Origin of the sequence: Pandoraea sp. NPDC087047 (assembly GCF_044745225.1) — a bacterium.
Taxonomy (GTDB): Bacteria; Pseudomonadota; Gammaproteobacteria; order Burkholderiales; family Burkholderiaceae; genus Pandoraea.
In genome coordinates, this window is the sequence record NZ_JBIUZU010000014.1 from 1 (window position 1) to 109,929 (window position 109,929).

Sequence of the window (109,929 nt, forward strand, 5' to 3'; positions counted from 1 at the left end):
CTCAGCGACTGCTCGCCGAACACGAGGGCTACCGAATCCGGATGCGCGCGGACCTGTCGCTCGATCTGGTGATGCACCGGCTCGGGCGTGCCGTGAGAATCCGCATTAACGCTGAATCGATGCAGTTGCGCCTGTTCCTCGTCGCCCAGCAGCGTCACGTCGCTCACGGGCGTATCCGGCTGGGTCGCCAGTGCACGCACCATGGCCACGTAGTGCTCGGCCATGCGCGCAATCGTCCCTGCCGTGAAGAGTTCAGCGGCATAGCGCAACGCCAGTTGCAACTGACCGTCTTCCTGCTCGATGCTCTCCAGCACGAGTTCAAACTGCGCCGACTGATGCGGCAAGTCCAGTCGTGTGACGCTCAGTCCAGGCCACTCGGCCAGCGATCGCGCGTCGCGCCGCACATGGTTGAACATCACCTGAAACAGCGGGTGATGACTCAGACTGCGCTCCGGCTGCAACGCCTCTACCAGTTGCTCGAACGGCAGATCCTGATGCGCCTGCGCGCCCGCCGACGCGTCGCGTACCTGAGCCACCAGTTGCGCGAGCGTGGTCTGCACGTCGATGGTCGACTGCAACACCTGAGTATTGATGAAGAAGCCCACCACCCCGGCCGTTTCCGCACGATTACGGTTAGCGAACGGCACGCCGGCGCGAATCACCACCTGCCCGGTATAGCGGTGCATGAGCGCCTGAAACGCCGCCAGCAATACGGCAAACAACGTGCATTCAGCCGCCTGCGCGCGCTGCTTGGCCTGCGCCAGCACCTCGGGCGGCAAAGTCAGCGCGTGATTCGCGGCGTGATAGCTCGCCAATGCCTGGCGCGGCGCGTTCGTCGGCAGTTGCAACACCGTATGCTCGCTGCCCAGTTGGGTGCGCCAGTAGTCGAGTTGCCGCGCTGCCTCACCGTTACCCAGCCACTGGCGTTGCCACAGCGCGTAGTCGGCGTACTGGATGGCGAGCGCCGTCAGTTGCGCGGGACGGCCGTCCAGCTCAGCGCGATAGGCACTCGCCAATTCATCGAGAATCAGTTGCGTCGACCACGCATCGGAAACGATGTGATGCATGACGACGATCAGTTCATGAGCCGCGTCGCCGGTCTTGAACAGCACGGCACGCAGCAACGGTCCGCGCGCCAGATCGAACGGCGTATCGCAGAGCCGTCGCACCGCCGCAGGCAGGCCGTCGGGGGCAGCGTCGCCCCATTCGAGTGACACGGCGGCCGTCGCCTGCACGATCTGCTCGGGCGCGCCGGTGTCGTTGGAACGGAACACGGTGCGCAACGCCTCATGGCGCGCGACCAGCGTATCGAAACTTTGGCGTAGCGCCTCTGTGTCGAGTACGCCTTCGAAGCGCAGACCGCCGCAGAGGTGGTACGCCGTGCTTTGCGGATCGAGTTTCCACGCAAACCACAAGCGCTGCTGGGCGAACGACAACGGCGTGGGGGCTTCGGTGCCGCGTGGCGTGATGGCGTCGTCGGTGCGCGCAGCGGGGTTGCCACGCAGACGGTCGCGCAACAGCGCGAGTTGCGCCGGGCTCAGGCCGGCGCGTCGAGCGGAAATATCTGGCATAACGAATGGCTGGCTGACGTCAAACAGAGGGGGCAGACGCGGTCTCCTGCGCCTGAATTTGCTCGATCAATTTGGATTCCACGAGAATGCCGAGGGCATCGATGGTCGGTAGCCGGAAGAAAGCCGAGGGATGCACGTCCACGCCCCATGCCGCCCGCACACTCGCAAGCAGTTGGATCGCGAGCAGCGAATCGCCGCCAAGCTCGAACAGGTTGTCATGCACGCCGACACCGTCTACCCCGAGCAGGTCGCCCCACAGATCGGCCAGGCCGATGCTGAGGTCGTCCACCGGCTCGACGAATGCCGTGCGCAGCGCGGGACGCGGATGTCGCGCACGCGCCGCCAGTTGCGCCACCTCGATGGCCGCCAGCAGATCGGCGTCGAGCCCGCGCAGGCGACTGTCGAGATCGGTGGTCACCACCAGCATCTGCGGCACCGGCGCACCGTTCACAATGCGCTCGAACGCCTGCGCGCCCTGCGCCGGTGCAATGCCAACGCCGTCCGGCAACGCCAGTCCCGCCGCCATGCCCACATCGCGCCAGCCGTCCCAGTTCACCGAGATGACCGGGTAACGCCCCGTGCGCAGATGGGCCGTGGCAACGGCATCGAGATAAGCGTTGGCCGCCGCGTAGTCGACCCGCCCGAGCCCCCCGGCGACGCTGGCAAGCGACGAGCAAAGCAGGACAAAGTCCGGCGCAGCGTCGCCCAGCGCGGCGAGCAGGTGGCGGGTGCCGTCGATCTTCGGCGCGAACACCCGCTTGGCCACCGCTTCGGAGCGCTGTGCAATCAGGCCGTCGGCCGAGACGCCAGCCGCGTGAATCACACCGTGGAGCGCGCCAAAGTGCTCGCGGGCCCGTGCCACTGCCGCACGAATCGATTCGGCATCGGTAACGTCGGCGGCAATCCGCAGGATTTGCGCGCCCGCGAATGCCTCGAGATCGGCTTGATCGACGCGATCGGCCTGACGCGACACCAGCACCAGACGCGCCTGCCAATGGCTTGCCAGATGGCGCGCCAGCGCCTGACCGATGCCACCTAAGCCGCCCGTAATCAGGTAGACGCCACCCTGTCGCAGCCGCACAGCCCCCGCACCCGCGTTGGCAACGGGTTCGTATCCGCGCACCCAGCGGTGCGGTCCGCGATAGGCCAGCAGCGCGTGCGTGCCGTCGCCATACAGTTCCGCACGCAGTTGCTCGACCAGACGCGTCTCGCCATCGCTACCGGACGCCGGACGTTCGATATCGACGAGGCGGCAGGCGACGCCCGGAAGTTCCTGCGGTATGACCCGCGTCGGGCCAAGCAGCAAGGCACGCTCCGGATCGAGCGCCTCGGTGCCGGACACGTCGGCCAGTTGATCGGTCACAACGAGAATCGATGCCGGTGTACCGGCGCCCTGTAGCGCCTGCGCCAGCGCGAGCAGGCTCGCATATCCGTTGCCGCCAGCGCTCCACAGATGACAGATGTGCGCTACGGTCCCGAGCTCGGCGTCGACAGCGCGAAGCACCTGTTCGAGGTCTTGCACCGACGTGGGCTGCACAACGTAACGATGGGCATCGATGCGCGCGAATGCAGGCCCTGGCACCACGCTCACCACACGCGCTGCATCGTCCGACGTCAGTTGCTGCAGCAGTCGATCCGACAAGCTGTCCGCGTCGCCAAGCACCAGGGTGCAACCGGCGCCAGCACGCGGCGCCGGCATCGCCGTGCGACGGAAGATGGGGACGTGGAACCAGTGATCCATGTCGCGCGACCCCGTGGCATTCGTCACGTTGGCCAAGGTGGCGGCGGCGGTAGCAGTGTCCGCCAGCGGCACCCAGTACGACTGCCGTTCGAACGGATAGGTCGGCAGCGGCACGCGTTGGCGTCCGGGGAGTGCGCGCGTTGCGAGCGCCGCGTCGATATCGACGCCAGCCACCCACAACTGCGCCAGACAACGCAACGGCTGTTCGGCCTGCTGCGCCGCACGCTTCGGATGCACGTGCGTATGCAGCACGGGACGCTTACCGAGCTTCGGATGGCGTTTGGCGAGCGACGCCAGCGTTTCGCCGGGGCCGACTTCGAGTGGAATGCGGTCAGCCTTTTCCAGCAGTGTGTCGAGACCGGCCGCAAAACGCACCGTGCCGCGCAGGTGCTGCGCCCAATATTGCGGACTGCACGCCTGCGCCTGCGTGATCCATCGTCCGGTCACATTGGAGACGAACGGCAGCGTCGGCGCATGCAGGGTCATCCGGCTCACCAGTGCCTCGAATTGCGCAACAACCGGCTCCAGCAGTGCCGAGTGAAACGCATGCGAGACATGCAGGGCGCGCACGGCAACACCCTCGGCAGTCAATTGCTGCTCTGCCTGCGCAATCGCGCCCGGCGTACCGGACAGCACGCACAATGACGCCGCATTGACCGCCGCGAGATCGCAACCACACGCCAGATACGAGGCCAGCGCCGATTCGGGCAAGCTCACCGCCAGCATCGCCCCCGGCGCGCTCGACTGCATCAATTTGCCGCGCGCCACCACGAGCGTGAGCGCATCGTCGAGCGAAAATACGCCCGCGATGCACGCGGCCACGTACTCGCCAATGCTGTGACCGATCATGGCGTCGGGCCGCACGCCCCAGGACATCCACAACGTGGCCAGCGCATATTCGATGACGAACAACGCAGGCTGTGTCCATGCGGTGCGCGCCAGTTGCGCAGCGGCTTCATCCACGCCGTCGGCATTCGGATAGAGCCACATACGCAAATCGTCACCCAGCGGAACACGGAGCGCCTCGCAGCAGCGATCGACTGTCTCCCGGAAGATTGGCTCCCGCTCGTACAACGTGCGTGCCATCGCCACATGCTGCGCGCCCTGGCCCGGAAACAGGAACGCAACCGACGGGGCGTCCGACAACACCGTGCCGCTGACGTAGTCCGGCAGTGCGCGCGCGCGCAGGGTCTGAACCGCTTGCGCCGAATCACTGGCGACCACGGCCACGCGATGAGCGAAGCGGCGACGCCCGGTGGCGAGGGTGTGCGCGACGTCGTCAAGCGCCAGATCGGGCGCATGGTGCAGATGCTCGTCCAATGCGTCCACGGCCTGCACAACGGCCTGCTCGCTGCGCGCGGACACCAGCAGCAGTTGCGCAGATGCCGAATGGCTCACGGCTCGCTGCCGCGGGGCCTCTTCCAGCACGGCGTGCGCATTGGTGCCGCCCATACCGAATGAGCTGACGCCGGCGCGGCGCGGTGTCTGGCCTGCCGGCCAGGGGCTTGTTTGCGTATTGACGTAGAAGGGGCTGCCCGCGAAATCGATCCGCGGGTTGGGGTATGCGAAATGAAGACTGGGAGGCAACGTGCGATGCCGCAGCGCCTGCACCGTTTTGATGAGTCCCGCCACACCTGCTGCGGCGTCGAGATGACCGATATTGGTCTTGACCGATCCCACCGCGCAGAACTGCCGGCGCTCGGTGCCGACGCGAAACGCCTGCGTCAGCGCGGCAATCTCGATCGGATCGCCCAGCGTGGTGCCAGTGCCATGCGCTTCCACATAGCCGATCGAATCCGGCGATACGTCGGCCAGCATCTGCGCCATGCCGATGACCGCCGCCTGCCCCGTCACGCTCGGCGCGGTGTAGCCGATCTTGTCCGCGCCATCGTTATTGATCGCCGTGGCGCGAATCACGGCGTGGATCGTATCGCCGTCGTCGAGCGCCTGCGCCAGACGTTTGAGCACGACGATGCCCGCACCGCTGCCCAGCACGGTGCCGTCGGCCTTCGCGTCAAAAGCCCGGCAGTGACCATCCGACGACAGAATCGCGCCGGCCTGATGGCGATAACCCGCATCCTGTAGCAGGTTCAGCCACACGCCGCCCGCCAGCGCCATATCGCAGGCTTCGGACAGCAATGCTTCGCATGCCATATGCACCGCAACGAGCGACGTCGAGCACGCTGTCTGCACCGTGACGGCGGGCCCCCGGAGATTCAGCTTGTACGCAACGCGTGTACTGAGCGCGTCGTTGGCGTTGCCGTTCATCAGCCCGATCAGTTCGGCAATGCCGGCACCCGCGCCAAGCTCGCATCGCGGCAACAGATGCCGCATCAGATAGAGATTGGCGCCGCACCCGGCGTAGACACCCACCGGCACGGCGATGCGCGACGCATCGTAGCCCGCGTGCTCCAGTGCCTGCCACGCGCATTCCAGGAATATGCGCTGCTGCGGATCGAGCGATTCGGCCTCGCGCGGTGCATAGCCGAAGAACGCCGCATCGAACAGGTCGGCCCCGGCAAAGCGCACGCCGGCGTTGACGAAGCCGGGATCGCGGCGCACCGTCGGCGGCACACCGGCAGCATCGAGTTCGGCGTCGCCGAATTCGGACACCGACTCCACGCCGTCACGAATGTTGCGCCACAGCGCATCCACATCGGGGGCATCGGGAAAGCGTCCCGACATGCCGACAATCGCAATCTCCAGCCCGGTGGCATCAGTCAAGGCTTCATAGCGCTGCATCAGTTGACTCCTGCCGCGCAACGGCCGCGACGCAGCCTCGCCTCGCGTTGCCGCAGCGCCCGCTGGCGGTTGTCGGCATCGGCATCGGCTTGCGCGGTGTCACCGCCCTGTTCGAGATGCCGCGCCAGCGCGCCGATGGTCGGGTACTGAAACAAGTCCATCAACGACACCTTCACGGCAAGACGATCTTCCAGCAGACGGTGCACGCGGATCAGCAGCAACGAATGCCCACCGATATCGAAGAAGTTATCGTGCTGACCCACGCGCTCGAGATGCAAGACTTCGGCCCAGATGGCCGCCAACGCATGACCAATCTCGCCCGTGGGCGCCTCGTAGGGTTGCAGACTCACGGCCTCGGGCACAGGCAGTGCCTTGCGATCGACCTTGCCGTTGCTGTTGAGCGGCATGACGCCCAGACGCACGATCAGCGATGGCACCATGTAGTCGGGCAGCACGCGGCCCAGCGCGGCCTTGAGATCCGCGCCTTCCGGCAACGCGCCCTGCACGTAGGCAACGAGCCGCTGATCCGCCCCCAACTGCTGCGCCACTACCACGGCCTCATGCACGCCGTCCAGATCGAGCAGTGCCGCCTCCACTTCGCCAAGCTCGATGCGAAAACCCCGCACCTTGATCTGATGGTCGATGCGGCCGAGATATTCGATCTGCCCGTCGGCACGCCACCGCACCAGATCGCCCGTGCGATACAGGCGACCACCCGCGGCATCGAAGGGATCGGCGACAAACCGTTGCGCCGACAGACCCGGCCGGTTCCAGTAGCCGCGCGCCAGTCCCGCACCACCGAGGTACAGTTCGCCCGCCACGCCTTGCGGCACTGGCTGCAGGCCACCATCGAGCACGTACGTCTTCAGGTTGGCAATCGGATTGCCAATCGGCACCGTCGACGCGCCATCGCGACGGCAATCCCAGTAAGTCGCTTCGATGGCCGCTTCGGTCGGGCCATAGAGATTGAGCAACGTGGCGTGCGGAAAAGCGTCCAGCACGCGCACCTGCAGATCGGCGGGCAACGCCTCACCGCTGCACACGATGCGCCGCAGGCCCTCGCAAGACGGGGCACCACCATGGGCCATGAACGCCTGGAGCATCGACGGCACGAAATGGATCGTCGTCACCGCATGCTGCGCAATCAGTGCCACCAGCCGCGCGGGATCGCGATGATCGCCTGGCCCCGCCAGCGCCAGCGTGGCGCCCGTGGTCAACGGCCAGAAGAATTCCCAGAACGAAATATCGAAGCTGAACGGCGTCTTCTGCAACACCGTGTCGCCCGACGCCAGCGGCTGATGCGCCTGCCCCCACGCCAGCCGGTTGCACAGCGCACGATGGCGGTTGCCTGCGCCCTTGGGCCGGCCCGTGGACCCCGACGTATAGATCAGGTAGACAAGGTTCTCACCGTCGAGCTCAACGTCGGGATTGTGCGTCGGCTGCGCGGCCAGCGTCGGTGCCAGCGCATCCACGACCACCCGCGAGACCTTGTCCGACACCGGCAGGGCCGCGGCGAGCGACTGCTGGGTCAGCAACAGCGGCACGGCACTGTCTTCGAGCATGTACGCGATGCGATCGGCCGGATACTCGGGATCGATCGGCACGTAGGCGCCGCCGGCCTTCATGATGGCCAACAGGCTGACCACCATCTCCACCGAACGCGCCATGGCGATGCCGACGCACGTCTCGCGTCTAACACCAAGACCGATCAGATGATGGGCCAACTGATTGGCGCGCGCGTTGAGCGTAGCGTAGTCCAGCGCCACGTCGTCGAAGCGCAGCGCAATGGCCTGCGGTTGCCGCGCGACCTCGCGCTCGAACCGGGCGTGCACGAGGCATTCCCTCATGTGGCTCGCAGGGCCATGGCTCCACGCACGCTGCAACGCCTGCTCCGACTGGCTCAGCAGCGGCACGTCGCCCACGGCGCTATCGGGCCGTGCGGCCATACTGTCCAGCACGCGCAGGTAATGCTCACCGACGCGGGCCATGGTCGCCGGCTCGAACAGTTCCTGCGCGTAGATCAGCCGGATCCGCGCCGCACCCGCGGCAAGCTCGTGGATCTCGACGGACAACTCGAACTGCGCCGCCTGACCGGGAACCGCACCGCCTCTCGCCTGCAGTCCGGTCAGCCGTTCGAACGTCGTGTAATCGTCGTTTCGATAGTTGAAGAGCACCTGAAACAGCGGGCTGTGGCTCAGGCTGCGCCCCGGCTGAAGCGCTTCCACCAGTTGCTCGAACGGCAGATCTTGATGGGCCAGCGCGCCGAGCGTGGACGTCTTCGCCTGCGCCAGCACATCCGCCAGACGCATGCGGTCGCCCATCGGGTTGCGCAGCACCAGCGTGTTGACGAACATGCCGATCACGGCGTCGGTGCCGGGGTGCTGGCGATTGGCAACCGGCACGCCCACACGCACGTCCGGCTGCGCCGTATAGCGGAACAGCAGCGTTTGCAGCGCCGCCAGTGTCACCATGAACAACGTGGCGTCGTGCGACACCGCCGTCTGGCGCAAGCCGGTCAGCAAATCGACCGGTAGGTCGATGTCATGCACCGCTGCGCGGTATCGCGCCACCGCTTCGCGCGGATGATCGACCGGCAGGGCCAGTACAGGATGCACGGTGCCAAGCGCCTCGCGCCAGTAGCTCAGTTGCCGATCACGTTCGCCGGCCGCCAGCCACTGGGTTTGCCATGCCGCGTAGTCGACGTACTGGCGCGGCAGCGGTGCTGCATCGCCCTGACCCACGTAGGCACGCGCGAGGTCATCGAGCCAGATCCCCATGGAAACACCGTCGGCGACGATGTGGTGCATCACGACCACGAGCTGGTGTGCGTGCGGCGCCATGCGCAGCAGCAGCACGCGCAGCAACGGGCCTCGGGTCAGATCGAACGGCTGCCCCGTGAGGTCCGCTGTCTTGTCTGCCGCTGCACGCTGACGCGCCTGCGTCGGCAGGGCAGAGAGATCGACAACTTCCAGGGGAATCGTCAACGCGGGCAGCACAACTTGCCGGCCTTCGCCATCGGTGCCAGCCTGAAAGACCGTGCGTAACGAGGCGTGGCGTTGTACAACGCCTTGCAGCGCACCGTGCAGCGCATTCACGTCGAGCGCGCCGTGCAACGCAAGCGATCCCGCCACGTGATACGCCGTGCCGGTGGGTGCCAGATGCCAGAGGAACCACTGACGTTGCTGGGCATGCGAGAGCGGCAGCGGTTCGTCCTGCGGGACCGTCACGGTCGGCATGGCACGGCGTACGCCGCTGGCCAGCGACTGACGTATCGCCGCCGCACAGTCACCCAGCCGGGGATGTTCGAACAGCAACGCTGTCGTGACATCGATGTCCCAATGCGCCGCCACGCGGGCCACGACTTGCGCGGCCGTCAGCGAATTGCCCCCTTGAAGGAAGAAGTGAGTCGTGCGCCCCATCGGCGCATCGGGCGTAGCCAGGACGTGGCGCCAGATGCCCGCGAGCGCCTGCTCGACGTCGTCGAGCGCCGCATCCACCTCAGCGCCCGGGGTCTGGCCGGTCGCGAACGCACCATATTCGAATACCGAGTAGGCATCGAGCGATCCGTCTTCCCAGCCGAGCCGGCAAGCCCCACGCTGGAGTTTCCCGCTCGACGTCTTCGGCAGCGCGCCCGGATTGAGCAGTACGACGACGGACAGCGCTTCGCCACACCATTCGCTCACGGTAGCGCTCAGCGCCTCCACCAGCGCCGACGGCGGCACGAGCTTCTGTGTGCTGCGCGAGACCTCGACAGCCACGCCAATCCCCTCGCTGCCCTCGCGCCGCACCGCGAAAGCGGCGACACGCCCTTTGCGCACCACATCCACGTCGGCTTCGATGACCCGCTCGATATCCTGCGGATACAGGTTGTGGCCACGCACGATGATCAGGTCCTTGATGCGTCCCGTCACATAGAGATGGCCGCCGTGCAGGAAGCCCAGATCGCCGGTGCGCAACCAGCGCTGGCCGTCGCGCTCGACGAACGTGTCTGCGGTTTCCTTGGGCTTGCCCCAGTAGCCCGCGCCGATGCTGTCACCACTGGCCCAGATTTCGCCGATCTCGCCCTCCGGCAGCGCTGTGCCGTCATGGGCCGCGATGCGCACGGCATGGCCATCCGTGACGGTGCCGCAGCCCACCAGTACCTTGCCGTCCTCCGCACTCACGCCCTGGCCGCCAGCCAGGCGGTCGCTATCGAACGCCTGCGTGGACATGCCGGCGCCGCGCTTCACCCCCGTCACGAACAACGTGGCTTCCGCCAGGCCGTAGCAGGGATAGATGGCCTCCGGCGAGAAGCCCGCCGGTGCGAATCGCTCGGCAAAGTCGATCATCGTGTCGCTGCGTACCGGCTCGGCACCCGTGTAGGCCACGCGCCAGCTGGAGAGGTCGAGCGCCGCGATCTGGCTATCCTTGACCCGCTCCAAACACAACCGGTAGGCGAAGTCCGGGCCGCCGCTGAGCGAGGCACGATGCCGCGAGATCATCTCCAGCCAACGGATCGGACGTTCGAGGAAAAAGCGCGGGGATGTCAGCACGCACGGAATCCCGCTGTAGAACGGCTGCAGCAGCCCTCCGATCAACCCCATGTCGTGATACAGCGGCGCCCACACGGCAAATTTGTCATCGGGGCCGATGCCCAGCCCCTGCTGGATCGCACGCTCGTTGGCCATGAGGTTGCCATGGGTGACCATGACCCCCTTAGGGGCCGACGTCGATCCCGACGTGTACTGCAGGAAGGCGATATCGCCGGATGACGGCACGCATGACACCCAGGCATCGGCGATGCCCGGATCGATGGCGTCGACGGCAATCACCGCGACGTCCGCGCCCATCGCCTGACCGATGGTGCTGGCCATGGCCTGGGTGGTCAGCACAAAGCGCGCCTGCGCATCGCGGGTGATCCCCATGAGTCGCGCCAGATGCTGCGGTCGTGCCGACTCAGGCGGAAAGACCGGCACCGCGATCGTGCCGGCGTAGAAGCACGCGAACATCGACACGGCGTAGTGATCGTCATTGTCGAGCATCACCAGCGCGCGCTCGCCCTGCCCCCGGTGCTGCTGCAACACGGCCGCCAGCGCACGCGTTCGCTGTGCGAAGACTCGATACGAGAGCGTGGTTTCCATGACGCCTTCGCCGTCATCCTTCACCACGATCAATGCCGTATCCTCCGGCCGCTGCGTAGCCAGCGCCTGCAGGTGGGCAACAAAGTCGACGGGGTGCTGGTCAGAAAGCTGCTGTGTGTTCATGTGTGATCCCGACTCAGAATCGGCCCAGGTTGCCATGCGGCTCGGCCATTGCCACGACGACTTTGCGCGGCCCCTTGAATGGCGAACGCGCATGGGCGGCCAGCATGTTGTCGAGCATCAGCACGTCGCCCTCTTCCCAGCGGAACGACACGGTCTCGGCGTCCAGCACGCGACGTACTTCGTCGAAAATCGCGTCGGGGATCGGCGAACCGTCGGCGTAATACGTATTACGCGGCAGGTTTTCCTCGCCAACGAGCGCTTCGAGCGACTCACGCACCTCGGGCTGCAGGTTCGAGACATGGAACAGGTGCGCCTGGTTGAACCACACCCTCTCTCCCGTGACGGGATGCGTCTCCACCGCCTGGCACAACTGCGTGGTGCGCAGCGCGTCGTCTTCCTTCCATTCCCACTGAATGCCCGCGCGCTGGCAGAACCCCTCCACTTCCGCGCGGACTTCGGTGTTGAACACCTTCTGCCACGGCACATCGAATTCGCCGTAGTTGCGCACGTACAGAATGCCGGGCGCAAAGCGCTCGCGAATGGCGACCGGCATACGACGGTAGATGGCACGGCTGTCCGCGATGGGGGTCTCGCCGCCTTCCGGCGATGCCGTCACGCAGTGGAACCAGATCTTCATCGGCCATTCGCGCGTATAAGCCTGCTCGTTGTGCAGCGGTATGTGCTGATGGGCGGGATATTCGGTCGACGTATAGATTCCCGACGACGACACCGCACTGCGCGGCGTGGAGGCGAATTCGTACTTCAGCAAGGGGTGACCGAATGCGGCGGCGAACTGCTGAAAGGCGTCGACGCTCGGCACATCGAAGCCGCGCAGCAGCACGCCGCCCACGACATGCAGCGCCGTCTCGATAGCGTCACGAAACTGCGCCAGGCCAGACTGCAGCGATTGCCCCGGCATGGCCGGCGAAATCAGCACGGGCAGGTCGGATCCGACGGGAGCCCGCCGTTCGAAGCGGGTCATGATGTCTTGCATGAATGCTCCTTGATACGCCATGCCAGCGCGGCGACATAGCCGTCGGGCATGGCAAGCGTCATGGCTTGCAATGAAGTCCATTCAGCCAGCTGGCTGCGGACGATGATTTCGCGGAGATGGGTATGTCTCGCGCTGCCGGCCGACTCGGGATCCACCGTGACCGTCAGCAGATGCTCGGCCACGCCAACTCCTACGGCCTTCAGTACGGCTTCCTTGGCGGTCCAGTGCCGGTACAGCGCACCGAGCGGGTCGGCGGCGGCCCGTATCCGGTTCTGCTCACTGACGGCGAACGCGGTATCGAGAATCGCCATCACGTGCCCTTCGGGCCGGCACGCCTCGATATCGACACCAAGCGCATCGATTCGGGCGCCGTCTCCGATGGCGATCAGCGCATGCTCACCCGAGTGCGTGACGTTGAACGGCATATTCGTCACGCCCGCCACATGCGGTTTGCCGTGACGGTCCAGCGCAAACCGCACCCTCTCGGGCGTGCAGCCGATGCGGGAGGCGAGCAACCGACGCACCGCTGCACGTGTGACCGCAAACCGCACCCGGTCCGCACACTGCACGAAGCGTGTGGCTCGCTCACGTTCCGCAGGATCGAGCGATGCCAGTGCGTGGGCCGGTTCATGGTCGAGCGACAGGTCGATGCGATACACCTCGATGGCGTCGCTCGCCGCGCCATGCAATTCAGGCAATGGCACGCGCAACATCGGCACCCTCCGGCACGCTCTGCGCCAGCCTGCGTGCCACGGCCGCCAGCACTTGCGGCTCGTCGTGGCGCACGAAGAAGTGATTGCCATCGAACCAGTCGAGCGAAAAATCCGAAGTCCCTTCCTCGCGCCAGGCCTCGATGCGCTCGGCCGTGATCGGGTCCTGACGGCCCGCCAACGCATGGATCGGCACCGGCAATCCCGCCGGTGCCGCACGCCGAAAGCTCTCGCAAACGCGATAGTCGGCACCGAGTGCGTCCAGCGTCAGACGCATCAGGTCCGGCGACTCGAACACCGCCTCGGGCGTGCCGCCCTGCCGGCGCAGATCCTCGATCAACGAGGCGTCGTCGTCCTTTCCGGCAAAGCGCTCGGCATCGCGCTGCGAGGGTGCCGGGCTGCCCGACAGCAGTAGCGCCAGCGGCAGAGGCGCGCCCTGCGCCAACTGGCGTCGCGCAATGCCATACGCGAGCAACGCGCCCATGCTGTGACCGAATAACGCGTAGCGGCCCTGCAACGCGTGTCGCTGCTCGTCGCACAGCCGCACCACCATCGCCTCGAAATCCTCGACGAAGGGCTCGGCGATGCGGCCACCGCGACCGGGCAGCTCCACGGGTAACACATCGATCCAGGCGGGCAGCGTTCGACGCCAGCGCAGGTACATGGTGGCGCTCGCACCTGCGCAGGGCAGGCAGAGCAGCGTGAGCGGTGCGGGCATGCCGTTCAGTCCGGGTTGCCGACGGTCTGTTGATCCATCCACTCGCGCAGCGACCGCGGACGCATGTCGACCCACGTCTTTTCGACGTACTCGATCACGGTTTTCTTGTCGCCCTTGACACCCTCGACGGCACTCCAGCCCCCGGGCACGGCCTTCCAATGCGGCCAGATCGAATACTGGTCCTCGTGGTTCACCAGCACGATAAAGGTTTCGTCTTCACGATCGAAGCAACTGGTAGACATGCGGCATCCTTGTTCGTTAGATCAATCCGGCCCGCCACAGGGATCGCGGTCGGGTCTTCGCTGACAAGGACGAAACAGCACGCAATCTGTTCAGAGGCTTGCGTCGGCTGCTTGCATCGACTCATGGCCCCAAGGTGATCCGGCGCAGGTGCGGATCACGCGCGATGTCGGCCTCGCGGAACGGAAATGGCAGCCAGTCCTTGCGGGCATAGCGCCGAACGGCCGCACCGCCGGCACCGTTGTCTACGGCCGTGTCTTGCAGTCCGTGCGCCAGCAACGTGCGCGCCTGCACGCCGTTCGCATCGAAATACACGACCTGCAGATAGCTGTTGCCGTGCGTATCGGGCCCCATGACCGGACTGTGATCCGCATTGCAAGTCACCGCGAAATAGCCGACGTCCTGGCAGCCGCCGTAGAGCGGCACACGCTGCCCCTCGGTGCGCACGAACTGCGTGACGCCGAGCGGCGTGCCGAGCGCCCCTGCGGTGCGCGTCAGCTTGCGCACGGCCAGGGCCAGCGCGCGCGCCGCCTCCTGCCCGCCGGTGGCGGCTGCGGGCACACGTGGCGTATTCAGCGGGTCGTCCGCCGAAAACGTCACGCGATAGAACTCGTCCATCGGCGGCTTCGCGAGTCCGGTCCAGAACGTCGACCAGAGCAGCGCGCCACGCGCCTCGGTACCGCCCGTGTTATCCCAGCGTCGCAGTAACGCGCACGCGCGCTTCAGACTGATCTCGCCGGCAGCACCGACATCCCCGGCGTCCCCTTCGCCCCTGACGCTCGGCTGCATACAGGCGCGCACGAGCAACGCGTCCTTGAACAGGTCAGCGGAATAGACACGCGCATCGAGCGTGCGCGCCATCAGCCCCTTCGCCACCGCGGCGGCCGAGCCTGGCGACGATGCCGCGATCTCGTCAGCCATTCGAAAGCCCAGACGGCTGCGCAAGCTCAGCGGCTGACGCTCGCCGCCCAGCCCCCGTGGATAGCCTTCCAGTGGATGCCGTGGATTGGTCAGCCAGTAGCTGTCGTTCATATTGGCGACATAGTCGTCGCGCAGCAGCGATGGCATAGCCTCTGCGGGCATCGCGCCGGCCTGTACCGCCCCGGCGGCGTTCTGCCAGTCGCACGCAGGCTCGCTGCCGTCGAGCACAGGCGTGAGGGGATCGACGGTCGCGAACGCCTTGGACAGGGCCGTTGCGCACTGCCCGCGTTGCGCGTCCGGGACGTTGGGCGCGGCACCCACATCGCCGTACCAGACCCGGTTATCGCCACGCCCAATGGCCAGCGTATTGACCCAGGGCACGGCGGCCTCCCGGCGCTCAATGGCAATGAAGTCGTCGAGCGACTTCGCCTGGTTCCAGTAGAAAAAGTTGCGGAAGATGCGAAAGTTCTCGGCATTGATATCGCGGATCGCCAGCGCATGGGCATGCCCCCAGGCGAACGCTGCATGATGTCCACCAAGATCGATCACCGGCCCGAATCGGGTGCGATAGAGGGTGCGACGCCTCTGGCGTACCTCGCCATCGGCATCGCGCACATCGATCGTCACCGTGCGCGCCTCCATCGGCACCGATTCACCACGCCAGCGATAGTGCGTGGGATCGGACGGATCCAGCGTCAGGTCGAACAGGCCGAAGCGGCGCGCCGCCGATACCGTGTGGCTCCACGCTACGTCCGCGTTGAAGCCGATCATGACTACCGGGATACCGAGAAACGCCACGCCAGCCACGTCCATCTTGCCGGGAATCGTCAGATGCATCTGATAGAAGCGGTCCGGTCCGCCCCAGTACCAATGCGGATTGCCGAGCAGCACACCGCCCTGCCCGCCCGTCACAGCGCCGCCAAATGCCAGGGCGTTGCTGCCCAGTCCCGGCTGATCGCCCACCGGCATCTCGAGCCGAGCGCGCAGCGAAGGCCGGCTGTGCCCCACCTCGCCGACGGTGTCTGCCGTGCGCCGCGAGGCGCCGGGCGGCTGCGCGTTGGCGATTTCCGGAATGAAGCGCGCCAGTCCCGCCGCCAACTGCGCCGCCACCATGCGCCGGTAGATATCCCGGGAGGAGATTTCGCGCACCCACGGCTGCGACACACAGGACGCGGGTTGCCCGGCGCTGCGTGCCTCGCGCAGGTAACGGTTATAGCCATCGGCAAAACCTTCGATCAGCGTGTTCAGGTCGCGCGGTTGATCGCTGGCGAAGCGGGCAACGGCCATGTCGTCGGCCGCGCTGCGAAAGAATGTGTCCAGCTCGATGTTGCGCGGGCGGCCGAACGTGGCATTGCGCGCCGGTCTGGCGTCTGCGCCGAAATAGCGCGAACGCTCGCCGGCAAAGGTCAGGAACCCCTCGGCCAGCGTACATAACGCGTCTTGCGCCTGTACGTAGCCTACGCCCACACCCAGCGCATGCCAGTCATCGGCCCTCACGTGAGGAATGCCATCCGTAGTACGCCGAATTTCGACGCCGTCAGCCGCCGCCGCGACACCTGTCATCAGTCCGCCGCCCAGTGCCAGGGCAGCCGCCAGTCTCCGCCATCCCCCTCGTTGCTGCCCGCCGCGCCGCATACCCATTCCCCCCATTGAATTCAGACTTCCGCCAGGAGATGACGGTTGGCGGCGCGTCCTGTTCAGTCAGGCAACCCACCCGCGTGAACAAACGGGCGGCCCGTTCGTCATGGTTCTGAATTGGCGCCCGCTGTTCGGACTCCGACCGGATGGTCAGCGCCTGAGATGTCGTTGTTGCACTGAGAAAAATCCATGCCTTTGCACCCAGATCTCGAAGCGTTCCTGGAATTTGCCGCACTTGCGGATCAGAAACGCCGGCCCATGAGCGAAATGACGCCGGCCGAAGCCCGGTCGGCCTACAACGCCGCCACGCACTCGCTTGACGGCCCCGGTAGCGAGGTCGATACCGAATCGCTGAGTATTCGTGCGCGGGACGGCTGCGCCCTGCCAGCCCGGCTCTACCGGTGCGCCGCCAATGGCCCGACACCGGTACTGCTGTATTTCCACGGCGGCGGCTATGTGGTGGGCGGGCTCGACTCCCATGACTCGCTATGCCGCGATCTGGCGCACGAGGCCGGGTGTGCCGTCCTGGCCATCGACTACCGACTCGCACCGGAGCATAAATTCCCGACCGCCTTTCTCGACGCCGAGGACGCCTACGCATGGCTACGCGCGCACGCTGGCGAAGTCGGCCTCGACGCCCGGCGCATCGCCATTGGCGGCGACAGCGCGGGCGGCACGCTGGCGACCGCGCTCTGCCTGGCTGCGCGGCAAGCGGGTCAGCCGCAACCGCTGCTACAACTGTTGCTCTACCCCTGCACCAGCGCGCACCAGGATTCGGCCTCGCATCAACGCTACGCCAGCGGTCTCCTGCTCGAGAAACGCACGTTGCAGTGGATGTTCCGCCATTACCTGCGAGATGAGACCGACCGCACGGACTGGCGCTTTGCACCGCTTGAAGCGCCCGACCTGTCCGGTCTGGCACCTGCCGTCATCCTGCTCGCCGAATTCGACCCGCTGGTCGACGAAGGCAACGCGTATGCGCAAAGACTCCAGTCGGCCGGCGTGTCCGTCGAGACCGTGACCTGGCCGGGCATGGTCCATGACTTCGGTCGTCTGGGCAATGTCGTGGACGACACCGCCCGGATGCGGCGCTACCTTGCCGGCGCGTTGTCGCAGGCTTTCCAGCCGCATTAGCGGCTCGACCGGTTTTCAACAGCGGGGCGCCGCAAGACACCGAGGGTCAAGAGCAACGAGACCACTGCGTCAACCGATGCACCCACATTAGCCACCTTCACTTCATAACCATTCGATCGATGCAAACTACTTCAATGTTGCCAACGGGGGCAGCAGAACTCCGGTTGTCGCGCCTGAGCATGGCTCTGCGCACGGCCACGCTGGGCATCACGCTGTGCGCAGGAACGGGGCATGCGCAGGAAGCGAATACCACTCAGACACAAACCTCGGAAGTCGTCGTGGCGCTGCCAGCGGTCACGGTCACCGGTGCCGCCGATCCCCTGTATCGCGAGGAGAACGCCAACCTGGGCGCACTCGGCGACAAATCGCTGCGCGATACGCCGTATAGCGTGGACGTGGTGACGCGCGAGTTGATGGACAATCAGCAAGCCACCTCGCTGGTGCAGGCCCTCAAGAATGATGCATCGGTGTCAATCACATCGAACAACATCGGCGGCCTGGCCTCGCAGATTGCCGTGCGCGGCATTCCGCTAGACCTGCTCTACGGCCGAAAAATCGACGGTATGAACATCTTCGGGTGGAGCGGCGACCTGCCACTCGAACACTTCGAACAGATTCAGCTACTCAAGGGCGCCGGCGGCTTCCTGTATGGCTTTGCGCAACCTGGCGGAATCGTCAATTTCATCAGCAAGCGTCCGACCGAGACGCCCACCCGCAGCGTATTCAGCTCCGTCACCGACAGCGGTCAGCTTCTGCTGGGCGGCGATCTCGGCGGCCGCTTTGGCCCCGACGACCGGTTCGGCTATCGCGCCGTGCTGGTCGGCGAAGACGGCAACAGCTATGTCGACGATCGCGGCCGCATCAGACGCGGGTCGGCATCGCTTGCGCTGGACTGGCGCATCCTGCCGAACCTGGTGTGGAGCGCCGATTTCCTGGGCATGGATCGCACCGTGAAGGGATCGTCGGGCTGGGGGCTCTTTCCGAACGCCTCGGGCACCGACAGCGACTATACGGTGGCACAGCCGCCGGCCGCCATCCCCGGCAACAAGCCCATCTACTCGCCGTTCACGAGCTACCAAACACGCGCCAAGGTCTGGGGCACGGCGCTCGACTGGGGCATTTCGGACGACTGGAAGGCGCGCTTCGCTTATCGCGGATCGACGATGGATCGCATCTACCTCAATGGTTCGATCTTCGCCAACGCCGCCGGGGACTACACCGAGGATCAGTACGGCGGCACCGACATGTTCAAGACCGACGATGTCATGGCGCTGGTCCAGGGCAAGGTGAAGACCTGGGCGATCACTCACGACCTCGCCTTCGGCGCGTCTTACGGCCGCACTCGCTCATTCACGTCCAGCGTGTTCAATTTCGCGACGCTGGGTTCGGGCAACCTTGCCAATCCGGGCAATTTCGACAATCCGAACCTGACGGCAGAGTCGGCCAACACGCCCAACAGCTACACTTCGCAGCGCGCCCTCTTTGTGTCCGACACGATGCATGTGGGCGAACATCTCGATCTCGTGGTCGGCGTGCGCCGCAACAACATCAAGGACACGATCAATCACTACGACCAGAGCGCGACCACGCCAACCGGTGCGATCATCGTCAAGCCGACCAACTGGCTGTCCGTCTACACCAGCTATGTGGAATCGCTGGAGCAAGGGTCGACGGCACCGCTGCAGGCCGTCAACGCCAATCAGGTGTTCCCGCCGCTCAAGAGCAAGCAGTATGAAGTGGGCGTGAAGGCGGACCGCGATAGCTGGTCGGCGAACGCCGCGCTGTTCCGCATCAAGCGCGGCCTCACGTACACCACGTCGGAGGGCCTGTTCACGCAAGACGGAGAAGCACGCTACGACGGCCTGGAATTGGGCGGCAAAGTGCGCGTCACGCCGCAGTGGATGGTGGGCGCCACCGTCCTGTTCCTGAACACCAGGAACGAAAACACCGCCGCAAACATCAGCGGCAAGCGTGTCGATGGCACCCCGAAGCAACAGGCCGCGCTATACACCGAATACCGTCTGTGGAATACCGGCTTCACGCTCACCGGCGGCTTGCAGTACTACGGCTCGCGCCCGGTCGATCCGGCCAACACGGTCTACTTGCCCTCGTACACACTGCTCGACGCGGGCGTACGCTACACAACCCGTCTGAGCGGCAATCGCGTCACCGTTCGGTTCAACGTGGACAACCTGACCAACCGGGCTTACTGGCAGACGAGCGCGTCGTACCTGACACAAGGTGCACCCCGCGTCTTCAAGCTCAGCGCTCAGATGGACTTCTAAGCACCACGCTCACGGCCGCCGTCGGGTCGACAGTCTCACCTGGCCTCCCTGCCCCCCCAGCCGATCCCCTGGCAGTCTGCAGGGAGACGGCAGGGGCGCGATGGCGTCGACACTGACGATCTACCGTAGCCCCAACGCCGAATTGTGACGACTTCACCGTCAACGCAGCCCCGTCTGCGGAGTTACCGTCGCTTGCGTACCTCTCCCGCCGCAATTAGAATGCGAATAATTCTCAATTACGACAGTCGCGGGGTGCCGCGACGGGATCGGCACCATGGCGCTGACGGAAACCACTTCGGGTGCAGGGCACGCGTTTGCGAGCATCTATCGCAGCCATCATCGCTGGCTGCTTAACCTGCTTTCGCGAAAGCTGGGGAACGTGGAGAATGCCGCCGACCTCGCGCACGACACCTTTGCGCGTCTGCTCAAGACCGGGGACGCGGAATCCCTGCGGGAACCGCGCGCCTACCTGACCACGGTTTCCACCCACCTGACCACGGATTATTTCCGCCGCCAGGCACTGGAGCGCGCCTATCTGGACGCACTGGCGTCCCAGCCGGAAGCCACCTCTCCCTCGCCGGAAACCCGGCTTCTGGTGCTGGAGGCCCTGACCGTCATCAGTCGCGCGCTGGATCGTCTGCCCCCGCGGGTGCGCGAGATCTTCCTGCTTTCCCAAATCGACGGCCTCGCCTACAAGGAAATTGCCGAGCAGTGCGACGTAAGCGTCAACGTCGTGCAGAAAGCGATGACCAAAGCCTACGTACACCTTTGCACCGTGGTGCACCCCTGATGGCCCGGCCGAATGCCGGCGTCATCGAACAGGCAGCCGTATGGATGACGACATTTCAGTCAGGCGAGGCGACCGCCGCCGACGAAGCGGCTTGCGCGCGCTGGCGTGCGGCGGACCCGGCACATGAAAACGCCTGGCAGATGATGCTCGACATTGACGGGCGCATTCGCGACGGCATGGCGGGCGTTTCTCCCGTGCTGGCCCGCAGCGTATTGCGCAAGGACGGCGAGGATCGCCCTCGTCGCCGGGCGCTCAAGTCGCTTGCCGGCCTGGGTGCGCTGGCCCTCCTGGGCGGCGGGACGTGGGTCATATCCGGCCCCGGAACCTACGACCGCCTGACGGCGGACAAGTCGACAGGCCCGGGCGAGCGCCGCACCATTACGCTTGCCGACGGCACGGTCGTCACGCTCAACACCGCCACCGCCATCGATATCGCGTTCGACGAGCGCGCGCGCCGAATCCGGCTGCGCGGCGGCGAGATCGAAGTCCGCACCGCCAAAGACCCTCTGGGCCGCCCCTTCCTGGTCAACACCCGACTGGGCCAGATCATGCCGATCGGCACGCGCTTTGTCGTTCGCGACGTTGCCGATCGGGCCGACGCCATTACCGTTGGGGTTACCGAGGGCGCCGTGCGCATCTCCCCGATATCGAGTGCGCAGACGATTCGACTCTCGGCAAGCGAGCAAGCCTCCTTCAGCGCAACGGGCATCGACGCCGTCGCGCCGCTCGATCCGTCCAGCAACTCGTGGCTGGACGGCATGCTGATCGCCCACCGGATGCCGCTGCCCGCATTCATTGCCGAACTCTCGCGATACCGCCGGGGCGTGCTGCGCTGCGATCCGTCGCTCGGCACGCTCAGGGTTTCGGGCGCGTTCCCGCTCGATGACACCGATACGGCGCTCGCGCTGCTGGAGAAGGTTGTCCCTGTACGAACGCGGGCGATTACCCCCTATTGGGTCACGGTTGTTCCGCGCTAGCGTCTGCACCGACGTGAATCGTCCATCCGCTCGATGTCACGGCAATCGCAGCCTCTCCGGCCGGCCGATTGCCGTCGCCGTAGCGATTGGCCTGCGCACGACCGTGCTCCCCGCCCTCGCGGCGGGGGCTGCCCTTGTGCCCGCGTACAGCCTGGCCCAGCCGGCGGCCGACGTGCGTCAATACGACATCGATCCAGGGCCGCTCGATGCTGTTCTCGCGCGCTTCGGCGCGGCGGCGGGCGTGCCGATTGCCCTCGATCCCGCCACGGTCATGGGACGCCATAGCGATGGCCTGCACGGACGCTACACCGTCGAACAAGGGCTGCGCGCCTTGTTGCACGAGCAACCGCTCGAGGCCGTCGCCAATGCGGGCGGCGGCTATTGGCTGCGTCCGCTCGCAGCCGCGTCGAGCGCGCCGGGCGCACTGCCTGTGGCGACGATTTCGCTCGAACAAGTGACCGTCACGGCGACAACCGACGTTGGCGATCCGGACAACTACCGCGCGGGCACGGTCGACCTTGGCGCCATGGGCCAACGCGCGCTGATCGACACCCCGTACAGCGTCGAGGTGGTCACCCGCGACCTGATGGACAACCAACAGTCCGCCTCGCTCGTCGACGCGCTCAAGAACGACGCATCGGTCACGCCGCTCAGTAACAACATCGGCGGACTGTCGTCGCAGATCGCGATCCGGGGTGTCGGGCTGGACCTGCTGAGCGGGCGCAAGATCGACGGACTCAACATCTTCGGATGGAGTGGCGACCTGCCGGTGGAACACTTCGAGCAGATTCAGGTGCTCAAGGGCGCCAGCGGATTTCTGTACGGCTTTGCGCAGCCCGGCGGCATCGTCAATTTCATCAGCAAGCGTCCCACCGATGCACCGACGCGCAGCCTCCAGACATCGATCACGGACAGCGGCACCGTACTGTTCGGCGCCGACCTTGGCGATCGCTTCGGCCCGGACGATGCCTTCGGCTATCGCGTCAACGCGGTCAAGGAGGGGGGCGACAGCTACGTCAAGGATGGCGGACGTATCGCGCGCGGGTCGGCGTCACTGGCGGTGGACTGGCGAATTCTGCCCACCGTGACGGCGGGGGCCGACGTGCTGGCGATTGACAGGCGCGTGACAGGCTCATCGAGCTGGGGCATTTTCCCAAATGCGACCGGCAGCGCGACCGATTTCACCGTGGCATCGCCTCCGCAGCCGGTGGCCGGCAGCCAGCGCATCTTTTCCCCGTTCACCCGCTATGAAACGCGCGCCCGGGTGTATGGCACATACGTCGACTGGGACTTCGCCAGCGGCTGGCGCGCCAGCTTGCGCTATCGCGGATCCAGCATGCAGCGCGTCTACCAGAATGGATCGCTGTTCGTGAATGCCGCCGGCGATTACACGGAAGTCCAGTACGGGGGCACCGACCAGTTCGACACCGACGACGTGCAGGCGTTGGTCACGGGCATCGCACGTACCGGGCCGATTCAACATCGTGTTTCGTTCGGGGCATCGTACGGCCGCGTTCGCACCTATTTTTCCAGCGCGGCGAATGAAGCGGTACTCGGCGCCGGCAATCTTGCCAACCCCGGTCAGTTCGATAACCCGCATCTCGCGACGCCGCCGGCCGACACCCTTGGCAGCTATACGACCCAGCGCGCGGCCTTCCTGTCGGACACGCTCAAGATCGGCGAGCACCTCGACGTCGTGGTCGGGGTGAGACGCAACAGTATCGAAGAAACCGTCAATGGTTATGACAGAACCGCCTTTACCCCCACCGCCGCCGTGGTGCTCTATCCGGTGCAGGGGGTATCGATCTACGGCAGCTACGTGGAAGCGCTGGAGCAAGGTGCTGTCGCGCCGCTCACGGCAGCAAACGCTCAGGAGGTTTTCGCGCCGCTGAAGACAAAACAGATCGAGACCGGCATCAAGGTGGACCGGTCCGAGTGGTTCGCCAGCGCCTCCATCTTCCGTATCCAGCGCGGCCTGACGTACATCAATGCGCAGAACGTTTTCACGCAGAACGGCGAGTCCCGTTATGACGGGATCGAACTGCTTTCCAAGACCCGGTTCACGCCGCGCTGGCAAGTCATCGGCAGCGTGATGTTCCTTAACGCCACGAACGAAACCAATGCAGAAGGGCTCGCCGGCAAGCGCGTGGATGGCACGCCGCGGTTCCAGGCCAAGCTCTATACCGAGTATCGGCTTGCCGATACGGGGTTCACGCTAAGCGGCGGGTTGCAATATTACGGCGCACGGCCCATTGATCCGGCCAATACGGCTACGCTGCCCGCATACACCCTCCTCGACGCGGGCGTGCGGTATGAGGCACGCCGCAACGGCATGCGCGTCGTCGTGCGCTTGAACGTCGACAATCTGGCGAACAAGGCCTATTGGCTCACGAGCGCGTCGTACCTGACGCAGGGAGCGCCGCGCACGTTCAAGCTGAGCGCCACATTCGACTTTTAGGGGGCGCGCCAAAAAATAGTTGGCAGATTTTGGGCCGTGGATCGTCAAGCGTTCTGAAACAGTGCATTGGGTTCAGTTCAATTGCATCGACGGAGACCATTATGTTGACGAGTGCCACCTTCCCAGCCCCTCTGGCCACGCTGACGGACGTCTTTATGGACAACCGGGCGCGGCTAAGACGCCTGGCGCACGGCATCGTGCGAAGCCCCGAGACTGCGGACGACATCCTCCAGGATGCCTGGATTCGCCTCTCCGACGCCGAGCGCCTGGGGACCGTGCAACGCCCTTTCTGCTATTGCTGCCAGGTCGTGCGTAACCTGGCGCTCGATCATTGCCGTCGCCAGTCGCTGGAGTCGTCATACCGATGTTATGACGTCGAGGTCGAGACGCTCGAACTCCCCGCCGCTGCCTCGCCGCACAAATCGCTGCAGGACTATGAAGTGCTGTGCGCCATCGACCGCGAGCTCTCCAAGCTGCCGCAGCGGACTCAGCATGCCCATGAGCTATACCGTATCCAGGGCATGACCCAGCGCCAGATCGCCGAGCACCTCGGCTGCGCGCTAGGACTGGTCAACGCGCTGCTCGGCGATGCCGCCCGGGCGATCGAGGGATGCCGGAATTTGATGTATGCCGATTGAAACTGGTCTGGGACAAACCTCAAAGACTGCCCTGCGCCGCATTACTCCACCGTCACCGACTTCGCCAGATTCCGTGGCTTATCGACATCCGTCCCTCGGGCGACGGCGGCGTGATACGCGAGCAGTTGCATCGGGATCGTGTGAAGAATCGGCGATAGCAAGCCGTAGTGTTCGGTCAGACGAATCACGTCGATGGCAGGCCCCGGCGACAATCCGCAATCGCTGTCCGCGAAGACATACAGCTTCCCGTTACGTGCACTGACCTCCTGCATGTTCGACTTCAGCTTTTCCAGCAGACGATCGTTCGGCGCGACTGCCACCACCGGCATCTCGTCGCTGACCAACGCCAGCGGCCCATGCTTGAGCTCCCCCGCCGGGTACGCTTCCGCATGGATGTACGAGATCTCCTTCATCTTCAGCGCCCCTTCCATCGCCACCGGATAGTGCAGACCGCGGCCGAGGAACAGGATGTCCTGACGGCGCGTCAGTTGCTCCGCCCACGCGATGATCTGCGGCTCCAGCGCGAGCACCTTCGCAATCGCGTCCGGCAAATGGCGCAGCGCCTTGAGATGCTGCTGCTCGTCCTCATCCGACAGACGCTCACGGCTTTGCGCCAGCGTCAGCGCCAGAAGGAATAGCGCGACCAATTGCGTCGTGAATGCTTTCGTCGACGCCACGCCGATCTCCACGCCCGCCCGGGTAAAGAACGTCATCGCAGATTCGCGCGCCAGCGCACTCGTCGCCACATTGCAGATCGCCAGCGTGTGCAGCATCCCGCGTTGCCTGGCCACTTGCACGGCGCCGAGCACGTCAGCCGTCTCGCCGCTCTGTGAGACGGCCACGACCAGCGTCTTCGCATTGGGCACGCTGTCGCGATACCGATACTCGCTCGCGATTTCTACGCTTACCGGCAATTGCGCGAGACTCTCGATCCAGTACTTCGCCGTGAGCGCCGCGTGATAACTGCCGCCACAGGCAAGCAGCAACACCGAATCCACCGCGTTGAACACGCGCCACGCGTTATCGCCGAACAACTCCGGCATGATCGAGGTGACGTCCGAGAGCGTGTCGGCCACCGCGCGCGGTTGCTCGAAAATCTCCTTCTGCATGTAATAGCGATACGGCCCGAGATCCGCCGCCCCGCTGTGCGCCGCTACCCGGTTGAGCGCACGCTCGACACGCTGCCCCCGCGCATCCACGATCCAATAGCGATGCAGTTGAACGTCCGCCACATCGCCGTTCTCCAGGTACACGATCCGGTCGGTGACGTTCGCGAGCGCAATCGCGTCCGACGCAATGAAGTTCTCCCCGTCGCCCACGCCCAGAAGCAGCGGCATGCCGTCGCGCGCGCCGACAAGCCGGTGCGGCTCGTCGCGGCAAATCACCGCAATCGCATAGCTGCCGCGCAATTGCGACGCGGCGGCCCTCACCGCGTCGAACAGATCGCCGTCGTACAGATGATCGATCAGATGCGCGATGACTTCGCTGTCCGTCTGGCTGGCAAAGTCATAACCATGCTTTTCCAGCGTCGCGCGCAATTCCTCGTAATTCTCGATGATGCCGTTGTGCGAGAGCGCAATGCGCGGCGTAGCGGCATTCGGCGAGAAGTGCGGATGCGCGTTGTCGGTAATCGGCTTGCCGTGCGTCGCCCAGCGCGTATGCGCAATGCCGGTGTAACCGGTCAGGCCGAGGCGCCCGACTTCCTCCTGAAGATTCGCTACGCGCTCGACGCTGCGCGCACGCACCAGATCGCGCTCGCGATACAGCGCCACGCCACACGAGTCGTAACCTCGATACTCCAGGCGCTTGAGCCCGTCGACCAGATTGGGGACGATGTCCCGCTGCGCGACCGCGCCGATGATTCCACACATAACGCCTCTCCGGAATGATCCATTGCCAGCCAGTGAAGCGATGGTAGAGTTAGCGAACTGAAATTAATCGTCAATATTTTTATTTATTTGAAATATAAATTCACATTCACATCATTGTGAAATTATATTTCACCCTACAACCCGTTGCGGTAAATCACATGGCAAGCCTCACACTCGACGATCTGGACCTGCGAATCCTCAATGCGCTGCAAGCCGATGCGTCGATCTCGAACCTTGAGCTGTCGCGGCGCGTCCATGCGTCCGCGCCGACCTGCCTGCGCCGCGTGCGCGCGCTTCGTGAGGCGGGCGTGATTGCGCGCCAGATTGCGATCATCGACGCATCGAAGCTGGGGCCAACGCTTACCGCCGTCGTCGAAGTGAGCCTCGACCGGCAAGCGGCCGAGGATTACGACGCCTTCGAGTCCTACATCTGTGAAGAACCGGCGGTGACGCAGTGCTATCGCGTCTCGCCGGGGCCGGACTTCGTGGTGATCGCCGAAGTGCGGGATATGGCGGCCTACGACGAGCTCGCGCGACGCCTCTTCAAAAGCGCCACCAACATTCGCAACGTGCGCACGTTCTTCTCCACGCGCTGCGCGAAATTCGAAGCCAATGCCCCCGTTCATTCGAGCCTGTCTCGCTGACTGAAAATGTTCATTTGAACATTTGACATCGTCATTTGAATGTCATCCTCGGCTGTCAAAGTGGCGCCCATTCCAGAACGAATGTGCAACCTACGACCGCCCGATGGACCTTTCCGAGCGTCAGACTCGCATCGTCGCCCTCTTCCGCCAGCATGGTGAAATGAGTGTCGACGCCCTCGCCGAACACTTCGGCGTAGCGACGCAAACCATTCGTCGCGACGTGAACACCCTGTGCGACGCGAACGTGTTGCGACGCTATCACGGCGGTGCGCGCCTGCTCACGCCGGGCACGAACCAGCCGTATGAGGTGCGCCGCGTGCGCAATCTCGAAGGCAAGCTGCGCATCGGCCACGCCGCCGCCGAACGCATTCCCGACGGCGCTACCGTCCTGATCGGCATCGGCACCACGCCCGAGCAAGTGGCCCTCGCGCTGGTGCCTCGCAAGCGTTTGTGCATCATCACGAACAATCTGCGTGCGGCGCTCGCGCTCGCCAGCAATCCCGAACATCGCGTGATCGTGCCCGGCGGCGAACTGCGCTCGCCCAATCCGGAAATTCTCGGAGACGAGGCCGACCGGCTGTTTCGCGCCTATCGGGCGGATGTGGGCGTGTACAGCGTCGGCGGCATCGACGACGACGGCACGCTGCTCGATTACGACCGCCACGAAGCCGCGTCGCGCGAAGCGCTGCGCGATGCCAGCCGCTACCGCATTCTCGTGGCCGACGCCTACAAGTTCACCCGCAAGCCCAGCGTGCGCGGCGGCCAGCTCGACGAGCAGGATCTCGTCGTCACGGACGGCCCGCTGCCCGACCCGCTGAGCCGGCACCTGAGCGCGACTGCGCCCGAAATTCTCGTCGTCTGACGTGATACCCCGATACCCCAATACCCCGATACCTCGCCACCGATCAATCACGCCCTCGCCCCGAGACTGCTCATCATGTCATCCGCTTCGTTCCGCGCTTCCCCCGTGTCTGCCACGCCTGTCTGGGCGCGCATTGCCGTCGTCAGCGCCGCCGTCGTCGCCTGCGCCTTTGGCGCGCTGACCTCGTCCCCCGCCAGCGCCGCCCCGCTGATCGTCGCGCATCGCGGCGGCACGGGCGATACGCCCGAAAACACGGTGCAAGCCTTCACCAACGCGTTGCAGAACGGCGCGCAGGCGCTGTGGATGACCGTGCAGGTCACACGCGACGGCGTGCCGGTGATGTACCGCCCCGCCGACCTTTCCGCCCTCACCGACGGCCGCGGCAAGCTCGCCGACCTCGACTATTCGGACGTGAAGAAACTCAACGCGGGATATGCGTTCTCGCGCAAGGAGGCCAACGGCCAGACCGTCTATCCGTATCGCGATCATCCGCTGCCGATTCCGACGCTGCGCGAGGCGCTCGCCGCCGTGCCCGCCAACGTGCCCGTGCTGCTCGACATGAAGCAAACGCCCGCTGCACCGCTGGTCGAGGCCGTCATCAAGGTGCTCGACGATACGAACGCCTGGTCGCGTGTGCGTCTGTACTCCACCGAAGCCGAAGCGACCGACCGCATGCGCGCACGCCGCCCGCAAGCGCAATTGTTCGAATCGCGCGACGCCACGCGCAATCGTCTCGTGGCCGCCGCCCTCGCCGGTCAATGCGCCACGCCACCCGCGCCCGGCACGTGGGCCGGTATCGAATTCCACCGTCAGGTGGAAGTGGTCGAGCGCTTCACGCTCGGCGAAGGCATCTCGAAGGTCGTCGCCAACTGGTGGACGCCGGCCGCCGTGCAGTGCTTCAAGTCGCGCGGCGATGTCCATCTCGTCGCCTTCGGGGTGGAAACGCCGCAAGACTTCGAGGCCGCATCGCAACTGGGCTTCGATGCCGTCATGACGGATTCGCCCGCACGCCTGCGCGCCGCGCTGGCCCATCAGGGGAAAGACGCCACGAAGTAAATCGCGTACTCCCCCCCGCCACGGCCGCGCGCTGATCGAACACCGCGCGGCCCGATCTCCCGCTGACCTCCGTCATCTTCGTCGCGGGAAATCGAGACTCATATTTTTAGGATTCCTAATTTATGACGCGATGCGACAACCCGGGACATGACACCGGGAACCGCATCGTCCTTTTGTGTCCTTTTGTGTCCGTTCGCCTCTCTTTGTCTCGCTCAGGAAACACACCATGAAGTCTCTCGCCCACTCTCCTCTCGCCCGTGCCGCGGCACTGGTCATCGGTTGCGGTGCTGCCACGCTCGCGCACGCGCAGTCCAACATCACGCTCTACGGCATCGTCGACGGCGGTGTCGGCTACGCCAGCAATGTCGCGAGCGTCACGCGTGCGGGTGCGGCGGGTCGTCCCGCCGTCATCAATGGGGCATCGAATTACGCGTTCCAGAGCGGCACGTGGCAAGGCAGCCGCTGGGGCATGAAGGGGACGGAAGATCTCGGCGGCGGCCTGACGGCGTTGTTCCGTCTCGAGAACGGCTTCAACATCGGCACCGGCGTCGCCAGCCAGGGCGGCGCGGAGTTCGGCCGTCATGCGTATGTCGGCTTGCAGGACAAGGCCTACGGCACCGTCACGCTCGGCCGTCAGTACGACGCGCTGATCGATCTGGTCGGCTCCGTGGGCGGCACGGCGTTGCTCTCCGGCGTAGGCGCGCATCCGGGTGACGTCGACAACCTCGACCACGGCTCGCGCGTGAACAACAGCGTGAAGTACCGCTCACCGACGTGGAGCGGCTTCACCTTCGGCGCAACGTATGGCTTCGGCGGCCAGCCCGGCACAATGGGACGCCAGAACACCTGGGGCCTCGCCGGACAGTACGCGAACGGCCCGCTGACCTGGGGCCTCGGCTACTCGCACGCCAACAACGACAAGGCGAGCGCGACCGACACGACCATCGGTAGCTGGGCCGGCTCGTCGGAATCGGCGTTCGCCTCGTCGATCAATGCCGGTTACGCGAGCGCCAAGGCGCGCGACATCGTCGCCACCGCGATGACGTACGAGATCGGCAACACCACGCTGGGCGCGAGCTACAGCCACACGGCGTATTCGGCGGGCACGTACTCGCGCTTCTCGCGCACGGCCAAGTTCGACACGGTCGGTGTGCTGGCGATGTATCGCTTCACGAATGCCTTCCGGCTGGGCGGCGGCTACAGCTTCACGAACGTGAATGCCCCGGCGGCGAACGCCTCGGGCGCGAAGTATCACCAGTTCAACCTCGCGGCGTTCTACAACCTGTCCAAGCGCACGGAGTTGTATGCATTGGCGGGCTATCAGAAGGCATCCGGCAACACGCTCGACACCTACGGCAATGTAATCGACGCCACGGCCTCGGTGGGCGACGCCGCCAATGGCATGTCGTCGGCAACCAGTTCACAGACTATCGTGCGACTGGGCGTCAGCCACGTGTTCTGATCTACGCCGCCTGAGCCGGCAACGCCGGCACGATCTGCACGCGGGGCGGCGGCAACGTCGTGACCGCGTGCATCTGCGCGCGGAGCCAGTCTCGCGGACTGCTGCCCGTCTTGCGACGGAAGGCACGCGCGAGCGCCGACGCGCTGTCGTATCCCACCTCCTCGGCCACGCGTGCGATCGGCTGACCGTCTCGCAAACGCTTCTGCGCCAGACCGATGCGCCAATCCAGCAGGTAATCCGCCGGGGATTGGCCGACCACTTCGCGGAATTGCGCGGCAAAGTTGGCGCGCGACATGTTCGCGGTGCTTGCGAGCGACTCGACCGTCCACGCTTCACCCGGCTGGTTGTGGATCACGTTCAGCGCTCGCGCGAGTCGCGGATCGCCCAGCCCGGCGAGCATGCCGAAACTCACCAGACGATGCTCCAGCACGTGACGCAGCAACTGAATCACCAGCAACTCGAATAACCGGTCCATCACGGCAAGCCGCCCGCAATTCGTGCCGAACGCTTCCGCAAACAGCCAGTTGAGCGTGAGTTCAAGCGTGGAGAGGGATTTCGTCGGAAGAACGAGAAACTCGGGCAAGGCGGCCACGAGCGGATTATTGTGACCGCCGTCGAACGACAACGAGCCACACACCAATTCCGTACGATCCGCTTCGCCGGACAGCAGTTGGTGATGATTGCGACGCGGGAAGAAGATCAACGACGGCTCTGCGATCTGCCGTCGGGAACCGTCTTCCAGCACGAGCGCGACTTCGCCCGCGCGCAACAAATGCAAGTGTCCGCCGTCGTGGGCATCGACACCATAACTGGCAAGCCCGCAAAGGCCGCCGCTGTGAAACACACCGGCGCGAACGCCGAAATTCGAAATCAGGGTGGAGAGCCGATCCATGGCGCACTCATCGAATTAACCCGGTGCGCCGATTATGGGGGATTTGCCCAACCCTTGCTTGGACCGGCCCAGCCCCCCTTGAACGACAGCCGCTCACTTCTCGGATAACGCGTCTCGCCTGCCTCAAGCCCGGTTATCGGCAACCGGCGCGCCCGTCCCGATTTCCGAACGGACGTCCGCACGCGAGCGGCCTACCGACGAGCGCTGTTGCAGCAACGACGGATATGTCTGGAGCGATTGGTCCAGTTGGCCCGAGGCGCGCGCCTGGCGCAGCGCCTCACGCACTTGCGCACGAGTCAGGCCTTGTGAGGTGGCAGGTTGCCCGGCGTCAGCGGTCTGCGTGTCGGCAAAAGCCGAAGCGCTGGCCAGCGACGCAGTGGCGATCAGGGCGGCAGCGAAAATACGAACGTTCATGGTGATACTCCTTTCGTTTCGATCGGCATGGTTTGCCGGAAGTCGGTTGCCTCTGAGCGTCCGTCTGTGAAGTTCGATGAACGCTATGGGGTACGACTCAAGATTACGAAAGGACAGTGCGATTTGCGCGGCAGGACGTCTGCAAGATGCGACCAATCGTCCAGATGTGGCGATAGCTATTGGCGCGCGCTATGACAACGATAGCGAGCGCCGATCGGATGGCGGAAAAAGCGGGGAATGTGTCCGGCAAGACGGCGAAAGCGCCACCGCTGTCGATGCGATCGATGCAATGTTACGACGCCGTAACGCGTCGTCTCACCTTAATGTCCGCCACCGGAACGGCAGCGGTTACGGCGTCTCCGAGCAGACGGCGCAACACCTCGGGCTGGCCGACGAGATCGGCCAACGTGTAGCGGTCAAGCACCGTAAAGTAAGCGCGCAACGCCTCGCCCAGCACGCCGCGCAGATGGCACGCCGAGGTAATGACGCAGGCGTTCTCGCCCTGATGGAAGCACTCGACCATCGCGAAATCGGGCTCCATCGCCCGCACCACTTCACCGAGCCCGATGCGCGCAGGCGGGCGTCCCAGACGAATCCCGCCCGCACGCCCTCGCACCGTGTGCAGAAAACCGAGTTGGCCCAGCTTCTGAACGATCTTCACAAGGTGGTTCTTGGGAATGTCGAACGCCTCCGCCACGGACTGCACGTGCACAAGCTCGTCGGGATGAACCGCGACGTAGATCAGGGTGCGCAGACTGTAATCGGTATGGTCGGTGAGGCGCATGCGACAGGGGAACGGCAGCGTAACGACGGCGGGAACGGACAAGGCGGCGCGATGCGCCGCCCCGCAGGCTTTTGCGAGGCAGTTTAACATGGCCTCGATATGCATCTTATGTCCCGCAGACGCCGCGCGACGCTCCATTCATTACCGAATATTGGGCGGCGTGCGGCGCGCTACGCGTCAAAGGGCTGCCGGGCCTGCGCGCCTTACCAACGCACCGTCAGCCCGCCCATCCATGAATAGTCGTACGTCTGCGGGTTGAGGCCGCGTCGATAGCCGACGTCGAGATCCATCCACGACGTCGGGCTATAGATCGCGCCGAGAATCATGAACGCCGGGTTCGTTTTTTGCGCGAAATCGGGGTTCTGCGAGGTGCCGACGTCCAGAATCAGTTGCGTCGACGGCAAGACGCGGTAGAGCACTGCGGCGGACGCCTTCCACAGCCCCTGACGCTGTCCCTGCCGATTCGACTGATACGCGGCGCCAGCGTTAGCCAGAAAGGTCCAGTCGTCGATCTGGTACTGCGCAAGCAACGTGGCGCCAGCGTTCACCCGGCCGGTGCCGAGCCCGCGACGGTCATCCCCCACCGGGAACATCACATACGGCTTCAGACCGACGCTGAACGCGCCATCGTCGTACAGACGCCATTTGGCCCCTGTTTCCACATCGGCGAAACCCCGGCCAGCCGAGTCCGACGTCGTGTCGATGTGGGTATAGGGAACGTTGATATAGACGTCGAGCGACTCGCCCACGCCGCGCGTGAGCGTGCTGTTCCACAAGGTCTGACGCCCGATGTCCTGCTGTTTCGACGTGACTTCGCCGTTCGTCTCGAACTGCCAGTTGCCGTCGCCTTGCGTGCCGGTATCGTCGGTGACCAGCGGGTGCGCGGCGAAGGCGCTGAGGGGGCAGCACAGTGCCAGATACATCAGTTGCTTCTTCATGAGTCGTTCTCTTTTCGCGTGTGCCGTCCCGTGCGGCATGCGGCGTGGGGTATGCGGCCTGCGCCGGGACGTGCGTGTGGGGTGGCAAGCCCCCGCCCTGGCGGGCGTGAGCGTTGCGGCAAAGCGATGTGTGTGATTGACGCTCGCTCAGAACCAGCGGCCGAAGCGGCGGATGTAGATCGTCTTGACCGTCTGGGCGAGCGCGATGTAACCGAGCATGGTCGCCACGAGCCAGTAGAAGTACGACCCCGGCAGGCTCACGAAGCCCAGTGCGTCAGCGAACGGCGAGTACGGCAGCCAGCAGGCAATGGCGATGGCGACCGACGTCGAGAGCATGATCGGCAATGCCGGCGTGCTTTGCAGGAACGGAATCTTCTGCGTGCGCAGCAGGTGCACGACCAGCGTCTGCGAGACCAGCCCTTCGACGAACCAGCCCGAGTTCATGATGACCTGACCGGCATTGCCGCCATGCGCGTGATAGAGCGCCCCGGCACCGAAAACCGTCCACATCAGCGCATACGTCGTGATGTCGAACACCGACGAAGTCGGCCCAATCCACAGCATGAAGCGGCGGATGTTGCTGGCGTCCCACTTGCGCGGCTTCTTGAGGAACTCCGGATCCATGCGGTCCCACGGCAGGAACATCTGCGAGATGTCGTACACGAGGTTTTGCACGAGCAGTTGCATCGCGAGCATCGGCTCCCACGGCAGGAACGCGCTCGCCACCAGTACCGAGAACACATTGCCGAAGTTCGAGCTGGCCGTCATGTTCAGATACTTGAGGATGTTGCCGAACGTCTCGCGGCCCCTGATCACGCCCGCTTCGAGCACCATCAGGCTCTTTTCGAGCAGGATGATGTCGGCGGTTTCCTTGGCGATATCCGCACCGGTATCCACCGAGATGCCAACGTCCGCATCGCGCAATGCCGGGGCGTCGTTGATGCCGTCTCCCAGGAAGCCCACGGTGTGGCCATTGGCCTGCAACGCCTTGACCACGCGCGCCTTGTGCAGCGGCGCGAGCTTGGCGAACACGGTGGTGCGACCGACCGCTTCACGCAGCGAGGCCTCGTCCATGGCTTCGATATCGGCGCCGAGCAACGGCGTACCGGGTTCGATCCCGACCTGACGGCACACTTTCATCGTGACGATCGGGTTGTCGCCCGTGAGTACCTTCACGGCAACACCGTGCTCGCGCAGCGCAGCAATCGCCGGGGCGGCCGAATCCTTGGGCGGATCGAGGAAGGTCAGGAAGCCGCAGACCGTCAGACCCACTTCGTCGGACGTCTTGTACTGGGTCTTCGTCTCACCCGCCGGGATATCGCGCGTGGCCACGACCAGCACGCGGAAGCCGTCCTCGTTGTACGCCTCGGCACGGGCGAGCAGCATGGCGCGAGCGGTATCGTCCAGCGCGCGCACGCCGTGCGGCGTCTTCACATGCGTGGACACCGCCAGCATTTCCTCGACGGCTCCCTTCGTGATCATCAGGTGCTCGCTGCGATCGTTGGCGACCACGACCGACAGACGGCGGCGCACGAAATCGAACGGCAGCTCGTCGATCTTGGCAAACGTACGCGGCTGCACCGACTCACCGATCTCATTGGCGCGACGGATGATGGCCACGTCGATCAGATTGCGCTGGCCGCTCTGGTGATAGCTGTTGAGCCAGCCCAGACGCAGCACGTCTTCCTGCTCGTCGCCTGCCACATCGAGATGCTGCTCGAGAATGATGCGATCCTGCGTGAGCGTGCCGGTCTTGTCGGTACACAACACGTCCATGGCGCCGAAGTTCTGCACCGAGTTCAAACGCTTGACCACCACCTTGCGACGCGACATCGCCATTGCACCGCGCGCGAGGTTGGCGCTCACGATCATCGGCAACATTTCCGGCGTCAGGCCGACGGCCACCGCGAGCGCAAACGTCAACGCGCTCAGCCAGTCGCCCTTGGTCAGGCCGTTGATCATGAAGACGATGGGCACCATCACCAGCATGAAACGGATGAGCAGCCAGCTCACGCTGTTCACGCCACGGTCGAAGCTCGTCTCCACACGCTTGTGGCTGACCACGTTTTTCGCCAGCGCGCCGAAATACGTGTCGGCGCCAGTGGCAACGACCACGCCCACGGCCGTGCCGCTCACCACGTTCGTGCCCATGAAGCAGATATTGGAGAGGTCGAGCAGGTTGGCATTGCCCTGGTCTGCGGCAATCGAGGCGGACTTTTGCGCGACGGCGCCGAGCGTGTCGTACTTCTCGACGGGCAGCGCCTCGCCGGTCAGGACCGCCTGGCTGATGAACAGATCGCGCGATTCGATCAGACGCAGATCGGCCGGGATCATATCGCCTGCCTGAAGCGTCACGATGTCGCCCACGACCAGCTCGCGCATGGCGACCTCGTGACGCTCCGGCTTGCCCGAGGCCGAGAGACGGCGGCGAACGCTAGCCGTCGTGCGCACCATCGCCTTGAGTTTCTCGGCCGCGCGCAGCGAACGGAACTCGGAGAAGAAGCGCAGCAGGCCGCTGATCGTCACCATCGTCACCAGAATGATGATGCTCTTGTAGTCCTGATCGCCCGGATCGGCGAAATAGACGTCGGTAAAGAAGCTGATCGCCACGAGGACGAGCAGCACCATCACGAACGGGTTGTTGAAGGCGCTCACGAGTTGCCGCGCCCAGTGCGGCGGCTTGTCGTGCGCAATTTCGTTGGGACCGTAGCGTGTCTGGCGCTGGCCGACATCGGCAAGCGCCAGGCCGCTCACGTCGGTGCCGAGTGTGTGAAGAACATCGTGCAGCGGCTCGGTCGCCAGACGTGCAACGACATCGGGGCCCGTGAGCGGCAGATCGGAGGATGTCGAGTGATCGACGAAGCCGCGCTGTTTATGGCGCGAGCGATGATTCTTTGTCATGACGATTTCCTTGCGCGGCTTACGCTTGTCTGTGCTTGCCTATGCTGGCAAGTGCTGACATGGCGGCCGGCCGGTCTCGTCAGTCGCTACCGGATGTCATCTCTCCGGAAAAAAGCGCGAACGCACCCAGCCGCGCCGCGCGGCGCGCGGTCGGTGATGGTGAAAATACGTGGGTCTGGCACTGAATTGCCCGCCGGGAAGCCGTGCGCCATGCGCGCGGTCCCGACGGGCCACATTCGGCTACTTCCGTCTTCCATTTTGGACTCCTTATGTTTGTTGATTCGGCGCACCGTCAGGCGCGCGAGCGCTGTCCGACAACGATTTCGAAATCGCTCGTTAGCGCGGCATCACGCGTGTGCCGCCATCGCGCCGCCGGTCGTGCGACGCGGCGTGTCGTCGGACCAGAACACACGACGCACGCTGCGCTCGCCCGAGAGCCGCATGACGAGCGACGTGAGCGAAGCACGCGCCCCCTGGGGGCAATCGAGTGTGACGGTGGCGCACGCCTCGTCGCGATCGTTCCAGCGCGTAATGCTGACATGCGTGGCGCGCAGGCCGAGCGCGGTGAGATCGATGAACATCTGCTTGCGCAAGGCACCCAGGGCCTCGGCCAGGCAGACGATAGTCAGGTGCGACACCGGCGTGGCGCGCGTCGGTTGGCTCTGGAAAGCCTGAAACGTTTGAAAAACTCGCATGATTCCCTCGCATGGCTGCGAAGTGTCCGCACCGCACACGGCACGGACAGCTGGCTCGCAAGTGCGTGCCGTCGCGACGCAAAACGAATGCGCAGGACGACATCGCCCGTTACGGGCACAACAGTGGAAACTTTTGCGGGAATTGCGCCGGACAGAGCACGCTCAGAGCGAGCGTTCGGGTGGCGCGAGACACCGCATCCTGCATGAGGACGCGGCACAGGGAAGGCTGTGGATCCTCAGGCAATCAGTCGATCAAAGATCGACTACTACTGGCATCGGAATTCACGGACTAACCCCTTAAATTGAAGACAGGGCGGATGGTAACTGAGGCCAAATTACAGCGTCAAGCAATAATTGCTGCATCGCAAACAACTTAAGATTTTGCCCAGCCCCTGCGCACGTCATCGCCCGTCAAGGCCGCGAGACGGGCTTGAGCGAGGATTGCACAAGCGAGTCCCGAATTCGGCACTCCGATCTATTCCATCTCCTGGAAAGCACTTGGCGTTGACAGGGATATTTCCCTTGAGTTATTAATAATGATTATCATTAACAAATCATTCGCATTCGTTTCAACTGCTGCATGACCGTTACCAGTGTTCGCGCTGGTCCAGAGCGTCGTGAGTGGACCGAACATCAGGCTGGATCATGCATACCACGGGCACCCTCCCCTCTACCGTCGAACTGCTGTATAGCCATCACCATTCCTGGTTGAAGGGCTGGCTGCATCGGCGTCTGGGCAGTGCCGAACAGGCGGCCGATATCGCGCACGATACTTTCGTGCGGCTGCTCGGCAGCGAGCGCGTACCGGCCACGTTCGACGAGCCTCGCGCGTACCTCACAACGGTCGCGCAGAATCTCGTCTCCAATCATTGGCGTCGGCAGAAACTCGAGCGCGCCTATCTCGACGCCCTCGCCCATGTGCCGCGCGATGTCGAATGGTCGCCCGAGACGCGCGCGATGATGCTCGAAACGCTGATCGAACTGGACCGCTTGCTCGACGGCCTGCCCGCCATCGTCCGGCAAGCGTTTCTGCATTCGCAACTGGATGGGCGCACGCATGCGCAGATTGCCGGGTCGCTCGGCATTTCCATTCCAACGGTCAAGCGCTACCTCGCCAAGGCGTTGCAGCGCTGCTATTTCGCCGACCTGTCGTTCCTCGGTTGACGCAGCCCCTTCACCGACCACTGGCCACGCTTGCCTCCACCATGTCCGCCATTCGCTCAAGCTGGTACGACGCCACCTCAGATGCCGCCAACGTGCCGGCAGAGGTGGCCGAGCGCGCCGTCGAATGGCTGATCGAATTGCAGGACGACGACGTCTCGCCGCAAACGGTGGCCGAATGGCAACGATGGCGCGAGGCGCATCCCGATCACGAGCGTGCATGGCAGCGCATCGAGTCCGTCAAAGGCAAGCTCGCGCCGCTCGCCTCGCCCGTGCAAGCGGGTGTCGCGCAGGCGGCATTGGCGCCACCCGCGTCCCGACAGCGCCGCCGCGCCGTGAAGTCGCTCGCCCTACTGCTCTTCGCCGGCGGGGGCACCTGGAGCCTGTTGCACTCGTCGCCCTGGCAACGCTGGTCGGCCGACGTGCATACGGCCGTGGGCGAGCGCCGCTCGCTGCAACTCGCTGACGGCACACAGCTCGTGCTCAACACCGGCAGCGCCGTGGATATCGTCTATCGCGAGGACGAGCGACGCGTGAGGCTCGTTGCCGGTGAAGTCCTGATTACGACGGCGCCCGACACGCACACGCCGCCGCGTCCGTTCCTCGTCGAAACGTCGCAAGGCACCGCACGCGCGCTCGGCACGCGTTACACCGTGCGGCAATTCGAAGACGGCACACATGTGAGCGTCTTCAAGGGCGCCGTAGAAATTCGTCCGCGCGCGAAGCCCGAGCAATCGTTGATCGTTCGCGAGGGGCTGCACGCGCGCTATACGGCCGACAGCATCTCCGACGCGAGCCAGACGCCAACGGACGACGCCACCTGGGCCGAGGGCTTCATCGTCGCGCGCAGCATGCGGCTCGCAGATTTCGTCGCCGAACTGGCGCGCTACAGCAACGCGGCGCTCTCGTGCGACGCCAGCGTCGCGAACCTTCGCGTGTCGGGCACGTTTCCACTCGACGATGTGGGCAAGGTGCTAGACACGCTCGGCACTACGCTCGCGGTGCGCACGCAGGTGGTCACGCGCTTTTGGGGCGCCCGCGAAATCCGACTGGTCCCGGCATAACCGATGGACCGACATCAGGCGTCTGGCGCCGGCAAAAATATTTTCAAGAAGGTGATCCGTTTTGATTTTTCGTGGGTCATGGAAGACGAACACCACCACTCTTCTTCCAAACGAAAGGTCAGATCATGGGTTACGTCCGGGGGCTGCAACGCGCTACAAGCCAACCACACTGGGTACATCGCCGCACGCGGCTGGCCTGCGCATTGGGTCGCATTGCCTTCGGCGCGGCCGTTGCCACACCAATGAGCGTCGCACTTGGCACCCTTGCGGCACCGCTTGCCGCCCACGCGCAAAGCGCCGCCACACCGGAGGCGCGTGCCTTCGACATCCCGGCAGGTTCGCTTGAAGACGCCCTGAGCCGCTTCGGCCGCGACGCCGGCATCATGCTGTCGTTCAAACCCGAAGTCACGGCGGGACGTCACAGCAACGGCCTGAAGGGCACCTACACACCGCGTAACGGGCTCGAAGCGCTCGTGGCAGGCACCGGGGTCGAAGTCGTGCCGCAATCGAATGGCAGCTTCCTGATTCAGCCCGCCGCCGGTTCGACCGGGGCGCATGGCGCCGTCTTGCTGCCGACAACCCACGTCATCGCCGCCTACGACAACGGCCTGCAACCGGCCTACGCGGGCGGCCAAGTCGCGCGCGGCGGCAGCCTTGGCATGCTCGGCTCGGCCGACGCCATGGACGTCCCCTTCAGCACGATGAACTACACCGAGCAAATGGTGCGCGACCAGCAGGCCCGCACGCTCGCCGACGTCGTCATCAACGAATCGTCGGTGCGCATGCTGACCTCCAGCGGCGGCTTCGGCGACGACTTCCAGATTCGCGGCTACACCGTCTCCAGCAGCGATGTCGGCCTCAATGGCCTGTACGGAATGGCCTCAGCCAGCCGCGTGCCTGCGGCCATCGTCGAGCGCGTGGAAGTTCTCAAGGGACCGGGCACGCTGATGAACGGCATCGGTCCGAGCGGCAGCATCGGCGGCGCGATCAATGTCGTGACCAAACGTGCGACGAACGAGCCGATCACGCGCTTGACGACGACATTCCAGAACAAGTCGCAACTCGGCGTCGAAGCCGACGTGGGCCGCCGCTTCGGCGAGAACCAGGAATGGGGGGTGCGCGTGAATGGCGTGTTGCGCGGCGGCAACACCACGCTCGACAACGGCAAGCAGAAGATCGGCTTCGGCTCGGTCGGCCTCGACTACACCACGCAACGCCTGCGCTGGACACTCGACGCCTACACCCAGCACGAGGGCGACGACAACTTCCGTCCGCAAATCGGTTTCCAGTCGTCGGTCAAGACAATTCCGGAAGCGCCGTCGGGCTACCGCAACTTCTACCCCGGCAGCGAGCTGCATCTGCACGACTCGGCCGTCACCACGCGCCTCGAATACGACGTGCTGCGCAACGTCACGGTCTGGGGTGCTGTGGGCTATCACTACGCCACCGCGTACCAGACGTTCCCGGGCGGCCCCGCCGACTCGCTCGGCAACTTCATGGCGACGAACTCTTACTACGACTCTTACACCCGCTCGCGCACGGTGGATGTGGGCGCGCGTGCGAGCTTCAAGACGTTCGACATCGGTCACACGCTTACGGTGCAGGCCTCGCGTCTGGAGCAGGATTCCGGCAATGCATACGTGCCGGGTTCGACGGCGGTGCCCTCGAACATTTACAACCCGGCGCCGCTGCCGGCCGTGAATGCGCCGCGCACGGAACCGAAAAAGGCGTCGGAATCTGCGCTGACGAGCATTGCCGTGACCGACACGCTGTCGTTCCTCAACGATCGCGTACTGCTCACCGGCGGCCTGCGCCATCAGCGCGTCGCGCTCGACAACTACAGCACGGCTACCGGCGCGCTGACATCGAACTACGACCAGAGCGCCGTGTCGCCGCTCGCGGGCATCGTCGTCAAACCGTTGCAGAACGTCTCGGTGTACGCGAACTTCACCTCGGGCCTGTCGCGCGGCGGCACCGCCCCGGCGACCGCCCGCAACGCCGGCCAGGTATTCCCGCCATACAAGTCCAAGCAGTACGAGGCCGGTGTGAAGGCCGACTGGGGTCCGGTGACGACGACGGTGTCGGTGTTCCAGGTGCAGCGTCCGAATGCGATCACCGACCCGGCGACCAACATCTACAGCTTCGACGGCGAACAGCGCAACCGCGGCCTCGAATTGTCGGCCTACGGAGAAGTCGTCAAGGGTCTGCGCCTGATGGCCAGCGCCACGTTCTACGATGCGAAGCTCACCAAAACGGCTGGCGGCGTGAACGACGGCAACGATGCGAACGGCGTGCCCAGGCGCGCGTTCAATCTCGGCGTCGACTGGGATACGCCATGGGTGCCGGGCCTCTCGCTCAACGGCCGCATCATCAACACGTCGCGCATGTATTTCAACGCGGCCAACACGCTCGAATTGCCCGCCTGGACGCGTTACGACATCGGCGCACGCTATCGCACGCGCGTCGCAGGCAAGTCGGTCGTGTTCCGCGCCAACATCGAGAACCTGTTCAATTCGAACTACTGGCTGATGAGCGGCACGTACGCCACCGCGGCCGCGCCGCGCACGTTCGTGCTGTCCGCGCAGTTCGACTTCTGAGGCGAATCGAGATGCCCATGCAACCTGAACCGACACCCCGGCTTTCCCCGTTTCACCCTGTCCGTAGTGCCCGCAACTTCACAAAGGAAATTGCCATGAAGACGACTGCCGCCATCCGCCCGACGCGCCTGATACGACTGACGCAACTCACGTTCGGTGCTCTCATCGCCCTTGCCGGCACCGCACAGGCGCATCAGATCTGGATCGAGCAGCCCGCTGGCCAGAACGCCGTGATCCGCTTCGGCGAATTCGGCGAGAACCTGCGCGAAGCCTCGCCGGGGCTGCTCGACAAGTTCGGCGCGCCCACGGGCACGCTGAGCTCGTCGCAGGGTGAGAAGACGGCCGCCGCGACGAAGACCACCAACGGCTTCGCCCTGCCGTTCAAGGCCACCGCGGGCGAAGCCCTCGTCGCAGAAGACGCCAGCTACCCGCTCTTCACCTTCAAGCGCGACGGCCAGGAAGTCACGAACTGGTATCGTCCGTCGGCGCGTCTGGCTACGGATTTCTCGAAGCAGAAGCCGCATCTGACGCTCGATCTGGTGCCCGCCGGCAAGCCGGGCGAGTTCCAGTTGTTCTTCCAGGGCAAGCCGCTGCCCAAGGCCAAGGTGTCGCTCGTCACGCAATCGGGCTGGGCCAAGGAAGCCCATACCGACGAACACGGCCTGGTCACGTTCGATATGCCGTGGAAGGGTGTGTATGTTGCCGAAGTCAGTCACAAGGACACCACGCCGGGTGAGCGCACGGGCGCCAAGGGTAACGAGCGCTATCAGGGCGTGAGCTACGTGACGACCACGACCGTCGTGCAGGCCGACGGCATCGAGCCGCTCCCGGCTGGTCCGGCCGCCGCGCCCAACAAGTAAGTCCAACCACTCAACGGCAAGCATCATGGCTCAGGTTCGTCGCACCGGGTTCGGCAATCTCTGCAATCTCGGCGCGCTCGTCTCCCGCATCGTGGCAGCCATCGGCGGCGGTTACGCCGTCGCTGCGCTGGCCAGCGTGGCGATACTCGCCTGTCCGATGGACAAGGCGCAGGCGGTCATCACCGGCGAACTGGCGAGTTTCGCCATCTATGCCGGTGCGGTCGTCTGGGTGTTCGCCGTGCGCGGCGCGTGGCATGCCTGGGCCGGTCTGCTCATCGTCGCCGCACCGCTCGCGCTCGTCGCGTGGGCGGTGTCGTCGGGTCTTGTGACGGGAGGCGCTGCATGACGTCCGTGCCGTCCACCCAATCGAAACCGCAGGGCCGGGGCATCCGTCAGACGATGTCCGACCTGCACACATGGGCCGGCCTGCTCGTGGGCTGGCTGCTGTACGCGATGTTCCTCACGGGCACCGTGAGCTACTTCAAGGACGAGCTATCGCAATGGATGCGCCCCGAAGTGCCGCATCGGCAGGCGCTGTCCGATCCGGCGGTCGTTGCACAAGCCGTCACCGGGCAACTGACGACGCTCGCCGCAGGCAGTCCGCAGTGGACCCTCTATCTGCCGACCGAGCGCAACCCGATCGCCAACGTGTTCTGGCGTAATGCCCCGCCGGCCACTGCGCCCAGGAGCCACGCGAGCCCCCCTCGCAGAAACTTCGAAGAAGCGATCTTCGACCCCGCGACGGGCCAGATCCTCAAGACGCGCGACACCCTCGGCGGCGACTTCTTCTACCGGTTCCACTTCCAGTTCCACCCGCTGCCGGTCCTGTGGGGACGCTGGCTCGCGGGCTTCTGCGCGATGTTCATGCTCGTGGCGATCGTCAGCGGCGTCATCACGCACAAGAAGATCTTCGTCGACTTCTTCACCTTCCGGTGGGGCAAAGGACAACGCTCGTGGCTCGACGCGCACAACGCGCTTTCGGTCTTCGGCCTGCCCTTCCACCTGATGATTACCTACACCGGCCTCGTCACGCTCATGGCGATGTACATGCCCTGGGGTGCGCAAACCGCCATCAAGACTCCGGCCGATCACGCCCAACTCAGCGCGCAACTGAACGTCTTCCCGCCGCCGGGCGAAGCCACTGGCGTCAAGGCGCCGCTTGCGCCCATCGACGCGATGGTGCGTGAAGCACAAGCTCGCTGGGGCGCTCACGATGTCGGACGTGTGACCGTCACCAACGCCGGCGACGCCGCCGCGCGTGTCGCCGTCACACGCGGCGAAACCCGCCGTGTCTCGATGAGCCCGCAGTACCTGCTGTTCGACGGCGCAACGGGCAAGCGCATCGACGTGCGCGAGAACGTCGGCCCCGCCGCCGAGACGCGCGGCGTGATGTACGCGCTGCACCTCGGGCGCTTCAGCGACTTGCATCTGCGATGGCTCTATTTCCTCGTCAGCCTGGGCGGGACCGCAATGGTGGGCACGGGGCTGGTGATGTGGACGGTCAAACGCCGCAGCAAGCTGCCAGACCCAGCGCGGCCTCACTGCGGTTTTTATGTCGTCGAACGTCTGAACATCGCGGCCATCGCCGGGCTCTCGATAGCGATGACCGCGTTCCTGTGGGGCAACCGTCTGATTCCGGCCGACGCCGTCAAACGCAGCGCCACCGAGGTCGACCTGTTCTACTGGATGTGGGCGGCCACGCTGCTTTATGCGTTGGTGCGTCCGGCCAAACGTGCGTGGATCGAGTTGTTGTGGATCGCGGCTGCCGTGCTCGCGCTGCTCCCGGTACTCAACGCGCTCACGACGTCTCGCGGCCTCTGGCACAGCGTGACCACCGGCGATTGGGTCTACGCAGGCGTGGATCTGATGCTATGGGCATTCGCGGCGTTGCACGCGTGGCTCGCAGTGCGTACCGCGCGGCATAAGCCGAAGGCAAAGGCGATGAAGACGGCGAAGCCAACGAAGGCACCGCAGACCGGCACAACGCCGCCCGAGACACCCGCGGGCGCGGCGATCAACGCGTCGTTGAGCGAGGATCGCGCATGATCCATTTCGTCACCTTTACGATTTGCCTTGCGGGCTTTACCGCGCTGGCATTGGCAACCGAGCGTCAGCAGGAGGCGTTGCTCAACGGCGTCTCCCCCGCGCGCACGCGCAGATACCGTGTCGCCGGATGGACGGCACTGGCCGTGGCGCTTGGCGCGACGGTCATGTATCAGGGATGGGGCTTGGGGCTGGTGAACTACAGCGGGCAGACCAGCATGGCCGCCGGCCTGGTGTATCTGACACTCATCGTGGCAGAGCGCCGCCGTCAGTCACGCTGAAGTATTGGACTGACGGGGCTGACTGACGGGGCTTTCGCCCCGTGCAATGACACGGGACGCCGAGTCGAAAATCGAAAAGCGACCAGCTATCCGACCGGCTCGCGCTCACTCGTTCTCTTCGAAGTAGTGCCCGAACTTGGTCTGCTTGGTCCGGATGTAGCGTTGGTTCTCTTCGCGCATCGGAATGTCGAGCGTCACGCGCTCGCACACGGGGATGCCGTGCCTGACCAGCGTATCGAACTTCTTCGGGTTGTTGCTCATGAGGCGCACCGAACTGACACCAAGAATGCGCAGGATGGCGGCGGCGGAGTCGTATTCGCGGGCATCGTCGGGCAGCCCCAGATCGAGGTTGGCCTCGACCGTATCGCGCCCCTGCTCCTGGAGCAGATACGCGCGAATCTTGTTGCTCAGGCCGATGCCGCGCCCTTCATGGCCGCGCAGATACAGCATCACGCCACGCCCTTCTTCGGCGATCTTGCGCATACCCACATCGAGCTGCTCGCCGCAATCGCAGCGATAGGAGCCGAAAACATCGCCCGTCAGGCATTCCGAATGCAGACGCACCAACGGCGCCGCACCGTCCGACAGCCCCGTCACGTCGCCCATGACCAGCGCGAGGTGCTCGTTGTTGCTGTCTTTGACGCGAAACGCGTGGGAAGTGAAAGTGCCGTAGCGGGTCGGCAGCGTCGCCGTGGCGACAAGCTCGACGCATTCGCCATCGGCGCAATTGAGCGTGGCTGAAGGGGTGCCGGGGGACTTCATGTTGACGTTCGGACTGGCTGAAATTAGAGAGTTGCACACCACCGCACAGCGGCAGCGTGTGCTCGGAGTGTACCGCCATTTCCGGATTTCAGCCGACAGCGCCGTGCAACACACTGTTGCATGGCGCTGTCCAATCGGCTGGCACGGGGGGGTGGCCGCCGTGACCCGCCGATATTTCGCCCCTTGACGACGCTCAATAGTCGGCGCGCAGCGTGAGCATGATGTTGCGACGCTCGCCATAAATGCCGTAGAACGTCGACGGCACGCGGGCGTAGTAGTCGCGATTGAACACATTGTTCACGTTAAGCTGCGCTTCGAGATGGCGATTCACCCGGTAGGCGAGCATCGCGTCCCACACCGCATATCCGCCCTGCGCGGCGCCCACCGTGCGGTACGTCGAGCTCTGGATTCGCACACCGCCGCCCACGCGCAGCCCGTCGAGCACGCCACCGAACTGACCGTTCGAGAAGCGATACGTCGTGTACAGCTTGAACAGGTGTTGCGGCTCCTCGCCGTCGAGTGTCTGGCCGGCGAAGTTCGGGTCGCTGTCGTAACGCGAATTGAGCAGCGTGTATCCCGCATATACGTTCCAGTTGCGGGTGATCTGGCCGGTGACTTCGGCCTCCCAGCCCTGACTTTGCGCCGAACCGGCCGCCACGGAACCGATCGGGTGGAACGGATCCGCCACGGCACGGTTGGTGTCGGTCATGCGGAAGGCCGCCACCGTCGCATTCAGGCGACCGTCGAGGAACGCCCCCTTCACGCCCAGTTCGTATTGCTGACCTTCACGCGGCGGCAGCCCCTGACCGTCGAACGTCGTCGCGGTCTGCGGCGCGAAAATCTTCGAATAGTTGAAGTAGGCGTTGATCTGCGGCGTGATCGCCAGTACCACGCCGCCGTAAGGAATGAACTTATGGTTCGCCCGGGCGGTGGTACTCCACTGCCCTTCGGTCGGCAGCAGATCCTGACTTTGCTGCTGGAACCACGCTTCACGTCCGCCCAGCACAACGGTGAGCGGGTCCAGCACACGCACGCGCGCCTGTCCGTACACACCGAATTGCTGCGCGCGCAAGTTGTTGCCCGAGTCGAACGGAATCGTCGGCTCTGCCAACGACGGCGAGAAAATACTGAACGTACCGAGATTCTCGCCCCCCGACAGACTGCGCTGCTGCGTCATCTGGTAATTCATGCCAACGAGCCACTCGTGCTTGCGACCGAACGCCTCCACCGGTCCGGACAAGTGCGAGTCGATACCCAGCAGGTTGCTCTCGCCGCGCTGCGACTGGCCGAAATAATTGGCCGTGAGCGTCGTCGGGTTGATGCCCGGACCGAGATAGGCGTACTTGCTGTTGGAGAGCAGGTGACGATAATTGATGGTCGTCGTCGAGACAATGTCGTTATCGAAACGATGCTCCAGCTTCCCGTTGACCTCCTGCATCGACACCCACGCATAGTTCCAGTCCGGAGAGAAGTTCGAGTTGTTGGGCGCATTCAGGAATGACCGGTTGGTCAGCAGCGACTGGCCATAATCGAAGGCGTGCAGCGGATTGACCTGATACGAGCCGGACAGCGAGAGCAGCGTGCGCGGCGTGAGGTCGAACTCGAGCGCCCCGTAGGCGAGGAAGTTGCTCTCATTGGTGCGCGTCACCGATTTGTTACCGGTGTCCCCCGTCAACACGGCACGTCCGCGAATCGTGCCCGATTCGTTGAGCGGCCCCGTCACATCGATCATCTGACGATAATTCGCCCACGATCCAATGGTCGTCTCGCTGCGAACGGCGAATGTGTCGCCCGGACGCTTGCGCACAAGATTGACGGTGCCCCCCGGCTCGCCCGTGCCGTCCAGCAGACCCGCCGGGCCACGAAAGACTTCCACGCGGTCGTACATCGAGAGGTCGAACTGTGGCTGGTATTGGATACCGCTCAAGATCGACACCCCGTCGAATTCCACCCCGACGTTGTAGCCACGTGAGTTGAAATAGTAGGTGCCGTCGCCATAGTTGACGGCGGTAATGCCCGTAGTGAACTGCAACGCATCGGCCACCGACGTCATCGCCTGATCGTTCATCCGTGCACGCGTGACAACGGACACCGAATTCGGAATGTCTTTGAGCGCCTGCGGCGTCTTGCCGATGGTCGTGCTCGCCGTGCCGTACGACCCGGTGTCTTCGGTTTGCGCATCGCGTTGCGCGCTCACGTTCGCGGCAGGCAACGCGGCTGTCGGCGCGGGAGTCGTCGGTGTCGGCGTTTGCGCATGCGCCGCAGCGGCGCCCAGCATCAGCATGGCCATGGCGACGGGCGTGAGCACGTAGTGCTTCGAATGCGACTGCCCTGCCCTCGTGCCGTCGGACATGCGGCCCCGTGCCGCGCGGCGAGGTTTCTGGTTCTGACTCGTTTGCATCGTTGACAACACTTCCCCTTGTTGCCGGGCTTCACCGGCGATCGAAAATTGGCATCCGGGTGTTTTGTGCGGATAGCGGCATTGCGCCCGTCACGGTCCAATTCCCGCTACACTGGCGGAAATATCGCAAATGAGACTCATTACTAAATTTGCACGTGATCCGGCACAACACATTGATAGCTATGGAGAATATCGGGTTCGGAAAAGGTAAGGACGACAATAAATGTCGATTTTTTGACAATCGGCATCCATTTGGCGACATCCAAGCGCAATCCCCGGCATGAGCGATTTCCTGCGCAAACGATTTCCCAATGCGGTGCGTCCATTGCCACGCGACGTCTACGTGCAGGTCACACCCTTTCGCCACGGCGAGCGGCTGATCTGGCACCGTCATCGCCATGGCCAACTGGTCTTCGCGGTGCGCGGCATCGTGCGAGTGCTGACGTCTACCGCCATCTGGACACTGCCGCCTTCGCGCGCCTTGTGGCTGCCCTCGGACGTGGAGCACGAACTGCATGCCGTGGGCGACGGGCAGATGGGTAACGTCTACATGGAGCCGCGCGTGTTTCCGTGGGACTGGACGACTCCGACCGTGATCCTTGTCACACCGCTGATGCGCGAGTTGGCCCTGACGGTGAGCCGCGATGGCGACAGCTATGGGCCGACGAGCCGAGCGGCGCTGTCGGTGCCGCCGCTCATGGGCGTGTTGCGCGACGCCGCGCCGGTGCCCGAGCGGGGCGTGCCGGTGCCACGCGACGCTCGGCTACAGGCGATCTGCGAGCACTTGATGAACGACCCCGCCAGCAAGCTGACGCTCGACTTCTGGGGCGAACAATTCGGGGTGAGTGGACGGACGCTGGCGCGTCACTTTCAGACGGACACGGGCATGACGTTCGTGACATGGCGTCAGCACCTGCGCGTGTCCGAGGCGATTTCGACGCTGGCCTTGGGCTCGTCGGTCGCCGCAACAGCAGACGCGTTCGGCTATGCGAGCCCGAGCGCCTTCATCGCAATGTTCAAGCAAGTCACGGGACGCACCCCGCAACGATATCTCGCGGACGCCTGAGTCTGTCTCAAACGCCGGCATTCGGTACACATCATTTGGCGAGGCGACGGCCGCGCATCGCGTCTGTTGTGCGTGCGCTGTGCGTGCCTCTACCGTGCATAGCTCACCGGCATACCGCCGTCGGGGTTCGGCAGCACACCCATTGGCACGCCGTAGATAGTCTGCAAGGTATCGGGCGACATCAGCTCCGCCGGCGTACCGCGCGCAATCGGCTTGCCGTGCTTGAGCGCGAGCAGCGTGTCGCAAAAACGCGCTGCCATATTCACGTCGTGCAGCACGATCACCACGCCCAGCCCGTGCGTATCGGCAAGCTCGCGCACCAGCTTGAGCACGTCGAGTTGATGCGCAACGTCCAGCGCCGACGTCGGCTCGTCGAGCAACAGACACTGCGCCTGCTGCGCAACGAGCATTGCCAGCCACACCCGCTGACGCTCCCCGCCGGACAGCGATTCGACGAGACGATCCGCAAAGCCCAGCACATCCGTTTGCGCCATCGCGTTTTGCACCGCCTCGTGATCGTGGACGTCGAAGCGGCCAAGCGCGCCGTGCCACGGATACCGGCCGAGCGCGACCAGCTCCACCACCGTCATGCCGGCGGCCGCGGGCGGCTGTTGCGGCAGATACGCCACGCGTCGCGCAAATTCGCGCGCGCCCCACGACGCCAGCGCCCGTCCCTCGAATTGAATATTGCCGCTCACGGGCGAGAGTTGCCGCGCGAGCAGCTTGATCAGGCTCGACTTGCCCGAGCCGTTGTGGCCGATCAATCCGTGCACCTGCCCCGCGGCGAATTGCAGCGTGAGCGGCGCGAGGAGCACGCGGCCCTCCACGGCGAAGGAAACGTCTTGCAGAGCGAACATCGGGGTATCAGTCATGAGCGTTCGGTGAAGCAGGTCCGGTAGGCGCCTCGACATCGGCCTGCGGCTCGCGCAGTTGTCCATAGTCGAGACGAATCAGACGGTCCGCCAGATCGAAATAGCGGTCGTCGTGCGTGATAACCAGCACGCTCTTGCCACGTGCTTTGAGCGCGGGCAGCATCTGGCGGTAGAAAACGTCCTTGAACAACGGGTCCTGATCCGCCGCCCATTCGTCGAAGACGTAGAACGGCCGGTCCTCCAGATACGCCACGAGCAACGCCAGACGCTTGCGCTGCCCTTGCGAGAGATCGAGGGTCGAGAAACGCCCCTCGTCGATTGTGACCTTGTGATCGAGTTGCAGCGCCTTGAGCAGCGCTTTCGCCTGCGCATCCAGCCCTTCCGGCGGCAATCCGAGCAGATGCTCGAACAGGAAGAAGTCGCTGAACACCACCGAAAAGCGCTGACGATAGCGGTCGCGCTCGGCGTCGCCCACCGGCACGCCGTCGACCACAATGCGGCCCTGCTCCGGCGCATACAGCCCGACGATCAGCTTGGCGAGCGTTGTCTTGCCGCTGCCGTTGCCGCCGACCAGATAGACGAGCTCACCCGGGCGGAACGTCAGACGGATCGGCCCCAGTGTGAAGACTTCGTTTTCCTGCTCGCGGAAGTAGCGGTGCGTCACGCCCTCCAGCACGATCTCGCGAAACACCGGGACATCGGTCTTGGCCGGTGCGGGAAGCAACTCGCGCGGCAGGTCGCTCTCGACCTGTGCAATGCGCTCGAGCGCCACGCGCGCACTGCCTAGCGACGGCATCGCCGAGAGCACCCCCTCGATCGGCATGATCATGTACAGAAACACCAGCGCGTAACCGGACACCACCGCCGGCGGCAAATCCACATGACGCAGCACCACGAACAGCGTGAGGCCGATGAACGCGAAGAGAATGAAACTCCCCCAGCTCGCGGCCGCCGCATAGAGCACATAGCCGCGCGTGCGCTGCACCCGCACCGCTTCGACATTGCTCGCGAGGCGGTCTTCGATGAAGGCGTCGCGACGCGCGCGATGCAACTTGAGTTCCTTCGCCCCGTCGAACAGCGCGCGAAAGTCCTTCACCAGCGCTTCTTCACGCTTGCGCGAGCCGCGCAGATGCAGCAACGCGCGCTGGTTCGCGAAACGAAATCCGGCCGCGCCGATGAAGATCGTCACCACGGCGAACAGCAGAATCTGCCACGACAGATAGCCGAGATAAATGAGACAGCCCGCGATCACTGCGCCCTGCATCGCCAGCACCGGCAGATTGACGAACAGCACGACGATGGTGTCGAGATCCTGCGTGAGCACCGCAATCGCACGCGCGATGCCATGTCGCTCCAGGCTCGCGTACGGGGCTGCACCGATGCGTCGCACGACCTGCATGCGCAGCGTGGCCTTCGCGCGTTGGCCGAGCGACATGAAGAGCGTTTGCGACAGCGCACGCGTGACCAGCACGAGCACGCCGAGCCCGAGAAATTGCAGGCCGAGCTCGCCCAGATGCTCACGCGGGGCACTCAGCGCACGGTTGATGAGCGCAACGAGACCGGCGCTGCCGAAACCGCTGATGAGACTGCCCGCGAATGCGATGGCCAATGGCCATCGGGACGCACGCACCAGTTGCCAGAACAAGGACATAGGAGGAAAACCTCTCTCTTTCTTATGGATGTTGGGGACGTCAGGCGACTTGACGACGCAAGTGCCACAGCAGATACGGCGCCGCGATCAGCATGGCGAGCACGCCCGCCGGCAACTGCTGCGGGAATAGCAGATTGCGTCCGAGCCAGTCGGCGGCGATCATCAGCAGCGCGCCCGACACGGCGGCCGCCACTGCCTGCGAGCGCCCTTTGCCGAAGCCGGCCATACGCGCCAGATGCGGCGCGAGCAAACCGACGAACGACAGCGGACCGACCACGAGCGTCGCCACGGCGCTCAGCGTGGCCGCGAGACACCACAGCCACAGGCGCGCGCGTCGCACGTTCACGCCCAGCGCCGTGGACGTCGCATCGCCCATCGGCAGCAGATCGAGCCAGCGCGACGCCAGACACGTCAGCAGCAGACCCGCGAGCGCAGCGGCGACCGCGCCCATCGCAATGCCGGGACCGACGATATACGTCAGACCGAGCATCAGCGAGCGCAGCAGGAAGGCGTTCGCCGTGCCGCTGGCGCTTGCAATGGCGACCAGCGATTGCGCCATGCCGGAGATGGCGACCCCCGCGAGCAGCATGCGCGTGGGCGAGAATCCGCCCTTTCGCGACAGCGTGAGCATGACCGCGAGGCTGAGCGCAGCGCCCGCGAACGCCGCGACGAAAAGGCTCGACGCCGCAGGGCCGACCACGGTAAACGTCACGATCAGCACGCCGAGCATGGCCCCGCCGCTCACGCCGAGCAATTCGGGACTCGCCATCGGGTTCCCGCTGATCCGTTGCAGCAACGTGCCCGCCAGCGCAAGGGCAACGCCGGCCGCCGCCGACGCCATCATGCGAGGCGTGCGCCACGGCCACAGCGACGCCCACGCATCGGGGCTCGCCCATTGCCAGCCATCGAGCGTGCGTCCGATGTGCTGCGTCACCCAGACGAGCACGAAGCCGAACGCCAGCGCCAGCACGAGCCAGCGCCACGGGTGACGCGCGCGCGCCGGCGGTGCGGCGTCGGCAGTCGCCACTTCTCCGCTACGCGTGCGACGCAGCAGCCACAGCAGCAACGGCCCGCCGAAGAGCGCCGCCGCCGCGCCAGTCGGCAACGACGCACCATCGAACAGCGGCAGCCATTGCACGATCTGGTCCGTCAGCACGAGCATGAGCGCGCCGACGAGAGGGGCCCACAGCAACTGGTCGCGCAGACGTCGCGCGCCCGCGAGCCGCACCAGTTGCGGTCCCGCCAGACCAACGAAGCCGATGATGCCGACAATGCTGATGATGCACGCCGAGAGCGCCACCGCGACCCCCAGTCCGGCGGTCCGGATCCAGGCGACACGCGCGCCGAGTTGCGTAATACTCCGGTCGTCCAGCGTGAAGAGCGTCAGCGGTCTGAGCAACAGCGCGGCCGCGACGACGGCTATCAGCACGCGCGGGAACAGCCAGCCGACGTCATGCCAGCCGTTCTGCACGAGCGAGCCTGCGCCCCAGGCAAACACGCCGACGAGCGCGCGCTCATGGGTCATCGACACCATGATCGACAGGCCGCTGCAATACAGATTGACGATCATGCCCGCGAGAATCACCGGCACCGGCGCGAAGCGGCTGCGCCATGTCAACGCCATCACCAGCGCAATGGCGAGCGCCGAGCCCCCCAGCGCCACGCCGGCACGCCACGCCATCGCCAGGGACGGTAGCCAGATCGTTGCCGCCGAGAGCGCGAGAGACGCGCCCGACGCCACGCCCAACGTCAGCGGTTCCGCCAACGGGTTGCGCAGCACCTGCTGGAACATCACCCCGGCGAGCGCGAGTCCCGCGCCAGCAAGCATCGACATCGCCAGACGCGGCAGCCACGCGTAGCTCACGAGCAGCCCCGACATCGCGGCAGCCGAGGCTGGCGCTTGCGGGTCCAGTGCCGGATGCACGGTGGCCTGCCACACGGCGCGCAGGAAAGTGCTGCCGTCCACCCCCGCCGGACGCAGGGACAATAGCGTCGAGACAACCAGCGCCAGCGCGGGCAGACCGACGATCAGCACCAGCCGCCACAGATGACGTGACTCGCCGGATACTGCGGCACTGCGCGGCGCGCCGGCGGTCATGGGTCGAAGCGGATTCTGCGGGCTCATGCTGCCGCCCCCGTGAGAGCGACGCTCAGGGCGTCGGCCAGCTTCAGTGCCGTGGGTGTGCCCCCCGTGGGCAGCATGACCGGCAGTGGATCGACGCGCGCGCCGCGCACGAAGGGCAGCGCCTGCCACAACGGGCTCTTGCCAAGCATGCCGAGCAGACCGGGCTGCGGCCCAATAATCATCGCGCGGGCCGTTGGGTCGGTGCCGAGTTGCGTGTAATCGACTTGCGCCATGCCCTCCGTATCGCTGGGACGACGCCATGCATTCGTGAGTCCCACGGCGTCCAGCGTCCCGCCGAACACACTCTCGCGACCGAATACGTTGGTCAGACGGGTATCGATAGGACTCATCAGATAGATCGGACGTTGTGCAGCCTCATGCCGTGCCAGCCGCTCTCGCACGACCGCCAGACGCGCATCCGTCTCGGCGAGCAACTGTGTGGTCTCGGCGGGCCGCCCGAGCGCGTCGCCAAGCGCGTGGGCCCGGCGCAGCGCGAGACGGTAGCCGTCTTCATGGGGATAGGCAGGCGGCGCGACGAACAGGGGAGCGATCCGCGAGAGCGACGCGACGAGCGCGCCATGCGTCGGCGTGATGACGATCAGGTCGGGACGCAGCGCCTGCACCACTTCGAAGTTGGGCTGAAACAGCAGCCCGACATCGACAACCGTGTCGGGCATGGCTGGTGTGCCGGACAGCAGCCGGTACCAGAACGGCCGCGCCACACCAACGGGCGTCACGCCAAGCGCCAGCACCTGCGCGGCCAGCCCCCAGTCGAGTACCACGACACGGGGCATGCGTGATGTCCGGCCCTGCGACGACGCGGCCAACACACCCGACGCGCGCATGAACGGCGCCAGCGCACCAACGCCCGCCGCCGCCAGAAGGCAGCGGCGGGCGGCAAACGAATTTCGCTGCATTACCATTGATATCGGGCTGTCCCCAAAACGGTGCGTGTCGCGCCCCAGTAACACAAGGATGCCGACGTGCAATACGAGATGTATTCGCGATCGAAGAGGTTACTGACGTTGACCGCGAAGCGCCATTGCTGCCAGTCGTAGTGAACGGCCGCGTCGACCAATGTGCGGCTCGGCACTTCGAACGTGTTGGCGGCGTCGCCTGCCGACGAACTCATGTAACGCACCCCGGCACCGAAGCCGAGATTGCGCAACACGCCGTCGTGCAACGTGTAGTCGGCCCACAAGGCAACGTTGTTGCGCGGCGCGATCTGCGGGCGCTTGCCTTGCGCCGTCGTGCTTTGCAGGTTGATCTGATTGAGGAACGTGTACGAGGCGATCAACTTCAGATCGCGCGTGACGTTGGCACGCGCTTCCGCTTCGAAGCCTCGCGAGCGGATCTCGCCGGTCTGCGTCGGGAACGTCGGATGGGCCGGGTCGGACACGCTCACGTTTTCCTGGCGCAGATCGAACGCCGAGAGGCGCAGCGAAGCGTCGTAGTTCTTCGGCTGATAGCGCACGCCGACTTCGTACTGCTTGCCCTGCGTCGGCTGCAATGCGCCACCGGAGAACGTCGTGCCGAGCACCGGCGCGAACGATTTCGCATAGCTCACGTAGGGCGCAACGCCGTTATCGAACGCATACGCCAGGCCGGTGCGCCATGTGAACGCGTGATTGTCGGCCGTGAGCGTCGAACCGTTCGTGGTCGAGCGCGTTGTCACCCAGTCCTCGCGCATACCCACCGTGAGCACCCAGCGGTTGTAACGCAGTTCGTCCTGCGCGTACAGCCCGGCCTGACTCAGCGAGTAATCCAGACGCGTGTTCTGATTCACGCCCGAGAGCGACGCGTAATTCGGATCGAACAGATTCAACTGCCCCACCACGCCACCGCCATAGTTATCGCCTTCGAGCACGCGTCGATAGTCGAAGCCGAACAGCATCGTATGTTCGACGGGGCCGGTCGAGAATTTCGCCTGGGCGTTGGTATCGATCTGCCACTGGCTGACATGCTCGCTATCGGCGTTACCCCACATGAACACCGAGCGCTGGTCCGCCGCGAATGGGCTGGTGACTGACGTCTGATAGTAATTCTGATCGATGTGGAGATAGCGCGCGTTCTGCGAGATGCGCCACGTATCGTTCAACTGCCTGGCGAACTGATAGCCGAACCAGTACTGCGTGCGCTGCATGCCGTCGCGGGTCGGATCGCCGAAGTATTGATCGGGGCCGAGGCGGCCGTTCGGATTCACGAACAGTGTGCCGCTTGCCGGCACCGGGTTGAACAGACCGCCGGCCGGGTCGCGCTGGTAGCCCGCGAGCAGTGTGAGCGACGTGTCGCGATCCGGCTTGAACGTGATCGACGGTGCGATGGCGAGGCGCTCGTCCTTGATGGCGCTGACCTGCGTCTTGGCGTCGCGCGCCAGACCGACGACGCGATACAGAATGGTGCCGTCAGGCGTCAATGATCCGCCCAGATCGAAACCGGCCTGATAGGTGTCGTGATTGCCGATCTGGAGCGTGATTTCACGCACCGGTTGCTCCGTCGGCAGCTTGCTGCTGTAGTTGACCAGACCGCCGGGGTTGCCCTGCCCGTAGAGCACCGACGACGGACCGAACATCACGTCGATGCGATCGAGCAGATACGGGTCGACGCGCGCCGTCGCGAAGCGCGGCGATTGGTAGATGCTCAGACCGTCGAGGTAGGCGTCGAGATCGAAGCCACGCGCGCGCAGTTGATCGAAGCGCACGTCGGTGCCGTCCTGCGTATTGACGCCGGTGGTGTAGCGCAACGCCTGATCGATCGTGATCGCGCCCTGATCGTCCATTTGCTGACGCGTGACCGTCGACGTGGCCTGGGGTTGCGTGAGCGTTGCCGCGTCGGTCTTGGTGGCGGTCGTCATGCGCTTGGCGACGTAACCCCGCCCCGGCCCGTTCGGGTTCTCGGCGAGCGACGAGTCGCTCACTTGCGTGGCCGGCAACGCCACCGCACCGGCGGCGGTGTTGACCGCGCTCGCCGCGGTGGCACTCGCGTCGTTTGCATCATTTGTGCTTGCGGCCATGGCGGCCTGATGTCCGAACACCGTCCCCGCGATGACCGCAGCCAGGACCGTCAATCGCCGCGAATGGGCCGGCTTCCCCGTGTGATGTCGTTTCACTTTCCGTGTGCTTCCCGCGCCAATGCCATTCTTATGGAATGAATTAAAATAAATGAGACGCATTACTATTATCACTTGTATCCGCCACCTGAACCCCGACGGCAGTTGGTAGAATAGCGGGGATGCTTTTGCTGTGAATCGCAAAAAATGTTGAGAAACGGACATTTTTTGTCCTTTTCTCTATGCTTTGACGTACCGAGTCCGCCTCGCCCGAGGTCGTCAGGACATACGGCCGTCATCTGACCGCATTGATCGGTCCCGGTTGGGAAGTCGTCATGAAGGAATTGCTGCTGCGCCGCTATCCGGAAACGCGCCGACATTTGCCGCGCGACGTCACGCTTGCGGGCATGGAATGTGATGATGGTGAGCGCCAGCCGTGGCATCAGCATCAGCATGGTCACGTGGTGATGGCACTGCGGGGCGTTGTGCGTGTGCTCACGCCTGCGCATACATGGACGCTACCCGCCTCGCGCGCACTGTGGTTGCCGCCCAATACTCCGCATGAATTGCACGCCGTCGGACGCATGCAGTTCTGCACGATCAGCGTTGAGCCAGGCGCGGTATCTTGGCTATGGCCGAATGCGCGCGTGCTGACGGTCGGCCCGCTGCTGCGCGAATTGGCCGTCGACATGCTGCCCGATGGCGTTCACTATGCGCCGGACAGCCGCACCGCCCTGTCCGTCCCTTTATTGCTGCGTCTGCTTCGCGAAGCCGCCGCGCCCGGCGAGCACGGGTTGCCGCTGCCAAGTTCGTCGAAGCTGCTGGCGATCTGCGAGCACATGATGATGGCGCCCGCCACCGATTACTCGCTGGAGCGCTGGGGAGAAGAGTTGGGGGCGAGCGGCAAGACACTCGCGCGTCGCTTCAAGGACGAGACAGGCATGACGTTCGGGCGCTGGTGCCAGCATATGCGTGCGTCCGAGGCGATCACGCGGCTGGCGTTGGGCTCATCGGTCGGCGACGTGGCGCTCGCACTCGGCTATCAGAGCCCGAGCGCGTTCATCGTCATGTTCAAGCGACTGTTCGGGCGCGCCCCGCAGCAATATCTGGCGGTGGCGGATCGCTGAGCGGCGAGCCTCGCACACGCCCCGCCCTCCCGCGATCCCGTCGATCAAGGCACGCCGAGCGGCGCCGCCTTCGCTGCGAACGTATCGCGAATCGACGCGATAGCCGCAATGGTCACGTCGATATCGTCGTCGCCAACATGACGATGCGTGACGAGCCGCAGCATCGACGTGCCACTCGCACGCGCCAGAATTCCGTACTCGGCCAGCGCCGCCTCCCAGACCTTGGGGTCGGCCTCGCGTTGCTCACCGACACACAGACGCACGATATTGCTCGTCGACGGCACCGCATCGACCAGTTGCGGATCGATCTGCGCGAGACCGGTCCACAGACGCTGGGCGCGCTGATTGTCGTCGGCCAGCCGCGTGACCATCGTCTCCAGCGCGACCTTGCCGGCCGCCGCCATGATGCCCGCCTGACGCAGGCCGCCGCCGGTCATGCGGCGGAACGTGCGCGCCTGCTCGATCATCGCGTGCGAGCCGACGAGCATCGCCCCCATCGGCGCCGAGAGTCCCTTCGATAGACAGAACGTCAGGCTCTCGCAATGCGCAGCGATCTGTGCGGCCTCCACCCCGAGTGCGGCAGCGGCGTTGAACACGCGCGCGCCGTCCATATGCACGGGCACGCCCGCGCGCGACGCCAGCGCGTGCACATCGGCCAGATACGACAGCGACGGCACGTAGCCGCCCGAATGGTTATGCGTGGACTCGACGGCGACCATCGCCGTGGGCTGTCCGTAACGCGAAAAACCCGGACGCAGCGCCCCGGCCAGTGAGTCGAGATCCATCTCGCCGCGTACCGACGCAATCAGCACCGGGTACAGATGCGCGAGCCGCGACATGCCACCCGCCTCCGACTTCGCCATGTGCGCCTGCGCGTCGAGCACGGCCTCGCCGCCGCGCGTCGCATGACACAGCGAAGCGATCAGATTGCCCATCGTGCCGGAGACGACGAACATCGCCGCCTCCTTGCCGGTCATGACCGCCGCGAGATGCTCCAGCGCACGCACGGTCGGATCGCCTTCGAGCGTGTCGTCACCGAGCGATGCCGTCTGCATCGCTTCCCACATCGGGGCCGTGGGACGGGTGACGGTATCGCTTCGCAGATCGACGAAGCGTTCGGTATTACCAGTGGTCATGCGAACTCCCGGCCGTGGGCATGGCTGCCGGCGCCCACGGGTTCCGACTCGGCGGCGAGCGCCGCTTGCACGGCCTCGGGCGATTCGTACGGAATACCGGCGAGCTTCATGACGAGCTTGATGGCCACGGTGTTGCTGAAAACGTTGATGGCAGTGCGGCCCATGTCGAGGAAAGCGTCGACACCGGCGATGATGGCAAGCGCCTCGATGGGCACGCCGATCGTCGTGAGCACCATCGCAATGGCCACGAGACCGCCCGACGGCACGTTCGCGCTGCCTTTGCTGGCGAGCGTGGTAACGAGCACGATCGAGAGCAGCGTCGGCATGTCGAGCGGCACGTGATAGGCGTCGGCGAGGAAGCCGACGGCCAGCGCGAAGTACATGATCGAGCCATCGCGATTGAACGCGTAACCCAGCGGCAGCACGACCGAGGCGATGGCCTTGGGCACGCCCATGGCAATGAGCTTCTCCATGTGCAGCGGCAGCGTGGCTTCCGACGAGCGCGTGGCGAAGGCAAGAATCACCGGCTCACCGATGGCGCGCGTGGTCGCCATCGGCTTTTCGCCAATGGCCTTGAGCAGAATCCAGAACAACACCAGCAACACGCCGAGGCCGAGATACATCGTGCCGACGAGCTTGACGAGCGCGAGGATCGTACCGACGCCCTGCGTGGCGAACAGCCACGAAATGATCGCGAAGATGGCGACAGGCGAGAGCGAAATGATCCAGTCTGTCAGCTTGAACACCGCGCCCATGAGCGCATCGAGCACGCCGACGAGCGGCTTGGCGCGCTCGCCGATGGCCGATAACGCCATGCCGAGCAGCACCGCGAACACGAGCACCGGCAACAAATTGCTGCCGCTCATTGCCGCGACGATGTTCGACGGAATCATCTCCAGGAAGAACTTGGTCCAGTCAACGGACGTGGCAATCGGCTTGGCCGCCGCGTGCGCCGCCGCAAGATTCGCCCCGAGCCCCGGGTGAAAGATCGCATTCAGGCCGAGTCCGATCACGATCGAGACGAGCGTCGCGACGAAGAAGTAAATCATGCTGATGGCGGAGACGCGTCCGAGGGAGCGCGCGTTATGTCCCATCTGGTAGATGCCGAGCGTGATCGCCGTGAACACGAGCGGCACGACGATCATCTTCACCGCCTGCACGAAGGCCGTGCCCACGGGCATGAGCTTCGTGGCGATCGCCGGAGCGAACATTCCGCAGCCGATGCCCAGCGCCAGACCGATCAGCATCTGGACAGGCAACGGAATGAGGCGCTTTTTCTTGCTGGCAGGACTTGACGACATGACGACTATCTCCGGAAATTGCGTAGCGACGCGATCCACCCTCAAGGCGGGCGATCAGCGCTTGCTGCCTGACTTCATGGACGGAACAGCAGATGGAACGAGCGCGTGCAAGCGGGCTTGCATGGCGTGCGTGAGGTGATCCCAGACATGACGCTGGGCCGCCTCGGGACGCCCCGCGGCGATGGCGTCGAAGATCGCGAGGTGTTCGCGAACTGCGGCGCGCGTGCGCTCGGCGTCGTAATGCGGAATGCGTTGCAGCGCCAGACCGTTCTGGGTGCGCAATGCGTGATAGGTCTCGGTCAGTCGCACGTTATCGGCAGCGGCAAACATCGCTTCGTGAAATTGCCAGCCCACGCGCTGCGTGATGTCGACGTCGAGCGACATCCCCTGCTCGCCCTGCGCCTCGAGCGCTCGCAGGCGCACGGCGACCGCTTCGAGCCCCGGCGTCACGCCTTTTTGCGCGGCGAGCCAGGCGGCCATGCCTTCCAGGGCGAGGCGGACTTCGTGGATTTCGCTCAGATCCCGCACGGACAACTGCCGCACGAAGGTGCCGCGCATCGGCACGATCTCCAGCAAGCCGTCGTTCGCGAGGGCGCGAATCGCCTCACGCACGGGCGTGCGACTGATGCCGAAGCGCTCGGATAGCGCGCGTTCCGAGAGCGCTTCGCCTGCGCGAATCTCGCCGGAAACGATCAGGGCACGAATGGCGTTGTAGGCCGAATCGCTCAGGGCCGGGGTGCGTTGGGTCTGGTTCATAACTGGTATACCAGCAAAAAACAATTTGCCAGTCAACGCGGAAATCTGTCAGCCGGGGGAATTTTCGGGTAAACGATGACGTTCGCGCTGACGCCCGCCGCCGGGCAAGCCGGGGGCGTGCTGCGGCCGTGGCCGCGCGTGTCGACGGCGATCACCCGATGATGCGCTTTGAGGGCGTCGACCTGCCTGGCGAGATAGTCGGCCTTGGCCAGACCGCCATGCAGCAGCAACACCGGGCTGCCCTTGCCGACCTCGGCGTTGTATAGACGAATACCGTTCACGTTGGCAAAGCCCGAACGATCGAACTTGGCCGGCGCCGGCTGCCCGGGCACGCTATCCCGATTCCACATGCCCGAAGCGCTGTCAGCGGATGCCTGACATTCAACGCGTCGTTGCGATGCCAGTTGAGCGTTGAGGATTCGGCGACCTGCAGGGGCGGTTCGCAAATCGAGGGCAGCACGCCGTCAAATGTTGTACGCACGCATCGGCGCAGACCGGACCGCACTGACGATCGATTCATCTTCGATTCACCGAAAAACAGCGCCAGGTCTTATCGCGCAATGAATTCTTCAATAACGAATTGCCATCATTTTTTATTCAATAAAACCCAAAAAATACGGTAAAAAATGATTTCCCAATTGTCTTGACGCCCCCAATTGACGCGCGTACGATCCGCCTCGAATCAATCAACCGGGGATATCCCAAATTGGACAGTTGCAGTTGCCCCTTACCGTTACCGCTTGAACGGTAGATCCCGGCCCGACGTCCGCCTCAATTGGCCACCGTCTCGCCGGAAGCGCGAGAGGTGCGCCGTGTCAGCACCCAGCCCATGTTGCGCTAGCGCCGCTAGCCGCCTCGACATGGCCTGATGACACTCCAGCCTTTCCCAAGATCGCCTAGCACCCGAAGCCTCGCCTCGCGCGAAGGCCGCGTGTGCCGTTGCGTTTGCACGTTGCCAATGCCCATCAGTCCGTGCCGGACGTGTGGCTGCGCGACCGTGCGTTTGCGAACCCGTACCTGCGCAACGCGTGTCGTTGCCAAAGGAGAAATCGATGCCCGACCCTGACAGTTGTTTATGTCGGTCGACTGTCGCTGACAGATCAGTCATTCAACAACGCAATACCTCGACCATTGCATCGGCCATTCCCTTGAATTACCGATGGGCATTGCTTCGCGTGACAAGTCACGTTTTACGTTGCCGGATTAACTTCCGGCCGACGTAACCCGGCTCGTCTTTCACGTGAGCGCATTGCATTTAATTCCCTCACGTGCAAAGAGAGATTCGGGAAATGAAAAAGAACCATCCAACGGACGCGAACAAGCGAAACCAGCGTCTCGCCCTGGCCTCGCTCGCGGTCGTCGCCACCATCATCCTCAGCGTGCAAGCCGTGCGCTGGATGTCCACCACCGGCCACGCCGCCGTCAAATCGGACAGCACCGAGCGCGCCATCCTGCTGCGCGACGGCGACAAGTACATCGTGCCGCCCGACTCCGAGTTGCGCAAACGCCTTACCGTCGCCATCGTCGGACTCACCGACGAGCCGCGCGTGGTGCAACTGCCCGCGGCCGTCGAAGCCGATCCGGCACGCACCACCAATGTCTCCACGCCGGTAACGGGCCGCGTGGTCGAGCTCAAGGTGCATCTGGGCGATCACGTCGTCAAAGGGCAACCGCTGCTGACCATCGACTCGGGCGATCTGGCCCAGGCCTGGGCAGACAACGACAAGGCTCGCGACGCCTTCAGCCACGCCGGTATCACCCTCAAGCGCGTGCAGGGTCTGCACGATGCCGGCGCGGGCGCTGCCAAGGATCTCGAGCAGGCACAAAGCGATTACACGCAGGCCCAGGCCGAACTCACGCGCTCGGAAACGCGTCTGCGAGGCCTTGGCGCCGATCCGCACACGCGCGGCCGTCAGTTGACGCTCACCGCCCCGAGCTCCGGCACCATTACTGCGCTGTCGACCTCGCAAGGCGCTTACGCCAACGACGTCACCGCCACGCTGATGACCGTCTCGAATCTCGATTCCGTCTGGGTGACGGCCAACGTGCCGGAGAACAATGTCGCGCTGATCAAGAAAGACCAGTCGGTCGACGTCGTGTTTCAGGCCTATCCGGGCCAGACCTGGCACGGCAAGGTGAGCTTCGTGAGCGAAGTGCTCGATCCCGACACGCGTCGCGAGAAGGTGCGCATCGCCTTCCCGAACAGCGACTCGCGTCTGAAGCCGAACATGTTCGCGACGGCCACCTTCGCCGTGCCGCAGCAGCGCTCGGTTTTCGTGCCGAATTCCGCGCTCATCATGAATAACGACAGTACGGTCGTGTGGGTGGAAGTCGCACCGTGGACGTTCGTCAAGCGCGTCGTGCAGCCGGGTTTCGGCGAGCCGGACGGTGCCCGCGTGGGCGCCGGCCTCGCCGCAGGCGATCGCATCGTCGTCAAGGGTGGAGTACTGCTCAATGATTAATCGACTGATCGCCTTCTGCCTGCACAAGCGCGTCGTGATCTGGGTGGTGGCGCTGCTCGTGGCCGCCTTCGGCTGGTATAGCTGGACGCAAATGGCCGTCGAGGCATACCCCGACATCGGCGACGTGACCGCGCAGGTCACCACGCAAGCCCCCGGCCTCGCTGCCGAGGAAATCGAACAGCAAATCACGGTGCCGCTCGAGCGTGCGCTGGGTGGCACGCCGGGCGTCGTCTCGATGCGCTCGTCGTCGACGTTCGGCCTGTCGCTCATCACGCTCACGTTTCGCGACGGCATCGACGACTATTGGGCACGCCAGCGTATCAACGACCGCATCGCCGGCGTGACGCTGCCCTCGGGCATCACGCCCGGCCTCGATCCGGTGACGGGTCCGGCCGGTGAAATCTATCGCTATACGCTCGAATCCGATACCAAGAATCTGATGGAGCTCTCGGAGCTCCAGCGCTGGGTCGTCATCCCTGCCCTGCAACAAGTGCCGGGCGTGGTGAACGTCGACAACTTCGGCGGCTTCACCATGCAGTACCAGCTCGAACTCGATCCGGTGCAGTTGCAGCGATACGGCATCGGCCTGTCCGACGTCACGACGGCCATCAACAACAACAGCGCCAACGCCGGTGGCAGCCGGATCTCGCGCGGCGAGCAAGGCTATGTCATTCGCGGCATCGGCATGGTCCACTCGCTCGCCGACCTCGGCAACATCGTCGTCACCCAGCGCAACGGCGTGCCGGTGCTCGTGAAAGACCTCGGGCGTCTGACGTACAGCCATCAGGAACGCGAAGGCATTCTCGGCAAGGACCGCAATCCGGACACGATCGAGGGCATCGTCGACATGCTCAAGTATCAGAACCCGTCCGAAACCCTCAAGGGTGTGCACGCGAAGGTGGAGGAACTGCGCAAGCAGCTCGCGCCGCAAGGCGTGCGTATCGTGCCGTACATTGACCGCGACGATCTGGTACAGAACACGATTCACAAGGTGGCGCATACCGTTGCAGAAGGCGTCGGGCTTGTGTGCATCGTGCTGATCCTGTTCCTCGGCAGCCCGCGCAGCGCGCTCATCGCCGCTGTGACGATACCGCTCGCGCTGGTGGCCGTGTTCATCATGATGCACTTCACGAACATGCCGGCGAACCTGTTCTCGCTGGGGGCCATCGACTTCGGGATCATCGTCGACGGAGCCATTGTGGTGACGGAGGCGATTTTGCGACGGCGCGAAGCAGCGCCCGAAGCCGTGCTCGGCGAGCGCGACGTGCTGAGCGCGACCACGCAGGTGGCGCGTCCGATCCTGTTCGCCACGCTCATCATCATTACCGCCTACCTGCCGCTGTTCGCCTTCGAGCGCGCCGAAGCCAAGCTGTTCTCCCCGATGGCGTACACCGTCGCCTACGCGCTCGCCGGTGCGCTGATCTGCACGTTCATGCTGATCCCGGGCCTCGCGTACGTTGCCCTGCGCAAGCCGCGCAAGGTCTTCCACAATGCGCCGCTTCTGCGGGCGCAGGCCGGTTTCCAGCGCCTGCTCGACAAGCTGCTCTCGGCGCCGCGCGCGGCCATTGCCGTCGGTGTGCTCGCGCTCGCTGGCGTCGTCGCACTCGGCACCACGACGGCCCGCGAATTCCTGCCGGATCTCGACGAAGGTTCGCTGTGGCTGCAAGTCCAGTTGCCGTCCGGGCTGTCGCTCGACAAGGCCAGCGATATGGCCGGCGAGTTGCGCAACGTTCTGCTGAGCTTCCCCGAAGTCTCGTATGCCGTCACCCAACTCGGCCGCAGCGACGATCAGTCCGACCCGTGGACGCCCTCGCACATCGAAGCGCCCGTGGGTCTGAAGCCCTACGACACCTGGCCGCATGGCGAGACCAAGGCCGAGTTCGTGCAGCGTCTGAATGCGCGGCTCAAGCAGATACCGGGCATGACCGTCGGCATCAGCCAGCCGATCATCGACGGGATCAACGATGCCGTGGGCGGCGCGCACAGCCCGCTCGTCATCCGGATCGTGGGCGACGACTTCCACGAAATGCGCCGCATCGGCAACGAAGTGGTCGGCGCACTCAAGCAGGTCAAAGGCACGGCCGACGCCTCGATCTTCGAAGAGCCGCCGATTCCGCAGATCGTCGTCAACATCGACCGCGCCGCGGCCGCGCGTTATGGCATCAACGTGGCCGACATCACGAACCTCATCCAGACGGGCATCGGCGGCGCGTCGGTGAGCCAGGTCTACGTCGGCGACCGGCAGTACAACGTGACGGTGCGCTTCCCGAGCGCCACGCGCAACAGCCCGGACGCGCTGGGCAACCTGTTCGTGAATGCACCGGGCGGTGCGCAGATTCCGCTCTCGGCACTGGCGAGCATTCGCTACCAGAGCGGCGAGGCGACCATCACGCACGAAATGAGCAAGCGTGAGCTGATCGTGCGCATCGACTATGCCGACCGCGGGTTGTCGGACTACCTCTCCGACGCACAGAAGCGCATTGACGCGAGTGTGAAGTACGACCACAGCAAGTACCAACTGGTGTGGGGCGGGCAGTTCGAAAACCAGCAGCGGGCGCAGGCGCGTCTCACGCTGATCATGGGGCTGGTGCTCGCGCTGATGCTCGTGTTCCTCTTCGCCGAATTCGGCAAGCTGCGTCAGGCCGCGCTGATTCTCGGCGTGGTGCCGCTCGCCACGCTCGGTGGCCTCATCGCCCTGCGTCTGACGGGCGAGACGCTGAATGTGGCGAGTGCCGTGGGCTTCATTGCCCTGTTCGGTGTGGCGGTGCAGAACGGCATCATCATGATCGCCAACATCAACCGGGTACGCGCCGAAGGGCTCGGCTTGCGCGAGGCGGTGATTACCGGTGCGGTGGAGCGCTTCCGCCCCGTGCTGATGACCGCGACGGTCGCCACCGTGGGCATGCTGCCCGCCGCCATGGCGATCGGTGTGGGCACCGACGTGCAGCGCGCCTTGGCCACCGTCGTCGTCGGCGGGCTGATTGTCGCCACGTTGCTCACGCTGTTCATTCTGCCGACCTATTACTACGTGCTCGAACGCTACGTCGAGCGGCGCGCGGCACAGCGCGCTGCCCGCGACGACGCGTCGGGCGACACGGTGGAGGTGTGAGCATGCATCGCATCATTCGTCTGTCCTCCTCCTTTGCCCTACGGCGGCGCGCGGCTCAGGCCATAAGCGTCGCGGAGACTGTTGTCATGACTCATCGATTCTTCCCGGCACGTCGCGCCGTGGCGGTGGCGGCCGTGCTGTCGCTGGCCGGGTGCGCCGTCGGTCCGGATTTCAAGACCCCCGACGCCCCCGCCGGAGCCGGGTACACCGTCGATGCCCTACCGGGCACGACTACCGCCACGCCGACCACCGGCGGCACCGCGCAACGCTTCGTCTCCGGCATGGACATTCCGGCGCAGTGGTGGACCCTGTTCCACTCGCCCGAACTCGACGCGCTGGTGAAAGAAGCCATCGCCCGCAATCCGGATATGGATGTGGCACGCGCCGCGCTCACGGCCGCGCATGAGGCGGTGCGGGTGCAGCAAGGCGATGACTTCCCCCAGGTCAACGCGTCTTACTCGCCCACGCGCCAGCAGATTGCGGCGCCGCTCGCCAGCCCGGCCGCCAGCGGCAACGACCTGTACAACCTGCACACCGCCCAAGTGTCCGTGTCGTACACGTTGGACCTGTTCGGCGCGAATCGCCGTCAGGTGGAATCGCTCGTCGCGCAGGCGGATGCGCAACGTTTCGCGCTGGAGGCGACCTATCTGACGCTCACGAGCAATGTCGTCGCCGCCGCCATTCAGGAAGCCTCGTTGCGCGGTCAATTGGCAGCGACGCAGGAAATCGTGACGCTGCAAACGCGCTCGCTCGATCTGCTGCATCGCCAGTACGACCTCGGACAAGCGGCACAGGCCGATGTCGCGGCACAGGAAGCGGCGCTCGCACAGGCGCAAGCGGCCGTCCCGCCGCTGGAGAAGCAATTGGCGCAGCAGCGCGATGCGCTTGCGCGTCTGCTCGGACGCATGCCGAACGAGCGCATCGATGCCAGCTTCGACCTGAGCCATCTGCAATTGCCCGAAGCGCTGCCCGTCGCCCTGCCGTCGCAACTGGTCGAGCAGCGACCGGATGTGCGTGCCGCACAGGCGCAATGGCACGCGGCGGGGGCCGCGGTCGGCGTGGCGGTGGCGGCACGGCTGCCCAGCATCACGTTGAGTGCGAGCTATGGGGCAAGCGCCGAGATTGCCCGCGAGTTGTTCAGTCCCGGCACGGCGTTCTGGAACCTGGCGGGAAACCTCACGCAGCCGATATTCGCGGGCGGCGCGCTGCTGCATAAACAGCGCGGTGCCGAGGCGGCGTACGAGCAGGCCGGTGCGCAGTATCGCGGCACGGTGCTAAGCGCCTTTCAGAACGTGGCCGATACGCTGCACGCCTTGCGCACCGACGCCGATGCCTTGAGCGTGTCGCTGCGCGCCGAGCAAGCGGCTCGGAAAAGTCTCACGATTGCCCAGAAGCAGCTCGAGCTCGGCGACATCAGCTATCTGACAATGCTCAACGCACAGCAGACCTATCAGCAGGCGCGTGTGGCGCTGGTGCAGGCGCAAGCAAACCGCTACGCCGACACCGTTGCGCTGTTTCAGGCCGTTGGTGGCGGCTGGTGGCATCGCGACGACGTGACGGACAGCACCGCAGCAGCCGGTTCCGCCAAAGCGGGCTGAGGGCTTGGGAAAAAGCTGGCATCGCCCTGCGCGATGCCAGCTCCCGCTGCGGCGTGGTGTTACGATGCGCACGAGGTGTCGCCACCCTATCGGCATCATGTGGACATCGAAACAACGGCTGACGTGAACCACGCGGCAGAAGCGGATGAAGCGAACGCCGCGGGCCATGGCCTCTGTGACGACGTTGCCGATCTCTCGCAGGAAACCACCGAAATGATCAACCTCCAGGTTCTGCCCTTCTTTCTGGCCACTGTCGCCGTCCTCGTCGCGATTCCCGGCCCGACCACGATCTACATCTCGACGACCAGCGCCAGCCAGGGCTTTCGCTTCGGCCTTGCCTCCTGCTTCGGCGTGATGCTCGCCACGCTGGTCCACGTCAGCTTCGCCGCTGTCGGCCTCACGGCGCTGCTGCTCGCCTCACCGCTGCTCTTCAACGCGATCAAATTTCTCGGCGCGGGCTATCTCGTCTACCTGGGGATCAAGGCGATTCGCAGCAAACCGGCCACGCCGCAAGCCACGCCGCAGCCGCAAGCGCGCGCCTTGAGCGCGACGCTCAAGAAAGGGTTCCTCGTCAATCTGCTCAATCCGAAGACGGGATTGTTCGTCGCGGCGTTTTTGCCGCAGTTCGTCACGCCCTCGCTGGGCCACGTGCCGTTGCAGATTGTCACGCTCGGCCTCCTGCTGGTGCTGGTGGGTGGCGTGAGCGACACGACCTACGCCGCGCTTGCCCGCACCATCGGCCGCGCGCTTGCCAACCGCAGCAACAAGCCGGGAATCGGCAAGTACGTCGCCGGCCTGCTGTACATGGGGCTCGGGATTGCGGCGCTGGCGACGTCGAACGGCACATCGAAATAGCCGCCTTTCGCGTCGCGCGCGCCTCATCTCTGCATCCTCCCAACCCGCTTCGGCGGGTTTTTTCTTATTTGCTGTCTCGTTCACCCCGTGCCACGTCTCGGATTTGCGCGGCGTCAGGGTTTCCACGCATCAAAACATAAACATATGTGCTATACGATTCAAAAAATTGAACATTTGTTCAATTGGTACTTCTTGCACACTGCCCCCAGCCCACCATGAGTCAAACCTCTTCCAGTCGCGTCTTCCATCGTCACCTGCGCAATCAGCCCCCAATCGCGGTCGGCGGCCAAGGCGTTTATCTCAGGGACGCCGAGGGACGCGAGTACATTGACGCCTCCGGTGGCGCCGCCGTGTCGTGTCTCGGTCACGGTCATCCGGATGTCATCGCCGCCATGCACGCGCAGATCGACAAGCTGGCGTACGCCCATACCGGATTTTTCAGCTCCGAAGTCGCCGAGGCGCTGGCCGAACAACTGATTCGAAGCACGCCCGCCGACTCGGGTCTGAGCCACGTGTATTACGTGAGCGGCGGCTCGGAAGCGATCGAAGCGGCGCTCAAGATGGCGCGTCAGTACTTCGTTGAGATCGGCCAGCCGCAGCGCCGCCGCTTCATCGCGCGCCGCCAGAGCTATCACGGCAACACGCTCGGCGCGCTGGCCATCGGTGGCAATCGCTGGCGGCGCGAGCAGTTCGAGCCGCTGCTGATCGACGTCACACACGTTTCGCCCTGCTACGCCTATCGCGATCAACGCGAGCAGGAGAGCGAGGTGGAATACGGCCAACGGCTGGCCAAGGAACTCGAAGCGACGATTCTCGAACATGGCGCCGATTCGATCATCGCCTTTGTCGCCGAGACGATTGGCGGGGCGACGGCGGGCGTCATCACGCCGGTCGCCGGGTACTTCAAGGCCGTGCGCGACATCTGCGAGCGCTACGGCATTCTGCTGATTCTCGACGAAGTGATGTGCGGTATGGGCCGCAGCGGCACGTTGCACGCCTGGGAACAGGAAGGCGTGGCGCCGGACATCCAGACCATCGCCAAGGGGCTGGGCGGCGGTTATCAGCCGATCGGCGCGGTGCTGGCGAGCCAGCGCATCGTCGACACGATGAGCGCCGGCAGCGGCTTCTTCCACCACGGCCACACGTATCTCGCTCACCCGACGGCCTGCGCCGCGGCACTCGCCGTGCAGCAAGTCATCGAGCGCGACGGCTTGCTCGCACAAGTGCGCGAGCGCGGCGAGTACCTCATGGCGCAACTGAACGAGCGCTTTGCGCATAACCCGCATGTGGGCGACGTGCGCGGCCGCGGTCTTTTCGTCGGCATCGAACTGGTGGCCGACCGCGCCACGAAAGCCCCGTTCGATCCGCGCTTCGCCGTGCATGCCGGCGTGAAGCGCGAAGCCATGGCGCGTGGCCTCGCCTGTTATCCGGCGATGGGCACCATCGACGGCAAGTATGGCGACCACATCATGCTCGCGCCGCCGTTCGTCATCAGCGAAGCCGAGATCGACAAAGTGGTCGATCGGCTCGACGGCGCGATTCAGGCCGCCGTCGAGCCGGCCACTCGCTGACATCCCCCGCACGATGCGATACACCGTTCGAGACACCGGTGTATCGCACTTGTCGTTGTCCGCAACGTCGCCCCATAAACCTTACACAACAGGGAATCCGACCATGCAGCAGAACGCGCTGAGTCAAAGCCTCAAACAGCGACACATCACCATGATTGCCCTTGGCGGCGTCATCGGCGCCGGCCTTTTCGTCGGCTCGGGCGCCATCATCGCCACCGCCGGTCCGGCGGCCATTCTGTCCTACCTCGTGGGCGGGCTGATCGTCACGTTCGTGATGTTCATGCTCGGCGAGATGGCGTCGCGCAATCCCGACGCGGGCTCGTTCTCCACTTACGCCAGCACCTATCTCGGTGAGTGGGCCGGCTTTGCCGTCGGCTGGCTGTACTGGTTCAAATCGCTCATGACGATCACCATCGAGGCAATTCTGCTCGGTGCGATTCTCAACGAGTTTCTGCCGTGGCTGCCGGTCTGGGGCGGTGCGGTCATCATGCTCATGACGCTGATCGTGAGCAATGCCTACTCGGTGCGCTCCTTTGGAGAAGCGGAGTACTGGCTCTCGTTCGCCAAGGTCGCGACCATCGTGATCTTCATGCTGTTCGGTTTGTCGATCCTGTTCGGGCTGCAAGCCAAGATTCCGGCGCCCGGCTTCGGCAACCTCACGTCGAACGGCGGCTTCATGCCCAATGGCATCTCGCCGGTGATCGCGGGCATCATGGTCGTGATCTTCTCGCTGGGCGGCAGCGAAATCGCAGCCGTGGCCGCAGGGGAATCGGAGAATCCGCGCAAGAACGTCGTGCGCGCGATTCGCAGCGTGATCTTCCGCGTGCTGGTGTTCTACATCGGCTCGGTGTCGATCATCATTCTGTGCCTGCCCTGGACGGACAAGGCGAACCTCGCGTCGCCGTACGTGTCGCTGTTCAACATGGCCGGGTTCCCGAATGCCGCGCTCGCCATGAAGGCGGTGCTGTTCGTGTCGTTCATGTCGGTGATGAACTCGTTCCTGTTCTCGAACTCGCGCATGCTGTACTCGCTGAGCCAGCGCGGTTATGCCCCGCCGATGTTCGCCCGCACGAACGCGCGTGGCGTGCCGATCAACGCACTGGCCTTTAGCTTCGCCATCTGCCTGGGCATTCTGGCGGTGCACTTCGTGAGCGGCGGCGACCTGTTCCTCATGCTCGCCAAGAGCAGCGGCGCTTTCGTCATGACGGTGTGGATCTTCATCATCGTGGCGCACTTCGTCATGCGCCGCAAAATGGCGCGTCAACCGGTGCAACAGCAAGAGGAATCGAGCTTCAAGGCGTGGTTCTACCCGTACTCCAACGCGATTGCGTTCCTCACGCTGGTGGCCGTGCTCCTGTCGCAAGCGTTCAATCCGGAGTCGCGCTTCCAGTTCTGGTTCATGGTGGGCACGGCCGTCATGATCGTGGGACTGTATTTCGTGCTACGCCGACGCCCGAACTTCGGTCTGGTCAAAGCCGAAATGACCTGATCGGACTGACCCGGCATGAGCAGCGACAGCCTGACTGTCGCGTCCTCATAGCAAAAAGCCCGTCGACTGCCGCAAGGCGTCGACGGGATTTTTCGTTGCTTCGCGAGACGCTCAGTCGTCAGACGTATAGATGTTGAATTCGTGAAGTTGCGTGGCGCTGTTCGCCACTTCCGCCAGCGTGTCTTCGCCGCCGTGGGCGATGAGCAGCTGGGCGAGCGTCTGCGCCACGGCAAGGGCGGGCAGGATCGAAGGGAACAGCGACAGGCTCGTGTTCGGCGCGACGATGCACGTATGCGCCTGCGCCGCAACGGGCGAGAGCGTGCTGTCGCTCACCGCGATGACGGTGGCGCCCCGCTGCCGCGCGAACCGCGTCGTCTCGACACTCGCCACCGTATAAGGGCGTGCGGTAAAGCACAACAGGACGTCGTGCTTGCCAATGCGTCGCATGTCGTCGATCAGCGCCCCGCCCTCGCCGGAGATCAGCGTCACGTTGTCCTGAAACGTCGACAGCACGTAATGCAGATAGAACGCTGGCGGATAGAGGCTGCGCAGGCCGAGCAGATAAATTCGGTTGGCGTTTCTCAGCAGATCGACGGCGTCGTGAAAGCTCTTCTCGTTGCGCTTGCAAAGCGTGGCTTCGAGATTGCCGTATTCGTTGGCGAGCGAGTCGGCCAGCAGTCGATCGTCACCGGACGCGCGGGAGTGCTCGCGAACCTGCTCGGCACGCTCGAGCAATCCCGATGGCCCTGACGGCCCGGCCGAGAGCCAGTCGATGTACACGGAACGAAAGTCTTCGTAACTGGAAAAGCCCAACTCACGGGCCAGACGCAGCATCGATGCCGGCTGCAACTGCGCGCGCGCAGCGACCGTTCGCATGGATTGCAGCGCGACTTCCTTGGGGGAATCCAGCACGTACCGCGCCGCCTGACGAAGTTTCGGCGGCATCTCCTGGAAACGCATCGAGATGGCCTTTTCCAGTTCGTCTTTGGTCATCGTTATGACTCGGCGTGGGAAACAAGAGAGTGGACGAGGTGAGTTCCGTGCGTCACCCCTGCGCGCTGCCATCTGGCCGAAGCACAGAAGGAATTTCCGATTTTATCGCTATCTTCGGCATTGCTGCGGACTCTTTGCCGACTGCGCCAGACGTTTGACGATATTGCGCGGATCGCGCGCAACGCGATCTCCCGAACTGCGATTCACCCTCCACGCTCCGCCGCCGTCTCCTGAAGCAACATCTCCAGGAACGCCAGCGGTGCGGGGTCCAGCGGGGGCGGCGCGTCATCCGACGGCGCCGGTAAGTGAGCGACGACCAACTCCCAGCAAAACTTCCTCCCGCTGATCGCGACATGCGCCAACCGACCGGTCTGTCGCGCCACCAGATCGCCGGGCAGCAGCGCCACACCCAAGCCCTGTTCCACGAGATTTATCAACGTGTCCAGATCCCCGATCTCGAAGGCCACGCGGCGACGGATATCGGCCTCCGCGAACCCGCGATCGACCAGCCGTCGCGTGCCGTGTCCCGGCGCGAAGTCTGCGAAGGGCTCGTCAGCAAGCTCGGAGAGCCGGATCGTGCGTCTGCCCGCTAACGCATGCCGGGGACTGCACGCAAGCACGAGGTCGTCACACGCCACTTTGTGCGAGGCGAGTTTCTCGCTGCGTTCTTCAATCGGCAGGATCGCCAGATCGATCTCGCGCGCGGCCACTTTGTCGTTCAGATCGAACGCCCCGCCCTGCACCAGACGAATCTCGATCTGCGCATAGCGCTCGTGAAAGCGCGACATCAATGACGACAGGTCGAGAAACGGCGGCAAACTCTGTACCGTCCCGACGGATAGCCGGCCTTTGCGAATGGCGTGAATATCCGCAACGTCGCTCGACGCGCGATCCAGCACATCCAGCGCGCGCCTGACTTGCTCCAGATACGCCTCTCCCGCGGCGGAGAGACTCACATGGCGGGTCGTCCGGACGAACAAGCGCGCGCCCAACTCCGCTTCGAGCGCACGAATCGACGTCGACAATGCCGACTGAACGATATGACAACGCTGCGCAGCGCGCGTGAAGTTCCCCTCCTCGGCCACCGCCATGAAGTGACGCAGTTGTCTCAGTTCCATACATGCCTTATGCCATTCAACGGGTTACCCCCGCCAGCGGGGCGTTGCGCTGGCGGGTAAAGGGACAAGGGACACGGCACACAGGCGAACGGCAACAGGCGACGTCAGCCCTCGATCTGTGACGAAACCTTCCAGATATCGACGTCGCCGTCTTGCGCGTAGCGATCGATCTGAGCGAGTTCGTCGGCGGTGAAGTCCAGACGCTTGACGGCGTCGAGGGAATCGTCGAGTTGCGCCACCGTCCGTGCGCCGATCAGCGCGGATGTGATGCGCGGGTCGCGAAGCGCCCAGGCAATCGCCATCTGCGCCAGCGTCTGGCCTCGTCTCGCGGCGATCTGATTGAGCGCGCGAATACGCCCCAGATTATCCTCGCTGAGCATGCTCTGCCGGAGCGATGTCCCACGGGTGGCACGACTGTCTTCGACCGCGGTGTTCGAGATGTACTTCGACGTGAGCAGCCCCTGCGCCAGCGGCGAGAAAGCAATGCACCCGGTGCCGAGCGCATCCAGCGTGCTCAGGAGACCGTTCTCGATGCGACGATTGAGCATCGAGTAATTCGGCTGATGGATGAACAACGGCACGCGCTCGTCGGCAAGTATCTTCGCGGCTTTGCGTGTGAGCTCGGGCGAGTACGACGAGATGCCGATATACAGCGCCTTGCCCTGACGATGCAGTTGAGCGAGCGCGCCCATCGTTTCTTCCAGCGGCGTGTCGGGGTCCACACGGTGCGAGTAGAAGATATCGACGTAGTCCAACCCCATGCGCCTCAGGCTTTGTTCGCAACTGGCGATCAGGTGCTTGCGCGAGCCGCTCGGGCCGCCATAGGGGCCGGGCCACATTGGCCATCCCGCCTTGGACGAGACGATCAGTTCGTCGCGAAACGGCTTGAAATCCTGCGCCATCCAGCGACCGAAGTTCTCCTCGGTCGAACCGGCGGGCGGACCATAGCAGTTGGCGAGGTCGAAGTGCGTTACGCCCCGATCGAAGGCCCGGCGCAGGAGCGCCCGGCCCGTCTCGTACACATCGACGCCGCCGAAGTTCTGCCACAGGCCCAGCGAGATGGCGGGCAGCTCGATGCCACTGTGCCCCACGCGGCGGTACGGCATCTGGCCGTCATAACGTGTGTTATCGGGTTGATACAGCATGAATAATCTCCAGAAAAATAGACATGCCCTTCACACATGACCTCATGCGCGCCAAGGCATCTATCGAACGCGAGACTAGTTTGCTGATTCCCGATTGATATTTGAAGTTCCGATTTTCGATGCCAGCAATCTATCGAGTAGATGAATGCGGCGATGGCCGGCAGGCGATTCGCACCAATGCTTCCAAGACGTCCTGCCCTGCGCCGTACCTGGGGTCGAATTGAAGCGCATCGCGCGCGCATCGCTCGGTGATCTCGGGAGCAATCGTCAGCGACGGCCCCATCAGGCTCGTGGCGATCTGAATTTCACACGCACGATTCAATGTCCAGAGATAGGTAAAGGCCTCGGCAATGCTCCCGCCCCATGAAAGCAATCCGTGATTCCGAAGGATCACGGCCTTTCTGCCGTCAATACTTCGAATCAACCGCGGCCCTTCGTCGGCGTGCACCGTAACCCCTTCGAAATCGTGATACGCCACGCGGTCCTGCAATTGCGCGCTGTAGAAGTTGTCGCTTCTGAGCCCCGCCGCCGAGCACGCGTGCGCTACCCCAGCGGCTGGTTCGGACCCAACGCGATATCGAGCGCCGCCTCGGCCACGGACGACACGAGCCGCTCGACTTCGACATCCAGCGCTCGAATCGTCACGTTCGGATGCAGTTCGCGGTATGCCGCGATGGCGTCGGGCAATGCCGCGGCGCAAAGCACGAGCGGCGCGCCCACGCGCACGATGCCGGACGCCCGATCCCGTATGTTCCTGGCCGAACGCTCTGCCGCATAGAGTTGCGCCATCGCCGCACTTGCCGCCGGCAGAAAGTCCGCCCCCGTCACCGTGAGAGAGACACGTCGCGTGGTTCGGTCGAAAAGCCGGAACCCCACCTCCCGCTCCAGCTCACCGAGCAGTTGGCTCACGGCAGACGGCGTCAGACAAACGCGATCTGCCGCGCGCGCAATGCTCCCGCAATCCGCAATCGCGAGGAACGTCTCAAGTTGCCGGGCATTCAATCGGCTTAGTGCCATAGGTTTTCCGATCGTGAGTGACGGGGATGCAGCTCAAATGCGCAGTTCGTTGAGGATCTGCTCGGCGAGAAAGTCACACGGCGGCCGGTTCGACGTTCTGCTGCGCGAGAGAACGACTTCGAGATCGTCCAGCGGCGGCAGCCCGTCGCTCTGTGACAGCTCGATGAGATGCGACGGCACACTGCATCGCGCCAGCGGCGCGACCGCCAGACCGGCTTGCACCATGCTGATCAGGCCGAGCAGGCTCGGACTCTCGTAAGACATGCGGTAAGGAAGGTTCGCCCGTTGCAACGCGCGGATTGCGCTGGCGCGCGCCGTGCTGCCGGGGGCGAAAAGCGCCACCGGCAGCGGACGCTCCTTCCACACCGGCCGCGTCGGCGTTCCCACCCAGACCATCGGCTCGAACCGGATGAACGTGCCGGGAACGCCCTTCGCCTTCGTAATGCAGGCCAGATCGAGCGTATTGTCCCTGAGCAGCGGAACGAGCGCACTGCTCGGCATGCCGAGCACCCGGATGTCGACACGCGGATGCGCCAGCGCAAATTTTCTGAGCACTTGCGGCAGCAACGACGAGGCATAGTCGTCCGGCACGCCGATCGTCACCCGCCCTGTCATCTCCGGACGCACGATCGACGCCCACGCCTGCGCACGCAACTCCAGCATCCGTCGCCCGTAATCGAGCAACGTTTGCCCCTCCGGGGTGATAACCACGCTTCGCGTGCTGCGCACGAACAAGGGCTTGCCCAGATCGTCTTCCAGCGCCTTGATCTGCATGCTGAGCGCAGACGGCGAACGGTGCACCACCTCCGCACCCCGCGCGAACGATCCGGTCTCGGCAACCGCGACCACCATTTCCAGCACGTCGAGATCGAGCCTTTTCATTTTATTCAGAAATTCTGATGAATTAGCTCAGATTATATTGCTTTACCGACAACAAATGCGGCCGGATACTGCCTTCGTTATCCCTGACATCGAGCCCGAGCATGCATGATCCCGCTTCGTTTTACGCATTCCTTGCGGTGTGCAGCCTGCTCGCCATCACGCCGGGTCCGAACATGATCTACGTGATGTCGCGCTCGATTTCGCAAGGCCGGATGGCAGGTCTCACGTCGCTCGCCGGGGTGATGGTCGGCTACCTGTTCTACATGTTCGCGGCGGCCTTCGGCATCACGGCGCTGTTCATCAAAGTGCCCTTCGCGATGCATGCGCTGAGCGTGGCAGGCGCGGCCTACCTGCTGTATCTCGCCTGGCAGGCGGTCAAGCCCGGTGGGAGATCGCCTTTCGAAGCGAGAGCGCTGTCGTATGAGCGGCCGCGGCGGCTGTTCGTCATGGGCGCGACGACAAGCCTGCTCAATCCCAAACTCGCCATGATCTTTCTGACCCTGGTGCCGCAGTTCGTCCGCGACCAGGGGGGCAGCATTCTGAAGACGTCGTTGCTGATGGGGTCGATGGTGATTCTGGCGTTTGCCATGGTCAATGCAACGGTCGCCATCGGCGCGGGAAGCACCGCGAAGTTTCTCGCCACCCGCCCCCGCCTCCTGACGCTGCAACGATGGTTCATGGGCGTCGTGCTGCTGGCGCTCGCCGCCCGCATGGTCGTCGACGCGTTCGCATGAGGCGAGCACGCACCGAACACGCTCGCCGCCATCTTCGGCATCGCTGATGAATGTCGGGCGCGCCGTACTGCCGCACATGCGGGAGCGCAAGGCCGGCACGATCATCAATGTGAGCTCGGGCGCGGGCGTATTCATGCTGTCGCTGATATCGACGTGTTGCGCAAGCAAGTTCGCGCTTGAGGGGTTCGGCGAGGCGCTGACTTATGCGCTCGAACCGTTGGGGATCATCTCGAAGATTGTTGAACCAGGCGGCGTGTTGAGCACGCGCTTCGGCACGCGAAGCAGTGCGGAAGGGGCGGGCCAGGGGGCAGACGCTTCGTCACACGTTTAGCACGAGACCTCAATAGCAAAGCACTCGATATTGGTAGTGGCGCCAAGTGATCGGTGCAAGACTTCATGCTCGCTTAACCTGCCCGCATTACGGCAATTGCATTCATGTCGAACGTTCAGTCTCACGCAACACCTGCACACGCCAGTTCCAGGCGTGTCGCATTCGCCGCTTTCATCGGCACAACCATCGAGTGGTACGACTTCTACATCTACAGTACCGCCTCGGCACTCATCTTCAGCCACACCTTTTTCCCGCCCTCGACCAACCCGCTGACAGGCGTTCTCGGCGCCTTCGCCGCCTATGGCGTCGGCTTCTTCGCACGACCGCTCGGCGCCGTCTTCGCGGGGCACTACGGCGATCGCCTGGGCCGCAAGCGGGTTCTGGTGTTCTCCCTCATGCTGATGGGGGTCGCGACCGTCCTGACGGGGCTGCTGCCCAGCTATGAAACGGCTGGCCTGCTCGCAACGGTCCTGCTCGTTCTGCTGCGACTGCTTCAGGGCGTGGCGACGGGGGCGGAATGGGGCGGTGCCTCACTGCTGGCCGTGGAACACGCACGGCCGCGCTCGCGCGGTCTGCTTGGCTCGTTCACGCAGGCAGGTTCCGCCGCCGGCATGTTGCTCGCCGCGGCGACCTTCCTGATCATCCGTTCGTCGCTTTCGGCCGACGCCTTCTCCTCGTGGGGCTGGCGCCTGCCGTTCCTGTTCAGCGTAGTGCTGGTCGCGATTGGCCTGTTCGTGCGAACGCGCATCGACGAACCGGCGCCCTTCATCGCCGCCAAGGCCGAAGGCCGAATCCGCCGTCTGCCCGTGACCGAGGTGCTTCGTCATCACCGTCGCGCATTGTTCGTGACGATCGGCCTGCGCCTGCTTCAGCCTGCGATGTACGCCATCGTCACGACCTACGCGATCAGCTATCTGAACATGAAACGCGGGGGTGCATCGGCCGCCTTGAGTTCCGTAATCATCGGCTCGATCTTCGCCGTGATCGCAACGCCGCTCTGGGCCGCGCTATCGGACCGCATTGGCCGTCGTCGCCCCGCGATCTGGGCCGTGGTCGGTATCAGCTTGCTGGTGTGGCCGTTCTTCTGGTTCCTCGATCACGGTGACTTGCGCTATCTCCCGCTCGTGTTCGCGATCGAACTGGCCGTCTTCGATGCTGCCATCTATGCGCCCGGCGCCGCATGGTTCGCCGAGCAGTTCCCTGTCGAAGTGCGATACAGCGGTATCTCGCTGGGCTATCAGATCGGCACCCTGCTGTCGGGCGGTCTGACACCGTTCGTTGCCGCCGCATTGCTTGCCGTGGGCAATGGTTCGCCGTGGTTGATCTGCGCGTACATCTCGGCGCTGGGACTGTTGAGCCTGATCGCCGTGCTCGCAGCAAACGATCCGGCGGGTCGCGCGGCTGGCCGCGCCGCACCCGGTGTCGGCGATCAGGCCGGCATGGCAGGCACGCACTGATCGACACTGAGAAAGTAAAGAGGATTTCATGAGTCAAAACAGCACGCATGCAGACGAAGCACGCATTCTCGGCGCGCTGGAGCGCCAGCATGCCGGCCCGAAGGCCTTTCGCGCCATGTCCGCGCCCGTGTGGCGCAGCGCCCATTTGTCCGAGAAGGACAAACATCTGGTGGCCGTCGCCGTGGCGCAGGTCACGCGCTGCGCTTTCTGTATCGAACATCACGCAGCGTTGGCGCGCAAATGCGGGGCATCCGAGTCGGAAGCGCTCGCTGTGAGCTACATCGCGGCTGCGCTCGAATCGCTGGGTGGCGCGGCACTTTCCGTCGGCAAGGAAGGCTTCGCTCTCGAGGATGAAGCCCATCTGCGCGGCACGAGTATCGCGTCGGCACGGACGGATTTTCTGCGAGCCGTCTTCGGCACCGATGCGCTTAAACCCGCATTCGTATGGGTCGTCGCGGCAGCGGTCGCCTACGCGCAATCGAACGAGGCTTATCGCCAGCGATTCCACGAGCAGGCGCTCGAGGCGGGCGAATCCGTCGAAGCGTTGGACGAAGCCTACGCGATCGTGGTGGTTCTGCGTGCAGGGGCTGTGTACGCCCACACGCTCCACGTCGCAAGCGTGTTTGCTGGCGGGGAATCGAACTGAGGTCTCAGGCGAGTCGGATTTGTTTGCCCGACGGAAGAATTTGGCGGAAAGCAGCCGGAGTCGAACCGACCTGGGAGCGTCTGACGCCCCCAACCGGGTTTGAAGCCCGGCCGCATCACCGGATACGGATGCCTTCCTTCGGACGAAGCAATTTCACTTGCTTGACGATGACGTAAGCGCTTCGCATTGCGCGAGGCGCTTACCTCGCGTACCTGTTAAGGCCGCGACTGCCGCCTTGAGCCTAAGCCGCGCCCCACTCTACGCCGGGGCGCCGCACATGCCAATCGCCAACGCGGCGAGTATATCCCGCACGATCAAAGAACTCCAGAATCTGTATCGCGCGCTTGCGCCCCAGACCCGTCGCATCCCGAAACGCCCCCGCTTCGACCTTGCCGTCGGCCCCTGCAACGATCTGCGCCAGTGTCTGCACACAAGCGTCGTCATAAAACAGATCCTTGACGATCTGATGCACGCGCCCTTGCCGCGCCAGTTTGCGCAACACCGAGCGCACACGGTCTTCCGGCACGTTCAACTCGCGTCCCATATCGCGCACCCACGGCGGATCGAAGCGGCCCTGCGCGAGCTTCGGCAGCAACGCCTGCGCCAATGCACACTCGTCGTCCGTCATTTCGACGCGATGGGACGGCAAATGCCACCACGCCCCCGTGCGCGCCAACGCACCCTCGCTCAGCAATGCGTGCGTGACGACGCGCCAACGCGCCGCATCCAGCGACGGCCATGTCATGCGGCCCAGGCGAGCGGCGTCGAGCCCCGGTTCGTCCGGCACGCGCGCGTGGTAGTCGCGCAGCGAATCGAGCACACGTGCGCGCATCGCGTTCCACACCTCGGGCGCGAAGGCCAGCGATGCGCCGTCCGCCCCCGCCAGCACGATGGCGTTCGACGGCCACGTCCATTGCCCCGCAGGCGACCCCGTGAGCGCCACCATCTGCACGCTTGTCAGACCGAAGGGCGATTGTGCGAGGAGGGCATCGAGCCCCGCCCCGTCGAGGTATTGTGCGAGCGCGTCGAGCCACGCCATGCGCGCTGGCGACCGACGCTTGCGCTCCGGTGCTGCCGGATCGAGCACGCGCCCGCCGCCGACGGTTGCCGTCGCCTGCGGATTGCGCACGATGAAGCGGTCGCCCGGCATGGTGCACACGGGCGTGTCGAAGACCAGTTGCACGCGCATCGAACCGCCCGGCGCGAGCGTATCGCCGCCCAACAGTACCGTGCGCGCCTGCACGTGCGTCGTGCCCAGATGCACGTGCAACGGAAACCATTGCGTGAGCGGTGCGCTGCCGTCCATCCAATGCAGTTCGACGTCCACATGCGTCGACGGCGTGGACAATCCCGCCGCGACGATCCAGTCGCCACGCCCCAATTGGTCCCGCTCGACACCCACCAGATTCAGCGCACAGCGCTCGCCCGCCTTGCCCACGTCCACCGCCCGATTCTGCGCGTGAATGCTGCGCACTCGCACCGGGAGCCCCTGCGGCATCACGGTGAGGTTGTCCCCCACACGCACCGTGCCTGCGAACGCGGTGCCCGTCACAACCGTGCCGTGGCCCGTTAGCGTGAAGACGCGGTCGATCGCCAGACGGAACAGTGCGTCGTCGCGACGCGCCGCGTTGCCCGATGCGCGCAGCCTCTGCGCCGCCTGCGTCAGATGCTCGCGCAGCGTGGCCACGCCCGCGTCGCCCGGCGTCGTCGCCGATACCGGCACGATATCGGCCTGCGCGAGCGGCGTGCCGCCGAGCCATTGCGAAATCTCCTGCGTGAGCGCCGCGAGACGCGCCGCATCGACACGATCCGCTTTCGACAACGCCACAACGCCGCGCTTCACGCCGAGCATCGTCAGAATGGCGAGATGCTCACGCGTCTGCGGCATGACGCCGTCGTCCGCCGCGATCACGAGCAACGCGAAGTCGATGCCCACGGCGCCGGCCGCCATCGTATGAATCAGCTTCTCGTGCCCAGGCACATCGATGAAGCCCAGCACCTCGCCGTCCGGCAGCGGCGTGTAGGCGTAGCCCAATTCGATGGAGATGCCGCGCGCCTTTTCTTCCTTGAGACGATCGGTGTCGACGCCGGTCAACGCGCGCACGAGGCTCGTCTTGCCGTGGTCGATGTGACCCGCGGTGCCGACGATCACGCGCGCAGCTCCGCGAATTGCAGCGCGAGACGCGCTTCGTCATCCGCTTCGAGACAACGCAAATCGAGCCACAGCGTCTGATCCGCGATTCGGCCGATCACCGGATACGGCAGGCCGCGCAACGCCGCTTCGAGCGCCGCGAGCGCACGGCCGCTACCGCGTTTGCCGCCCCCCGCAGGCGCAATCGCCAACCCGTAGCTCGGCAACTGCTCGACCGGCAACGCCCCGCTGCCGATCTGGCTCACCATCGGCGCAGCCGCCACGCGGTAGGCGTCGCCCAACGACTTCGCCAGCACCGGCACCAGCCGCGCCGCCTGCGCCGCCATGTCGTCGCGCGCACGGGTGAGCAAACGCAGCGTCGTGAGTCGCTGCGTGAGATGTTCGGGATCGCGATACAGACGCAGCACCGGCTCCAGCGCCGCGAGGGTCAGCTTGCCGACGCGAAGCGCGCGTTTGAGCGGATGCTTCTTGATCTTCGCGATGAGATCCTTGCGTCCGACGATCATGCCCGCCTGCGGTCCGCCGAGCAGCTTGTCACCTGAGAAAGTGACGAGATCGGCACCCGCGGCAATCGTCTCCTGAACGGTCGTTTCATGCGGCAAGCCCCATCGCTCCAGCGGTGCGAGCGTGCCGCTGCCGAGATCGACCGCCACCGGCACACCGTGCGGTTTCGCGATCTCCACGACCTGCGCGACGTCGACACGCCTAGTGAAGCCCGTCACTTCGTAATTGCTGCAATGGACCTTCATCAGCAATGCCGTCTTCTCGCCGATGGCATTGCGATAGTCGGCGGGGTGCGTGCGATTGGTCGTGCCGATCTCGACGAGCTTCGCGCCCGCGTGCGTCATGATGTCGGGAATGCGAAATGCACCGCCAATCTCCACCAGTTCCCCGCGCGAGACCACCACTTCGCGACGCTTGGCCAGCGTCGCCAGCATCAGCAGCACGGCCGCCGCGTTGTTGTTCACGACAGTGGCCGCCTCACCGCCCGTCAATTCGCAGAGCAAAGGGGCCACGAGATCGTCGCGGTCGCCGCGTCCGCCCGTCGCCAGATCGAATTCGAGGTTGGCCGGCGCCGTGAGCGCCTGCATGACCGACTCGATAGCCGCCTCGGGCAACAACGCGCGGCCCAGGTTGGTGTGCAGCACCGTGCCCGTGAGATTGAACACGGGCCGCAGCGTCGCCCGGTTTCGCTCGGTCAGCCCATTGACGATACGCGTACGCAGCGCTGCCGGCGTCACCCTGTCGTGCGTAAGTGTGCCCGCGAGCGCCGCCGCACGGCACTCGTCGAGATCGCAACGCAACGCCGCAATCACCTGCGTGCGGCCGAAGTCGGCCAGCGCCGCCTGAAATTCGGGCATCCCCAGTAACCGGTCGAGCGACGGCAGATCCGCCGCGCCCGCCCGCACCCCGTCGTGCTCGGCCATCGGCATCCCCTTATGCTTCCTCGGCGTTTTGCCAGAGCAACGGATTGCCGTTGGCTCGCGCGTACCCCGCTTCGCCCATCAGCACGTCGAGCGCAAGGCTGGCGAGATCGTCGGCCACCGGCTCCACGAACGGGTCCTTGTCCTGATAGAAGATCTTGCGATAGCTGTGGCAGTCGTCGCACGACTCGGCGCGAATGGGCGACGACGCCACGCGCTTGGCCGCCTCGTCGAGCATCGGACGGCCGTTCTCGCCCTTGAGGAGGCCGCCGTCAGCATCGGCTGCGGCCGTCACGTCCGCGCCCGATGCCGCTGCGTCACCCGCCTTGTCGACGACGTGATACGCGACATGCTCGCTCGCCTCGCAATGCGTGCACTTCACGCGAACCATGTGCCACTCCGTCGAGCACAGACCGCATGCGAGATAGCGGTAGCCCTCGTGCGCCCCGCCGATCCGCACCACGCTCGCCACCGGCAGCGTGCCGCACACGGGACAGACATTGGGGACGTCGAGCATCGGCACTTCACCGGCGTCGAACGTGCTGGCCACGCCGGTCCAGAGCACTTGCAACGCGGCCATCAGGAAGGGGGCACTCGCGGCGTCGACGCCCTTGCCATGCCCAGCGAGCAGCGACTGCGCGCCCGCCTCGAGCGAAGCTGGATCGGCCGCGCGAACACGGTCGATCACGCTTCGCACCGCGGCGGAGACACCGGGCTGCGCCGCCACGGCGTCGAGCAGCGGTGCGAGCAGCGGCTGCCAGCGACCGGCGTCGTAACCGCCGCTCGCGGGCACGAGCGGCATGCAGTGCTGCTGCGCCTGCGCAATCGATTCGGGGGACGGACGTTCTGCCTGGAAGTTGTCGAGCAAGCGTTGTTGCGCGTCGACAAGTGCGGCCATCAGTCGCAGGTAATCGCCGAGCGGATGGCCGTCGGCCAACTGACGCAACCGCGCCGCGCGAGCCGAGAAGACCTCGGCGCGTTGCGGCATGCGCAGACGGGGAATGGTGGTGCGATCGAGGGACTCGATCTGCCCGGGTTCGAGAATGCGTTGCACGGTGGCCGGCCTCGTAAGAGCGTCCGGCCACCTGCAAGCGGCAAGGCCGGACTTATTTGTTGAGCTGCTTGTACCAGGCGCGATGATGCTTCCACGCCCAGCCGCGGGTGACGGTGCCGCGCGTCATGGCGCGCACGGAACCCTTGATCCAGATCGCCGCATAGATGTGCGTAATGATGCCGCAAATCAACACGAATGCACACACCGCATGCACGTCCGATGCCAGACGAATCACCCAGATCGGGAAGTAGAACGCGAAGTACGCGCGCCAGATCACGATGCCCGAGAGCAACAGCCCGATCATGCACAGCACCATCACGTAGAAAAGCAGCTTCTGTCCGGCGTTGTAACGCCCGACTTCCGGCAGATTTTCCTCGCGATTGTTGAGCACATCGCCGATGTTCTTCATCCACTCGGTGTCGCGCTGCTCGAACTTGTTGTAGCGAGCGAGCCGCATGGCGAGCCATACGAAGGCGACGAACATCACAAGGCCGATGAACGGATGGAGAATGCGTGTCCACGGCCCGCCACCGAACAGATTGGTGAGCCAGAACATCGACGGATGGAACAGCGCCAGCCCGGAGAGCGCGAGCAAGATGAACGTGCCCGCGACAATCCAGTGGTTGATACGCTCCGCAGCGTTGTACCGCTCGATCAGATCGTCTTTCCCCGACCCGTCACGCGGGTGATCGCTTCGTTCCAGCTGTTCATGCGACATGGTCAGACCTCCTCGTGCGTCACAACGCCCTTCCCGCCATCGGGACCACCGCCCTTGCGCGATGCGTCATACCGGCGGGCTTCCTCTTCATCCTCCTCGGTCGTTTCGTTCGGACCGGTCTTGATGTAGTGGAAGAACCCGGCAATCGCCGTGAGCGCCATGGCGGCCACGCCCAGCGGTTTGGCGATGCCCTTCCAGAACGTCACCATCGGGCTGATGCGCGGATTGTCCGGCAGGCCGTGATACAGCGACGGCTTGTCGGCATGATGCAGCACATACATCACATGCGTGCCGCCCACACCGGCCGGATCGTACAGCCCCGCGTTGTCGAAGCCCCGCGACTTCAGGTCTTCGATACGCTCGGCCGCCTGATCCTTCATGGCGTCCTTGGTGCCGAACATGATCGCGCCGGTCGGACACGTCTTCACGCAGGCCGGCTCCAGCCCCACCGCCACGCGATCGGAACACAGGGTGCACTTGTACGCCTTGTGATCCTTCTGCGAGATACGCGGGATGTTGAACGGGCACCCGGTAATGCAGTACCCGCAGCCGATGCAGTTCTCTTCGTGAAAATCGACAATGCCGTTCGCATATTGCACGATCGCGCCCGGCGACGGGCATGCCTTCAGGCAGCCCGGATCCTCGCAATGCATACAGCCATCCTTGCGGATGAGCCACTCGAGGTCGCCCTTCGGGTTCTCGTACTCGGTAAAGCGCATGAGCGTCCACGAATCCGCGCTCAGGTCCGCCGGGTTGTCGTACACGCCGACGTTGGTCCCGACGTCGTCACGCAGGTCGTTCCACTCCATGCACGCTGTCTGGCAAGCCTTACAGCCGATGCATTTCGATACGTCGATGAGTTTGGCGACGTCGCCCGAGTGCGCTTCGCGCACCGAGGGCGACGGCAAGGTCGTTGCCGAGCGCCGTTTGATATCCAGTGATTGCAATGCCATGGCGCCCCCTTATGCCTTCTCGACCTTCACCAGGAACGACTTGAACTCGGGTGTCTGCGAATTGCCGTCGCCAACGATCGGCGTAAGCGTGTTCGCGAGGAACCCGGGTTTGGTCAGCCCCTTGAAGCCCCAGTGAATCGGAATGCCCACGTGGTGAATCGTCTTGCCGTCCACATTGAGCGCACGCAGGCGCTTCGTCACAACCGCCTTGGCCTTGATATAGCCACGGTTGGACGACACCTTGACCGTGTCACCCGCCTTGACACCGACCTCCTTCGCGAGCGCTTCGCCGATCTCGACGAACTGCTCGGGCTGGATGATCGAGTTCAGCAGCGCGTGCTTGGTCCAGTAGTGGAAGTGCTCGGTCAGACGATAGGTCGTTGCCACATACGGGAACTTGTCGGCCGTGCCCATCGTGGCCAGATCGTCCGGGAACACGCGAGCGCCCGGATTGCTCGTGGCCTTCGGTTGCTTCGGATGCAGCGGGTTGTAGCCCAGCGGCGTCTCGAACGGCTCGTAGTGTTCGGGGAACGGCCCTTCGGCCATGCCCGCCTTCGCGAAGAAGCGCGCCACGCCCTCGGGGTTCATGATGAACGGACTCATGCCGCCCGCCGGGTCTTCGTCCACCTTGAAGTCCGGCACGTCGGCGCCCGTCCACGCCCGGCCGTTCCACCACACCAGCTTGTGCTTCGGATTGAACGGCTTGCCCGTGAGGTCGGCAGACGCACGGTTGTACAGAATGCGACGGTTCGCCGGCCACGCCCACGCCCAGTTCAGCGTCTGGCCGATGCCGGTCGGATCGCTGTTGTCGCGCCGCGCCATCTGGTTACCCGCCTGCGTCCATGCGCCGGCGAAGATCCAGCAACCCGACGAGGTGCTGCCGTCGTCCTTCAACTCGGCGAAGCCCGAGAGCTGCTCGCCCGCCTTGCGCGTGACCTTGGTCGGATCCTTCGGATCGACGATGTCCTTGAGCGCGCGGCCGTTGTACTCCTTGGCAAGTTCCTCGGGCGACGGGCTCTCCGGCTGCGCATACGGCCACGAGAGATTGACGATCGGGTCGGGATACTTGCCGCCCTGCGTCTTGTACATCTCCCGAATGCGCAGGAACAGCCCCGTCATGATCTCGATGTCGGTGCGTGCCTCGCCCGGCGGCTCGGCACCCTTCCAGTGCCATTGCAGCCAGCGGCCCGAGTTGACCAGTGCGCCGTCTTCTTCGGCGAAGCAGGTCGTCGGCAGGCGAAACACTTCGGTCTGAATCTTGCTGGAGTCGACGTTGTTGTGCTCGCCGAAGTTCCTCCAGAACTCCGACGTTTCCGTGGCCAGCGGATCCATGATCACGAGGAACTTGAGCTTGGCAAGCGCCTGATCCCACTTGAACTTGGCCGGTGCCGCCGCGATCGGGTTGAAACCCTGCGCGATGTAGCCGGTCATCTTGCCCTGGTTCATCAGCTCGAGCACTTGCAGCAGGTCGTACGGCTTGTCGAGCTTGGGCAGATAGTCGTAGCCCCAGTTGTTCTCGGCCGTTGCCGCATCGCCCCACCACGCCTTCATCAGGCTCACGTAGAACTTCGGATAGTTCTGCCAGTAGCTGAGCTGGTTCGGACGCAGCGGCTTTTGCGTGCGCGCCGTCAGGTATTGCTCGACGGTCTGCTCGGCCTGCTTGGGCAACGACATGTAGCCCGGCAACAGATCGGTCATCAGGCCCAGATCGGTCAGGCCCTGAATGTTCGAGTGACCGCGCAGCGCATTCATGCCGCCGCCCGCCACACCGATGTTACCCAGCAGCAACTGCACCATCGCGCCGGTACGGATCATCTGCGAGCCGATCGAGTGCTGCGTCCAGCCCAGCGCGTACATGATGGTCATGGTGCGCGTGGGGGTGGAGCACTCCGCGATCTGCTTGAAGATGTACTCGACCTTGTCGGCCGGTGTACCGCACACGCGCTCGACCATCTCGATGGTGTAGCGCGAGTAGTGCTGCTTCATCAACTGGAAGACCGTGCGCGGGTGTTGCAGCGTCGGGTCGGTGAGGACGTAACCGTCCGCGCCCTTCTGGTAATCCCAGGAGGTCCTGTCGTAGGTGCGTTTCTCGGCGTTGTAACCCGAGTAGATGCCGTCTTCGAACGCAAACTCGTCTTTCACCAGGAAGGTGAAATCGGTGTAGTTCTTGACGTATTCGTGCTGGATTTTGTCGTTCGTGAGCAGGTAATTGATCAACCCGCCGAGGAAGACGATATCCGTGCCGGTACGGATCGGGGCGTAATAATCCGCGACCGATGCCGAACGGTTGAAGCGCGGGTCGACCACGATCAGGCGCGCCTTGTTGTGCGCCTTCGCCTCGGTCACCCATTTGAAACCGCACGGGTGTGCCTCGGCCGCGTTGCCGCCCATAATCAGTACCAGATCCGCGTTCTTGATGTCGACCCAATGGTTCGTCATCGCTCCACGGCCAAACGTCGGGGCAAGACCTGCCACCGTCGGGCCGTGTCAGACACGTGCCTGGTTATCGAATCCCAGCATCCCGGTACTGCGGATGACTTTGTGCGTGATGTAACCCACTTCGTTGCTCGACGCCGACGCGGCCAGCATGCCGGTGGTGAGCCAACGATTGACCGTCAGGCCGTCGTCCGTCTTTTCGACGAAGTTGGCGTCGCGATCGTCCTTCATCAGCTTGGCGATGCGGTTGAGCGCATCGTCCCAGGAAATCCGTTCCCACTTGTCGGAACCTGGCTTGCGGTATTCCGGATGCGTGAGACGATTCGGGCTGTGGATGAAGTCGATGAGACTGGCGCCTTTCGGGCACAACGTGCCCCGATTGACCGGATGGTCGGGGTCGCCTTCGATGTGGAAAACGCTTTTCTTCGCGTTCTTCGCACCGTCGCCGTAGCTGTACATCAGCAGCCCGCAGGCCACGGAACAGTACGGACAGGTATTACGGGTCTCGGTTGCGCGCGCCAGCTTGAACTGGCGGACTTCCGCCAGCGCCGCGTCGGGCGCGAACCCGAGCATTGCCAGACTGGACCCTGCCAGCGTCGCGCCACTCACTTTGAGGAACTGGCGCCTGGACATGTTTAGCATGGGGAATTCTCCTCAAATCTTTTGAAACTATGCGGGAGTTTGTCGAGTATAGAGCAAAGGCATAATGTTTTCCGTGACTTAGCACAAACCATGCCGCATATTGCGCCCTACGGCTGTTACGCCGCTTTACATGGGAACTTCCATGCCACTTTGGTATTCTGAGCGTCACTTTGGTCACCGTCCCCGGTAATGGACACATTGCCCCCAGAAGATGACGTGACGAGCCTGATCGCATGTCTGAACTGCGACACACTGCACCGTCGCACGGATCTGCCGCCGCGCGAGACCGCCCGCTGCGTGCGCTGTCACTCGGTTCTGTACCGCTCCCCCGACCTGCGCCTGTCGCGCGTGCTGGCGCTCACCCTGACGTGCCTGATCGTGTTCGCCATTGCGAACGCGTTTCCCATCGTGGAAATCGAGGTGCAGGGCATCTATACCCAGACAACGCTCGTGGGCGCCGCCTGGGCGCTGTATCGCGAGGGCATGTGGCTTGTCGCCCTGCTGGTCTTCGCCACAACAGTCCTGTTTCCCCTGTCGCAACTGCTTGCGCTGATTCACCTGTTTACGCCGCTCTCGCTCGGCCGACGGCCTTACGCCGTCTTTCACGTGATGCGCGCCATCGAGTTCTGCCGCCCGTGGGGCATGATCGAAGTGTTCATGCTCGGGGTACTCGTTTCGCTGGTCAAACTCTCGGCCATGGCGAGCGTGCTGCCCGGCATTGCGCTCTGGGCGTTCGGCGCGCTCACCATGCTGCTCGCGATGGTGCTGTCGTACGACCTGCGCAACCTCTGGAGCGTGATCGACCATACACCTGACCCAGCCGTGGAGGCACGCCAAGCCGCAGAGGCCAAAGCGGGTATGACGGCCGCGGGCGCGACGAAAACCGCCCAGTCCCGGACGGTGCCGCGATGAAATACCTGTCCGCCAAAGCCGCAGGCCTTGTCGCATGCCACGTATGCGGGCGGCTCGCGCGCCAGGTCATAACGGTCGAGAAAGCGCGCTGCCCGCGTTGCGGCGCGGTGCTCCACGAGCGCAAGATCGACAGCCTTGCACGCACCTGGGCCTTGCTGATCGCCGCGGCGATCCTGTACATTCCCGCCAACGTGCTGCCCATGATGCAGACGCGCTCGCTGCTGGGAAACTCCAGCGACACCATCATGAGCGGCGTGATCTACTTCTGGACCAGCGGTGAGTACGATCTGGCCATCGTCGTCTTCACCGCGAGCATTCTCGTCCCGATGCTCAAACTCATCTCGCTGTCGCTGCTCTGCTTTACCGCGCAACGGGGCGCTCGCTGGAAACCACATCAACGCACCAAGCTGTATCACATGATCGAGTTTATTGGCCGCTGGTCGATGCTCGATGTCTTCGTCGTCGCGCTGATGGTGGCGCTCGTCAACATTCAGTCGCTGGCTGTGATTCAGGCCGGACCGGGCATCGTGGCGTTCGGCGCCGTGGTCGTGCTCACGATGTTGGCCTCCATGCAGTTCGACCCTCGCCTGATCTGGGATCAGATCCGCGACGACGATACCGAACAGGACGATCATGACTGACCCGAAAGACTCGCAAGACCCGAAGGCCGTGCCGCCGCCCGGCGCCGAAGACTTGCCAACCCCCGCCATCGAGCCTCGCAAACGCTGGGCGCCCTCGCTCGTCTGGCTGATTCCGCTGATCGCCGCGCTCATCGGCGTGTCGCTGGTGGCCAAGGCGCTTATCGAGCGGGGCCCGAGCGTCACCATCGATTTCAAGACCGCCGAGGGCCTCGAAGCGGGCAAGACCAAGGTCAAGTACAAGGAAGTCGACATCGGCACGGTCAAGAGCATCGAGCTCTCGGACGATCTGTCTCATGTACGCGTGACGGTCGATCTCACGAAAAACGCGAAGAAGTTCGCCGTCAAGGATTCGCGCTGGTGGATCGTGCGCCCGCGCGTGGCCGGCGGCAGCGTCTCCGGTCTCTCCACATTGCTCTCGGGCGCCTACATCGGCGCCGACGCCGGCAAGTCGGCCGATACGTCGAGTCATTTCGTGGGGCTCGAAGTGCCGCCGGTCGTCTCTACCGGCCAGCCGGGCAAGCCGTTCGTCCTGCATGCGGCCGACATTGGCTCGCTCGACATCGGCTCGCCTATCTATTACCGCCGGATTCAGGTCGGTCAGGTCGAAGCCTACTCGCTCGATCCGGATGGCAAGGGTGTGACGCTGCGCGTTTTCGTGCAAGCGCCCTACGATCAGTACGTCGGCTCCAACACCCGCTTCTGGCATGCGAGCGGCATCGATCTGCGGCTCGACTCGAGCGGCTTCCAGGTCAACACGCAGTCGCTGGCATCGGTGGTCATCGGCGGTATTGCCTTCCAGGCGCCGGGCGACGCGGGCGCGGGCGTGATGGCCAAGCCGCTGCAGGAGTTCCGCCTCGCGCCGGATGAAACCACGGCGATGAAGGCACCCGACACGCATCCGGTCACGGTCGTGTTCCGCTTCCAGCAGTCGTTGCGCGGTCTGGCCGTGGGCGCACCGGTGGACTTCCGCGGCATCACGCTGGGCGAGGTGACGTCGATTGGCGTGGAATTCGATCGGGCGACCAAGCAGATCAGCATGCCGGTGACGGTGCAGGTCTACCCGGACCGTCTGCGCCGCCGCGACCCGAAAAACACCGTGGAGCCCAGCGAGGACGTGCGCCAGCAGATTCTCGACGTGCTCGTGGCGCGTGGTCTGCGCGGTCAGTTGCGCACCGGCAATCTGCTGACCGGCCAGTTGTACGTGGCGCTCGACTTCTTCCCGAACGCGAAACCTGCGAAAGCCGAGCATGTCGACGATCTGCTCATCATGCCGACGGTGCCCAACACGCTCGACCAGTTGCAGCTTCAGATCGCCGACATCGCGAGCAAGCTCGACAAGATTCCGTTCGACAGCATCGGGCAGAGTCTCGACTCGTCGCTGCGCAAGCTCGACAAGACGCTCGACAGTGCGCAGGGCCTGTTCCGTCAGCTCGATGGCGAAATCGCCCCCGAAGCGAAGGCCACGCTGGGCGAGGCGAAGAAGAGCTTCGGCGCCGCCGAGCGCACACTCTCCGAAGACGCCCCGGTGCAGCAGGACGTTCGTCAGGCCATGCAGGAACTGACCAAGACGCTGCGCTCGCTGGGCACGCTCGCCGACTATCTGCAGCAGCACCCCGAAGCGCTACTGCGCGGCAAACCGAAGGATCCGCAACCATGACGAGGCCGACCGAGATGACCCGTAGCTCGCTCCCGCGCGCGACGCCCGAAGCCGGCGCCACGGCCACCAAGACTGACACAACCGCCGAACGCGCCACGTCGACCGCGTCGGGGATGGCAGCCCTCGCCGCGACGGCCGCCCTCGCGCTGACGCTGGCCGGCTGCGCCTCCCCGCAACCCAACTTCTACACGCTCATGGATGCATCGGGGGCCGCCGGTAACACGGGCGGCTCCGGCACCACCGACGCCAACGCAACGACCGGCGTCAATGCACCGGCAACGCCGTATGCCGTCGAAGTCGCGCCGGTGGCCGTGCCCGATCAGGTGGATCGTCCGCAGATCGTTGTCACTCGTGGCGGCGCACGCGTCGACATTCTGGAAGCGTCCCGCTGGGCCGCCCCGCTCAAGACCGAGCTGACGTCGACGATCTCGCGCGATCTCACGCAACGTCTTGGCGCGATGGACGTCTACGGCCTGCCGCGAGCGGACGGCCTTAGCGTATACCGCGTGTCGACGTCGGTGCAACGCTTCGAATCCGTCCCCGGTGAGCAGGCTGCGCTGACGGCCGTGTGGAGCGTGCGCAAGGTGCCGGGCGACAGGGTACTGACATGCCGCTTCGCGGGCACCGAAGCGGCCTCGGGCGGCATTGCCGAAGTCGTGGCGGCGCAGCGCAAGCTCGTCGACCGGCTGGCGGACGGCATCGGCAACGCCATTGCCACCAGCGCTCAGGGCGCAACGCCGCGCTGCCAGAACTGAAGCCCTGTCCTCACGGCGAGACAGCGCATACGCCGTCTCGCCCCCTCGCGAAAGGTCTGGAAAATCCCGATGCGCTTTGTGTGCGCCTGACGTGCATTACGGATTGCGCAATCGATTACGTGATGTTTAAGATGTTCGAGACCTTGCCGTGAGAGCCATCCGAAAGAGAGGCCGCTGCAGGTTGTCATCACTCGAACATTGGAGACAAGCCATGTCCAGCCTGACCGGCCACTTGCGCCGTACGATTGCCGTTGCCGCTTCGTTTGCCCTCACCGCTCTCGCCCCCTCGCCCTTTTCCGTCATCGCGCCCGCACAGGCCGCGCCCGCACCGGCGATCTCCGACGGCGTCGTAAAGATCGGTGTGCTCACCGATCTGTCCGGCGTGTCGAGCGACAACGCGGGCAAGGGCAGCGTGCTCGCCGCCACCATGGCCATCGACGACTTCTCGCGCGAGCACAAGGTACTCGGCGCGCCTGTCGAGCTGATTTCAGCCGACTCGCAAGGCAAGACCGACACGGGCGCCACCATCGCCCGCGAGTGGTACGACCGGGGCAAGGTCGACATGATCACCGATCTCACGTTCTCGAACGTCGCGCTCGCCGTCGACCGGATCGCCGACGAAAAGAAGAAGATCGCGCTTGTGACCGGCGCAGGCTCGTCCGCCATCAGCAACGAGCAATGCACGGCGCACAGCGTGCAATGGATGTACGACACCTACGCGCTGGCGAACTCGACGTCACAGGCACTGCTGCGCCGCGGCCTCAAGTCGTGGTACTTCATCACAGCCGACTACGCCTTCGGTCAGGCACTGGAGAAAGACGCGAGCGAGATCCTGACGCGTCAGGGCGGCAAGGTCGTCGGCTCGGTGAAACACCCGGTGAACTCGCCCGATCTGTCGTCGTATCTGCTGCGCGCGCAGACCTCGGGCGCGCAGGTCATCGCGCTGGCGAACTCGGGCACCGACACGCTCAATACCGTCAAGCAAGCCTCGCAGTTCAACATCATCCAGGGCGGCAAGCAGGTCTTCACGCCGCTGCTCTCGCTGATCACCGAAGTGCACGGCATGGGCCTGAAGAACGCGCAGGGCATGATCCTCACGAACGGCTTCTACTGGGATCAGGACGACCGCTCGCGCGCCTTCGCTCAGCGCTTCTACGCGCAACACAAGAAGATGCCGACGATGATGCAGGCCGCTGTCTATTCGGCGGTGCTGAACTATCTGAAGGCCGTGCAAGCGGCGGGCACCGACGAGGCCGATGCGGTGATGGCCAAGCTCAAATCGATGAAGATCGACGACCCGGTGATCCGCAACGGCCAGATTCGCGCCGATGGCAAGCTGGTGCACGACATGCTGCTGGTCCAGGTCAAGACGCCGGCCGAGTCGAAGTCGGAGTGGGATCTGTACAAGATCCTGGAGACGATCCCGGCCGACAAGGCATTCGCCCCGCTGGCCGATTCGAAGTGTGCGCTGGTGAAGAAGTAAGCGAAGCGAATAAAGCGAACGCAGGCTTCAACGCTTGAGATCGGTGGCAGACGCGGCCTGCGTCTCGCCACCGCCTTGCGTCGATCCGAGCGCCGGATCTTCCACGCGACGGAACACGAGCGCCGAGGCCAGCGTAATCAGGCCCACGCACACGAACGTCATGCGAAAGCCCGCCACGGTGCCACCCACGCCAATCTCGCCGGCCTGTCCCGCCAGATGCCCGAACAGCGCCAGCAACTGACCGCCGATGGTCACGCCCAGCCCCAGCGCGAGCATCTGCGCCATCGAGAACAGCCCGTTGCCCGCACTCGCGCGACGCGCGCCCAGATCCTTGAGCGTGACGCTGTTCATCGCGGCAAACTGCATCGAGTTCGCGCCGCCGAACACCGCCAGTTGCACCAGCCCCAGCCAGATCGGCCAGCCCGGCCCGAACAGCGCGAAGCTCGCAATCGATCCGCCCACGACCGCCGTGTTGACCATCAGAAAACGCGTGTAGCCGTAGCGCACCACGAGCGGTGTGACCATGCGCTTGACGACAATCCCGGCGAGCGCGACCGGCAGCATCATCAATCCCGAGGCGAGCGGGCTGTAACCCATCGCCACCTGAAGCAGCAGGGGGAGCAGAAACGGCACGGCGCTGCTGCCGATACGCGCGACGAGGTTGCCCAGCAAGCCCAGGCTGAAGCTGCGCGTCTCGAAGAGCTCAAGCGGGAACAGCGGCGCGGCTCTGCGGCGTGCATACGGCCAGTAGCCGAGCGTCGTCGCCACACAAAGTAGCGCGAGTCCCACCGAGGGTGCCCATCCCGAGTCGGAGAACGGGTGATCGAGCGCGAGCGTGAACGACACCATCGCGACAGACAGCAAGGCAAACCCCGCCCAGTCGAAACCAGTATCGATGACCTCGTCTTTCGCCGGACGCGGCAGGTAATGCCGCACCGCGAGGCAACCCATGAGCCCGATCGGCACGTTGATGAGAAAAATCCAGTGCCACGACGCCACTTGCACGAGCCAGCCGCCGAGCACCGGCCCGATCATCGGCCCCACCTGACCGGCAATCGACACGAAGGCGAGCGCCGCCAGATACTCCCCGGCCGGGAATGTGCGCAGCACCGCGAGCCGCCCGATCGGCAGGAGCATCGAACCGCCCGCGCCTTGCAGCACCCGCGCGATCACCAGTTGCGCCAGCGTGTGCGCCATCGCACAGCAGATCGAGCCGAGGACGAAAAGCAGAATCGCCACGAAATAGACGCGTCGCGTGCCGAAGCGGTCCGCCAGCCAGCCCGAGGCGGGGGTCAGCATGGCCATCGTGAGCGAATAGGAGACGACCACCGGCTGCATGCGCAATGGGTTCTCGCCAAGGCTCGCGGCCATGGCGGGCAGCGCCGTATTGACGATGGTCGTGTCGAGCGCCTGCATGAAAAAACCCGCCGCTACGATCCATAGCAGGGCGGTCAGAGTTTTGTCTTGCTTCATGCGGCGCAGGGACGAAGCCCGGCGATTAGCCGGACCTCCGAGAAAAATTAAGCGAAAGCAGAATTTTAGCGCGCTTCGGGCGAGATCATTCATGCGCTTTTTTCAGGCATTGATGCGCCGCCCGCATGGCGCGCGATGCCCGCGCAACCACGCACCGGTCGCTCAGGCGGTGGTATTGATGCGGGTGCCGCTGGTCTTCGTCGGGTCCATCAGCGCCGTGATCTGCCCCTGAATCGCCATCGCTTCCGACGACAACGCGGTGATCTGCTGCAACTTCTCTTCGGGCGGCAGACGGTCGTTGTTACGCACGGCGTCGAGCTGCGCCATCACCTTGGCGAGCATATCCTTGAGCTTCTTGATAGTGTCGGCCACGATCGAATTCCCGCCGCCGCTGGCGTCCGATGCACCGCTCGCGCCACCCGCCATCGCCTTGCCCGCTCGCTTGGCACCCTCGTTCGCGGTGCGCAGGCCAGCGAGGATCGTGTCGCCGTCGCTCGGGGCGTCAGTGGCGTTGTCGGCGGCGTTGGCCGGAGCACGCACGCCCGTCACATTCGTGGTGTTAGTGGCATTGGCGGCATTGCTGCCCGCACCGGCTGCCTGCGCAGCGCTCTGCGCCTTGTCCGCCTGCTGTTGCTGAATATGCGCCTGCCAGACGTCGAGCAAGCCAGACGTTGCACTGCCCTTGGTCGGAATGATGATGGTCATGGAGCGAGGGGTCTCCGCGAAAATGGAAAAGTAAGGATTCGAAAGTATTACGGCAACTTTCACGACTTCCTTTAACGTCGCGCGCGACGCCATCGCCCCGCTCGCGCTCCCCTCAGGCGAGATAGCCGGAGATCCCGTCCCAAAGCAGCTTGATCTCTGTCACTACCAGCAAACCCTAGCAAGCGCGGTAAATCTGGCGTTGGTCCAGAACAGGGACTGGGGAACGAGGAGCCATACCGCACGGCCCCCCGCATGGCCAGGGCATTGCGCCCCGCAGTCACTCACTGATGTCACACGCTGAAGTCAGGCCCTGATCGCGCGATACCCCACGTGCTCGAAGTGGGCTTCGTCGTCGAGATCGTCGGCGCCGCCGTCGGCACGGCTGTCGTCGGCAAGCGCTTCGAGACGAATCGCCGCATGCACGAGGGCAATGTGCGAGAACGCCTGCGGGAAGTTGCCGACCTGACGCCGATGCCGCGTGTCGTACTCCTCGGCCAGCAGACCGACGTCATTGCGCAGCGACAGCAGTCGCTCGAACAACTGCCGGGCACCGCGCTCACGGCCGATCATCGTCAGGCAATCGACCATCCAGAAGCTGCACGCGAGAAACGCGCCCTCGCCTGCCGGCAGCCCGTCGTCGACACGACTCGTGCGGTAGCGCTGCACCAGTCCGTCATGCATGAGTTCGCGCTCGACGGCTTCGATGGTGCCGATCACCCGCGCATCGTCCGGCGGCAGAAAGCCCACCAGCGGGATCATCAGCACGCTCGCATCCATCTCCGGCGAACCGTAGGCCTGCATAAAGGCATTGCGCGTCTTGTCGAAACCGTTCGCGCAAACGTCGGCATGAATCTCCTTGCACAGCCGCCGCCAGTGATCCACCGGCCCCGGCAAGCCGAAACGCTCGGCCGATTTGATCGCGCGATCGAACGCGACCCACGCCATGACCTTCGAATAGGTGAAGTGCTGACGCCCGCCGCGCACCTCCCAGATGCCTTCGTCCGGCTCGCGCCAGACGGTCTCGAGATGCGCCACGAGCTTCGTCTGCACTTCCCATGTGGCGTCGTCCGGCGGCAGGCCGCCCAGACGCGACTGATGCAGCGCATCCATCACTTCGCCATAGACATCGAGTTGCAACTGCCCTACCGCGCCGTTTCCCACGCGCACGGGTTTCGCGCCTTCGTAACCCGGCAGCCAGTCGACTTCCCATTCGGGCAGACGCCGCTCGCCCGAGAGCCCGTACATGATCTGCACTTGCGACGGCGCGCCCGCCACGGCACGCACCAGCCAGTGGCTCCAGTCGTTCGCTTCGGTGTAATAACCGCCGAGCATGAGCGCCTGCAGAGTGAGCGTGGCGTCGCGCAGCCAGCAGTAGCGGTAGTCCCAGTTACGCTCGCCGCCAAGCTGCTCGGGCAACGATGTCGTGGGTGCCGCCACCACGCCGCCCGTCGGCACGAACGTGAGGGCCTTGAGCACGATAAGCGAGCGGCGAATGGCTTCCGACCAGCGTCCGTCGAGCTGACAGCGATTGGCCCAGGTGCGCCAGTAGCGCTCGGTATCGGTGAGGGCGGCAAGCGGATCGATCTCACGCGGATCGGCATGATGCGACGGCACGCGCGAGAGCACGAACGGCACGGTGTCGCCGGCCTTCACATTGAAGCGCGCGCGCAAACTGCCCGGCACGTCCTGAATCTCGACGGGGGTGCGCATCACAACCTTGTCGGGGCCAGCAATGAGCCGCATGCCGGGCCCGGTGGGGTCGTCGCTGTCGAGCGGACGCGCCCACGGCACCGACGCCCCGTAATCGAAGCGCAGAATCAGTTCCATCGACATCGACACGCTGCCATGCACGCCCGTCACGAGGCGCACGAGATCGGCCGCACCGTCGCGCAATGGCATGAAGTCAATGACGGCAACGCAGCCTTCCACGGTTTCGAAGCGTGTCTCGAGAATCAGGGTGTCGTCGTGATAGCGACGTGTACACGTCGCGCGCGGATCTTCGGGGGCGATTTTCCAGCGGCCGTGCTCCGGACCACCGAGCAAGGCGGCAAAGCAGGCGGGGGAATCGAAGTACGGCCAGCAGAGCCAGTCGATGGAGCCGTCGCGCGCGACAAGCGCGGCGCTGCGGCAATCGCCAATCATTGCGTAGTCTTCAATGCGTGCCGGCATGCTCACCTCGCAAACAGGAGAGAATCGACGCCCCCGATGCTGTCGACGCATGCGATGTCGCCGATACATCCGGCACATCCGTCAATGCGTGAGGGGACGCAAGCGCGTGAAGCCCTATGGTACGCGTGTCGCAGACGCTCGACCATCGGTCGGGCGAGGGAGTGTCCGGGTCTTCCGAATTGCCGGGGATTTTGCCAAGGGTCATGCCTTCCCTCCTTACGACGTGAAACGTCGGGTCAGATGAATCGGTGGCCAGTCACGTGACAGTCATGGGCCAGTTCAAAAACCGACCGGCCACCGGGAGGGAAGTTCTGAGCGATTGTGACTCGATGCGTCAATTCGCGGGGAATCCGCATCGCAATCGCCACACGTACATCATGCGCTCACCGCAGTCGCCTCCCCGAGCGCATGCACCGCCCCTTGCGCGATCAGCCCGGCAACGTGTTCGGCATCGAAGCCGTACTCGGCCAGCACCTCGCAGGTGTGTTCGCCGAGCAGGGGCGCCGGGCCGCCGGTGCACTTCGGTGTCTCGGAGAACCGGATCGGCAGACCGATGCTGCGCGTGGGGCCATCCAGCGGATGCAATGTCTCGACGACCATCTCACGCGCCACGATCTGCGGATGCGACACCGCCTCCGAGACCGGCAGCACCGGCCCCACGGGCAAGCCAACGGCATCGAGCCGCTCGACCCAGTTCTGCGTGGTGTCGCGCGTCAGGTAAGCCGTGAGGCGCTCGACGAGTTCCGCGCGATTTGCCGTACGCCCGGCATTGGTCGCAAAGCGAGGGTCGCCGGCGATTTCGGGGGCGTCGAGCACCTGAAGCAGACGCTCGTAATTGGCCTGGTTCGCGGCGCCGATATTGATCCAGCCATCCTGCGTGCGAAACGCCTGATAGGGGGTGCTGGTCGGATTCGCGGAACCGAACTTCGGGGGATTCTCACCACTTGCGAAGAAGTTGGCCGCCGCCCAGTACATCTGCTGGAAGCCCGCTTCGAGCAGCGACGTGTCCACAATCTGCCCCTGCCCGGTGCGTAGCCGGTGCGCATAGGCCGCGGAAATGCCAAGCGCCGCGAGAATCCCCGCATTGATGTCGGCAATCGGCGAGCCCGCCTTGATCGGCGCCTGCCCCGGCTCCCCCGTCACGCTCATCAGCCCCGAGAGCCCCTGCGCGATCAGGTCGAAGCCGCCTTTGTCGGCATACGGCCCGGTGCGTCCGTAACCGGAGATGGCGCAATAGATCAGGCCGGGGTTGAGCTCGCGCAGCGTCTCGTAACCGAGGCCGAACTTCTCCATCGTGCCCTGACGATAGTTTTCGGTGACGACATCGGCGCTCGCGAGCATCTTGCGCAGCACGGCCCTGCCGCCTTCGCTCTTCAGGTTCAGCGCGATGCCGCGCTTGTTGCGGTTGAGCATCATGAACGAGGCCGACTCGCCATGCGAGAGAATCGGCGCGAACCGGCGGGCGTCGTCGCCCTCCATCTTCTCGACCTTGATGACGTCGGCACCCATGTCCGCGAGCATCATCCCGCACACAGGGCCGGACATGATGTGCGAGAGCTCGATCACCTTCACGCCCTGCAACGGACCTGCTTTTTTTGCCGCCTCGTGCGATTCGGTCATCTCAACGGCCCTCGAATACCGGCGTCGTCTTCGCGAGGAAGGCACGATAGCCGGTCTGGAAATCGGCCGTGCCGAAGCACGCGAAACCTTCGTCGATCTGGGCGGGCGTGAGTGGCTTGCCACTCGCCAGTTCACGCACGAAGCGCTTATGCCAGCGGGCCACCAGCGGGGCGCCGGCCGCGATGCGATCCGCACTCGCGAGCGCTTCGCGGGTGACGTCGGCGTCTGCCACCACGCGCGTCACGAGCCCGATGCGCAGCGCCTCCTGTGCGTCGAAGATCCGGCCTTCGAGCAAAATTTCCAACGCTTTCGTGGGGCCGAGCAATTGCACGAGTCCCGATAGCTCCGCGTGCGCCATCACCAGCCCGAGCTTGTTGATCGGCGCGCCGAAGCGACTCGACTCGCCGCAAATGCGCACGTCGCACGACGCCGCGATTTCCATGCCGCCGCCAACGCATATGCCGTGAATCATGGCGACGAGCGGCACCGGGCAGTTCGCCAGCGCATCGAGCGTGCGATGCATGAGCGCACCATAGGCCCGCGCCTGCTCGACATTGGCACGGTCCGTCTCGAACTCGGCGATGTCGTTACCGGGCGCGAACGATTTCTCGCCCGCGCCGCGCAGCACGATGCAGCGCACGTCGGGCGCTTCGGACAGCGTCAGGATCGTGTCGCCCAGGGCCCGCCACATCGGCTTGGTCAACGCGTTGAGCTTCTCCGCACGGTTGAGCGTGACCAGCGCAATTGCGCCGTGTCGCTCGGTCAGAACAGTCGATGTCACATTGCCTCCTTGCATCGCCAGCACGCACCCCATGTCGGCCAGCATCGATTTGGTATACCAATTTTCCATACACGATAGAAGCTGCGATACGCAATTGGCAAGCATCAATCGATGAAATCAGGGTTAACGTTGAAGAATCGAGGATTGTCGATTGACGTTATGGAACATCGCCATCAGAATTGGCATTCCATTTTTGATCTCTTCACGCATGAGCACATCCGCCTCGCTGAACGCCGCTGCCTATGAAGCGCTCAAGGCGCGAATCGTGCGCGGTGAATTGCGCCCCGGTGCGCCATTGTCCGAGCGCGCACTATGCGACGAACTCGCGGTATCGCGCACACCGCTGCGCGAGGCGCTCAAGCGGCTGGCGAACGAAGGACTGGTGGAGATTTCGCAGACGCGCCGGGCGCGTGTGGCGCGTGTGAGTGTCGACGAAGTCGTGAATCTGCTTGCCGTGATGGCGGTGCTGGAAGGACTCTCGGGGGAACAGGCGTGCGAGAAGGCGTCGGACGCCGATCTGGACGAGCTCGCGCGGCTGCAGAACGAGATGGAATCGGCATATGAACGCAGCGATCATGCCGCCTACTTCGCGCTCAATCAGCAGATCCACTTGAGCATTGTGCGCATGGCGGACAACGCCCCGCTGGCCGAATATTTCCACAATCTCAACGCCCGCCTGCGGCATGTGCGCGAGCGTCTCACGCCAACGCCGGAGCGCTGGCGTCAGGCCGTCGACGAACATGCGGAGATGCTTTCGCTACTGCGCCGGCGCGATGCCAGACGCCTGCGTCCTCTGATGGAAGCCCACCTGCGCAGCAAGACGGACGCCTACGTCGCGGCCATGCTCAACGAAGGACTGGTGAGTATGAGCCGCGCGGCCTGACAGCGGGAACGCAATGCCGCGTGTGGAAAGGTGACAGCGTGAGCGCGGCCTGCCTATCCCCCGACATCACGCGGCGACGCGCATACCGGCCAGAACAGCGGTGCACTTCGCCATCAAGTGGGCGCGCAGCAGCCGGCCCAGCGCGGCGCCATCGCGCTGATGCAACGCGCGCAGCATGGCCACGTGCTCTTCGATGGCGCGCTCCCATTTGCCGGTATGCAGATTGGAGCGAAAGCGCAACGCCCGAAGGCGGTGATTGACCGATTGATACATCTGCGTGAGCGCAGGGTTACGCGCAGCGGCATTGATACGGTCATGAATGCGCTGGTTGCAGTCGAAATAGCCCGGCAGATCCCCGTTCGCGTAGCAGTCATCCATCGCGCAATGCAGCGCCTGAATTTCGTCGATTTCCGCCTGCGTGATGCGCTCGCATGCCAACTCTCCGGCCAGTGCTTCAAGTCCGCTGAGCAACTCGAAGGCGTCGGCAATGTCGCTTGCCGAGAGCGTCACGACACGGGCACCGCGATTCGGCAGCAGATCGATCAGCCGTTCCACCGCCAGCATTTTCAACGCCTCGCGCAGCGGCGTGCGCGACACCCCAAGTTGCTCGCACAGCGCGCGCTCGTTCAGATGGGCGCCCGGCGCCAGCGCGCCTTCGGTAATCATTTTGCGCAGCCGGTCCATCACGGCCAGATGCAGTGCCTGACGGCTGATCGGCTGGGCTGCGCCGTTGTCCGGCGGGTGGACGGTGTGCTCGCGTACGGCGTTCAGGGTCACGGAGTGCATAGGCTTGCCTGGGTCATTCGTTTCGGGAAGAAAGTCATCGACTGCATGCACAGCACTTTCGCGGGCGCGGGCAGTCACAACCGAAGCCGTGCCGCGCGAAACATTGCAAGATATGACGAAATATTACGAAATATTACGAAGCCCGATTCTCGCAGATCGACGCCGTTTTGACTACGTTATGTGGTGTTTTCACCAAGTAGGCAACAGGTTCGCCGCACTGCGCAACGCCGCATGAATTTTGTATACGATGTGAGGCACTCTGCTGCCGGCAACCGACCGGCGCATCGCCCTTCCCTCTGGAGATTCGCAAGATGTTCGAGACCCAACCCGCTGTCGAATCGCTGGCCCGATTGCTCGCCGACACTCGCCGCGGCGACACGCCCATCGACGCGCCCGCCGACGCCCTGCTCCCGGTCGACGCCAACGCCGCCTACGCCGTGCAATTGCGCACCCTCGATCTGCTGGGCGACACGATCGCCGCATGGAAGGTCGGTGCGAAAGCCCCGTCGGATCTGCCGAATTGCGCGCCGATTCCGGCGTCCGTCGTCAGCGACTCGGGCGGTGCACTCGCCCTCGACGACTTCTTCCGGCCGGGCCTGGAACTGGAAATCGCCTTCCGTCTCTCGCGTGACATCAAGCCGGGCCGCTATGACGAGCGCGAGGCAATGATGTTCGTGGGCGAAATGCTCGCCACGATCGAAATCACCGACAGCCGTTTCTCCGAGAAAGGGCTCGACAGCCGCTTCACGCTTGCCGATTTGCAGAACAACGGCGCGCTCGTGATCGGTAGCGGTCGCGGCTACGATGCCGGTTTCAATTACCTCAGGCCGAAGGCCGTCTTCACGCTCGACGGCAAGAACATCGCCCCGGCGAAGATCTTCAATACCGGTGGCGATCCGCGCGCGCTGCTCACGTGGCTCGTCAACCACAACGGCAAGCGCGGCATGACGATGCGCGCCGGTGCCATCGTGACCTGCGGCTCGTATGTCGGCATGATCCCCGCGAGCGGCACGGGGGAACTGCGCGGCACGATCGACGGCGTCGGTGAAGTCGCCGTCACGCTCAAGTAATTGCGCTCGGCGCGCGCGGAGCCTTAGTCCTTCGACGACGCTGTTGCGCGCCCGTCCACGCCTGCGAGCATCTTCGGTGCGAGCGCGGCAATCGGCACGATACACAGCAGACCGGCAGCCAGCGCCACGGGCAAACTGATGCCGTGCGCGATGGCCCCGATCAGCACCGGGCCGATGAGCAGCCCCAGATAGGCAAGACGCGCCATGACCGCGATGGCTTCCGCGCTCGCCATTCCCGCACTACGGGCGACTTCGCCCGAGGCGGCGAACATCACCGGCATCACGTTCGATAAGCCGAGTCCGGCCAGCGCAAAGCCCGCCACGGCCGCCGCCGGTTCGCGCCAGAGCAACGCCAGCAACACCCCGCCGACGCACACCAGACTGCTCGCGCGCAGCAGGCGCGCGCCGCCCATACGGGCACGCACCGGATCGCCGCTGAAGCGTCCGGCGGCCATGCCGACGGAAAACGCCGCGTAGCCTGCGCCGATCCACGCGCCTTGTGCCGACACGACTTCGCGCATATACACGGCTGTCCAGTCGTACATCGCGCCCTCGACGACAAGACCGAGGAACGCGAGCACGCCGAAGCCCATCAGCTTGCGATGCAGTTTGCGGCGCGACGCTTCGCTCAGGACAGGCGGCGGCGTATGGGCGCGAGCCGGCGACGGCTCGGTATCCGCGCTCGCCACCGGCGCTTCGCCGGGCAACATATCCGGCTGCATGAAGCGCGCCCCGACAATGATGACCACCGCGCAACCGAGCGCCGCGAGACCGATATGCCATTGCGGCGAGCCGTGATGCGCCAGCCAGACACCGCCCACGAGCGCGCCCGCCATACCGCCCAGACTGAAGCAGCCATGCAGCGATGCCATGATCGGCTTGCGATAACGCGACTCGAGCGTGGCGGCCTGCGCATTCACGGCGACGTCGTACGTGGCGTTCGCCGCGCCATAAAGCGCGAGCCAGCCCACGAGGCCCCAGTAGCTGGGCATCGACAGAATGAACGCGCTGGTGAGCGCCAGCGCAATGCCCGAATGCAGGCTCGCACGCTGGCTGCCGGCGCGTCCGACCCAGCGCGCCAGGCGCGACATCGTGACGATGGCGCCACCGGCCACGGCGAACATCGCCACCGACAGGCTCGCGTCGTTCAGGTCGAACATCGCCTTGACGGTGGGCACATGCACGCCCCACGTCGCGTAAAGAAATCCGCTGCAAAACAGCAATGCCATCGTCGCCGCGCGTGCAGGCCAAAAGCCCGTGCGTGGCTGCGCCATTTCAGAAGTCATGGAAATCGGGAGAAATGCAGGAGTGACGCCGCAGAGAACACTGCGTTGTCGTTTGAAGAGGAGATCGACGAGTCGCCAGTGTTGCGGATCTCGCAATCGATGTTGAGAATTCTAGCGCACTCGGTGTGACAGTACAGCGCGCCCTCAACAAAAAGACGGGCGAATTGCCGTCTGGCAAGACATCAATGAGACGTTGAAAAAAGCTGGCCGCCGCGTCGCACCGGTCAAGTGTGCGCGTGGCAGCCAGGCAGGGGAAATCGCCGCCGCATATTTCGCTCACCGATGCAGTGAATACCTTCGCAACTCAACGCACGTCGATGGCATTCCAGTGACCCGGCAATAGGCAGCCTCACTACTGTCGGGCCACTGCGGGCGACTGACAAGACCGCCTCCCACGCAGTGAGAACAAAACCGACCGACGTTCCCATGAGGTAGTTTGGCGACTATCGCGCCTCGAGTTGCGCCAACAGTGCGCCAAGGGCCCAGACCGCATCGTTGGGATTATCGGGCGCGTTGATCAGCGCGAATTCCGTCACTTGTCGCGCGTCGGGACAGTTCGGCGTGTGAAAAGGTACGCCCTGACTATGCAGCGTGACGAGCAACTGCGAGAAATCGGGCCAGAGGTGCATGCCCCCGCCTTCGCGCGACGCCAGCACCGACAGTATCAGCGTGCGCACCACACCCTCGCCATCGCGACCGCAGACATGCGGATCGGCGCCAAGATTATGCAGCGTACGCACGACGGCTGCCGCAGCGTCACGCAGCATCAGATCGTTGCGATGTGCCAGTCTCTCGGTGCTCGGCCCCCGCCACTTGCCGTCGCTGAGGGCCACCGCCACCATCGCCCGCGCGTTGGCATACATCATGGGCGAATTGCCATGCACGTCTCGCGCATCGAGACACGCGCCGTGGCTCGCCAGCAGTCCGATCGCTTCGATGTCGCCGGTATGAGCTGCGTAATGCAGCGGCGTCGCCCCTTCGATAATCGGCACAGGATCGATGAGCGACGTTTGCGCCGCGGGCGACGACACGTTGGCGTCGAATCCGAGCGACAGCATCTTCTCGACGCCGGCCGCCGGAAAACCCCGACGCATCGCGTAGAGTAGCAGCGGCTCTCCGGTGCACAAGATGATGCATCGCTGCGCGTGTGATTGTCGCGGTAGCAGATCCAGCAACGCCATTCCGGTGCGAGCGTCGACCAGCGCCGAATCGCCCCCTCCGCCGCGCAAGGCTTCGCCCGCCTCCACCACCACGCCTCGCCAGATATTTTCATCGAATGGCCATTGCCGATAGCCGACGAGTTGCAGCACGCGCAGCTCGCGCCGGGCATCGCGCGACGACGAGTCACCGATCGGCCCCGGCGATTTGAGCCACCAGTTCGCAAGCGGCACCGGGGTTCGCGCCGCGCTGACAATGGTCGACATGACGATGTCGTCGGGGCCATCGCGCAGCATGTCGCAAAGATCTCGCGCAGCCTCGTCCGGCAAGCCGGCGCGCATGAGCAGATCGAGGCCGACTTCGTTGGCGGGAAGAAAAACCACCGATTGCAACGCCTCGCGTTCCTGCGCGTTCAGAACAATGCCGCCGAGCACCTCGCGCGGCAACAGCGGCTCGAGAAATGCCGCGACCTTGCCGCCGCGTGTCGTCGCGGCTCGGAACAGATGCACGCGCTCCGGGCTGTTGCGCGGCGCCAGCGCATACTGTTGGCGCAGCTCACTCACGTCGGCCTGCCATAGCTCGCAGCCGTTCTGCCGTCCCGCATTCGGGAGGACCGCCTCGGCACCACGCGGGGCCACGCCGCCGCTTCGTGAAAGGAACATCGAAAACTCCTTGTCTGAGATATTGGGGGCCGGCCCGCGCCGCATCGCGTTGACGATGCGGCGCGGGCCGTCCGGCATCCTACGTATCCAGACAGGGGAGTCGCTTCGCAATCCGACATCGGGCCTTCGGGAGTCGACGTCGCCATGCACGGCGCAGCGCGAGAGTTATCCACGATTTTTGTTCACAAGGCTGTGGACAACGCGCGCAGACAAATACCCAAACGGTTGATCGGTATGGCGTTTTTGACGAGAGGGATCAGACGGTGGCCCTCGCAGGCAAATCACCTGGGAGGGCCGTCGATTTATCCACAGATTTTGTGTTCAAGTCTGTGGACAAGTCCTTGATGACAGGACGCAAGTCGTTGATTCAAATCGGAGATTCAGTTGACCGAGGTTGTCGCAGCAGCGCCGGTCGGCTCCATGTCCATCGCGAAACGCTTATTCCGCTCGCGCACCACGCGATGAATCAGCTCCCAGACCGTGTGCGCCACAGGCGAGAGCGAGCGGTTCTTGCGACGCACGAGCACGATATTGCGCTCGAAGGCAGGCAACAGGGGGCGCACGGCCAGCGTGGAATTCTCCGGCAGCGGCAACGCAAGCGGCGGCAGCACGCTCACGCCCAGCCCCTCCTGCACCATGCGGAAGATGGTGCTCACATGACCGAGTTCCTGCGTGATCGTGCCCTGCACCTTTTGCGTGGTGAGCGCGCGGTCGATCAGCGCACGGCTGCCCGAACTCTGGTTGAGCAACACGAGGTTCTCGCCCGAGAGTTCCGACCAGTGCACCGCCGCCTGCGTGGCGAGCGGATGATCGTTGCGGCAAATGAGGCAGAACGGCTCGCTCATCAGATGCTCGGTCGTGAGGTCGTCAGCGCCCTGCGGGGCGACCACGATACCGAAGTCCACATCGCCCGCCCGCACGCTGTCGAGCACGGCGCGCTGCATCTGATCGACGAGCGCGAGGGCGATATCCGGATAGGTTGCTTGCGAGGCCAGCAACACGCGCGGCATGAGCGTGGCGGAAATGGTCGGGGCCGCACCGATGCGCACGCGTCCGGTGGTACGGGCTTCCGCGCCGTGCGTCTGGAGCAGCGCAATCTCGAGTTCGTCGAGCACGCGATCGAGATTGCCCGCGAGCGTGACACCGGCCTCGGTCAGCGCGACTTCACGCGTCGTGCGATCGACCAGACGCAGACCGAGTTGCCCTTCCAGTTCGTTGATGCAGCGGCTGATGGCCGGTTGTGTCAGACCGATCTCGGCGCCCGCGCGGCTGAAGTTCTTGCTGCGCGCCACGACCATGAAGACCTTGAGTTGTCTCAGCGATACGTTCATGTCCTAACCCTGCCAGAAGAGAAGCCAACGAGCCATCGAAATGGCTCCGGCGCGCCACACGCGGCGGCGCGCCCCGTACACGTATCGATCGTCGATCAGGCCGCCGCCTTGACCATCTCCTCGACGACTTTCTTTGCGTCGCCGAACACCATCATGGTCTTGTCGAGATAGAACAGCTCGTTATCCAGCCCGGCGTAACC

The 109,929-nt window shown here is 64.5% G+C and carries 83 protein-coding genes, 1 tRNA gene and 1 pseudogene; 36 read left to right on the forward strand and 49 right to left on the reverse strand.

Translation table 11 applies throughout. The annotated features are described in order from the left end of the window. The 8 genes from ACIPHM_RS22285 to ACIPHM_RS22320 all read right to left on the reverse strand — a co-directional run. Positions 1 to 1,571 (reverse strand): condensation domain-containing protein (locus ACIPHM_RS22285; protein WP_400333195.1); only part of this gene is annotated, 1,571 nt, incomplete at its 3' end. Positions 1,572 to 1,590: 19 nt separating this feature from the next. Continuing rightward, positions 1,591 to 6,054 (reverse strand): SDR family NAD(P)-dependent oxidoreductase, encoded by a 4,464-nt coding sequence (locus tag ACIPHM_RS22290; protein ID WP_400333198.1) that lies wholly within the window; start codon positions 6,052 to 6,054, stop codon positions 1,591 to 1,593. Then, the gene (locus ACIPHM_RS22295) at positions 6,054 to 11,297 is read right to left on the reverse strand and encodes an amino acid adenylation domain-containing protein (RefSeq protein ID WP_400333201.1); all 5,244 of its coding nucleotides are present in this window, start codon (positions 11,295 to 11,297) and stop codon (positions 6,054 to 6,056) included. The genes ACIPHM_RS22290 and ACIPHM_RS22295 overlap by 1 nt, the downstream gene beginning before the upstream one ends. 13 nt (positions 11,298 to 11,310) lie before the next feature. After that, entirely contained in the window at positions 11,311 to 12,291 is a 981-nt protein-coding gene (locus ACIPHM_RS22300; RefSeq protein WP_400333204.1) for a TauD/TfdA family dioxygenase, read from the reverse strand. After that, positions 12,276 to 12,950: a 4'-phosphopantetheinyl transferase family protein gene (locus ACIPHM_RS22305; RefSeq protein ID WP_400333207.1), complete on the reverse strand. Its 675-nt coding sequence runs from the start codon at positions 12,948 to 12,950 to the stop codon at positions 12,276 to 12,278. Before ACIPHM_RS22305 ends, ACIPHM_RS22300 begins: the two co-directional genes overlap by 16 nt. A gap of 31 nt (positions 12,951 to 12,981) precedes the next feature. Then, positions 12,982 to 13,719 (reverse strand): thioesterase II family protein, encoded by a 738-nt coding sequence (locus ACIPHM_RS22310; protein WP_400333210.1) that lies wholly within the window; start codon positions 13,717 to 13,719, stop codon positions 12,982 to 12,984. A 5-nt stretch (positions 13,720 to 13,724) separates the two neighbouring features. After that, entirely contained in the window at positions 13,725 to 13,961 is a 237-nt protein-coding gene (locus ACIPHM_RS22315; protein ID WP_400333213.1) for an MbtH family protein, read from the reverse strand. Between the two features lie 121 nt (positions 13,962 to 14,082). Beyond that, the gene (locus tag ACIPHM_RS22320) at positions 14,083 to 16,443 is read right to left on the reverse strand and encodes a penicillin acylase family protein (protein ID WP_400333215.1); all 2,361 of its coding nucleotides are present in this window, start codon (positions 16,441 to 16,443) and stop codon (positions 14,083 to 14,085) included. A 264-nt stretch (positions 16,444 to 16,707) separates the two neighbouring features. Here ACIPHM_RS22320 and ACIPHM_RS22325 point away from each other — a divergent pair, with 264 nt between their 5' ends. The 6 genes from ACIPHM_RS22325 to ACIPHM_RS22350 all read left to right on the forward strand — a co-directional run bounded on the left by ACIPHM_RS22325 (position 16,708) and on the right by ACIPHM_RS22350 (position 24,800). Beyond that, positions 16,708 to 17,652 (forward strand): alpha/beta hydrolase, encoded by a 945-nt coding sequence (locus ACIPHM_RS22325; protein ID WP_400333218.1) that lies wholly within the window; start codon positions 16,708 to 16,710, stop codon positions 17,650 to 17,652. A 179-nt stretch (positions 17,653 to 17,831) separates the two neighbouring features. Beyond that, positions 17,832 to 19,937 (forward strand): TonB-dependent siderophore receptor, encoded by a 2,106-nt coding sequence (locus ACIPHM_RS22330; RefSeq protein WP_400333221.1) that lies wholly within the window; start codon positions 17,832 to 17,834, stop codon positions 19,935 to 19,937. Positions 19,938 to 20,211: 274 nt separating this feature from the next. Next, positions 20,212 to 20,727: a sigma-70 family RNA polymerase sigma factor gene (locus ACIPHM_RS22335; RefSeq protein ID WP_400333223.1), complete on the forward strand. Its 516-nt coding sequence runs from the start codon at positions 20,212 to 20,214 to the stop codon at positions 20,725 to 20,727. Beyond that, entirely contained in the window at positions 20,727 to 21,704 is a 978-nt protein-coding gene (locus ACIPHM_RS22340) for a FecR domain-containing protein (RefSeq protein ID WP_400333226.1), read from the forward strand. The genes ACIPHM_RS22335 and ACIPHM_RS22340 overlap by 1 nt, the downstream gene beginning before the upstream one ends. 13 nt (positions 21,705 to 21,717) lie before the next feature. Then, positions 21,718 to 24,162 (forward strand): TonB-dependent siderophore receptor, encoded by a 2,445-nt coding sequence (locus tag ACIPHM_RS22345; protein ID WP_400333229.1) that lies wholly within the window; start codon positions 21,718 to 21,720, stop codon positions 24,160 to 24,162. Positions 24,163 to 24,263: 101 nt separating this feature from the next. Beyond that, entirely contained in the window at positions 24,264 to 24,800 is a 537-nt protein-coding gene (locus ACIPHM_RS22350; RefSeq protein ID WP_400333232.1) for a sigma-70 family RNA polymerase sigma factor, read from the forward strand. 41 nt (positions 24,801 to 24,841) lie between these two features. Here the strand turns inward: ACIPHM_RS22350 and glmS are convergent, their stop codons facing one another. Further along, on the reverse strand, positions 24,842 to 26,671 hold the full coding sequence (glmS, locus tag ACIPHM_RS22355; protein WP_400333234.1) for a glutamine--fructose-6-phosphate transaminase (isomerizing): 1,830 nt from the start codon (positions 26,669 to 26,671) through the stop codon (positions 24,842 to 24,844). A gap of 158 nt (positions 26,672 to 26,829) precedes the next feature. Here glmS and ACIPHM_RS22360 point away from each other — a divergent pair, with 158 nt between their 5' ends. From ACIPHM_RS22360 to ACIPHM_RS22375, 4 genes are all read left to right on the forward strand, one after another. Further along, positions 26,830 to 27,315, forward strand: coding sequence for an Lrp/AsnC family transcriptional regulator (locus ACIPHM_RS22360; RefSeq protein ID WP_400333236.1), 486 nt, complete (start codon positions 26,830 to 26,832; stop codon positions 27,313 to 27,315). A 103-nt stretch (positions 27,316 to 27,418) separates the two neighbouring features. Further along, positions 27,419 to 28,177 (forward strand): DeoR/GlpR family DNA-binding transcription regulator, encoded by a 759-nt coding sequence (locus ACIPHM_RS22365; protein WP_400333237.1) that lies wholly within the window; start codon positions 27,419 to 27,421, stop codon positions 28,175 to 28,177. Positions 28,178 to 28,252: 75 nt separating this feature from the next. Next, positions 28,253 to 29,233, forward strand: coding sequence for a glycerophosphodiester phosphodiesterase family protein (locus tag ACIPHM_RS22370; protein ID WP_400333240.1), 981 nt, complete (start codon positions 28,253 to 28,255; stop codon positions 29,231 to 29,233). Between the two features lie 226 nt (positions 29,234 to 29,459). Continuing rightward, positions 29,460 to 30,695 carry a porin gene (locus tag ACIPHM_RS22375; RefSeq protein ID WP_400333241.1) on the forward strand — a complete coding sequence of 412 codons (1,236 nt, stop codon included), beginning with the start codon at positions 29,460 to 29,462 and terminating at the stop codon, positions 30,693 to 30,695. Between the two features lies 1 nt (position 30,696). Here the strand turns inward: ACIPHM_RS22375 and ACIPHM_RS22380 are convergent, their stop codons facing one another. The 6 genes from ACIPHM_RS22380 to ACIPHM_RS22405 form a co-directional block, all read right to left on the reverse strand. After that, positions 30,697 to 31,587: a cupin domain-containing protein gene (locus ACIPHM_RS22380; protein ID WP_400333243.1), complete on the reverse strand. Its 891-nt coding sequence runs from the start codon at positions 31,585 to 31,587 to the stop codon at positions 30,697 to 30,699. 123 nt (positions 31,588 to 31,710) lie between these two features. After that, the gene (locus ACIPHM_RS22385) at positions 31,711 to 32,001 is read right to left on the reverse strand and encodes a DUF4148 domain-containing protein (protein WP_400333245.1); all 291 of its coding nucleotides are present in this window, start codon (positions 31,999 to 32,001) and stop codon (positions 31,711 to 31,713) included. A 292-nt stretch (positions 32,002 to 32,293) separates the two neighbouring features. Next, positions 32,294 to 32,785 carry an Rrf2 family transcriptional regulator gene (locus ACIPHM_RS22390; RefSeq protein ID WP_400333393.1) on the reverse strand — a complete coding sequence of 164 codons (492 nt, stop codon included), beginning with the start codon at positions 32,783 to 32,785 and terminating at the stop codon, positions 32,294 to 32,296. 203 nt (positions 32,786 to 32,988) lie between these two features. Then, on the reverse strand, positions 32,989 to 33,723 hold the full coding sequence (locus ACIPHM_RS22395; protein ID WP_400333248.1) for a transporter: 735 nt from the start codon (positions 33,721 to 33,723) through the stop codon (positions 32,989 to 32,991). A 147-nt stretch (positions 33,724 to 33,870) separates the two neighbouring features. After that, on the reverse strand, positions 33,871 to 36,624 hold the full coding sequence (gene mgtA, locus ACIPHM_RS22400; RefSeq protein ID WP_400333251.1) for a magnesium-translocating P-type ATPase: 2,754 nt from the start codon (positions 36,622 to 36,624) through the stop codon (positions 33,871 to 33,873). A 347-nt stretch (positions 36,625 to 36,971) separates the two neighbouring features. Beyond that, positions 36,972 to 37,319, reverse strand: a complete 348-nt coding sequence (locus ACIPHM_RS22405) for a hypothetical protein (protein WP_400333254.1) — start codon at positions 37,317 to 37,319, stop codon at positions 36,972 to 36,974. A 645-nt stretch (positions 37,320 to 37,964) separates the two neighbouring features. On the opposite strand from ACIPHM_RS22405, the gene ACIPHM_RS22410 reads away from it, so the two are divergent. The 7 genes from ACIPHM_RS22410 (at position 37,965) to ACIPHM_RS22440 (ending at position 45,325) form a co-directional block, all read left to right on the forward strand. After that, complete coding sequence (locus ACIPHM_RS22410) at positions 37,965 to 38,483, forward strand: sigma-70 family RNA polymerase sigma factor (RefSeq protein ID WP_400333396.1); 519 nt, start codon at positions 37,965 to 37,967, stop codon at positions 38,481 to 38,483. Positions 38,484 to 38,524: 41 nt separating this feature from the next. After that, positions 38,525 to 39,544 (forward strand): FecR domain-containing protein, encoded by a 1,020-nt coding sequence (locus ACIPHM_RS22415; protein ID WP_400333257.1) that lies wholly within the window; start codon positions 38,525 to 38,527, stop codon positions 39,542 to 39,544. A 242-nt stretch (positions 39,545 to 39,786) separates the two neighbouring features. After that, the gene (locus ACIPHM_RS22420; protein WP_400333260.1) at positions 39,787 to 42,141 is read left to right on the forward strand and encodes a TonB-dependent siderophore receptor; all 2,355 of its coding nucleotides are present in this window, start codon (positions 39,787 to 39,789) and stop codon (positions 42,139 to 42,141) included. A 131-nt stretch (positions 42,142 to 42,272) separates the two neighbouring features. Further along, on the forward strand, positions 42,273 to 43,001 hold the full coding sequence (locus ACIPHM_RS22425) for a DUF4198 domain-containing protein (protein WP_400333399.1): 729 nt from the start codon (positions 42,273 to 42,275) through the stop codon (positions 42,999 to 43,001). Positions 43,002 to 43,026: 25 nt separating this feature from the next. Continuing rightward, a complete protein-coding gene (locus ACIPHM_RS22430) occupies positions 43,027 to 43,347 on the forward strand; it encodes a DUF3649 domain-containing protein (RefSeq protein WP_400333263.1) in 321 nt (106 codons plus the stop codon). Then, positions 43,344 to 45,047, forward strand: coding sequence for a PepSY-associated TM helix domain-containing protein (locus tag ACIPHM_RS22435; protein ID WP_400333265.1), 1,704 nt, complete (start codon positions 43,344 to 43,346; stop codon positions 45,045 to 45,047). Before ACIPHM_RS22430 ends, ACIPHM_RS22435 begins: the two co-directional genes overlap by 4 nt. After that, on the forward strand, positions 45,044 to 45,325 hold the full coding sequence (locus tag ACIPHM_RS22440) for a DUF3325 domain-containing protein (RefSeq protein WP_400333268.1): 282 nt from the start codon (positions 45,044 to 45,046) through the stop codon (positions 45,323 to 45,325). Before ACIPHM_RS22435 ends, ACIPHM_RS22440 begins: the two co-directional genes overlap by 4 nt. 105 nt (positions 45,326 to 45,430) lie before the next feature. Here the strand turns inward: ACIPHM_RS22440 and ribA are convergent, their stop codons facing one another. Together ribA and ACIPHM_RS22450 are read right to left on the reverse strand one after the other, a co-directional pair. After that, on the reverse strand, positions 45,431 to 46,087 hold the full coding sequence (ribA, locus tag ACIPHM_RS22445; RefSeq protein WP_400333269.1) for a GTP cyclohydrolase II: 657 nt from the start codon (positions 46,085 to 46,087) through the stop codon (positions 45,431 to 45,433). 193 nt (positions 46,088 to 46,280) lie between these two features. After that, positions 46,281 to 48,440, reverse strand: coding sequence for a TonB-dependent siderophore receptor (locus ACIPHM_RS22450; protein ID WP_400333271.1), 2,160 nt, complete (start codon positions 48,438 to 48,440; stop codon positions 46,281 to 46,283). 328 nt (positions 48,441 to 48,768) lie between these two features. Here ACIPHM_RS22450 and ACIPHM_RS22455 point away from each other — a divergent pair, with 328 nt between their 5' ends. Then, positions 48,769 to 49,554, forward strand: a complete 786-nt coding sequence (locus tag ACIPHM_RS22455; RefSeq protein ID WP_400333273.1) for an AraC family transcriptional regulator — start codon at positions 48,769 to 48,771, stop codon at positions 49,552 to 49,554. Positions 49,555 to 49,643: 89 nt separating this feature from the next. On the opposite strand, the gene ACIPHM_RS22460 is transcribed toward ACIPHM_RS22455, so the two are convergent. The 5 genes from ACIPHM_RS22460 to ACIPHM_RS22480 are packed head-to-tail and all read right to left on the reverse strand — an operon-like array spanning position 49,644 to position 57,215. Next, positions 49,644 to 50,426 carry an ATP-binding cassette domain-containing protein gene (locus ACIPHM_RS22460; protein WP_400333275.1) on the reverse strand — a complete coding sequence of 261 codons (783 nt, stop codon included), beginning with the start codon at positions 50,424 to 50,426 and terminating at the stop codon, positions 49,644 to 49,646. Next, entirely contained in the window at positions 50,419 to 52,077 is a 1,659-nt protein-coding gene (locus tag ACIPHM_RS22465; protein ID WP_400333277.1) for a cyclic peptide export ABC transporter, read from the reverse strand. The genes ACIPHM_RS22460 and ACIPHM_RS22465 overlap by 8 nt, the downstream gene beginning before the upstream one ends. 40 nt (positions 52,078 to 52,117) lie before the next feature. After that, entirely contained in the window at positions 52,118 to 54,202 is a 2,085-nt protein-coding gene (fhuB, locus tag ACIPHM_RS22470) for a Fe(3+)-hydroxamate ABC transporter permease FhuB (RefSeq protein ID WP_400333280.1), read from the reverse strand. Next, positions 54,199 to 55,119: an iron-siderophore ABC transporter substrate-binding protein gene (locus ACIPHM_RS22475; protein WP_400333282.1), complete on the reverse strand. Its 921-nt coding sequence runs from the start codon at positions 55,117 to 55,119 to the stop codon at positions 54,199 to 54,201. The genes fhuB and ACIPHM_RS22475 overlap by 4 nt, the downstream gene beginning before the upstream one ends. Further along, positions 55,119 to 57,215, reverse strand: a complete 2,097-nt coding sequence (locus tag ACIPHM_RS22480) for a TonB-dependent siderophore receptor (protein ID WP_400333285.1) — start codon at positions 57,213 to 57,215, stop codon at positions 55,119 to 55,121. The genes ACIPHM_RS22475 and ACIPHM_RS22480 overlap by 1 nt, the downstream gene beginning before the upstream one ends. Positions 57,216 to 57,586: 371 nt before the next feature. Here ACIPHM_RS22480 and ACIPHM_RS22485 point away from each other — a divergent pair, with 371 nt between their 5' ends. Next, the gene (locus tag ACIPHM_RS22485) at positions 57,587 to 58,378 is read left to right on the forward strand and encodes an AraC family transcriptional regulator (protein WP_400333287.1); all 792 of its coding nucleotides are present in this window, start codon (positions 57,587 to 57,589) and stop codon (positions 58,376 to 58,378) included. Positions 58,379 to 58,422: 44 nt separating this feature from the next. Here the strand turns inward: ACIPHM_RS22485 and ACIPHM_RS22490 are convergent, their stop codons facing one another. From ACIPHM_RS22490 to ACIPHM_RS22505, 4 genes are read right to left on the reverse strand one after another with little or no spacing between them, the layout of a single operon-like run. Next, positions 58,423 to 59,514 carry a GntG family PLP-dependent aldolase gene (locus ACIPHM_RS22490; protein ID WP_400333290.1) on the reverse strand — a complete coding sequence of 364 codons (1,092 nt, stop codon included), beginning with the start codon at positions 59,512 to 59,514 and terminating at the stop codon, positions 58,423 to 58,425. Next, positions 59,511 to 60,815, reverse strand: coding sequence for a dicarboxylate/amino acid:cation symporter (locus ACIPHM_RS22495; protein WP_400333293.1), 1,305 nt, complete (start codon positions 60,813 to 60,815; stop codon positions 59,511 to 59,513). Before ACIPHM_RS22495 ends, ACIPHM_RS22490 begins: the two co-directional genes overlap by 4 nt. A 54-nt stretch (positions 60,816 to 60,869) precedes the next feature. Next, positions 60,870 to 61,571, reverse strand: coding sequence for a GntR family transcriptional regulator (locus ACIPHM_RS22500; RefSeq protein ID WP_400333296.1), 702 nt, complete (start codon positions 61,569 to 61,571; stop codon positions 60,870 to 60,872). 32 nt (positions 61,572 to 61,603) lie between these two features. Then, positions 61,604 to 61,921, reverse strand: a complete 318-nt coding sequence (locus ACIPHM_RS22505) for an alpha/beta fold hydrolase (RefSeq protein ID WP_400333299.1) — start codon at positions 61,919 to 61,921, stop codon at positions 61,604 to 61,606. A 939-nt stretch (positions 61,922 to 62,860) separates the two neighbouring features. Here ACIPHM_RS22505 and ACIPHM_RS22510 point away from each other — a divergent pair. The 6 genes from ACIPHM_RS22510 to ACIPHM_RS22535 all read left to right on the forward strand — a co-directional run bounded on the left by ACIPHM_RS22510 (position 62,861) and on the right by ACIPHM_RS22535 (position 72,655). After that, positions 62,861 to 64,033 (forward strand): efflux RND transporter periplasmic adaptor subunit, encoded by a 1,173-nt coding sequence (locus ACIPHM_RS22510; RefSeq protein WP_400333302.1) that lies wholly within the window; start codon positions 62,861 to 62,863, stop codon positions 64,031 to 64,033. Beyond that, the gene (locus ACIPHM_RS22515; RefSeq protein ID WP_400333305.1) at positions 64,026 to 67,142 is read left to right on the forward strand and encodes an efflux RND transporter permease subunit; all 3,117 of its coding nucleotides are present in this window, start codon (positions 64,026 to 64,028) and stop codon (positions 67,140 to 67,142) included. The genes ACIPHM_RS22510 and ACIPHM_RS22515 overlap by 8 nt, the downstream gene beginning before the upstream one ends. Positions 67,143 to 67,228: 86 nt before the next feature. Next, a complete protein-coding gene (locus ACIPHM_RS22520; RefSeq protein WP_400333308.1) occupies positions 67,229 to 68,740 on the forward strand; it encodes an efflux transporter outer membrane subunit in 1,512 nt (503 codons plus the stop codon). Between the two features lie 33 nt (positions 68,741 to 68,773). Continuing rightward, entirely contained in the window at positions 68,774 to 69,595 is an 822-nt protein-coding gene (locus ACIPHM_RS22525) for a LysE family translocator (protein ID WP_400333311.1), read from the forward strand. 215 nt (positions 69,596 to 69,810) lie between these two features. Further along, positions 69,811 to 71,166, forward strand: coding sequence for an aspartate aminotransferase family protein (locus ACIPHM_RS22530; RefSeq protein ID WP_400333314.1), 1,356 nt, complete (start codon positions 69,811 to 69,813; stop codon positions 71,164 to 71,166). A gap of 103 nt (positions 71,167 to 71,269) precedes the next feature. Further along, on the forward strand, positions 71,270 to 72,655 hold the full coding sequence (locus tag ACIPHM_RS22535; RefSeq protein ID WP_400333317.1) for an amino acid permease: 1,386 nt from the start codon (positions 71,270 to 71,272) through the stop codon (positions 72,653 to 72,655). Positions 72,656 to 72,766: 111 nt separating this feature from the next. Here the strand turns inward: ACIPHM_RS22535 and ACIPHM_RS22540 are convergent, their stop codons facing one another. The 6 genes and pseudogenes from ACIPHM_RS22540 to ACIPHM_RS22565 all read right to left on the reverse strand — a co-directional run bounded on the left by ACIPHM_RS22540 (position 72,767) and on the right by ACIPHM_RS22565 (position 77,810). Then, positions 72,767 to 73,648 (reverse strand): MurR/RpiR family transcriptional regulator, encoded by an 882-nt coding sequence (locus tag ACIPHM_RS22540; RefSeq protein ID WP_400333319.1) that lies wholly within the window; start codon positions 73,646 to 73,648, stop codon positions 72,767 to 72,769. Between the two features lie 203 nt (positions 73,649 to 73,851). Next, positions 73,852 to 74,766, reverse strand: a complete 915-nt coding sequence (locus tag ACIPHM_RS22545; RefSeq protein ID WP_400333322.1) for a LysR family transcriptional regulator — start codon at positions 74,764 to 74,766, stop codon at positions 73,852 to 73,854. A gap of 104 nt (positions 74,767 to 74,870) precedes the next feature. After that, complete coding sequence (gene mgrA / locus ACIPHM_RS22550) at positions 74,871 to 75,911, reverse strand: L-glyceraldehyde 3-phosphate reductase (protein WP_400333325.1); 1,041 nt, start codon at positions 75,909 to 75,911, stop codon at positions 74,871 to 74,873. A gap of 130 nt (positions 75,912 to 76,041) precedes the next feature. Beyond that, positions 76,042 to 76,407: pseudogene (locus ACIPHM_RS22555) on the reverse strand (class II aldolase/adducin family protein); the annotation flags it as partial. A gap of 47 nt (positions 76,408 to 76,454) precedes the next feature. Then, entirely contained in the window at positions 76,455 to 76,928 is a 474-nt protein-coding gene (locus ACIPHM_RS22560) for a LysR family transcriptional regulator (RefSeq protein WP_400333328.1), read from the reverse strand. A gap of 33 nt (positions 76,929 to 76,961) precedes the next feature. Next, a complete protein-coding gene (locus ACIPHM_RS22565; protein WP_400333331.1) occupies positions 76,962 to 77,810 on the reverse strand; it encodes a LysR substrate-binding domain-containing protein in 849 nt (282 codons plus the stop codon). Positions 77,811 to 77,911: 101 nt separating this feature from the next. On the opposite strand from ACIPHM_RS22565, the gene ACIPHM_RS22570 reads away from it, so the two are divergent. The 4 genes from ACIPHM_RS22570 (at position 77,912) to ACIPHM_RS22585 (ending at position 80,978) form a co-directional block, all read left to right on the forward strand. Next, on the forward strand, positions 77,912 to 78,544 hold the full coding sequence (locus ACIPHM_RS22570) for a LysE family translocator (RefSeq protein WP_400333333.1): 633 nt from the start codon (positions 77,912 to 77,914) through the stop codon (positions 78,542 to 78,544). 43 nt (positions 78,545 to 78,587) lie between these two features. Next, the gene (locus ACIPHM_RS22575) at positions 78,588 to 78,875 is read left to right on the forward strand and encodes an SDR family NAD(P)-dependent oxidoreductase (RefSeq protein WP_400333401.1); all 288 of its coding nucleotides are present in this window, start codon (positions 78,588 to 78,590) and stop codon (positions 78,873 to 78,875) included. A gap of 104 nt (positions 78,876 to 78,979) precedes the next feature. Continuing rightward, positions 78,980 to 80,332, forward strand: a complete 1,353-nt coding sequence (locus tag ACIPHM_RS22580) for an MFS transporter (RefSeq protein ID WP_400333336.1) — start codon at positions 78,980 to 78,982, stop codon at positions 80,330 to 80,332. Between the two features lie 28 nt (positions 80,333 to 80,360). Continuing rightward, a complete protein-coding gene (locus tag ACIPHM_RS22585; RefSeq protein ID WP_400333339.1) occupies positions 80,361 to 80,978 on the forward strand; it encodes a carboxymuconolactone decarboxylase family protein in 618 nt (205 codons plus the stop codon). Positions 80,979 to 81,019: 41 nt separating this feature from the next. On the opposite strand, the gene ACIPHM_RS22590 is transcribed toward ACIPHM_RS22585, so the two are convergent. From ACIPHM_RS22590 to fdnG, 7 genes are all read right to left on the reverse strand, one after another. Then, a tRNA-Sec gene (locus ACIPHM_RS22590) sits at positions 81,020 to 81,115 on the reverse strand. Positions 81,116 to 81,219: 104 nt separating this feature from the next. Beyond that, positions 81,220 to 83,130, reverse strand: a complete 1,911-nt coding sequence (selB, locus tag ACIPHM_RS22595) for a selenocysteine-specific translation elongation factor (RefSeq protein WP_400333342.1) — start codon at positions 83,128 to 83,130, stop codon at positions 81,220 to 81,222. Next, positions 83,127 to 84,557 (reverse strand): L-seryl-tRNA(Sec) selenium transferase, encoded by a 1,431-nt coding sequence (gene selA / locus ACIPHM_RS22600; protein WP_400333345.1) that lies wholly within the window; start codon positions 84,555 to 84,557, stop codon positions 83,127 to 83,129. The genes selB and selA overlap by 4 nt, the downstream gene beginning before the upstream one ends. Before the next feature lie 10 nt (positions 84,558 to 84,567). Beyond that, positions 84,568 to 85,608, reverse strand: a complete 1,041-nt coding sequence (gene fdhE, locus ACIPHM_RS22605) for a formate dehydrogenase accessory protein FdhE (RefSeq protein WP_400333347.1) — start codon at positions 85,606 to 85,608, stop codon at positions 84,568 to 84,570. Between the two features lie 52 nt (positions 85,609 to 85,660). Beyond that, on the reverse strand, positions 85,661 to 86,326 hold the full coding sequence (locus ACIPHM_RS22610) for a formate dehydrogenase subunit gamma (RefSeq protein WP_400333350.1): 666 nt from the start codon (positions 86,324 to 86,326) through the stop codon (positions 85,661 to 85,663). A gap of 2 nt (positions 86,327 to 86,328) precedes the next feature. Then, on the reverse strand, positions 86,329 to 87,279 hold the full coding sequence (gene fdxH / locus ACIPHM_RS22615) for a formate dehydrogenase subunit beta (protein WP_400333353.1): 951 nt from the start codon (positions 87,277 to 87,279) through the stop codon (positions 86,329 to 86,331). A 9-nt stretch (positions 87,280 to 87,288) separates the two neighbouring features. After that, positions 87,289 to 90,357 carry a formate dehydrogenase-N subunit alpha gene (gene fdnG / locus ACIPHM_RS22620; protein WP_400333355.1) on the reverse strand — a complete coding sequence of 1,023 codons (3,069 nt, stop codon included), beginning with the start codon at positions 90,355 to 90,357 and terminating at the stop codon, positions 87,289 to 87,291. A gap of 216 nt (positions 90,358 to 90,573) precedes the next feature. Between fdnG and ACIPHM_RS22625 the strand changes: the two genes are divergently transcribed. The 5 genes from ACIPHM_RS22625 to ACIPHM_RS22645 all read left to right on the forward strand — a co-directional run bounded on the left by ACIPHM_RS22625 (position 90,574) and on the right by ACIPHM_RS22645 (position 95,805). Then, positions 90,574 to 91,269 (forward strand): paraquat-inducible protein A, encoded by a 696-nt coding sequence (locus ACIPHM_RS22625; protein ID WP_400333358.1) that lies wholly within the window; start codon positions 90,574 to 90,576, stop codon positions 91,267 to 91,269. Further along, on the forward strand, positions 91,266 to 91,910 hold the full coding sequence (locus ACIPHM_RS22630; protein WP_400333360.1) for a paraquat-inducible protein A: 645 nt from the start codon (positions 91,266 to 91,268) through the stop codon (positions 91,908 to 91,910). The genes ACIPHM_RS22625 and ACIPHM_RS22630 overlap by 4 nt, the downstream gene beginning before the upstream one ends. Continuing rightward, positions 91,903 to 93,567 (forward strand): intermembrane transport protein PqiB, encoded by a 1,665-nt coding sequence (locus ACIPHM_RS22635; RefSeq protein ID WP_400333362.1) that lies wholly within the window; start codon positions 91,903 to 91,905, stop codon positions 93,565 to 93,567. Before ACIPHM_RS22630 ends, ACIPHM_RS22635 begins: the two co-directional genes overlap by 8 nt. A gap of 14 nt (positions 93,568 to 93,581) precedes the next feature. After that, positions 93,582 to 94,322: a membrane integrity-associated transporter subunit PqiC gene (locus ACIPHM_RS22640; RefSeq protein ID WP_400333364.1), complete on the forward strand. Its 741-nt coding sequence runs from the start codon at positions 93,582 to 93,584 to the stop codon at positions 94,320 to 94,322. Between the two features lie 211 nt (positions 94,323 to 94,533). Next, positions 94,534 to 95,805: an ABC transporter substrate-binding protein gene (locus ACIPHM_RS22645; protein ID WP_400333367.1), complete on the forward strand. Its 1,272-nt coding sequence runs from the start codon at positions 94,534 to 94,536 to the stop codon at positions 95,803 to 95,805. 27 nt (positions 95,806 to 95,832) lie between these two features. Here the strand turns inward: ACIPHM_RS22645 and mdtD are convergent, their stop codons facing one another. From mdtD to ACIPHM_RS22670, 5 genes are all read right to left on the reverse strand, one after another. Then, complete coding sequence (gene mdtD / locus ACIPHM_RS22650; RefSeq protein ID WP_400333369.1) at positions 95,833 to 97,278, reverse strand: multidrug transporter subunit MdtD; 1,446 nt, start codon at positions 97,276 to 97,278, stop codon at positions 95,833 to 95,835. A 162-nt stretch (positions 97,279 to 97,440) separates the two neighbouring features. Continuing rightward, positions 97,441 to 97,983 (reverse strand): FlxA-like family protein, encoded by a 543-nt coding sequence (locus tag ACIPHM_RS22655; RefSeq protein ID WP_400333372.1) that lies wholly within the window; start codon positions 97,981 to 97,983, stop codon positions 97,441 to 97,443. A gap of 303 nt (positions 97,984 to 98,286) precedes the next feature. Next, a complete protein-coding gene (locus tag ACIPHM_RS22660) occupies positions 98,287 to 100,152 on the reverse strand; it encodes a glycoside hydrolase family 15 protein (RefSeq protein WP_400333374.1) in 1,866 nt (621 codons plus the stop codon). Positions 100,153 to 100,527: 375 nt separating this feature from the next. Beyond that, entirely contained in the window at positions 100,528 to 101,772 is a 1,245-nt protein-coding gene (locus ACIPHM_RS22665; protein ID WP_400333376.1) for a CaiB/BaiF CoA transferase family protein, read from the reverse strand. A 1-nt stretch (position 101,773) separates the two neighbouring features. Next, the gene (locus tag ACIPHM_RS22670; RefSeq protein WP_400333404.1) at positions 101,774 to 102,568 is read right to left on the reverse strand and encodes an enoyl-CoA hydratase-related protein; all 795 of its coding nucleotides are present in this window, start codon (positions 102,566 to 102,568) and stop codon (positions 101,774 to 101,776) included. Between the two features lie 193 nt (positions 102,569 to 102,761). Here ACIPHM_RS22670 and ACIPHM_RS22675 point away from each other — a divergent pair, with 193 nt between their 5' ends. Then, complete coding sequence (locus ACIPHM_RS22675; RefSeq protein ID WP_400333379.1) at positions 102,762 to 103,436, forward strand: GntR family transcriptional regulator; 675 nt, start codon at positions 102,762 to 102,764, stop codon at positions 103,434 to 103,436. Positions 103,437 to 103,502: 66 nt separating this feature from the next. On the opposite strand, the gene ACIPHM_RS22680 is transcribed toward ACIPHM_RS22675, so the two are convergent. After that, positions 103,503 to 104,222 (reverse strand): GntR family transcriptional regulator, encoded by a 720-nt coding sequence (locus ACIPHM_RS22680; protein WP_400333382.1) that lies wholly within the window; start codon positions 104,220 to 104,222, stop codon positions 103,503 to 103,505. 311 nt (positions 104,223 to 104,533) lie between these two features. On the opposite strand from ACIPHM_RS22680, the gene ACIPHM_RS22685 reads away from it, so the two are divergent. Next, positions 104,534 to 105,292, forward strand: coding sequence for a 2-keto-4-pentenoate hydratase (locus tag ACIPHM_RS22685; protein WP_400333384.1), 759 nt, complete (start codon positions 104,534 to 104,536; stop codon positions 105,290 to 105,292). 23 nt (positions 105,293 to 105,315) lie between these two features. On the opposite strand, the gene ACIPHM_RS22690 is transcribed toward ACIPHM_RS22685, so the two are convergent. The 4 genes from ACIPHM_RS22690 to ACIPHM_RS22705 all read right to left on the reverse strand — a co-directional run. Beyond that, on the reverse strand, positions 105,316 to 106,521 hold the full coding sequence (locus ACIPHM_RS22690; RefSeq protein WP_400333386.1) for an MFS transporter: 1,206 nt from the start codon (positions 106,519 to 106,521) through the stop codon (positions 105,316 to 105,318). A gap of 500 nt (positions 106,522 to 107,021) precedes the next feature. Continuing rightward, positions 107,022 to 108,398 carry an ankyrin repeat domain-containing protein gene (locus ACIPHM_RS22695; RefSeq protein ID WP_400333389.1) on the reverse strand — a complete coding sequence of 459 codons (1,377 nt, stop codon included), beginning with the start codon at positions 108,396 to 108,398 and terminating at the stop codon, positions 107,022 to 107,024. A 380-nt stretch (positions 108,399 to 108,778) separates the two neighbouring features. Next, the gene (locus tag ACIPHM_RS22700; protein ID WP_400333392.1) at positions 108,779 to 109,729 is read right to left on the reverse strand and encodes a LysR substrate-binding domain-containing protein; all 951 of its coding nucleotides are present in this window, start codon (positions 109,727 to 109,729) and stop codon (positions 108,779 to 108,781) included. Between the two features lie 95 nt (positions 109,730 to 109,824). Continuing rightward, on the reverse strand, positions 109,825 to 109,929 hold a 105-nt coding region (locus tag ACIPHM_RS22705), incomplete at its 5' end, for an NAD(P)(+) transhydrogenase (Re/Si-specific) subunit beta (protein ID WP_400333407.1).

Coding starts and splice junctions, on each gene's coding strand:
- ACIPHM_RS22290 (WP_400333198.1), bottom strand. CDS start 6,054: ATGCAGCGCTATGAAGCCTTGACTGATGCCACCGGGCTGGAGATTGCG.
- ACIPHM_RS22295 (WP_400333201.1), bottom strand. CDS start 11,297: ATGAACACACAGCAGCTTTCTGACCAGCACCCCGTCGACTTTGTTGCC.
- ACIPHM_RS22300 (WP_400333204.1), bottom strand. CDS start 12,291: ATGCAAGACATCATGACCCGCTTCGAACGGCGGGCTCCCGTCGGATCC.
- ACIPHM_RS22310 (WP_400333210.1), bottom strand. CDS start 13,719: ATGCCCGCACCGCTCACGCTGCTCTGCCTGCCCTGCGCAGGTGCGAGC.
- ACIPHM_RS22315 (WP_400333213.1), bottom strand. CDS start 13,961: ATGTCTACCAGTTGCTTCGATCGTGAAGACGAAACCTTTATCGTGCTG.
- ACIPHM_RS22320 (WP_400333215.1), bottom strand. CDS start 16,443: ATGACAGGTGTCGCGGCGGCGGCTGACGGCGTCGAAATTCGGCGTACT.
- ACIPHM_RS22325 (WP_400333218.1), top strand. CDS start 16,708: ATGCCTTTGCACCCAGATCTCGAAGCGTTCCTGGAATTTGCCGCACTT.
- ACIPHM_RS22330 (WP_400333221.1), top strand. CDS start 17,832: ATGGCTCTGCGCACGGCCACGCTGGGCATCACGCTGTGCGCAGGAACG.
- ACIPHM_RS22335 (WP_400333223.1), top strand. CDS start 20,212: ATGGCGCTGACGGAAACCACTTCGGGTGCAGGGCACGCGTTTGCGAGC.
- ACIPHM_RS22340 (WP_400333226.1), top strand. CDS start 20,727: ATGGCCCGGCCGAATGCCGGCGTCATCGAACAGGCAGCCGTATGGATG.
- ACIPHM_RS22350 (WP_400333232.1), top strand. CDS start 24,264: ATGTTGACGAGTGCCACCTTCCCAGCCCCTCTGGCCACGCTGACGGAC.
- glmS (WP_400333234.1), bottom strand. CDS start 26,671: ATGTGTGGAATCATCGGCGCGGTCGCGCAGCGGGACATCGTCCCCAAT.
- ACIPHM_RS22360 (WP_400333236.1), top strand. CDS start 26,830: ATGGCAAGCCTCACACTCGACGATCTGGACCTGCGAATCCTCAATGCG.
- ACIPHM_RS22365 (WP_400333237.1), top strand. CDS start 27,419: ATGGACCTTTCCGAGCGTCAGACTCGCATCGTCGCCCTCTTCCGCCAG.
- ACIPHM_RS22370 (WP_400333240.1), top strand. CDS start 28,253: ATGTCATCCGCTTCGTTCCGCGCTTCCCCCGTGTCTGCCACGCCTGTC.
- ACIPHM_RS22375 (WP_400333241.1), top strand. CDS start 29,460: ATGAAGTCTCTCGCCCACTCTCCTCTCGCCCGTGCCGCGGCACTGGTC.
- ACIPHM_RS22380 (WP_400333243.1), bottom strand. CDS start 31,587: ATGGATCGGCTCTCCACCCTGATTTCGAATTTCGGCGTTCGCGCCGGT.
- ACIPHM_RS22385 (WP_400333245.1), bottom strand. CDS start 32,001: ATGAACGTTCGTATTTTCGCTGCCGCCCTGATCGCCACTGCGTCGCTG.
- ACIPHM_RS22390 (WP_400333393.1), bottom strand. CDS start 32,785: ATGCGCCTCACCGACCATACCGATTACAGTCTGCGCACCCTGATCTAC.
- ACIPHM_RS22395 (WP_400333248.1), bottom strand. CDS start 33,723: ATGAAGAAGCAACTGATGTATCTGGCACTGTGCTGCCCCCTCAGCGCC.
- mgtA (WP_400333251.1), bottom strand. CDS start 36,624: ATGACAAAGAATCATCGCTCGCGCCATAAACAGCGCGGCTTCGTCGAT.
- ACIPHM_RS22405 (WP_400333254.1), bottom strand. CDS start 37,319: ATGCGAGTTTTTCAAACGTTTCAGGCTTTCCAGAGCCAACCGACGCGC.
- ACIPHM_RS22410 (WP_400333396.1), top strand. CDS start 37,965: ATGCATACCACGGGCACCCTCCCCTCTACCGTCGAACTGCTGTATAGC.
- ACIPHM_RS22415 (WP_400333257.1), top strand. CDS start 38,525: ATGTCCGCCATTCGCTCAAGCTGGTACGACGCCACCTCAGATGCCGCC.
- ACIPHM_RS22420 (WP_400333260.1), top strand. CDS start 39,787: ATGAGCGTCGCACTTGGCACCCTTGCGGCACCGCTTGCCGCCCACGCG.
- ACIPHM_RS22430 (WP_400333263.1), top strand. CDS start 43,027: ATGGCTCAGGTTCGTCGCACCGGGTTCGGCAATCTCTGCAATCTCGGC.
- ACIPHM_RS22435 (WP_400333265.1), top strand. CDS start 43,344: ATGACGTCCGTGCCGTCCACCCAATCGAAACCGCAGGGCCGGGGCATC.
- ACIPHM_RS22440 (WP_400333268.1), top strand. CDS start 45,044: ATGATCCATTTCGTCACCTTTACGATTTGCCTTGCGGGCTTTACCGCG.
- ribA (WP_400333269.1), bottom strand. CDS start 46,087: ATGAAGTCCCCCGGCACCCCTTCAGCCACGCTCAATTGCGCCGATGGC.
- ACIPHM_RS22450 (WP_400333271.1), bottom strand. CDS start 48,440: ATGTCCGACGGCACGAGGGCAGGGCAGTCGCATTCGAAGCACTACGTG.
- ACIPHM_RS22455 (WP_400333273.1), top strand. CDS start 48,769: ATGAGCGATTTCCTGCGCAAACGATTTCCCAATGCGGTGCGTCCATTG.
- ACIPHM_RS22460 (WP_400333275.1), bottom strand. CDS start 50,426: ATGACTGATACCCCGATGTTCGCTCTGCAAGACGTTTCCTTCGCCGTG.
- ACIPHM_RS22465 (WP_400333277.1), bottom strand. CDS start 52,077: ATGTCCTTGTTCTGGCAACTGGTGCGTGCGTCCCGATGGCCATTGGCC.
- fhuB (WP_400333280.1), bottom strand. CDS start 54,202: ATGAGCCCGCAGAATCCGCTTCGACCCATGACCGCCGGCGCGCCGCGC.
- ACIPHM_RS22475 (WP_400333282.1), bottom strand. CDS start 55,119: ATGCAGCGAAATTCGTTTGCCGCCCGCCGCTGCCTTCTGGCGGCGGCG.
- ACIPHM_RS22480 (WP_400333285.1), bottom strand. CDS start 57,215: ATGGCCGCAAGCACAAATGATGCAAACGACGCGAGTGCCACCGCGGCG.
- ACIPHM_RS22485 (WP_400333287.1), top strand. CDS start 57,587: ATGAAGGAATTGCTGCTGCGCCGCTATCCGGAAACGCGCCGACATTTG.
- ACIPHM_RS22490 (WP_400333290.1), bottom strand. CDS start 59,514: ATGACCACTGGTAATACCGAACGCTTCGTCGATCTGCGAAGCGATACC.
- ACIPHM_RS22495 (WP_400333293.1), bottom strand. CDS start 60,815: ATGTCGTCAAGTCCTGCCAGCAAGAAAAAGCGCCTCATTCCGTTGCCT.
- ACIPHM_RS22500 (WP_400333296.1), bottom strand. CDS start 61,571: ATGAACCAGACCCAACGCACCCCGGCCCTGAGCGATTCGGCCTACAAC.
- ACIPHM_RS22505 (WP_400333299.1), bottom strand. CDS start 61,921: ATGTGGAATCGGGATAGCGTGCCCGGGCAGCCGGCGCCGGCCAAGTTC.
- ACIPHM_RS22510 (WP_400333302.1), top strand. CDS start 62,861: ATGAAAAAGAACCATCCAACGGACGCGAACAAGCGAAACCAGCGTCTC.
- ACIPHM_RS22515 (WP_400333305.1), top strand. CDS start 64,026: ATGATTAATCGACTGATCGCCTTCTGCCTGCACAAGCGCGTCGTGATC.
- ACIPHM_RS22520 (WP_400333308.1), top strand. CDS start 67,229: ATGACTCATCGATTCTTCCCGGCACGTCGCGCCGTGGCGGTGGCGGCC.
- ACIPHM_RS22525 (WP_400333311.1), top strand. CDS start 68,774: ATGCCAGCTCCCGCTGCGGCGTGGTGTTACGATGCGCACGAGGTGTCG.
- ACIPHM_RS22530 (WP_400333314.1), top strand. CDS start 69,811: ATGAGTCAAACCTCTTCCAGTCGCGTCTTCCATCGTCACCTGCGCAAT.
- ACIPHM_RS22535 (WP_400333317.1), top strand. CDS start 71,270: ATGCAGCAGAACGCGCTGAGTCAAAGCCTCAAACAGCGACACATCACC.
- ACIPHM_RS22540 (WP_400333319.1), bottom strand. CDS start 73,648: ATGACCAAAGACGAACTGGAAAAGGCCATCTCGATGCGTTTCCAGGAG.
- ACIPHM_RS22545 (WP_400333322.1), bottom strand. CDS start 74,766: ATGGAACTGAGACAACTGCGTCACTTCATGGCGGTGGCCGAGGAGGGG.
- mgrA (WP_400333325.1), bottom strand. CDS start 75,911: ATGCTGTATCAACCCGATAACACACGTTATGACGGCCAGATGCCGTAC.
- ACIPHM_RS22560 (WP_400333328.1), bottom strand. CDS start 76,928: ATGGCACTAAGCCGATTGAATGCCCGGCAACTTGAGACGTTCCTCGCG.
- ACIPHM_RS22565 (WP_400333331.1), bottom strand. CDS start 77,810: ATGAAAAGGCTCGATCTCGACGTGCTGGAAATGGTGGTCGCGGTTGCC.
- ACIPHM_RS22570 (WP_400333333.1), top strand. CDS start 77,912: ATGCATGATCCCGCTTCGTTTTACGCATTCCTTGCGGTGTGCAGCCTG.
- ACIPHM_RS22580 (WP_400333336.1), top strand. CDS start 78,980: ATGTCGAACGTTCAGTCTCACGCAACACCTGCACACGCCAGTTCCAGG.
- ACIPHM_RS22585 (WP_400333339.1), top strand. CDS start 80,361: ATGAGTCAAAACAGCACGCATGCAGACGAAGCACGCATTCTCGGCGCG.
- selA (WP_400333345.1), bottom strand. CDS start 84,557: ATGGCCGAGCACGACGGGGTGCGGGCGGGCGCGGCGGATCTGCCGTCG.
- ACIPHM_RS22610 (WP_400333350.1), bottom strand. CDS start 86,326: ATGTCGCATGAACAGCTGGAACGAAGCGATCACCCGCGTGACGGGTCG.
- fdxH (WP_400333353.1), bottom strand. CDS start 87,279: ATGGCATTGCAATCACTGGATATCAAACGGCGCTCGGCAACGACCTTG.
- ACIPHM_RS22630 (WP_400333360.1), top strand. CDS start 91,266: ATGAAATACCTGTCCGCCAAAGCCGCAGGCCTTGTCGCATGCCACGTA.
- ACIPHM_RS22635 (WP_400333362.1), top strand. CDS start 91,903: ATGACTGACCCGAAAGACTCGCAAGACCCGAAGGCCGTGCCGCCGCCC.
- ACIPHM_RS22640 (WP_400333364.1), top strand. CDS start 93,582: ATGACCCGTAGCTCGCTCCCGCGCGCGACGCCCGAAGCCGGCGCCACG.
- ACIPHM_RS22645 (WP_400333367.1), top strand. CDS start 94,534: ATGTCCAGCCTGACCGGCCACTTGCGCCGTACGATTGCCGTTGCCGCT.
- mdtD (WP_400333369.1), bottom strand. CDS start 97,278: ATGAAGCAAGACAAAACTCTGACCGCCCTGCTATGGATCGTAGCGGCG.
- ACIPHM_RS22655 (WP_400333372.1), bottom strand. CDS start 97,983: ATGACCATCATCATTCCGACCAAGGGCAGTGCAACGTCTGGCTTGCTC.
- ACIPHM_RS22660 (WP_400333374.1), bottom strand. CDS start 100,152: ATGCCGGCACGCATTGAAGACTACGCAATGATTGGCGATTGCCGCAGC.
- ACIPHM_RS22665 (WP_400333376.1), bottom strand. CDS start 101,772: ATGACCGAATCGCACGAGGCGGCAAAAAAAGCAGGTCCGTTGCAGGGC.
- ACIPHM_RS22670 (WP_400333404.1), bottom strand. CDS start 102,568: ATGCAAGGAGGCAATGTGACATCGACTGTTCTGACCGAGCGACACGGC.
- ACIPHM_RS22675 (WP_400333379.1), top strand. CDS start 102,762: ATGAGCACATCCGCCTCGCTGAACGCCGCTGCCTATGAAGCGCTCAAG.
- ACIPHM_RS22680 (WP_400333382.1), bottom strand. CDS start 104,222: ATGCACTCCGTGACCCTGAACGCCGTACGCGAGCACACCGTCCACCCG.
- ACIPHM_RS22685 (WP_400333384.1), top strand. CDS start 104,534: ATGTTCGAGACCCAACCCGCTGTCGAATCGCTGGCCCGATTGCTCGCC.
- ACIPHM_RS22690 (WP_400333386.1), bottom strand. CDS start 106,521: ATGGCATTGCTGTTTTGCAGCGGATTTCTTTACGCGACGTGGGGCGTG.
- ACIPHM_RS22695 (WP_400333389.1), bottom strand. CDS start 108,398: ATGTTCCTTTCACGAAGCGGCGGCGTGGCCCCGCGTGGTGCCGAGGCG.
- ACIPHM_RS22700 (WP_400333392.1), bottom strand. CDS start 109,729: ATGAACGTATCGCTGAGACAACTCAAGGTCTTCATGGTCGTGGCGCGC.